98 protein-coding genes, 5 tRNA genes and 2 pseudogenes (2 of these 105 running past the window's edge) are annotated in these 114,354 nt (G+C 71.8%); 31 read left to right on the forward strand and 74 right to left on the reverse strand.

From position 1 onward, the window contains the following. From lepB (ACZ5ID_RS11800) to proS, 9 genes and pseudogenes are all read right to left on the reverse strand, one after another. A pseudogene (gene lepB / locus ACZ5ID_RS11800) lies at positions 1-331 on the reverse strand (signal peptidase I) (its annotated part extends 647 nt beyond the left edge of the window); the annotation flags it as partial. Beyond that, a complete protein-coding gene (gene lepB, locus ACZ5ID_RS11805) occupies positions 324-1,097 on the reverse strand; it encodes a signal peptidase I (protein ID WP_468896316.1) in 774 nt (257 codons plus the stop codon). The pseudogene lepB (ACZ5ID_RS11800) and the gene lepB (ACZ5ID_RS11805), both read right to left, overlap by 8 nt. 78 nt (positions 1,098-1,175) lie before the next feature. Then, positions 1,176-1,526, reverse strand: a complete 351-nt coding sequence (gene rplS / locus ACZ5ID_RS11810) for a 50S ribosomal protein L19 (protein ID WP_358835129.1) — start codon at positions 1,524-1,526, stop codon at positions 1,176-1,178. Positions 1,527-1,690: 164 nt separating this feature from the next. After that, positions 1,691-2,512 (reverse strand): tRNA (guanosine(37)-N1)-methyltransferase TrmD, encoded by an 822-nt coding sequence (trmD, locus tag ACZ5ID_RS11815; RefSeq protein ID WP_468896319.1) that lies wholly within the window; start codon positions 2,510-2,512, stop codon positions 1,691-1,693. Then, positions 2,512-3,129, reverse strand: coding sequence for a ribosome maturation factor RimM (gene rimM, locus ACZ5ID_RS11820; RefSeq protein WP_468896322.1), 618 nt, complete (start codon positions 3,127-3,129; stop codon positions 2,512-2,514). Before rimM ends, trmD begins: the two co-directional genes overlap by 1 nt. 148 nt (positions 3,130-3,277) lie before the next feature. Next, positions 3,278-3,517, reverse strand: coding sequence for an RNA-binding protein (locus ACZ5ID_RS11825; protein WP_358835126.1), 240 nt, complete (start codon positions 3,515-3,517; stop codon positions 3,278-3,280). Between the two features lie 2 nt (positions 3,518-3,519). Then, positions 3,520-3,960: a 30S ribosomal protein S16 gene (gene rpsP, locus ACZ5ID_RS11830; RefSeq protein ID WP_358835125.1), complete on the reverse strand. Its 441-nt coding sequence runs from the start codon at positions 3,958-3,960 to the stop codon at positions 3,520-3,522. A gap of 270 nt (positions 3,961-4,230) precedes the next feature. Beyond that, positions 4,231-4,824 (reverse strand): hypothetical protein, encoded by a 594-nt coding sequence (locus ACZ5ID_RS11835; protein WP_101390352.1) that lies wholly within the window; start codon positions 4,822-4,824, stop codon positions 4,231-4,233. A 260-nt stretch (positions 4,825-5,084) separates the two neighbouring features. Next, entirely contained in the window at positions 5,085-6,497 is a 1,413-nt protein-coding gene (gene proS / locus ACZ5ID_RS11840) for a proline--tRNA ligase (RefSeq protein WP_468896327.1), read from the reverse strand. A gap of 167 nt (positions 6,498-6,664) precedes the next feature. Here proS and ACZ5ID_RS11845 point away from each other — a divergent pair, with 167 nt between their 5' ends. Then, entirely contained in the window at positions 6,665-7,498 is an 834-nt protein-coding gene (locus ACZ5ID_RS11845; RefSeq protein WP_468896330.1) for a methyltransferase domain-containing protein, read from the forward strand. Between the two features lie 76 nt (positions 7,499-7,574). Here the strand turns inward: ACZ5ID_RS11845 and ftsH are convergent, their stop codons facing one another. The 6 genes from ftsH to nsdA all read right to left on the reverse strand — a co-directional run bounded on the left by ftsH (position 7,575) and on the right by nsdA (position 17,813). Then, on the reverse strand, positions 7,575-9,491 hold the full coding sequence (gene ftsH / locus ACZ5ID_RS11850; protein ID WP_468896333.1) for an ATP-dependent zinc metalloprotease FtsH: 1,917 nt from the start codon (positions 9,489-9,491) through the stop codon (positions 7,575-7,577). 211 nt (positions 9,492-9,702) lie between these two features. Beyond that, complete coding sequence (ffh, locus tag ACZ5ID_RS11855; RefSeq protein WP_468896336.1) at positions 9,703-11,244, reverse strand: signal recognition particle protein; 1,542 nt, start codon at positions 11,242-11,244, stop codon at positions 9,703-9,705. A gap of 596 nt (positions 11,245-11,840) precedes the next feature. Then, complete coding sequence (locus ACZ5ID_RS11860) at positions 11,841-14,288, reverse strand: [protein-PII] uridylyltransferase (RefSeq protein ID WP_468896339.1); 2,448 nt, start codon at positions 14,286-14,288, stop codon at positions 11,841-11,843. A gap of 37 nt (positions 14,289-14,325) precedes the next feature. Beyond that, on the reverse strand, positions 14,326-14,664 hold the full coding sequence (locus ACZ5ID_RS11865) for a P-II family nitrogen regulator (protein ID WP_004924863.1): 339 nt from the start codon (positions 14,662-14,664) through the stop codon (positions 14,326-14,328). Then, a complete protein-coding gene (locus ACZ5ID_RS11870; protein ID WP_468896342.1) occupies positions 14,661-16,004 on the reverse strand; it encodes an ammonium transporter in 1,344 nt (447 codons plus the stop codon). The genes ACZ5ID_RS11865 and ACZ5ID_RS11870 overlap by 4 nt, the downstream gene beginning before the upstream one ends. Positions 16,005-16,337: 333 nt before the next feature. Further along, positions 16,338-17,813, reverse strand: coding sequence for a transcriptional repressor NsdA (gene nsdA, locus ACZ5ID_RS11875; RefSeq protein WP_468896345.1), 1,476 nt, complete (start codon positions 17,811-17,813; stop codon positions 16,338-16,340). Positions 17,814-18,285: 472 nt separating this feature from the next. Here nsdA and ACZ5ID_RS11880 point away from each other — a divergent pair, with 472 nt between their 5' ends. After that, positions 18,286-18,933, forward strand: a complete 648-nt coding sequence (locus ACZ5ID_RS11880; protein WP_468896348.1) for a bifunctional DNA primase/polymerase — start codon at positions 18,286-18,288, stop codon at positions 18,931-18,933. A gap of 62 nt (positions 18,934-18,995) precedes the next feature. Here the strand turns inward: ACZ5ID_RS11880 and ftsY are convergent, their stop codons facing one another. After that, positions 18,996-20,225 carry a signal recognition particle-docking protein FtsY gene (gene ftsY / locus ACZ5ID_RS11885; protein ID WP_468896351.1) on the reverse strand — a complete coding sequence of 410 codons (1,230 nt, stop codon included), beginning with the start codon at positions 20,223-20,225 and terminating at the stop codon, positions 18,996-18,998. 188 nt (positions 20,226-20,413) lie between these two features. On the opposite strand from ftsY, the gene ACZ5ID_RS11890 reads away from it, so the two are divergent. Then, complete coding sequence (locus tag ACZ5ID_RS11890; protein ID WP_468896354.1) at positions 20,414-21,862, forward strand: cytosine permease; 1,449 nt, start codon at positions 20,414-20,416, stop codon at positions 21,860-21,862. Positions 21,863-21,961: 99 nt separating this feature from the next. Continuing rightward, positions 21,962-22,933, forward strand: a complete 972-nt coding sequence (locus ACZ5ID_RS11895) for an LLM class flavin-dependent oxidoreductase (protein ID WP_468896357.1) — start codon at positions 21,962-21,964, stop codon at positions 22,931-22,933. A 41-nt stretch (positions 22,934-22,974) separates the two neighbouring features. On the opposite strand, the gene ACZ5ID_RS11900 is transcribed toward ACZ5ID_RS11895, so the two are convergent. The 4 genes from ACZ5ID_RS11900 to ACZ5ID_RS11915 form a co-directional block, all read right to left on the reverse strand. Further along, positions 22,975-24,390 (reverse strand): sugar porter family MFS transporter, encoded by a 1,416-nt coding sequence (locus ACZ5ID_RS11900; protein ID WP_468896360.1) that lies wholly within the window; start codon positions 24,388-24,390, stop codon positions 22,975-22,977. A 207-nt stretch (positions 24,391-24,597) separates the two neighbouring features. Continuing rightward, positions 24,598-28,155, reverse strand: a complete 3,558-nt coding sequence (smc, locus tag ACZ5ID_RS11905; protein ID WP_468896363.1) for a chromosome segregation protein SMC — start codon at positions 28,153-28,155, stop codon at positions 24,598-24,600. A gap of 242 nt (positions 28,156-28,397) precedes the next feature. Beyond that, positions 28,398-28,616, reverse strand: a complete 219-nt coding sequence (locus tag ACZ5ID_RS11910) for a hypothetical protein (RefSeq protein WP_067164723.1) — start codon at positions 28,614-28,616, stop codon at positions 28,398-28,400. A 383-nt stretch (positions 28,617-28,999) separates the two neighbouring features. Continuing rightward, positions 29,000-29,281, reverse strand: coding sequence for an acylphosphatase (locus tag ACZ5ID_RS11915; protein ID WP_468896366.1), 282 nt, complete (start codon positions 29,279-29,281; stop codon positions 29,000-29,002). A gap of 166 nt (positions 29,282-29,447) precedes the next feature. On the opposite strand from ACZ5ID_RS11915, the gene ACZ5ID_RS11920 reads away from it, so the two are divergent. Together ACZ5ID_RS11920 and ACZ5ID_RS11925 are read left to right on the forward strand one after the other, a co-directional pair. Beyond that, positions 29,448-30,287, forward strand: coding sequence for a CAP domain-containing protein (locus ACZ5ID_RS11920; protein ID WP_468896369.1), 840 nt, complete (start codon positions 29,448-29,450; stop codon positions 30,285-30,287). A gap of 88 nt (positions 30,288-30,375) precedes the next feature. Continuing rightward, the gene (locus ACZ5ID_RS11925) at positions 30,376-30,774 is read left to right on the forward strand and encodes a winged helix-turn-helix transcriptional regulator (protein ID WP_468896372.1); all 399 of its coding nucleotides are present in this window, start codon (positions 30,376-30,378) and stop codon (positions 30,772-30,774) included. Here the strand turns inward: ACZ5ID_RS11925 and mutM are convergent. The 9 genes from mutM to ACZ5ID_RS11970 form a co-directional block, all read right to left on the reverse strand. After that, entirely contained in the window at positions 30,747-31,607 is an 861-nt protein-coding gene (gene mutM / locus ACZ5ID_RS11930; RefSeq protein ID WP_406555146.1) for a bifunctional DNA-formamidopyrimidine glycosylase/DNA-(apurinic or apyrimidinic site) lyase, read from the reverse strand. The genes ACZ5ID_RS11925 and mutM overlap by 28 nt on opposite strands. 180 nt (positions 31,608-31,787) lie before the next feature. Next, positions 31,788-32,621: a ribonuclease III gene (rnc, locus tag ACZ5ID_RS11935; RefSeq protein WP_406556574.1), complete on the reverse strand. Its 834-nt coding sequence runs from the start codon at positions 32,619-32,621 to the stop codon at positions 31,788-31,790. A 19-nt stretch (positions 32,622-32,640) separates the two neighbouring features. Beyond that, the gene (rpmF, locus tag ACZ5ID_RS11940; RefSeq protein ID WP_026165248.1) at positions 32,641-32,814 is read right to left on the reverse strand and encodes a 50S ribosomal protein L32; all 174 of its coding nucleotides are present in this window, start codon (positions 32,812-32,814) and stop codon (positions 32,641-32,643) included. Between the two features lie 2 nt (positions 32,815-32,816). Continuing rightward, on the reverse strand, positions 32,817-33,464 hold the full coding sequence (locus tag ACZ5ID_RS11945) for a YceD family protein (RefSeq protein WP_468896929.1): 648 nt from the start codon (positions 33,462-33,464) through the stop codon (positions 32,817-32,819). A 207-nt stretch (positions 33,465-33,671) separates the two neighbouring features. Continuing rightward, positions 33,672-34,799 carry an ATP synthase F0 subunit B gene (locus tag ACZ5ID_RS11950; protein WP_468896377.1) on the reverse strand — a complete coding sequence of 376 codons (1,128 nt, stop codon included), beginning with the start codon at positions 34,797-34,799 and terminating at the stop codon, positions 33,672-33,674. A 96-nt stretch (positions 34,800-34,895) separates the two neighbouring features. After that, complete coding sequence (gene coaD, locus ACZ5ID_RS11955) at positions 34,896-35,378, reverse strand: pantetheine-phosphate adenylyltransferase (RefSeq protein ID WP_358833541.1); 483 nt, start codon at positions 35,376-35,378, stop codon at positions 34,896-34,898. Between the two features lie 20 nt (positions 35,379-35,398). Further along, positions 35,399-35,983: a 16S rRNA (guanine(966)-N(2))-methyltransferase RsmD gene (gene rsmD, locus ACZ5ID_RS11960; protein ID WP_468896380.1), complete on the reverse strand. Its 585-nt coding sequence runs from the start codon at positions 35,981-35,983 to the stop codon at positions 35,399-35,401. Between the two features lie 107 nt (positions 35,984-36,090). Beyond that, positions 36,091-38,319 carry an ATP-dependent DNA helicase RecG gene (gene recG / locus ACZ5ID_RS11965; RefSeq protein ID WP_468896383.1) on the reverse strand — a complete coding sequence of 743 codons (2,229 nt, stop codon included), beginning with the start codon at positions 38,317-38,319 and terminating at the stop codon, positions 36,091-36,093. A 106-nt stretch (positions 38,320-38,425) separates the two neighbouring features. Next, on the reverse strand, positions 38,426-40,039 hold the full coding sequence (locus ACZ5ID_RS11970) for a DAK2 domain-containing protein (protein WP_468896386.1): 1,614 nt from the start codon (positions 40,037-40,039) through the stop codon (positions 38,426-38,428). A 243-nt stretch (positions 40,040-40,282) separates the two neighbouring features. On the opposite strand from ACZ5ID_RS11970, the gene rpmB reads away from it, so the two are divergent. Further along, positions 40,283-40,468, forward strand: coding sequence for a 50S ribosomal protein L28 (gene rpmB / locus ACZ5ID_RS11975; RefSeq protein ID WP_003957616.1), 186 nt, complete (start codon positions 40,283-40,285; stop codon positions 40,466-40,468). Between the two features lie 134 nt (positions 40,469-40,602). Here rpmB and thiD read toward each other — a convergent pair whose 3' ends face one another. Next, complete coding sequence (gene thiD, locus ACZ5ID_RS11980) at positions 40,603-41,433, reverse strand: bifunctional hydroxymethylpyrimidine kinase/phosphomethylpyrimidine kinase (RefSeq protein ID WP_468896389.1); 831 nt, start codon at positions 41,431-41,433, stop codon at positions 40,603-40,605. Continuing rightward, entirely contained in the window at positions 41,430-42,392 is a 963-nt protein-coding gene (locus ACZ5ID_RS11985) for a thiamine-phosphate kinase (protein WP_468896392.1), read from the reverse strand. The genes thiD and ACZ5ID_RS11985 overlap by 4 nt, the downstream gene beginning before the upstream one ends. Positions 42,393-42,640: 248 nt before the next feature. Here ACZ5ID_RS11985 and ACZ5ID_RS11990 point away from each other — a divergent pair, with 248 nt between their 5' ends. Next, positions 42,641-42,874, forward strand: a complete 234-nt coding sequence (locus tag ACZ5ID_RS11990; protein ID WP_064070330.1) for an Lrp/AsnC family transcriptional regulator — start codon at positions 42,641-42,643, stop codon at positions 42,872-42,874. Positions 42,875-42,894: 20 nt separating this feature from the next. Next, positions 42,895-43,377 (forward strand): DUF3515 domain-containing protein, encoded by a 483-nt coding sequence (locus ACZ5ID_RS11995; RefSeq protein WP_406553907.1) that lies wholly within the window; start codon positions 42,895-42,897, stop codon positions 43,375-43,377. Positions 43,378-43,411: 34 nt separating this feature from the next. Here ACZ5ID_RS11995 and ACZ5ID_RS12000 read toward each other — a convergent pair whose 3' ends face one another. From ACZ5ID_RS12000 to ACZ5ID_RS12010, 3 genes are read right to left on the reverse strand one after another with little or no spacing between them, the layout of a single operon-like run. After that, complete coding sequence (locus ACZ5ID_RS12000) at positions 43,412-44,578, reverse strand: D-alanine--D-alanine ligase family protein (RefSeq protein ID WP_468896396.1); 1,167 nt, start codon at positions 44,576-44,578, stop codon at positions 43,412-43,414. A 34-nt stretch (positions 44,579-44,612) separates the two neighbouring features. Then, on the reverse strand, positions 44,613-45,626 hold the full coding sequence (locus tag ACZ5ID_RS12005) for an NAD(P)H-dependent glycerol-3-phosphate dehydrogenase (RefSeq protein ID WP_468896399.1): 1,014 nt from the start codon (positions 45,624-45,626) through the stop codon (positions 44,613-44,615). Next, on the reverse strand, positions 45,623-46,375 hold the full coding sequence (locus tag ACZ5ID_RS12010; protein WP_468896402.1) for a lysophospholipid acyltransferase family protein: 753 nt from the start codon (positions 46,373-46,375) through the stop codon (positions 45,623-45,625). Before ACZ5ID_RS12010 ends, ACZ5ID_RS12005 begins: the two co-directional genes overlap by 4 nt. Before the next feature lie 237 nt (positions 46,376-46,612). Between ACZ5ID_RS12010 and cofC the strand changes: the two are divergent. Next, positions 46,613-47,206: pseudogene (gene cofC / locus ACZ5ID_RS12015) on the forward strand (2-phospho-L-lactate guanylyltransferase); the annotation flags it as partial. Positions 47,207-47,598: 392 nt separating this feature from the next. Here the strand turns inward: cofC and ACZ5ID_RS12020 are convergent. The 4 genes from ACZ5ID_RS12020 to leuC all read right to left on the reverse strand — a co-directional run bounded on the left by ACZ5ID_RS12020 (position 47,599) and on the right by leuC (position 50,931). Next, a complete protein-coding gene (locus ACZ5ID_RS12020; protein ID WP_468896404.1) occupies positions 47,599-48,288 on the reverse strand; it encodes an HU family DNA-binding protein in 690 nt (229 codons plus the stop codon). A 143-nt stretch (positions 48,289-48,431) separates the two neighbouring features. Further along, the gene (locus ACZ5ID_RS12025) at positions 48,432-48,659 is read right to left on the reverse strand and encodes an SCO5555 family protein (protein WP_358837315.1); all 228 of its coding nucleotides are present in this window, start codon (positions 48,657-48,659) and stop codon (positions 48,432-48,434) included. Positions 48,660-48,906: 247 nt separating this feature from the next. Next, on the reverse strand, positions 48,907-49,500 hold the full coding sequence (gene leuD, locus ACZ5ID_RS12030) for a 3-isopropylmalate dehydratase small subunit (protein ID WP_468896408.1): 594 nt from the start codon (positions 49,498-49,500) through the stop codon (positions 48,907-48,909). Between the two features lie 6 nt (positions 49,501-49,506). Next, positions 49,507-50,931, reverse strand: a complete 1,425-nt coding sequence (gene leuC, locus ACZ5ID_RS12035; protein ID WP_468896410.1) for a 3-isopropylmalate dehydratase large subunit — start codon at positions 50,929-50,931, stop codon at positions 49,507-49,509. 171 nt (positions 50,932-51,102) lie between these two features. Here leuC and ndgR point away from each other — a divergent pair, with 171 nt between their 5' ends. Beyond that, a complete protein-coding gene (gene ndgR / locus ACZ5ID_RS12040) occupies positions 51,103-51,819 on the forward strand; it encodes an IclR family transcriptional regulator NdgR (RefSeq protein ID WP_005311436.1) in 717 nt (238 codons plus the stop codon). A gap of 148 nt (positions 51,820-51,967) precedes the next feature. Here ndgR and ACZ5ID_RS12045 read toward each other — a convergent pair whose 3' ends face one another. Continuing rightward, positions 51,968-52,450, reverse strand: coding sequence for a DUF4188 domain-containing protein (locus tag ACZ5ID_RS12045; RefSeq protein WP_468896413.1), 483 nt, complete (start codon positions 52,448-52,450; stop codon positions 51,968-51,970). 101 nt (positions 52,451-52,551) lie between these two features. On the opposite strand from ACZ5ID_RS12045, the gene ACZ5ID_RS12050 reads away from it, so the two are divergent. Then, the gene (locus tag ACZ5ID_RS12050; RefSeq protein WP_468896416.1) at positions 52,552-53,199 is read left to right on the forward strand and encodes a MerR family transcriptional regulator; all 648 of its coding nucleotides are present in this window, start codon (positions 52,552-52,554) and stop codon (positions 53,197-53,199) included. An 80-nt stretch (positions 53,200-53,279) separates the two neighbouring features. On the opposite strand, the gene ACZ5ID_RS12055 is transcribed toward ACZ5ID_RS12050, so the two are convergent. From ACZ5ID_RS12055 to ACZ5ID_RS12095, 9 genes are all read right to left on the reverse strand, one after another. Continuing rightward, a tRNA-Glu gene (locus tag ACZ5ID_RS12055) sits at positions 53,280-53,352 on the reverse strand. Positions 53,353-53,403: 51 nt separating this feature from the next. Continuing rightward, positions 53,404-53,475 (reverse strand) — tRNA-Gln (locus ACZ5ID_RS12060). Between the two features lie 16 nt (positions 53,476-53,491). Next, positions 53,492-53,564 (reverse strand) — tRNA-Glu (locus ACZ5ID_RS12065). Positions 53,565-53,626: 62 nt separating this feature from the next. Continuing rightward, positions 53,627-53,699 (reverse strand) — tRNA-Glu (locus ACZ5ID_RS12070). 41 nt (positions 53,700-53,740) lie between these two features. After that, a tRNA-Gln gene (locus ACZ5ID_RS12075) sits at positions 53,741-53,812 on the reverse strand. Between the two features lie 89 nt (positions 53,813-53,901). Beyond that, positions 53,902-54,621 carry an HAD family hydrolase gene (locus ACZ5ID_RS12080; RefSeq protein ID WP_468896419.1) on the reverse strand — a complete coding sequence of 240 codons (720 nt, stop codon included), beginning with the start codon at positions 54,619-54,621 and terminating at the stop codon, positions 53,902-53,904. Positions 54,622-54,689: 68 nt separating this feature from the next. After that, positions 54,690-56,168, reverse strand: coding sequence for a glutamate--tRNA ligase (gene gltX / locus ACZ5ID_RS12085; RefSeq protein ID WP_468896421.1), 1,479 nt, complete (start codon positions 56,166-56,168; stop codon positions 54,690-54,692). Continuing rightward, entirely contained in the window at positions 56,161-56,952 is a 792-nt protein-coding gene (locus ACZ5ID_RS12090; protein WP_468896423.1) for a fumarylacetoacetate hydrolase family protein, read from the reverse strand. The genes gltX and ACZ5ID_RS12090 overlap by 8 nt, the downstream gene beginning before the upstream one ends. A 146-nt stretch (positions 56,953-57,098) precedes the next feature. Then, positions 57,099-57,284, reverse strand: a complete 186-nt coding sequence (locus tag ACZ5ID_RS12095) for a hypothetical protein (protein WP_468896426.1) — start codon at positions 57,282-57,284, stop codon at positions 57,099-57,101. A 584-nt stretch (positions 57,285-57,868) separates the two neighbouring features. On the opposite strand from ACZ5ID_RS12095, the gene ACZ5ID_RS12100 reads away from it, so the two are divergent. From ACZ5ID_RS12100 to ACZ5ID_RS12135, 8 genes are all read left to right on the forward strand, one after another. Beyond that, entirely contained in the window at positions 57,869-61,543 is a 3,675-nt protein-coding gene (locus tag ACZ5ID_RS12100) for a sensor histidine kinase (RefSeq protein WP_468896429.1), read from the forward strand. Positions 61,544-61,552: 9 nt separating this feature from the next. Further along, the gene (locus ACZ5ID_RS12105) at positions 61,553-61,966 is read left to right on the forward strand and encodes a roadblock/LC7 domain-containing protein (protein WP_067164664.1); all 414 of its coding nucleotides are present in this window, start codon (positions 61,553-61,555) and stop codon (positions 61,964-61,966) included. A gap of 109 nt (positions 61,967-62,075) precedes the next feature. Further along, positions 62,076-62,483 carry a DUF742 domain-containing protein gene (locus ACZ5ID_RS12110; protein ID WP_067164662.1) on the forward strand — a complete coding sequence of 136 codons (408 nt, stop codon included), beginning with the start codon at positions 62,076-62,078 and terminating at the stop codon, positions 62,481-62,483. Further along, on the forward strand, positions 62,464-63,045 hold the full coding sequence (locus ACZ5ID_RS12115; RefSeq protein WP_190091018.1) for a GTP-binding protein: 582 nt from the start codon (positions 62,464-62,466) through the stop codon (positions 63,043-63,045). The genes ACZ5ID_RS12110 and ACZ5ID_RS12115 overlap by 20 nt, the downstream gene beginning before the upstream one ends. 340 nt (positions 63,046-63,385) lie before the next feature. Next, positions 63,386-66,718 carry a sensor histidine kinase gene (locus ACZ5ID_RS12120; protein ID WP_468896433.1) on the forward strand — a complete coding sequence of 1,111 codons (3,333 nt, stop codon included), beginning with the start codon at positions 63,386-63,388 and terminating at the stop codon, positions 66,716-66,718. 10 nt (positions 66,719-66,728) lie between these two features. Continuing rightward, complete coding sequence (locus ACZ5ID_RS12125) at positions 66,729-67,142, forward strand: roadblock/LC7 domain-containing protein (RefSeq protein ID WP_026057603.1); 414 nt, start codon at positions 66,729-66,731, stop codon at positions 67,140-67,142. A 115-nt stretch (positions 67,143-67,257) separates the two neighbouring features. After that, positions 67,258-67,827 carry a DUF742 domain-containing protein gene (locus ACZ5ID_RS12130; protein WP_468896436.1) on the forward strand — a complete coding sequence of 190 codons (570 nt, stop codon included), beginning with the start codon at positions 67,258-67,260 and terminating at the stop codon, positions 67,825-67,827. Further along, entirely contained in the window at positions 67,808-68,389 is a 582-nt protein-coding gene (locus ACZ5ID_RS12135; protein WP_069978110.1) for a GTP-binding protein, read from the forward strand. Before ACZ5ID_RS12130 ends, ACZ5ID_RS12135 begins: the two co-directional genes overlap by 20 nt. Before the next feature lie 160 nt (positions 68,390-68,549). Here ACZ5ID_RS12135 and ACZ5ID_RS12140 read toward each other — a convergent pair whose 3' ends face one another. The 4 genes from ACZ5ID_RS12140 to ACZ5ID_RS12155 form a co-directional block, all read right to left on the reverse strand. Then, the gene (locus tag ACZ5ID_RS12140; RefSeq protein ID WP_468896439.1) at positions 68,550-68,756 is read right to left on the reverse strand and encodes an acyl-CoA carboxylase epsilon subunit; all 207 of its coding nucleotides are present in this window, start codon (positions 68,754-68,756) and stop codon (positions 68,550-68,552) included. 12 nt (positions 68,757-68,768) lie between these two features. Continuing rightward, the gene (locus tag ACZ5ID_RS12145) at positions 68,769-70,352 is read right to left on the reverse strand and encodes an acyl-CoA carboxylase subunit beta (RefSeq protein WP_468896441.1); all 1,584 of its coding nucleotides are present in this window, start codon (positions 70,350-70,352) and stop codon (positions 68,769-68,771) included. 154 nt (positions 70,353-70,506) lie between these two features. Next, positions 70,507-72,840 (reverse strand): polysaccharide lyase 8 family protein, encoded by a 2,334-nt coding sequence (locus ACZ5ID_RS12150; protein WP_468896445.1) that lies wholly within the window; start codon positions 72,838-72,840, stop codon positions 70,507-70,509. Between the two features lie 99 nt (positions 72,841-72,939). After that, positions 72,940-74,283, reverse strand: a complete 1,344-nt coding sequence (locus ACZ5ID_RS12155) for a M64 family metallopeptidase (protein ID WP_468896447.1) — start codon at positions 74,281-74,283, stop codon at positions 72,940-72,942. A gap of 112 nt (positions 74,284-74,395) precedes the next feature. On the opposite strand from ACZ5ID_RS12155, the gene ACZ5ID_RS12160 reads away from it, so the two are divergent. Then, entirely contained in the window at positions 74,396-75,739 is a 1,344-nt protein-coding gene (locus ACZ5ID_RS12160) for a helix-turn-helix domain-containing protein (protein ID WP_468896449.1), read from the forward strand. Positions 75,740-75,888: 149 nt separating this feature from the next. Continuing rightward, positions 75,889-76,497 carry a YceI family protein gene (locus ACZ5ID_RS12165; RefSeq protein WP_468896451.1) on the forward strand — a complete coding sequence of 203 codons (609 nt, stop codon included), beginning with the start codon at positions 75,889-75,891 and terminating at the stop codon, positions 76,495-76,497. An 8-nt stretch (positions 76,498-76,505) separates the two neighbouring features. On the opposite strand, the gene ACZ5ID_RS12170 is transcribed toward ACZ5ID_RS12165, so the two are convergent. From ACZ5ID_RS12170 to ureA, 7 genes are all read right to left on the reverse strand, one after another. Continuing rightward, the gene (locus ACZ5ID_RS12170) at positions 76,506-77,882 is read right to left on the reverse strand and encodes a hypothetical protein (RefSeq protein ID WP_468896453.1); all 1,377 of its coding nucleotides are present in this window, start codon (positions 77,880-77,882) and stop codon (positions 76,506-76,508) included. 86 nt (positions 77,883-77,968) lie between these two features. Next, the gene (cimA, locus tag ACZ5ID_RS12175) at positions 77,969-79,618 is read right to left on the reverse strand and encodes a citramalate synthase (protein WP_468896455.1); all 1,650 of its coding nucleotides are present in this window, start codon (positions 79,616-79,618) and stop codon (positions 77,969-77,971) included. A 283-nt stretch (positions 79,619-79,901) separates the two neighbouring features. Beyond that, the gene (locus tag ACZ5ID_RS12180; protein WP_468896457.1) at positions 79,902-81,227 is read right to left on the reverse strand and encodes an MFS transporter; all 1,326 of its coding nucleotides are present in this window, start codon (positions 81,225-81,227) and stop codon (positions 79,902-79,904) included. A gap of 80 nt (positions 81,228-81,307) precedes the next feature. Beyond that, positions 81,308-81,931: a TetR/AcrR family transcriptional regulator gene (locus ACZ5ID_RS12185; protein ID WP_468896460.1), complete on the reverse strand. Its 624-nt coding sequence runs from the start codon at positions 81,929-81,931 to the stop codon at positions 81,308-81,310. Positions 81,932-81,956: 25 nt separating this feature from the next. Further along, positions 81,957-82,991: an agmatine deiminase family protein gene (locus ACZ5ID_RS12190; protein ID WP_468896462.1), complete on the reverse strand. Its 1,035-nt coding sequence runs from the start codon at positions 82,989-82,991 to the stop codon at positions 81,957-81,959. Positions 82,992-83,001: 10 nt separating this feature from the next. Then, entirely contained in the window at positions 83,002-84,735 is a 1,734-nt protein-coding gene (locus tag ACZ5ID_RS12195) for an urease subunit alpha (protein ID WP_468896464.1), read from the reverse strand. Then, on the reverse strand, positions 84,732-85,433 hold the full coding sequence (ureA, locus tag ACZ5ID_RS12200) for an urease subunit gamma (RefSeq protein ID WP_468896466.1): 702 nt from the start codon (positions 85,431-85,433) through the stop codon (positions 84,732-84,734). The genes ACZ5ID_RS12195 and ureA overlap by 4 nt, the downstream gene beginning before the upstream one ends. Positions 85,434-85,593: 160 nt before the next feature. On the opposite strand from ureA, the gene ACZ5ID_RS12205 reads away from it, so the two are divergent. After that, positions 85,594-87,021 carry a cytosine permease gene (locus ACZ5ID_RS12205; RefSeq protein ID WP_468896468.1) on the forward strand — a complete coding sequence of 476 codons (1,428 nt, stop codon included), beginning with the start codon at positions 85,594-85,596 and terminating at the stop codon, positions 87,019-87,021. Between the two features lie 368 nt (positions 87,022-87,389). Here the strand turns inward: ACZ5ID_RS12205 and ACZ5ID_RS12210 are convergent, their stop codons facing one another. Together ACZ5ID_RS12210 and ACZ5ID_RS12215 are read right to left on the reverse strand one after the other, a co-directional pair. Further along, a complete protein-coding gene (locus tag ACZ5ID_RS12210) occupies positions 87,390-88,475 on the reverse strand; it encodes a branched-chain amino acid aminotransferase (protein ID WP_406552237.1) in 1,086 nt (361 codons plus the stop codon). A gap of 240 nt (positions 88,476-88,715) precedes the next feature. After that, the gene (locus tag ACZ5ID_RS12215; protein WP_468896471.1) at positions 88,716-89,756 is read right to left on the reverse strand and encodes a 3-isopropylmalate dehydrogenase; all 1,041 of its coding nucleotides are present in this window, start codon (positions 89,754-89,756) and stop codon (positions 88,716-88,718) included. Between the two features lie 220 nt (positions 89,757-89,976). Between ACZ5ID_RS12215 and ACZ5ID_RS12220 the strand changes: the two genes are divergently transcribed. Continuing rightward, positions 89,977-91,575 (forward strand): purple acid phosphatase family protein, encoded by a 1,599-nt coding sequence (locus ACZ5ID_RS12220; RefSeq protein ID WP_468896473.1) that lies wholly within the window; start codon positions 89,977-89,979, stop codon positions 91,573-91,575. Between the two features lie 32 nt (positions 91,576-91,607). On the opposite strand, the gene ACZ5ID_RS12225 is transcribed toward ACZ5ID_RS12220, so the two are convergent. Next, positions 91,608-91,739, reverse strand: coding sequence for a hypothetical protein (locus tag ACZ5ID_RS12225; RefSeq protein WP_406552240.1), 132 nt, complete (start codon positions 91,737-91,739; stop codon positions 91,608-91,610). 277 nt (positions 91,740-92,016) lie between these two features. On the opposite strand from ACZ5ID_RS12225, the gene ACZ5ID_RS12230 reads away from it, so the two are divergent. Both ACZ5ID_RS12230 and ACZ5ID_RS12235 read left to right on the forward strand, forming a co-directional pair. Then, positions 92,017-92,367, forward strand: coding sequence for a PadR family transcriptional regulator (locus ACZ5ID_RS12230; protein WP_468896475.1), 351 nt, complete (start codon positions 92,017-92,019; stop codon positions 92,365-92,367). Beyond that, complete coding sequence (locus ACZ5ID_RS12235) at positions 92,364-93,113, forward strand: hypothetical protein (RefSeq protein WP_468896477.1); 750 nt, start codon at positions 92,364-92,366, stop codon at positions 93,111-93,113. The genes ACZ5ID_RS12230 and ACZ5ID_RS12235 overlap by 4 nt, the downstream gene beginning before the upstream one ends. 31 nt (positions 93,114-93,144) lie before the next feature. Here ACZ5ID_RS12235 and ACZ5ID_RS12240 read toward each other — a convergent pair whose 3' ends face one another. Beyond that, entirely contained in the window at positions 93,145-93,978 is an 834-nt protein-coding gene (locus ACZ5ID_RS12240; protein WP_468896480.1) for a helix-turn-helix transcriptional regulator, read from the reverse strand. Positions 93,979-94,103: 125 nt separating this feature from the next. Between ACZ5ID_RS12240 and ACZ5ID_RS12245 the strand changes: the two genes are divergently transcribed. Next, complete coding sequence (locus tag ACZ5ID_RS12245) at positions 94,104-94,952, forward strand: NAD-dependent epimerase/dehydratase family protein (RefSeq protein ID WP_468896483.1); 849 nt, start codon at positions 94,104-94,106, stop codon at positions 94,950-94,952. Between the two features lie 28 nt (positions 94,953-94,980). Here ACZ5ID_RS12245 and ACZ5ID_RS12250 read toward each other — a convergent pair whose 3' ends face one another. After that, a complete protein-coding gene (locus ACZ5ID_RS12250; protein WP_468896486.1) occupies positions 94,981-95,523 on the reverse strand; it encodes a GNAT family N-acetyltransferase in 543 nt (180 codons plus the stop codon). Between the two features lie 66 nt (positions 95,524-95,589). Between ACZ5ID_RS12250 and ACZ5ID_RS12255 the strand changes: the two genes are divergently transcribed. Further along, complete coding sequence (locus ACZ5ID_RS12255; RefSeq protein ID WP_468896489.1) at positions 95,590-96,294, forward strand: nitroreductase family protein; 705 nt, start codon at positions 95,590-95,592, stop codon at positions 96,292-96,294. An 84-nt stretch (positions 96,295-96,378) separates the two neighbouring features. On the opposite strand, the gene pruA is transcribed toward ACZ5ID_RS12255, so the two are convergent. Continuing rightward, positions 96,379-98,010, reverse strand: a complete 1,632-nt coding sequence (gene pruA / locus ACZ5ID_RS12260; protein WP_468896492.1) for an L-glutamate gamma-semialdehyde dehydrogenase — start codon at positions 98,008-98,010, stop codon at positions 96,379-96,381. 34 nt (positions 98,011-98,044) lie between these two features. Further along, positions 98,045-98,971, reverse strand: a complete 927-nt coding sequence (locus ACZ5ID_RS12265; protein WP_468896495.1) for a proline dehydrogenase family protein — start codon at positions 98,969-98,971, stop codon at positions 98,045-98,047. A gap of 184 nt (positions 98,972-99,155) precedes the next feature. On the opposite strand from ACZ5ID_RS12265, the gene ACZ5ID_RS12270 reads away from it, so the two are divergent. After that, a complete protein-coding gene (locus ACZ5ID_RS12270; RefSeq protein ID WP_468896932.1) occupies positions 99,156-100,331 on the forward strand; it encodes a PucR family transcriptional regulator in 1,176 nt (391 codons plus the stop codon). On the opposite strand, the gene ACZ5ID_RS12275 is transcribed toward ACZ5ID_RS12270, so the two are convergent. From ACZ5ID_RS12275 to ACZ5ID_RS12305, 7 genes are all read right to left on the reverse strand, one after another. Beyond that, positions 100,320-100,916, reverse strand: a complete 597-nt coding sequence (locus tag ACZ5ID_RS12275) for a TetR/AcrR family transcriptional regulator (protein WP_468896498.1) — start codon at positions 100,914-100,916, stop codon at positions 100,320-100,322. The two genes, ACZ5ID_RS12270 and ACZ5ID_RS12275, sit on opposite strands and share 12 nt — an antisense overlap. Positions 100,917-101,016: 100 nt before the next feature. Beyond that, positions 101,017-102,606: a phosphoglycerate dehydrogenase gene (serA, locus tag ACZ5ID_RS12280; RefSeq protein ID WP_468896501.1), complete on the reverse strand. Its 1,590-nt coding sequence runs from the start codon at positions 102,604-102,606 to the stop codon at positions 101,017-101,019. A 233-nt stretch (positions 102,607-102,839) separates the two neighbouring features. Beyond that, positions 102,840-103,841, reverse strand: a complete 1,002-nt coding sequence (gene ilvC, locus ACZ5ID_RS12285; protein WP_358836665.1) for a ketol-acid reductoisomerase — start codon at positions 103,839-103,841, stop codon at positions 102,840-102,842. A gap of 100 nt (positions 103,842-103,941) precedes the next feature. Beyond that, positions 103,942-104,469, reverse strand: a complete 528-nt coding sequence (gene ilvN, locus ACZ5ID_RS12290) for an acetolactate synthase small subunit (protein WP_358836664.1) — start codon at positions 104,467-104,469, stop codon at positions 103,942-103,944. 23 nt (positions 104,470-104,492) lie between these two features. Further along, the gene (locus ACZ5ID_RS12295) at positions 104,493-106,352 is read right to left on the reverse strand and encodes an acetolactate synthase large subunit (protein WP_468896506.1); all 1,860 of its coding nucleotides are present in this window, start codon (positions 106,350-106,352) and stop codon (positions 104,493-104,495) included. 228 nt (positions 106,353-106,580) lie between these two features. Then, a complete protein-coding gene (locus ACZ5ID_RS12300) occupies positions 106,581-109,433 on the reverse strand; it encodes a putative bifunctional diguanylate cyclase/phosphodiesterase (protein WP_468896509.1) in 2,853 nt (950 codons plus the stop codon). A 460-nt stretch (positions 109,434-109,893) separates the two neighbouring features. Beyond that, positions 109,894-110,832 (reverse strand): 2-hydroxyacid dehydrogenase, encoded by a 939-nt coding sequence (locus ACZ5ID_RS12305; protein ID WP_468896512.1) that lies wholly within the window; start codon positions 110,830-110,832, stop codon positions 109,894-109,896. Positions 110,833-110,914: 82 nt separating this feature from the next. Between ACZ5ID_RS12305 and ACZ5ID_RS12310 the strand changes: the two genes are divergently transcribed. Both ACZ5ID_RS12310 and ACZ5ID_RS12315 read left to right on the forward strand, forming a co-directional pair. Continuing rightward, a complete protein-coding gene (locus ACZ5ID_RS12310) occupies positions 110,915-111,913 on the forward strand; it encodes an aldo/keto reductase (protein ID WP_468896515.1) in 999 nt (332 codons plus the stop codon). A 103-nt stretch (positions 111,914-112,016) separates the two neighbouring features. Next, on the forward strand, positions 112,017-113,174 hold the full coding sequence (locus tag ACZ5ID_RS12315) for a PQQ-dependent sugar dehydrogenase (protein WP_468896518.1): 1,158 nt from the start codon (positions 112,017-112,019) through the stop codon (positions 113,172-113,174). A gap of 27 nt (positions 113,175-113,201) precedes the next feature. Here ACZ5ID_RS12315 and ACZ5ID_RS12320 read toward each other — a convergent pair whose 3' ends face one another. Beyond that, positions 113,202-114,354, reverse strand: the end of a protein-coding gene (locus ACZ5ID_RS12320; RefSeq protein WP_468896522.1) for a helix-turn-helix transcriptional regulator. 1,955 nt of this gene lie beyond the right edge of the window; the window shows 1,153 of its 3,108 coding nt (coding positions 1,956-3,108); its start codon lies off the right edge, out of view; its stop codon occupies positions 113,202-113,204.

Here is a 114,354-nt window from a genome sequence, read left to right on the forward strand (position 1 = left end):
AAGTCGTGTCTTCACGCCCGCGTTGCGCAGGGCGCGTGGGCGCGGTCTCGGCGGCGGCCGGGGCGGGCTCCATGAGGTCGGCGGGCCCGGAGAGACCCGCGGAGCCCGACGCGTACGCCACCGGCTGCCCCGAGGCGGCGTAGGAGTCGCTGAGCGGGCCGGTCCCGGCCTCGCCGGGCGCCGTCTCGCGGCGGGCCGGGTCCGGCACGTCACCGCGCCCTCTGGTGCCCCTGGCTCCCCGCGCCGCGGCGCGGGAGGTCGGCCGCGTGCCCGTGGGCAGCGGCTCGTCCGCCGGCCGGGGTGCCGAGCGGGGGCGTCCGCGGCTACCCATGGGCGCCGCCCGGTGCGGGCACGCGCGCGAAGGCGCCGGAGCCGTCGACCCCCGACCAGCGGCCGAACGGCCAGCCGATCCAGTCGGCCCGCCCCACCACGTGGTCCACCGGCACCATGCCGCCGCCCGGCGAGCCCAGGTGGTCGCGGGAGTCGCTGGAGCGCGAGCGGTGGTCGCCCAGGACGAAGAGGGTGCCGTCGGGCACGACGATGTCGAACGGCACCTGGGAGGGGGCGTCGCCCGGGTGCACGTACTCCTCGGTCACCGGTGTCCCGTTCACCTGGACCCTCCCGCTCCTGTCACAGCACACGATCCGGTCGCCGCCCACTCCGACGACCCGCTTCACGTACACGTTCCCGGCCGGCTCCCTCAGACCGAGGGCCGCGACAGCTGAACGAAGGGCCCTGCCCACCGGGTTCCCCTCGGGCGGCTCGTCCGTGAAGGAGCCCCGGCCGTCGAAGACGACGACGTCACCGCGGGCCGGACCGCTCCCGAACCGGTACGCCAGCTTGTTGACCATGACCCGGTCGCCGACCTTCAGGGTGGGCTCCATGGAGCCGCTGGGGATGAGGAAGGGCTGCATCACGAAGTGGCTGAGCAGCAGCAGGAAGAGCAGGCATACCGCGGCCAGGGCCGCGCTCTTGCGCCAGGGCCCTTCCAGGTGGCCGGCGAGGGCGGGAAAACGCGCGGAGCGCGACCTCCGCTCCGGCCCCGGCTGAGGGGTGGAGGGGAGGTCGCGCTCCGTGTGCTGTGCTTCGGTGTCCATCGGGGGGTGAGCCTATCCGCCCGTCCTGTGGACCCGTACGCGCGCGTGGTGAGCCGTGGCTCACCGTCGAGCCGGAGCTCAGTTGTCGCGCTTCTCCTTGATCTTCGCGGCCTTGCCGCGGAGCTCGCGCAGGTAGTACAGCTTCGCGCGGCGGACGTCACCGCGGGTGACGAGCTCGATCTTCTCGAAGATCGGGGAGTTCACCGGGAAGGTGCGCTCGACGCCGACGGAGAAGGAGACCTTGCGGACCGTGAAGGTCTCGGAGACGCCGGCGCCCTGACGGCGGATGACAACGCCCTTGAACTGCTGGATACGGGAGCGGTTGCCCTCGATCACGCGGACGTGGACGTTGACGGTGTCACCCGGGCGGAAGGCCGGGACGTCGCTGCGCAGCGTCGCGGCGTTGACGGAGTCGAGCAGGCTGGCCATGTTCTTCTGCTTCCTCGCCGACGCCACAGGTCATCGGCGGAATTCGTGATGGGGTTCGAGGTGCTGTCCGCGGCCGGACCGCCGTGGGGCGACTCCCGCGTGCGCGGGGAACGCTTTGCCCTTCCCCCTGTGGCAGGGGCATGGGCCGGGCGTACAGCAGCGGCTTATTCTTCCACGTCCTGCGGCCTGCGCCAAAATCGGCCGCCGGGCTCGGGTGCCCAGCCGAGGATGGACAGCACCTCGCGGTCCTTCTTGTCGAAGGCGGAGGGGTCGCAGCGCTCGATGAGGTCGGGCCGGTTCTCGGCGGTGCGGCGGAAGGCCTCGTCCCGGCGCCAGCGGGCGATCCTGCCGTGGTGTCCGCTGAGCAGGACGTCGGGGATGCCGCGTCCGCGCCACTGGGGGGGCTTGGTGTACACCGGGCCTTCGAGGAGGTTGGCCATGGCGCCGGGGGCGAAGGAGTCGTCGCGGTGGGACTCGGCGTTGCCGAGGACGCCGGGCAGCAGCCGGGCCACGGCCTCGGTGATCACCAGGACGGCGGCCTCCCCGCCCGCGAGGACGTAGTCGCCGATGGACACCTCGTACACCGGGATGCGGGTGGCGTACTCGTCCATGACGCGGCGGTCGATGCCCTCGTAACGCGCGGGCGTGAAGATCAGCCACGGCTTGTGGGAGAGCTCGACGGCGAGTTCCTGGGTGAAGGGCCGTCCGCTGGGGGTGGGGACGACCATGACGGGGCCGTGCGCCCCCGCCTCGTAGCCGTCGGCCAGGGCGTCGTCGAGGCAGGCGCCCCAGGGCTCGGTCTTCATGACCATGCCGGGGCCGCCGCCGTAGGGGGTGTCGTCGACCGTGTTGTGCCGGTCGTGGGTCCACTCCCGCAGGTCGTGTACGTGGACGTCGAGCTGTCCACGCGCGCGTGCCTTGCCGACGAGGGAGACGTTCAGCGGCTCCAGGTACTCGGGGAAGATCGTGACGACGTCGAGCCGCATCAGCCGCGGGCCCCGTCTGTCTCGTCATCGCCGGTCTCGTCATCGCCGGTCTCGTCGTCCCCGGTCGCGTCGGCCCCGGCCTCGTCGCGGGCGGAGGCGATCTCGGCTCGGTCGTCGATCAGACCGGGCGGCGGGTCGATGACCGCGCGCTGCGCGTCGAGGTCGATCTCGGTGACGATCTCCCCGACGAACGGGATCATGACCTCGGTGCCGTCGGGCCGCTCCACGATGAACAGGTCCTGGGACGGCAGATGCGAGATCTCGGTGATCCGGCCGACCTCGGTGCCGTCGGTGAGGACCACGTCGAGGTCGATGAGCTGGTGGTCGTAGTACTCGTCGTCCTCGTCGGGGCGCTCTTCGGGGTCGACGTCGGCGATGAGCAGCGTGTTGCGCAGGGCCTCGGCGGCGGTCCGGTCGCGTACGCCCTCGAAGCGCAGCAGCAGGCGACCGCTGTGGACGCGGCCGGTCTCGATGGTGAGCGGTCCGGTGGAGGCCGGGTCGGTGGCCAGTACGGCGCCGGGGGCGAGCCGCAGCTCCGGCTCGTCGGTGCGGACCTCGACGGTGACCTCGCCCTTGATGCCGTGGGCGCGGCCGATCCGCGCGACTACCAGCTGCACGTCGTTCAACTTTCCTGTCGGATGCCTACGGTGTTTCGGTGACTTCAGCCCCGGGGGGACTACGGCTGTACAGACGACTGCGGGCCGGGGAGGGCACGGTGGCCCTCCCCGGCCCGAGCCGGCGCATCTGGTAAAACAACCAACTTTGTCAGTGGACCTGGTCCACGTCGACGAGGTCGACGCGGATTCCACGGCCACCGATGGCGCCCACGACGGTACGCAGGGCGCGGGCGGTGCGGCCGTTGCGGCCGATCACCTTGCCGAGGTCGTCGGGGTGGACCCGGACCTCCAGCACGCGCCCCTTGCGCAGGGCGCGCGAGGCGACCTGCACGTCGTCGGGGTTGTCGACGATGCCCTTCACGAGGTGCTCAAGAGCCTCCTCGAGCATGCTCAGGCCTCGGTCGACTCGGCGGCGTCGGCCGGAGCCTCGTCCGCCTTCTTGTCAGCCTTCTTGGCCTTGGGGGTGATGGCCTCACCCTTGGTGTCGTCGCCCTCGAGAGCCTTGGCGAACTCGTCGAAGGAGCGGCGCTTGCTCTCCTTCGTCTCCGGCTGCAGCAGCGGCGCGGGGGCCGGGAGGCCCTTGTGCGCCTGCCAGTCACCGGTGAGCTTCAGGATGGCGAGCACAGCCTCGGTGGGCTGGGCGCCCACGGACAGCCAGTACTGCGCACGCTCGGCGTTGACCTCGATGCGCGACGGGTTGTACGTCGGGTGGTAGATACCGATCTCTTCGATCGCGCGACCGTCACGGCGGGTGCGGGCGTCGGCGACGACGATGCGGTAGTGCGGCTGGCGAATCTTGCCGAGGCGCTTGAGCTTGATCTTGACTGCCACTGGAGTGGTGTCTCCTGGTCTTGACGTGGTTGGGCACAACGGGATGCCACGTGGGGTTGCGGTACTCAAAGTGCCCGATGGACGCGTCAGCCGGAGGCGAGAGGGTTCCTGTGCGGCTGTCGAGTACAGCTGTCCATTGTGCCACACGCCGGCGCCGGGCACGCCGGGGGTCCGTGGGGCACCCCCGGGCGGCACAGCGGCACAGTGGCACACCCGTGTGTGTCCGCGCCCGACGGCCCGCGCCGCCCCCGTCGGGCGGCCGGTCCGGGATCAGCTCGCCGCGGCCACGACCTCGGGGATACGGAAGGGCTTGCCGCAGCCGCCGCAGACGATCGGCGCCTGGGCGAGCACGGAGGGGACGACGCGCACATTGCGACCGCAGTCGCAGACGGCCTTGACGCGGACGCCGCCGCCCGAGGAGCCGTGTCGTGCCGCCGGGCCCCGGAAGGAGCGCTTGGTGTCGGCGGCGGTGGCCACGGTGTGCGCCTTGAGGGCCCGCTGCAGCCGCTCGATGGTCGGCCGGTAGCGGCGCCTCGCCTCGGGGTTCAGCGCGACCAGGGAGAAGCCGCTGCTGGGGTGCGGTTCCTCGGGATGGTCGAGACCGAGCTCCTCGGCGATGGCCAGGAATCTGCGGTTGTGGTACCGCCCGGCCCGGGATGTGTCGCGGACACCCCGGGCGGCGGCAATGCCGTGGACTGCTTCGTGGAGCAGTCGCTCGAAGGAGAGTTCGGCGCCGCAGGCGGACGACGACTCTCCGATCAGGGACTCGGGCGCGGCAAGGTCAGGCAGCTCGGGGTGGTACCGCTGAATGTCGGCCCACGCCTGCGCCAGCTCTGCGGCGAGAACAGGTGGTGTCGTGCTCACGTCGTGACAACGAGCCGGAGTGCCCCGGTGTTCCTATTCCGGGGCATCCCAAATAATTTGCACGTACCCGTCAGTTGCCGTTGATGCGTCCGGACGAGGGCGGGTGCGCTGATCTGCGGAGAAGCCTCACAGCTCGCACCAAGGTAGTACGTAGCGGCGCGTACGCCCCGGCGCGTAGATGATGTCCACGCGCCGGGATTCCAGGATTCGGCCGGTACGCAAGAGGCGTTTTCGGTCGACCGGAACAGGCCGCGGGCCGCTCAGTAGGAGCGGGCGACGATGGCGACGGTACCGGGTGCGTCGTCGGTCTCGGGGACCGACCCGTCCTCGGCGACCAGACACCGTACGGACACGGCCTGCTCGGCGAGCTTGGCCTCGCCCTCGGTGCCGAGCGTGGCCCACGGGATGCGCGCCCAGCCGCCCGCCGTGGCCGCCTCGGCGGCCTCTTCGAGGGTGTCGACATCGCTCGTACGGGACTCGCGGCGCTCGCGGGACTCGCGCAGCAGCTGCGCCTGGTCCTCCTCCAGGACCCTGGGCAGCAGTTCGCCGAGCGCGTCGATGGAGACGGGCTCCTTGCCGCCGGGGATGCGGCGGGCGAGCATCGCGGTGCCGGCCTCCAGGTCGCGGGGGCCGATCTCCACACGTACGGGCACGCCCTTGAGCTCCCAGTCGACCGCGCGGCGGCCGAAGGGGGTGTCCACGCGGTCGTCGACCTGGACGCGGATGCCCAGCGCCTTGAGGCGGGCGCCGACTTCGCGGACCTTGGCGACGGCCTCGTCACCCTTGATCGCCATGACGACGACCTGGACGTGCGCCAGGCGCGGCGGCACCCGCAGGCCGTTGTCGTCGCCGTGGGACATGATCAGACCGCCGACCATGCGGGTGGAGACGCCCCACGAGGTCTGCCAGACCAGCTCCTGCTTGCCTTCCTTGGACAGGTACCGGGTGTTGAAGGCCTTGGCGAAGTTGGTGCCGAGCTCATGGCTGGTGCCCAGCTGGAGGGCCTTGCCGTCGCCCATCATGCCTTCGAGGGTGAGGGTGTTGATGGCGCCGGCGAACCGCTCCTTGGCGGTCTTGCGGCCCAGGACCACGTCGATGCCCAGGACGTTGACCATGAAGTCCGCGTAGACGTCCCTGTGGATGCGCGCCGCGTAGTCGCGGGCGTCCTCGTAGGAGGCGTGCGCGGTGTGGCCCTCCTGCCAGAGGAACTCACTCGTACGGAGGAAGACGCGCGGGCGCATCTCCCAACGGACCACGTTGGCCCACTGGTTGATGAGCAGGGGCAGGTCCCGGTAGCTCTGCACCCACTTGGAGAAGTAGTCGTTGATGATCGTCTCGGAGGTGGGGCGCACCACGACGGGCTCTTCGAGCTCCTTGCCGCCACCGTGCGTGACCACCGCGAGCTCGGGCGCGAAGCCCTCGACGTGCTCAGCCTCGCGAGTCAGGTAAGACTGGGGGATGAACAGCGGGAAGTACGCGTTCTGGGCGCCCGCGTCCTTGATGCGTGCGTCCATCTCCTGCTGCATCCGCTCCCACAGGCCGTAGCCGTACGGTCGGATCACCATGGTGCCGCGCACCGGACCGTTGTCCGCGAGCTCGGCCTTGTTGATCAGATCCTGGTACCAGCGGGGGAAGTCTTCCGCCTGGGGCGTGAGAACGGGTGCCTTTGCCATGGCGCGAATGGTACGGGCCCGGTGGCCCCGAACGTGAATCGCCCTCCCTCTGGACGGGATGGCGGATGCGGAGTTCCCTTTGGCATACGGGGGGAGCGAGACCGCACGGGTACGGGGGCTTTCCATCAGCGCACAGCTGACCTCTTCCGCGGATTGGGGCGCTTTCCATGACACCTACGCTCGTCCGGCACCAGTCCCCCACGGCCTCGGCCTCGCCCGCGCGGGCGTCTGCCCGCGCGCGTGACTGGGCGGAGATCCAGGAGCGGATGCTGGTACCGCTCTACGAGGCGGTGTACGAGCGGCTGGAGGTGGGAGCAGCCACCCGGCTGCTCGGCCTGGGCTGCGGCTCCGGGCTGGCCCTGTTGATGGCGGCCACGCGCGGCGCGCGCGTGACGGGTGTCGACACCCGTCCGGAGCGGCTCGCGCTGGCCCGTGAGCGGCTGCGCCCGGACGGGGTGTGGGGGCCCGGCGGCGCCCGCCTCCTGGCGGGCGGTCCGGAGGCCGCCGCCGATCCGTCCGCGGCCCGCTACGACCTGGTGACGGCGTTCGAGCCGGTGGGCTGTGCGGCGGGCGACGCGGACGGCCTCGGGTCGGCGCTGGAGGCCGCGGTGGGGCTCGCCGAGCGCGGCGGCGCGGTGGTGCTGACGGGCTGGGGTCCGCCGGAGCGGTGTGCGACCTCGGGCGTGCTGCGGGTGGCGGCGCGGCTCACCGACTCCCCGCGCTGGCGGCCGAGCCTGCGCGACGACCTGGAAGATCTGGCCTCGCGGGCCGGTCTGCGGCCCGACGGGTCGGGCCGGGTGGCGTGCCCCTTCGGCTACGCGGACATCGACAGCGCGGTGCGCGGGCTGCTCTCGACGGGCCTGTTCGACGCGGCGGCCAGGGCCACCGACCAGGTCCAGGTGGAGAAGGAGCTGACGGAGGCGCTGCATCCGTATCTGCGGCAGGACGGCACGGTGTGGATGCCGAACGTGTTCCGCTATCTGATCGCCCGGACGCCCTGAGGCGCGCAAGGGTTAACCCCAGGCCCGGAGGGGTTCATCCGAGGCCCGGAGGGGTTCATCCGAGGCCCGGAGGGGTTCAGATGTCGGCCCTGGCCGTGCGCGGGATGCCGGCCGCACGGTAGGCGGCCTCCTCCTCCAGCGTCTCGTTCTTCAGCAGCGCCTCGGCGAGCGCGTCCAGCCGGGGGCGGTGCTCGCGCAGCAGCCGGCACGCCTCGGCGTAGCACTCGTCGACGATGCGGCGCATCTCGGTGGCGATGGCGTCCAGGGTCTCGGGGGCGGCGGCGAGTCCGTACGCCTGCTGGGAGTCGCCGGGCAGCGCGGTGAGGGGGCCGATCTTCTTGCTCATGCCCCACCGGGCGACCATGCCGCGCGCGAGGTTGGTGACCTGTTCGAGGTCGTTCTCGGCGCCGGTGGTGACCACGTCGAAGACGATGTGCTCGGCCGCCATGCCGCCGAGGGCGCCGATGATGCGACCGCGCAGATAGTCCTCGGTGTACGCGTACTTGTCGGCGTCCGGGGTGGACAGCGTCACGCCGAGAGCCCGCCCCCGGGGCACGATGGTGATCTTGCGGACGGGGTCGGCGCCGGGCTGGAGCATGCCGAGCAGGGCGTGGCCGCTCTCGTGGTAGGCGGTGCGGCGGCGCTCCTCCTCGGGCATCACCAGCGGCCGTTCGGCGCCGAGCTGGACCTTCTCCAGGGCGTCGGAGAGGTCCGACTGGGTGACCTCGCTCTGGCGGCGCTTGACGGCGAGCAGGGCCGCCTCGTTGGCGAGGTTGGCGAGTTCGGCGCCGGTCATGCCGGGGGTGGTGCGGGCCAGCTGGGCGAGGTCCACGTCCCGCGCCATCGGGATCTCCCGGGTGTGGATCTTCAGGATGGACTCGCGTCCGCCCCGGTCGGGCGGGCTGACCTGCACGATCCGGTCGAATCTGCCGGGCCGGGTGAGCGCCGGGTCCAGGACGTCGGCCCGGTTGGTGGCGGCGATGACGACGACGCCCTCGGACCCGGAGAAGCCGTCCATCTCGGTGAGGATCTGGTTGAGCGTCTGCTCGCGCTCGTCGTGGCCGCCCATTCCGGCGCCGGCGCCGCGCGCCCGTCCGATGGTGTCGATCTCGTCGATGAAGATGATGGCGGGGGCCACCTTGCGTGCCTCGGCGAACAGTTCGCGTACCCGCGAGGCGCCCACGCCCACGATCATCTCGATGAACTCCGACGCCGAGGCGGAGAAGAACGGCACCCCCGCCTCACCCGCCACGGCCCGCGCGAGCAGGGTCTTGCCGGTGCCGGGCGGGCCCGCGAGCAGGACGCCGCCGGGCATGCGGGCGCCCATCTTGCGGTAGTCGGTGGGGTTCTTGAGGAAATCCACGACGTCGTTGAGCTCGCCCTCGACCTCGTCGATGCCCGCCACGTCCTCGAACGTGGTGCGTTTGTCCTCGGTCAGTTCGACCGGTTTGGGCGGCGCCTTGCGCCCCAGCATCCCGCCGCCCATCCGCGCGCTCATCCGCCGCGCGACGAACAGCCACAGGACGACGAGCAGGAGCATCGGGGCGAGCGAGATGAGCAGGTTGGCCAGGAAGCTGCGGTGCTCGACGACCGGCTGGGCGGTGACCGTGACCTTCTGCTTGGTCAGCTGCGCCCAGAGGTCGTCGTCGGCGAAGGTGGGCCGCTGGGTGGTGAACTTCGTGTACTTGTCACTGCCGCCGGGCACGGTCTGGGAGCTCTTGAGCTGTCCCTGGATGGCGTCGCCCTTGGAGTAGATCTTCTCCACGTTGCCGGCGGCGACCTGCCTGCTGAACTCGGTGTACGACAGCGTCGGCTCGTTCGCCTCGTCGAAGAACGACAGGATCAGATTGGTGATCAGGTAGACGACGAGCGCGGTGAGGATGAGGCTGCCCCAGCCCCCGGGCATCTTGCGCTTCGGCGGGGGCGGCGGGGGCGCGCCCTCGGAGCGCCACGGCTGGTCGGTGCGATCGCGTGGGGGTACGGGACTGGGCACGCTGCTCTCCTCTGGCCGGTACGGCGATTATCGAAGAGCGGGTGGAGCGAGGCATTCCGGGTGGGCCGAAGGGACGGGGAACGCGAGAGGGGCCCGCGGCCGGAACGGCAGCGGGCCCCTCTCTTCCGTACAAGGAGGTACGAGCTTCCGTACCAGGAGGTACGAGAGGACGGGCGGGTCCTCGTACGGGACGTACGTACGTACGGGCCGGTCAGCCCATGAACTTCTTGAAGGCGTCGGGCAGTTCGAAGTCCTGCGGGACCTGGGCGGCGCCGGGCAGCGCCTGGGGGCCCTGCTCGCGGCGGGCGGCGGCGGCCTCTTCCTCGGCCTTGCGCTTCAGCGGGTTGCCGCTCTTGCGCTTGCCCTTGGCCTGCTTCTGCTGCTTCTTCTGCCGGCCGGGACCGCCACCCATGCCCGGCATGCCGGGCATACCGGGCAGGCCACCGCCCTGGGCCATCCGCGACATCATCTTGCGGGCCTCGAAGAACCGCTCGACGAGGTTCTTGACGGCGCTGACCTCGACGCCGGAACCCTTGGCGATACGGGCGCGGCGCGAGCCGTTGAGGATGGTGGGGTCGTGGCGCTCGCCCGGGGTCATCGACTTGATGATCGCGGCGGTGCGGTCCACGTCGCGCTCGTCGATGTTGTTGATCTGGTCCTTGATCTGCCCCATGCCGGGCAGCATGCCGAGCAGCTTGGAGATGGAGCCCATCTTGCGGACCTGCTCCATCTGCGCCAGGAAGTCGTCGAGCGTGAAGTCCTGGCCCTTCTTGGACGCCAGCTTGGAGGCCATCTTCTCGGCCTCTTCTTGGCTGAACGTCTTCTCCGCCTGCTCGATCAGGGTGAGCAGGTCACCCATGTCGAGGATGCGCGACGCCATGCGGTCCGGGTGGAACGCGTCGAAGTCGTCGAGCTTCTCGCCGTTGGAGGCGAACATGATCTGCTTGCCGGTGACGTGCGCGATGGACAGCGCGGCGCCGCCGCGGGCGTCGCCGTCGAGCTTGGAGAGCACCACGCCGTCGAAGCCGACGCCGTCGCGGAAGGCCTCGGCGGTGTTGACCGCGTCCTGGCCGATCATGGCGTCGACGACGAAGAGGATCTCGTCGGGCTTGACGGCGTCGCGGATGTCCGCGGCCTGCCGCATCATCTCCTGGTCGATGCCGAGGCGGCCGGCGGTGTCGACGACGACCACGTCGTACTGCTTCGACCGGGCGTACTCGATGGAGTCCTGGGCGACCTTGACCGGGTCGCCCACGCCGTTGCCGGGCTCGGGCGCGTACACGGCGACGCCGGCGCGCTCGGCCACGACGGAGAGCTGGTTGACGGCGTTCGGCCGCTGGAGGTCACAGGCGACGAGCAGGGGCGCGTGGCCCTGGCCCTTCAGCCAGTGGCCGAGCTTTCCGGCGAGCGTCGTCTTACCGGCGCCCTGGAGGCCGGCGAGCATGATGACCGTCGGGGCGGTCTTGGCGAACCGCAGCCGGCGGGTCTCACCACCGAGGATGGTGATGAGCTCCTCGTTGACGATCTTGACGACCTGCTGGGCGGGGTTGAGCGCCTGGGAGACCTCCGCGCCGGACGCGCGCTCCTTGACCTGCTTGATGAAGGCGCGGACGACGGGCAGGGCGACGTCGGCCTCGAGCAGGGCGATGCGGATCTCGCGTGCCGTGGCGTCGATGTCCGCCTCGGACAGGCGGCCCTTGCCCCGGAGGTTCTTGAATGTCGCGCTGAGGCGGTCGGAGAGGGTGTCGAACACGGTGGTCGCGGATCCTCGGCTCGTAGGGCGGTCGGGTGAACGCCCCCCAGGGTATCCCGGGAGAGGTTTTCCCCACCCCGCCCCGTTGCGTTGTCCCTCCGGGGGATGGGGTGCCTTTTTGTCTGCGGGCGGGGTGGGGGGTGCTCGCGCAGTTCCCCGCGCCCCTTCTGGGCCGGGTGTTCGCCTGCGGACCGGCCTGGGTTGCTCGCGCAGTTCCCCGCGCCCCTTCTGGGCCCGGTCTTTGTCTGCGGGTCCGTCTTGGGCTGGTCGCGCAGTTCCCCGCGCCCCTTGGGGGTTGGGGGTGCTGTATCTGCCGATCCTCGGGCGGGGAGCACATCAGCCCCTCCGGCGTTTGAGGAGCGGGGTCCGGGGCGGAGCCCCGAAGCGGGGACGGGTGCAGCCCCGAAGCGGGGACGGGTGCAGCCCCAGCCGGGGTACAGAGGGCGCAGCCCCGTGGCGGGGGCCGGGGGCGCAGCCCCCTAGCGGGGTGCAGGGGCCGCAGGCCCCGCAGGGGGGGGGGCCGGGGGCGTAGCCCCCGGGACTGGCCTCAGCCCCCGCCCACCCCCGGAGGGTTTGGGGAAGGGGCGGGGTGGGGGCTAACCCCCCGTCGGGGCCAGCGCGCGCTCCACCCCCCGCGCCACCCCCGCCGCCACCTCCACCCCCAGCGGCTCCCCTCCCCCGTCCGTCACATAGAACGCGTCCACCGCGTTCGCCCCCAGCGTCGACACATGCGCGCTCCGCACCCGTACCCCCGCCCGGTCCAGTTCCCGGCCGATCCGGTGCAGCAGGCCCGGCGCGTCCTGGGCGCGGACCTCGATCACCGTGGCCAGGCGGGACGCCGCCGGGGCGACCGTGACGCGCGGCGGAGGGGCGGCCGGGCCCCGGCGGCGGGCCGCCTCGCGTTCGGCGAGGCGGGCGGGAAGGTCCAGGGAGCCGTCCAGCGCGCGGACCAGATCGGCGCGGAGCCGGGCCGCCTGCGGGAGCGAGCCGTACTCCGCCGCCACCCGCCAGTCCAGCAGCAGGATCTCCTCGGCCAGCGGATCCGGTAGCTCGATCGCCCGCAGCTCCGCCGTCCGTACGGTCAGGCGGTGCATCGCCAGCACCCCCGCCACCGCCGGCAGCACCCCGGGCCGGTCCGGGACGGCGATCAGCAGTTCCACGCCGAGCGGCTCGCGGGCCGCCTCGTCGGCCGGCTCCTCCGGGTGGGCGCGCAGCGACAGGACCGGCCCGCGCGTGCGGTGGGCCTCCATCGCGAGGCGTTCCTGCTCGGCCGTGGCGACGGGCGGTACGGGGTCGGCCGGCTCGCCCGCCAGTACCGCCGCCGCCCGCTTCACCAGGTCCGCCACCAGCGAGCCGCGCCAGGAGGACCAGGCCGCGGGGCCCGTGGCGAGGGCGTCCGCCTCGGTGAGGGCGTGCAGGAGTTCCAGCGTGGACGCCGTTCCGACCGCCTCCGCCACCGCCCGTACCGTCGCGGGGTCGTCCAGGTCGCGCCGCGTCGCCGTCTCGACGAGCAGCAGATGGTGGCGTACGAGCGCGGCGATCACGGCCACGTCGTCCTTGTCGAAGCCGATCCTGGCGGCCACGTCGCGCGCGATGACCTCGCCCGCCACGCTGTGGTCGCCGGGCCAGCCCTTGCCGATGTCGTGGAGGAGGGCCGCGACCAGGAGCAGGTCGGGCCGGTGGACGCGGCGGGTGAGCGAGGAGGCCCGTACGGCCGTCTCCACCAGGTGGCGGTCGACGGTCCAGGTGTGCACGGCGTTGCGCTGCGGGCGGCAGCGCACCCGCTCCCAGTCGGGCAGCAGCCGGGTGATCAGGCCCTCGGCCTCCAGCGCCTCCCAGACGGGCACGGTGGACTCCCCCGCGCCCAGCAGTGTCACCAGCTCCTCGCGGGCCTCGGCGGGCCAGGGCACCGGCAGCGGCCGGGCCGCCGCGGCGAGCCGGCGTACCGCGTGCAGTGACAGCGGCAGCCCGGAGCGGGCGGCTGCCGCGGCGGCCCGCAGCGGCAGCACCGGGTCGCGTTCGGGTTTCGCGGCGAGCGCGAGCACCACCTCGCCGTCCTGCTCGACGACGCCCTCGGCGAGCGGGGTCCGCTCGGGGGCGGCCGTGCGTCCGCCGAGCAGGCTCCGCAGCCGGGGCCGCGCCGAGCGGGCCCGCAGGACCCGCCCGACCTCGCGCCAGGTGACGTCACTGGCGTACGAGATGGTCCGCGCGGCCTCGTACACCTGCCGCAGCAGCACGTCCGCGTCCAGCACGCCGAGCGCGTCGGCGACCGCGTCCTGCTCCTGGAGGGCGAGTCGGTCGGTGGCGCGGCCGGTGACCAGGTGCAGCGCGTCGCGGACGTCCAGGAGCCGCCGCCGGGCCTCGTCCAGGCCCTCGCGGGGCGCGTCCGCGAGCCAGGACGCGGCGACCGCGCGCAGGGCGGTGGCGTCCCGCAGCCCGCCGCGCGCCTCCTTGAGGTCGGGTTCGAGCAGGAACTGCAACTCGCCCTGGCGCTCGGCCCGTTCGCGGCAGAGCGCGTCGAGTTCGGGCAGCCGTTTGGGGGCGAGGTTGCGCCAGTCGGCGAGGACGGTGGTGCGCAGGGCGGCGGTCAGGCTCTGCTCACCGGCCAGATGGCGGGCGTCCAGGAGGCCGAGGTGCACCTTGAGGTCGGCGCCCGCGGCTCTGCGCGCCTCGGCGGGGGTGCGCACGGAGTGGTCGAGGGCCAGGCCCAGGTCCCACACCGGGTACCAGAGGCCGTCGGCGAGCGCGGAGACGGCGCTCGCGCTCGCGCCGCCGTCGTGGACGAGCACCAGGTCGAGGTCGCTGCGGGGCGACAGCTCGCCGCGTCCGTAGCCGCCGACCGCCAGCAGGGCGGCGCCGCGCACCCCGGCCGTGCGGGCGGCGGCGGTGAAGAGCCGCTCCAGCCACGCGTCGGTGAGCCGGGCCAGGGCGGCACGGCGCGGCGGCCCGGACCGCGCCTCCTGTTGGAGGAGGCGCAGCCGGGCCGCCGCGTAGCCGCCGGATCCGGAGTCCTCTGTCTCTGTGCTGGCTTCCACACTCGTCACCCGGCAGCTCCTGTCCGTACCCGATCGGGGGGCCAACTCAGAGGGCGTCGGGGCCGCGTTCGCCGGTGCGGACCCTCACCGCCGTCTCGACCGGCACACTCCACACCTTGCCGTCGCCGATCTTCCCGGTCCTGGCGGCCTTGACCACGACGTCGATCAGCTGCTCGGCGTCGTCGTCCTCGACCAGCACCTCGATGCGGATCTTGGGGACGAGGTCGACGGTGTACTCGGCGCCGCGGTAGACCTCGGTGTGGCCGCGCTGGCGTCCGTATCCGCTGGCCTCGGTGACCGTGAGGCCGTGGACCCCGAAGGCCTGGAGGGCTTCCTTGATCTCGTCCAGGCGGTGCGGCTTGACGACCGCGGTGATCAGCTTCATGCGTCCACCTTCTTGTTCTGCGCTGCCTTCTCGCTCGCGGCCGGGGCGTGCGTGCGGACGGCGGTGCCGCCGCCGGCGCCGCTGAAGTCGTACGCCGTCTCGGCGTGCTCGACCTGGTCGATGCCCGAGACCTCGTCGTCCTCGGTGACCCGCATCCCCATCGTCCTGTCGAGCAGGAAGGCCAGGGCCGCGGAGACGACGAGCGAGTAGCCGAGGACCGCGCCGACGCCGATGGCCTGCTTGCCGAGCTGGTCGAGGCCGCCGCCGTAGAAGAGGCCCTTGGCGTCGGACTGTACGCCGCCGGTGGCGAAGAGGCCGACGAGGAGGGAGCCGGCGATGCCGCCGACCATGTGGACGCCGACGACGTCGAGGGAGTCGTCGAACCCGAAGCGGTACTTGAGGCCGACGGCCATGGCGCACAGCACACCCGCGATGGCGCCGACCGCGATCGCGCCCAGCGGGCTGACGCAGCCGCCGGACGGGGTGATGGCGACGAGGCCCGCGACCGCGCCGGAGGCGGCGCCGAGCGTGGTGAAGGAGCCGTGGCGCAGCTTCTCGTAGCCGAGCCAGGCGAGCATGGCGGCGGCGGTGGCGACCTGGGTGTTGACGAACATCACGGCGCCCACGCCGTCGTCGTTGCCGAGCCAGGAGCCGGCGTTGAAGCCGAACCAGCCGAACCACAGCAGGCCCGCTCCGAGCATGACCAGCGGCAGGCTGTGCGGTCGCATCGGGTCCTTCTTGAAGCCGACGCGCTTGCCGATGACGAGGATGACGCCGAGGGCCGCCGCTCCGGCGTTGATGTGGACGGCAGTGCCGCCCGCGAAGTCGATGACGCCCTTCTTGAAGAGCCAGCCGTCGGAGGCCCACACCCAGTGTGCGACCGGGAAGTAGACGACCGTGACCCACAGGGTGATGAACAGCGCCCAGGCGCTGAACTTGACGCGGTCGGCGAGCGCGCCGCTGATCAGCGCCGGGGTGATGACCGCGAACATCAGCTGGAAGACCGCGAAGACGTAGACCGGGACGGTGTAGCCGGGCCAGAGCTGGACGATGCCGATGCCGCTGAGCCCGAAGTAGTCCCTGGACCAGCCGATGAAGCCGTTGGACTCGCCGAAGCTGAGGCTGAAGCCGTACATCACCCACAGGATCGTGACGATCCCGAGGCTGATGAAGCTCATCATGAGCATGTTGAGTGTGCTCTTGACGCGGACCATGCCTCCGTAGAAGAAGGCGAGGCCGGGGGTCATGAGCATCACCAGCGCTGAGCAGATCAGCATGAACCCGGTGTTGGCGCTGGACAGCTGAGGCGTGTCGGCTGCGAGCGTGATGCCTGGGGGCATCGGCGTCTCCTCGTCGTCGGTACGGCGGCCCGTGCGGGGGCGAACGAGTGGCTGCGAAAGGGTGGGCCGTTATGCGCCATGAGGTTGGCGCAGCGCGGTTTCCGTCGATGCCGCTCGATGTTTCGCCGCCGTGACGAAGAGGTCGGGCGTGTTACGTGGACATGAACTGCCGGATCATCGCCCTGGGGGGGTGGTCGCGGTGCCCGTACCCGCTCCGGGGTGACCGGCCGCGACGTCTCCCGGTCGACCTGGCGGGGGGAGCCGAGTCGGAGTGTGCCGGGACGTGCGTCGCGGCCGGCGTTCTGTATGCCGCCGTGGCGGCGCCCGGGGCGGTCAGACGGCCTCGGCCGTCTCGGGCAGCTCCTGGCCGAGGAGCTCGGTGAACTGGATGACCTCGGCCACCTCCCCGAAGTCCCGCACGGCGGTGTCGACGGTCTTGCGCAGCCGGGTGTTGACCCGCTCGGAGCGGACCGTCTTGGCGACCTTCAGCGCCTGCGCGGCCAGCACGGTGGACTGCTCGGGCTCGCGCTTGAGGAGGTGGACGGTGGCCATGCCGATGAGGTTCAGCGCATACGAACGCTGGTGGACGTCGTCCTTGCCGAAGAGCTCGACCGCGCGCTCCATGACGGGTTCGGCGAGGGTGGCGTACGTGGGGCTGCGGCCGGCCACGTAGGCGAGGTCGCGGAAGGAGTGGGCGTTCTCGCCGTTGAGCTCGGCCTCGGAGAAGAACTGGATCCAGTCGGGCTCCGGCTCGCCGTCGAGCCCGGCGTCGCCGAAGGTGTCCTCGGACATCCTGACGGCCCGCTTGCACTTGCTGGGCTGGCCCATGTTCGCGTACGCGCGCGCCTCCATCGCATACAGCATCGCCTGGGTGCGGGGGGTGGCGCAGTCGCGGCTGCCGTACTGGGCGAGGTGGATGAGTTCCAGGGCGTCGTCGGGGCGGCCGAGGTGGATCATCTGGCGGCTCATCGAGGACAGGATGTACGACCCGAGGGGCTTGTCGCCGCACTCCTTGGCGGCGTGCAGGGCGAGCACGAAGTACTTCTGGGCGGTCGGCTGGAGGCCCACGTCGTAGCTCATCCACCCGGCGAGTTCGGCGAGTTCGGCCGCGACCCGGAACAGCCGACGGGCGGTGGCCTCGGGCTGGGGCTCCTGGAGGAGGTCGGTGACCTCGTGGAGCTGGCCGACGACGGCCTTGCGGCGCAGTCCGCCGCCGCACTGGGCGTCCCACTGGCGGAACATCTCCGTGGTGGTCTCCAGCAGGTCGAGCTCGGGCGGGGAGAGCCGGGAGGGGCGCCGGGCGTTGGCGGGGGTCTCGACGTTGATGGACTCGGCGGGCGGCGCGGGCACCAGCCAGCGCTGCATGGGCTCGATGAGGGCGGGGCCGGCCGACAGCATCAGGGAGGTGCCGAGGAAGCCGCGCCGGGCCAGCATCAGGTCGCTGCGCGAGTACTCGCTGAGCAGGGAGACCGTCTGGGGGCCCGCCCAGGGCAGGTCGACGCCGGAGACCGACGGGGACTGGTGGGCGGTGCGCAGCCCGAGGTCCTCCACGGCCACGACGCTGCCGAACCGTTCGGAGAACAGCTCGGAGAGGATGCGCGGGATGGGCTCGCGCGGCATCTCGCCGTCGAGCCAGCGGCGGACCCGGGAGGTGTCCGTGCTGATGTGGTGGGCGCCGAGCTGGCGCGCCCGTCGGTTGACCTGGCGTGCCAGCTCGCCCTTCGACCAGCCGCTCCGTACGAACCACGAACTCAGCTGTTCGTTGGGGCGCTTGCCGGCGCTCGTACCGCTAGCCCCACTGCCGCCCACTGGAACGCCCCCATTCGGCTAAAGCCCCGTGCGTCGTCTTGGTCACGCGAACCCCTGTCGGATCGACGGATCCGTCGGATCCGTCACGCGAACTCCCGCCAGGATGCCGCGAGTTGATGCTTTCCGTCCTCAGGACGCGACCCCCGGGACGGTACAGCTCCTTGCCGTTGGCATACCCGCGAGTGCGCGCGTTCCAGGGTTCGTACACTCAGAGTAATTCTACGATCACCGGTCTGGCGAGGGCGATTCCGTAAACGCCACCATTCGCCACCCCTTCGAATGAACTCCCCCGGCTCCGTGCGCGATTCACTTGACACAGGTCGATCAGGAGTTGGCGGGACGGTGCACGCCGGGGCGCGCGGACCGGTTTCGCACCACCCTCCCCCTTCCGCCGCGCGCCATGGTGTGCGCGGTGCGCGATCAGGGGACTCCGGATCGTAACCACCGTCGCGTCTCACCCGTTGGAGGGGGCATGGGCTTCACGATCGGCGGCGGCCGGGGGATCCGCGAAATCCGGCCCGGTCCGCGGCGCCGCGGGCGCGCGACCGAGGTCACGGCGGTGGCCGAGTACACGGGCCTGTGGGGCTGGGACGTCGCCCCGGGGGCGCGGGCGCTCTCCGGCCAGTGCTCCTGCGGCGATCCGCTCTGCCCTGCGCCGGGTGCGCACCCGCTGGACTTCGTCCCCGAGGTGCCGGCGGGGGCGACGCTGGACGAGGTCGGCAAGGCGTGGGCGGAGTGTCCGGGGGCCTCGGTACTGCTGCCGGTGGGCCGTGCCTTCGACATCCTGGACGTGGCCGCGCCGGCCGGGCGGCGGGCGCTGGTGCGCCTGGAGCGGATGGGGCTGCCGCTGGGCCCGGTCTCGACGACCCCGGCGGGCCGCACGCACTTCTACGTGGCGCCGGGGGCGGCGGCCGAACTGCCGCTCCTGCTCTACCGGATGGGCTGGGACGACGCCGATCTGGACCTGGTCTGCCCGGGTCCGGGGGAGTACGTGCAGGCGCCCCCGTCGGCGGACGTGCACTGGCTGCGCCCCCCGTCCCTGGACACCGCGACCCGCCCCCCGGAGGCCCGTCTGCTGCTGGGCACCCTGGCGTACATCTGCCACCGGGCGCCGTCCTGACGTGACGACGCCCGCCCTCATCCGTTCGGTGAGGACGGGCGTCCGCGCTCCGCGAGGGGTGCTCAGTCCCCGATCAGCGCGTCCACGAACGCGCCGGGCTCGAACGGCGCGAGATCGTCCGCGCCCTCGCCGAGCCCGATGAGCTTGACCGGCACACCCAGTTCGCGCTGGACGGCGATGACGATGCCGCCCTTGGCGGTGCCGTCCAGCTTGGTCAGCACGATGCCGGTGATGTCGACGACCTCGGCGAAGACCCGGGCCTGGACCAGCCCGTTCTGCCCGGTCGTCGCGTCGAGGACGAGCAGGACCTCGTCGAGTGGCCCGTGCTTCTCGACGACCCGCTTGACCTTGCCGAGCTCGTCCATGAGCCCGGTCTTGGTGTGCAGCCGTCCGGCCGTGTCGATGAGGACGACGTCCGCGCCCTCCGCGATGCCCTCCTTGACCGCGTCGAAGGCGATCGACGCCGGGTCGCCGCCCTCGGGGCCGCGCACGGTACGGGCGCCCACGCGCTCGCCCCAGGTCTGGAGCTGGTCGGCGGCGGCGGCGCGGAAGGTGTCCGCCGCGCCCAGGACGACCGACTTGCCGTCGGCGACCAGCACGCGCGCGAGCTTGCCGGTGGTGGTGGTCTTGCCGGTGCCGTTGACGCCGACGACCATCACGACGCCGGGGACCTCGGCGCCGCCCTCGGCGGTGTTGCCCTCGGTGTTCACCGTGCGGTCGAAGTCCGGGCGGAGGATCGCGACGAGCTCCTCGCGCAGCAGCGCGCGCAGCTCGGCGGGGGTGCGGGTGCCGAGCACCCGGACGCGCTCGCGCAGCCGCTCGACGAGCTCCTGGGTCGGGGCGACGCCCACGTCCGCGGTGAGCAGGGTGTCCTCGATCTCCTCCCAGGTGTCCTCGTCGAGGTTGTCCCGGGACAGGAGCGTGAGGAGCCCCTTGCCCAGCGAGTTCTGCGAGCGGGCGAGCCGGGCGCGCAGCCGTACGAGACGGCCGGCCGTCGGCTCGGGCACCTCGATCGCGGGCGCGGCGGGCGCCTCGACGGGCGCCTCCTCGACCACGACGGGGCTCGCCGGGGCCTCGGGGAGGGCGACCTCCTCGATGGCGCGGCGTTGCTCCTCGGCGCTCTCCGCGGCGTCGTCGCCGACGTGCGGCTCGGCGGGCGGGGCAGTGATGGTCGGCGTGGACGGCGGTGCCGTGGGCGGCAGCTGCTTCTTCTTGCGGCTGCTGACCACGAGCCCGCTGATCGCGCCGACCGCGACCAGGGCGATGACTACGGCAAGGATGACGAATTCCATAACGTCCCCAGTATCAGTCATGGGCCACCGAGGGGGCCCGCTCGTGTCTTCCCATGAAGATCAAAGGGAATTATGGGGCAATCGTCGTATTAAGTTACGATGGAAGAGGAGGCATCAACGCGCGTAGAGTCCCCCGAGATGACCCCCACCGGCTCCTTCCGAGCCGAGCGAGAGGCAACCGCACCCCCATGAGCACCACCTCCCAGTCCGAAGGCGCACTGGAAACCCGTGGCCTTGAGCCCGTCCCCGACAGTGAGCGCACCGCCAGAACCCGCGAGCTCTTCCCGACCTGGGTCGCCGCCAACATCAGCGTGCTGCTGCTCACGATGGGCGCCAGCCTCGTCGTGACGTACCAGCTGAACTTCTGGCAGGCGATCGTCGTCGCGGTCGCCGCGCCGGTCGTCAGCTACGGCCTGGTGGGGCTCATCTCCATCGCGGGCAAGCGCGGCGGCGCGCCCGGCATGGCGCTCTCGCGCGCGGTGTTCGGCCAGCGCGGCAACCTGCTGCCCGGCTCGCTGATCTGGGTCGCCCGCTGGGGCTGGGAGACGATCAACGCGGTCACCGGCGCCTACGCGATGCTCACGGTCCTGGACATCGTGTTCGGCATCCGGAGCAACACCTTCCTGATCATCGTGACGCTGCTGCTCTTCGTGGTGACGACCTTCGCGATCTCGGGCCTCGGCATCAACGTCGTACAGAAGTGCAACAAGTACGCGACCTACCTCTTCGGCGCGTTCTCCGTGCTCGTGCTGGTCTATCTGGCGCTGAACACCGACTGGAGCGCGGTCTTCGACCGTCCGGCCGGGAAGATGTCGCTGATGGTGGCGGGCACCGGTCTGATCGCCGCCGGCGGTGTCAGCTGGATCCCGTCCGCCCCGGACTTCACCCGCTATCTGCCGCGCACCGCCTCGTCCCGGGCGATGGTGGCGAGCTCCGTCGGCGGCGCCGGGATCGTGGTGCTGCCGATGGTCCTGATGGGCGCGGTCATGGCGGTCTCCACCCCCGACCTCGCCTCGGCCGCGGACCCGGTCTCCTTCCTCGGCGAGATCCTGCCGCTGTGGATCGCGGTGCCGTACCTGCTGATCGCGCTGGTCGGCATGGTGCTGATCAACTCGATGTCGATGTACTCGGCCGGCTTCACCGCGCAGACCCTCGGCTTCAAGATCCCGCGCCACTGGGCGGTCTCGGTCAACGCCGTGATCTCGCTGGCCTTCGGCGGTGTGCTGATGCTGGTCGCCAAGAGCTTCATGGGCTCCTTCATCGCCTTCCTCTCGCTGCTCGCCGTCGCCTTCTCGGCCTGGGTCGGCGTCTTCGGCGCGGACATGCTGCGGCGCACCGAGTACGACGCGAAGGCGCTCCTCGACACCACTCCCACCAGCGCCTACTGGTACACCGGCGGCTTCTCCCCCGCCGCCGTCGCCGCCTGGGCGGTGGGCCTGGTCTCGGGCCTGCTCTTCACCACCTCGGACTGGTTCACCGGCCCGCTCGCCGCGAACAACCCGGTCGGCGAGTACGGCCTGGGCTGGGTGGCCACCATCGTGGTCTCCGGACTGCTGTACGTGGTGCTGCCCAAGCCCGCCGTCCCGGCACCGGCCGAGGACGAGACGGCCGAGGAGCCCGCACCCCTGGCCGTCTGACGCCTCGTCAGCTACCGTCCCCCTCCATCGGGTCCCATCGGGTTCCATCGGATCCCACCGGTTCCGGCCGGACCCGGCCCGGCGGAGGGGGACTTTGCCATGCCGTTCACCGTCGTACGTATGAACCTGGTGGCCCCGCACGAGCCGCCCGAGCCCTTGTCGGCCCGCTATCGCGCCGCGGTGGAGATGGCCGCGTACGCCGACACGCACGGCGTCGACACCGTGCAGACCGAGGAGCACCACGGCACCGGCAACGGCTGGCTGCCCTCGCCCTTCGCCTTCGCCGGCGCGGTCTTCGGGGCCACCAGCCGGATCGCGGTCACCGTCTCCGCGATCATCGGCCCGCTCTACGACCCGCTGCGGCTCGCCGAGGACATCGCCGTGCTCGACCTGCTCAGCGGCGGACGCCTGGTGACGGTGGCGGGGATCGGCTACCGGCCCGAGGAGTACGAGCAGGCGGGCGTCGAGTGGGGCCGGCGCGGCAAGCTCCAGGACCTGCTGCTGGAGACGCTGCTGAAGGCGTGGACGGGCGAGCCGTTCACCTACGGGGGACGTACCGTGCGGGTCACCCCGCGCCCCTTCACCCAACCGCACCCGATGCTGCTGGTGGGCGGCTCGTCGAAGGCGGCGGCCCGGCGGGCGGCCCGGCTGGGGCTGCCGTTCTTCCCCAGCGCGCACCTGCCGGAGCTGGAGGCGTACTACCGCGAGCAACTGGCGGCGCACGGCACCGAGGGCTGGACGATGATGCCCGCCGCGAGCACGCCGCTGCTCCATCTGAGCGAGGACCCGGACCGGGCCTGGGCGCTGTACGGGGAGCACTTCCTGCACGAGGCGCGGATGTACGCGTCCTGGCAGTCCAAGGACATCCGCTCGGCGGTCCGCTCGACGGCCGCCACGGTCGGGGAGCTGCGCGCCGAGGGCGTCTACCGGATCGTGACGCCCGAGGAGTGCGCGGCGCTGGGCGCCGAGAGCCTGGTGCTGCACCCGCTGTGCGGCGGGATGCCGCTGGAGGAGGGGTGGCGCAGTCTGCGCCTGTTCACGGACGACGTACTGCCCCGGCTCCATGGGTGAGCCGGGGCAGTACGTGTGTCGAGGAGAGAGGGCAGCGGGGTTTAGCCCATCTCCTCCAACGCCTTGCCCTTGGTCTCCTTGACGTACTTCAGTACGAAGGGGATCGAGAGGGCGGCGAAGACCGTGTAGATCACGTAGGTCGCGGAGAGGTTCCAGTCGGCCAGCGAGGGGAAGCTCGCGGTGATGGCCCAGTTGGCGATCCACTGCGCGGCGGCGGCGACACCGAGGGCGGCGGCGCGGATCCGGTTCGGGAACATCTCGCCGAGGAAGACCCAGACCACCACGCCCCAGGACAGGGCGAAGAAGAGCACGAAGACATGGGCGGCGACCAGGGCGATCCAGCCCTGGGTGGCGGGCAGCTTGCCGTCCACGAGGTCGTAGCTGAAGGCCCAGGCCTCCAGGGCGAGGCCGATGGCCATACCGACCGAGCCGATGAGCGCCAGCGGACGGCGGCCGATCCGGTCGACGAAGATCATCGCGATCACGGTGCCGATGATGTTGATGATCGACGTGGTGAAGGAGTAGAAGAACGAGTCCGTCGGGTCGACGCCGACCGACTGCCACAGCGTCGAGGAGTAGTAGAACGCGACGTTGATGCCGACGAACTGCTGGAAGACCGACAGCCCGATGCCGACCCAGACGATCGGCTTGAAGAAGAAGGAGCCGCCGAGCAGGTCCTTGAAGCTCGACTTCTCCTCGCTCTTCATGGCGTGCTCGATCTCGGCGACGCGGGCGTCAAGATCGATGTCGCCCTCGACCTCCTTGAGCACCTCACGGGCGCGCGCGTCGCGGCCGGCCGAGATGAGGAAGCGCGGCGACTCGGGGATGGCGAAGGAGAGCAGGCCGTACAGGACGGCGGGGATGACCATCACGCCGAGCATGACCTGCCAGGCCTCCAGGCCCATCAGCTTTCCGCGCTGGTCGCCGCCCGCGGCGTTGAGGATGCCCCAGTTGACCAGCTGCGAGATGGCGATGCCGATGACGATGGCGGCCTGCTGGAAGGAGCCGAGCCGGCCGCGGTAGGCGGCGGGGGCGACCTCGGCGATGTAGGCGGGGCCGATGACCGAGGCCATGCCGATGGCGAAGCCGCCGATGATGCGCCAGAAGGCCAGGTCCCACAGGGCGAAGGGGAGCGCGGAGCCGACGGCGCTGATGGTGAAGAGCACGGAGGCGATCTGCATGCAGCGGATGCGGCCGATGCGGTCCGCGATCCGGCCCGCGGTGGCGGCACCGATCGCGCAGCCGATCAGAGCGATCGCGATGACCTGGGCGAGCGCCGCGGAACCGATGTCGTAGCGGCCCCTGATGGCTTCGACGGCACCGTTGATGACGGCGCTGTCATAGCCGAAGAGGAAACCGCCCATCGCTGCCGCCGCCGCGATGAAGACGACGTGGGCGAGGTGCTCGGGATGCGCCGTGCGGGCTCCCGAGGCCGGTGGCTGCGTAGTGCTGGTCACGTGAACTCCTGGGGCCGCCCGGCAGCGTCGCCGGGCGTTGGGGGCACTTCAAGTGGCGCACAACTTCGGGTCACCCACCACTTGAAGGAAAAAGCAACGTTGCAGAGACTATGCCTTCAAGTTCCGAAGTCAATAGGGCGAGAGGTGTGAATTGAGCGACCCTGGCGTGTCGTGCTTGTTCAAGACTTGAAGATGGGTTAGGGGGACCTAGCGGAGGCGCTGGCTGATGACCTTGGATACGCCGTCACCCTGCATGGACACGCCGTACAGCGCGTCCGCGACCTCCATCGTGCGCTTCTGGTGCGTGATCACGATCAGCTGCGAGGACTCCTGGAGCTCCTCCATGATCCGGATGAGCCGCTGGAGGTTGGTGTCGTCGAGCGCCGCCTCCACCTCGTCCATCACATAGAACGGGCTCGGCCGCGCCTTGAAGATCGACACGAGCAGTGCCACGGCCGTCAGCGACCGCTCACCGCCCGAGAGCAGCGAGAGCCGCTTGACCTTCTTGCCCGGCGGGCGCGCCTCCACGTCCACCCCGGTGGCGAGCATGTCGGTGGGGTCGGTCAGGATCAGCCGCCCCTCGCCGCCCGGGAAGAGCCGCGAGAAGACGCCTTCGAACTCCCTGGCCGTGTCCCGGTACGCCTCCGTGAACACCTGCTCGACCCGCTCGTCCACCTCCTTCACCACCTGAAGAAGGTCGGCCCGCGTCTTCTTCAGGTCCTCCAGTTGCTCGGAGAGGAACTGGTGCCGTTCCTCCAGAGCCGCGAACTCCTCCAGCGCGAGCGGGTTGACCTTTCCCAGCTGCTGGTACGCCCGTTCGGCTGACCTCAACCGTTTTTCCTGATCCGCGCGGTCGAAACTCCGGGGCCGGTTGCGCGGGTGGTCCGGGTCCTCGGGAAGCTCCTCCCCCTCGGCGGCGGGGGACGGCGGCACCGGCTGGTCGGGCCCGTACTCCGCGATCAGCCCGGCTGGCTCGACCCCCAGCTCCTCCAGCGCCTTCGTCTCCAGCTGCTCGATCCGCAGCCGCTTCTCGGCACCGAGTACCTCGCCGCGGTGCACCGAATCCGTCAACTTGTCGAGCTCGCCCTTGAGGTCGCGGCCGGTGGCCCGGGCGCCCGCCAGCTCCTGTTCGCGCGCGGCCTTCGCGGCCTCGGCGGCCGTCCGCTCCCGTTCGGCCCGCGCCACCGAGACCTCGACATGGGCGAGCAGGGTCCGCGCGCCCGCCGCCACGGCCGCGGCCACCCTGGCCTCGTGGCGCAGCCGGGCGCGGCGCTCCTCGGCCCGGGCGCGGGCCTCGCGCTCGGCGCGGGCGCCCCGGTCGAGCGCGTCGGCCCGCCCGGCCAGGCCCTTGACCCGCTCCTCGTGCGTACGCAGCTGGAGGCGGGCCTCCATCTCGGTCTGGCGGGCGTTGGCCCCGTCGGCGGCGAGCCGGTCCCGTACGGAGGTGTCGGGCTCCTCCTGCACCGGCATCTCCTCGGCCACCAGGAGCCGCTCGGTCAGCTCCTCCGCCTCCTCCAGCGCCTTCTCCAGGGCCTCCTGGGCGCGGGCGGCAGCCGCCGCCGTGCGCTCGGCCTCGCCCGCGGCGCCGCGGGCCTGCCCGGCGAGGCGTCCGAGCCGCTGGGCGACGGACGACTTCTCCCGGTCGGCGGCCCGGCGCCGCTCCCCCAGCTCCTCGACCCGCTCGGCGCACCGGGCCCGCCGCTCCCCGGCCGCCCGCTGGGCCCCGGCGAGCTCCTCGCACCGCACCGCCAGCTCCGCCAGCTCGGCGGCGGCCTCGTCGACGGACGCCTGCACCTCCAGCAGGCTGGGCGCCCCGGCGGACCCGCCGTGCGCGAAGTGCGCCCCGAGCAGATCGCCCTCGGCGGTGACGGCGGTCAGCTCCGGCCGGGCGTGGACCAGGTCCTCGGCGTCCTCCAGGGTGTCCACGACGACGATCCCGCGCAGCAGCCTGCCCACGGCGGGCAGCAGTTCCGCCGGGCCGCGCACCAGGTCCGCCGCGCGCGGAGGCCCGCCCGGCCGTACGGGATCGGGCTCCTGGGGTCCCGGCAGTCCGCCCACCAGCAGCGCGGCCCGCCCCGCGTCCTGCTTGCGCAGCAGCCGGATCGCCTCGGCGGCGGTGGCGGGGCCCGACACCGCGAGCGCGTCGGCGGCGGCGCCCAGGGCCGCGGCCACCGGGACCTCGTAGCCGGGCTCGACGGTGAGCAGGGCGGCGGCGGGGCCGAGCAGGCCCCGCAGTGAGTCCTGGGCGGCGAGCAGGGCGCCCGTGCCGTCCTTGCGGCGCAGGCCCAGGGCGAGCGCGTCGTGGCGGGCGGCCACGGCTGCGCGTCTGCGCTCGGCGGCCGTGGCCGCCTCGCGGGCGGCTCCGAGGGCCGCCTCGGCCTCGTCCAGTTCGCGCCTGGCGCGGTCGTGGGCCTCGCCGAGCTCGTGGTCGTCCGCGTCCAGGCCGTCGACCTCGGCCTTCAGCGCCTCGTACTCCTCCTGGGCCAGCGCCGCCCGCTCGCCCGCCTCGTCCCGCGCCGCCGCGAGCCGGTCGATCTCCGCCTGCGCCGAACCCGCCCTGCTCCGCGCCGCGTTGACCTGGCCGTGCAGCCGCGCCAGGCCTTCGCGCCGGTCCGCGATGGCCCGGGCCACGTCCTTCAGACGCCGCTCCTCCAGCGCGAGTTCCCGCTCCAGCTCGGCGCGGTGGGAGGCGGTGTCCTCCAGGGCGCGTTCGGCCGCCTCGCGGGCCGCCTCCAGCTCCGCCTCCTGCTCCCGGATCCGGGCCGCCTCGCGCTCCATCTCCTCCGGGTCGCGGCCCCGGCGCTCCTCCGGCGGCTGGGCGGTGGCACTCTTCACGCGCGCGTCCGCGAGCGAGACCGTGCCCCGCACCCGCTCGGCCAGCCGCGACAGCTCGTACCAGGTCTGCTGGGCACCGGTCAGCCGGGGCGCGAGCGCGCGGACCTCCTCCTCCAGCTCCGCCTCGCGCGCGAGGGCGGCCTTCAGCTCGGCCTCGGCGCTGTCCTTGCGCTGCTTGAGCGCCACCTCGTCCTCGATCTCGGCCCGCAGCGCCTCACGCAGCCGCACCAGGTCGTCGGCGAGCAGCCGCAGCCGGGCGTCGCGCAGATCGGCCTGGATGACGGCGGCCCGGCGCGCGACGGCGGCCTGCCGGCCCAGCGGCTTGAGCTGGCGCCGCAGCTCGTCGGTGAGGTCCTGCACGCGCGCGAGGTTGGCCCGCATCGCGTCCAGCTTGCGCAGCGCCTTCTCCTTGCGCTTGCGGTGCTTCAGGACGCCGGCCGCCTCCTCGATGAAGGCGCGGCGGCCCATCGGGTCGGCGTGGAGTACGGAGTCGAGCTGGCCCTGCCCGACGATCACGTGCATCTCGCGGCCGATACCGGAGTCGGAGAGCAGTTCCTGGATGTCGAGGAGCCGGCAGGTCTCCCCGTTGATCTGGTACTCGCTGCTGCCGCCCCGGAACATGATCCGGGTGATGGTGACCTCGGCGTACTCGATCGGCAGGGCGCCGTCGGAGTTGTCGATGGTGAGGGAGACCTCGGCACGGCCCAGCGGCGGGCGGCCGGTCGTCCCGGCGAAGATGACGTCCTCCATCTTGCCGCCGCGCAGCGACTTGGCGCCCTGCTCGCCCATGACCCAGGACAGCGCGTCCACGACGTTGGACTTGCCGGAGCCGTTGGGGCCCACCACACAGGTGATGCCGGGCTCGAACTTCAGAGTCGTCGCAGAAGCGAAGGATTTGAACCCGCGCAGGGTCAGGGCCTTGAGGTGCACGCCGTCGGACTCTACTCTGCGCCCCCGTCCGCGCCCCGGGAAGGCACAGCCCCGGCGGTTTCACCTCTGATCACGCAGGGCACACCGATGAGAAGGACGCGGGGGCGGAGACGAGCGGAGACGAGGAGTGGCGGCGGCCGGGTGAGGGCCGGGAAAGAAAGAAGGGACGCCTGAGGCGTCCCTTGCATATCTATCTCGGGAGAGTGGACTCTCACCTACGGGCCTCGGGGCGCGGCCCGGGGTCAGGTGAGCGCAGGCTCCGCCTGGGGTACGTCGATGTCGATGCCTTCGAGCAGCGAGTCTCCGCGGTGCGAAGCGACGGCAGCGGACAGCGCGTCCTTCTCGGACTGGATCCGTACAAGCTCGGACTCAAGGTCCTGGACACGCTGCTGGAGCCGTCGCATCTCGGCGAGGAGTCGCGGGTCGGAACCGCCGACGTAACCGAGAAGCGCCTTTGCCATGATGGATGGTCCTCCACAATGAGTGACCGACCGAAGCGGTGTGGGTCGTGAGGGAATCGCACCCGCGATGTTTGGACTTCGACTGCGGTTCTTCATGCCAAACAGCTAAGGTGCGCGGGGCTTTCAGCGTCTCACCAAAAAGTTTGACGGTCAACACGATCACGCCCCGCATCGGCGGGCAATCCGGGGGCCGTCGAGCCGGAAAGCGTCCGGCGAGGCCTCTCCTCGGAGCCCTGGGGGCGTGGAGATCATCCTTCTAGCGGCAGCCTTGCACGCCCGGCCCGGATTGGCAACAACGAAGTCGTACGAGGTCAGGGGCCCCGGACCGGTACCGGCCGACCGATGGGCGCTCCCCGGGCCGCCCGGCCCGCGCCCCGGGGGCCCTAGCGGATGGCGAAGCCGTCGTAGCCGCCACGCGGTGTGGCCCAGATCTCGGTGACGCCGTCGACCCTGCCGGGTGTGTCGGCGCCCCTGAGCCACTCCAGCAGACGGTGGCAATTATCACGTGGCCCCTCGGCCACGACCTGCACCCTGCCGTCGTCGAGGTTGAGGGCGAACCCGACGAGGTTGCCGATCTCCAAAGCGTTTGCCCTGGTGAACCAGCGGAAGCCCACTCCCTGTACTCGGCCGCGTACCCAGGCGGTGAGCCGTGCATCTTCGTTCATGGGTGCACGCTAACCGGCCAATAGCTCACGGAGCACTTCGCCCTCTTGCGTCATGGCGTACAGTCCCGACGCAATGAGCCTCACCCGTTCGGACCAGTGCCCGTCACCCCTGACGGGGGCCGGGGCTCAGGAACCACAAGCACTGAAGCAATAAGGGAGGCCCGCAGTGGGACGCCATCGTCGCTCCGCCGAGCCCGCCAAGAAGCGGCCCGTCGTGCCCGTGCGCACCGGTCTGCTCGGCGCGTCCGCCGCCGTGGCGGTGGGCGCCGTGGCCATAGCCTCCGGTCTGCTGCCGGGCGGCTCCTCCTTCGAGCTCAACGGCGGGTCCACGGGCGAGCACGTCCAGGCCGGCGGCGCCGGCTCCGACCTGCGCCAGCAGGGCGGCCAGTCCGCGCAGCCCACCAGCGCGGCCCCCTCGGCGCCGATCACCTCGCCGAGCAGCCACGCCCCCCTCACCTCCCCGTCCGCCACGCCCTCCCAGAAGCCGTCCTCGGCCGCGCCCGCCCCGGCCCGGACGCGGGAGAAGTCCTCGGCCCCGGCGGCGCCCCGGACGGCCACGCCGTCCGCGTCCCCGTCCCGGGCGCGGGCCGTCGTGCCCGAGCAGCCGCAGATCAAGGCGCCCACCGCCGAACAGGCGGCAGCGGCGACCGTCGTGTCGCTGGTCAACCAGCAGCGCGCCCAGGCGGGCTGCAGCCCCCTGAAGGCCTCCGCCTCGCTCGCGGCGCTGGCCACCGCGTTCAGCGACGACATGGCGGCGCGCGGCTTCTTCGACCACACCGACCCGGACGGCAAGAGCCCCTGGGACCGGGCCGCCAAGGCGGGCATCGGCAACCTGGGCGGCGAGAACATCGCCCGCGGCCAGGCGGACGCCAAGGCCGTCATGGAGGCCTGGATGAACAGCCCCGGCCACCGGGCGAACATCCTGAACTGCGACTACAAGACCCTCGGTGTCGGGGTGCACCTCGGCGAGGGCGGCCCGTGGTGGACGCAGGACTTCGGCTTCTGACAGCCGGGCCTCCCGACAACCGACCTGCGGCTCACACACGGACAGCGCTAACTTCTGGTTAGCGCTGTCTCGTCGTATGGTGAACGGTATGGAAGAGACCGCCACCGCCGACCCCGCGGACCTGCCGTTCGACGTCTTCTCCAAGGCGTGCCCCTCGCGCGGCACCCTGGAGCACGTCACCGGCCGCTGGGGCAGCCTCACCCTGGGCGCGCTCCACGAGGGCGGCTTCCGCTTCAACGAGCTGCGGCGCAGGGTCGACGGGGTGAGCGAGAAGATGCTCTCCCAGACACTCCAGGCGCTGGAGCGCGACGGGCTCGTCCACCGCGAGGCCCAGCCGACCAACCCGCCGCGCGTCGACTACACCCTCACCCCGCTGGGCACCGAGGTCGCCGAACGCCTGCTGGGCCTCATCCACCTCATGGAGGACCGGATGCCGTCGGTCCTCCAGGCGCGCGAGCGCTACGACGCGACGCGCGGCGGGCGCTGACAGCGCGGGCAGAAGTAACTGGACCGGTTCATCCAGGGGCGCCGGCGCATCGGAGTGCCGCACCGGCGGCAGGGCTCGCCCTCGCGCCCGTACGCGTCGAGCGAGCGGTCGAAGTACCCCGACTCCCCGTTCACGTTCACATACAGGCTGTCGAAGCTGGTGCCGCCGACGGCGAGGGCCGCGGTCATCACCTCCCTTACGTGACCGAGGAGTTCGGCGGACTTGGGGCGCGTGAGCGTCGAAGTGGGGCGCTCGTAGTGCAACTTGGCGCGCCACAGCGCCTCGTCGGCGTAGATGTTGCCGACCCCGCTGATGAGTGACTGGTCGAGCAGCGCGCGCTTGACGGTGGTGCGGCGCAGTCGCAGCGCGGTGAAGAAGGCGGCGTCGTCGAAGAGTTCGTCGAGCGGGTCGCGCGCGATGTGCGCGATGACGTCGGGCAGTCCGTCGGGCGTGTTGTCGTGGAGCGAGAGTCCGCCGAAGGTCCGCTGGTCGACGAAGCGCAGTTCGGTGCCGGCCGCGTCCTGGAAGCGCAGCCGGATCCGCAGGTGCTTCTCGTCGGGCGCGCTCTCGGGCTGGACGAGCAGCTGCCCGCTCATCCCGAGGTGCCCGAGCACGGACTGCCCGGTGTCGGCCAGCGGCAGCCAGAGGTACTTTCCGCGCCGCTGCGCGACCCCGATCCGGTGGCCCTTGAGGCGGGCCGCGAAGTCGGCCGCGCCGGCCGGATGGCGGCGTACGGCGCGCGGGTGCAGCACCTCGACGTCGTCCACGGTCCGTCCGGCCACCCAGCGCTCAAGTCCACGGCGGACCACTTCCACCTCGGGGAGTTCTGGCACGGGCTCCTCCACGGGGGCGCGGGACGACGGGATGCCTGGAGGGTATCCCGCCCCTCCCCCTCGCTGATGCCCCGGGGCCGCACGTCGGTCCGGGGGCCCGGGGGGCGGCGGCGATTGCGCGCGGGCGCGAAAAACCCCTGCCCGCACGGAAATCCGTGCGGGCAGGGGTTCAGGAAACGGTCAGGCTGCCGGGTCGGCGGCGGGGGTCGGCGTCCCGCCGGTCGGCTCGGTCGCGGGGGCCTCGGCCTCCGCCTTCGCCCGTGCGATCCGCTCGTCCGCCGCCGCGCGGATCGCGCGCCATGCGGACTCTGCGGCCTGCTGCTCCGCTTCCTTCTTGCTGCGGCCGGTGCCGGTGCCGTACGAGACACCACCGACGCGGGCGGCAGCAGTGAAGGTCTTCTCGTGGTCGGGACCCGTCTCGGAGACCAGGTACTCCGGAACGCCGAGGCCTTCGGCCGCGGTGAGCTCCTGGAGGCTGGTCTTCCAGTCCAGGCCGGCCCCGAGGTTCGAGGACTTCTCGATCAGGGGGTCGAAGAGCCGGTGGACGAGCTCGGAAGCCGCCCCGAGACCCTGGTCCAGATAGACCGCGCCGATCACCGCTTCAAGGGTGTCGGCGAGGATGGAAGCCTTGTCCCGGCCGCCCGTGCCCTCTTCGCCCCGGCCGAGCCGGATGAAGGAGCCGAGGTCGAGCCCACGGCCCACCTGCGCCAGCGCACGAGAGTTGACCACCGCGGCCCGGAGCTTGGCCAACTGGCCTTCCGGGAGATCGGGGTGGGTCCGGTACAGCGTGTCGGTGACGACGAGACCGAGCACCGAGTCCCCGAGGAACTCGAGCCGTTCGTTGGTCGGCAGACCGCCGTTCTCGTATGCGTAGGAACGATGGGTCAGCGCACGCACCAGAAGGGCGGACTCAAGGTGATACCCGAGCCGCCCTTCCAGAAGCGTGTGGGACGAGGCCGAGTTGTTGTCGCTACTGCCCGCCTTCTTGGCGCCGGCATTCGACAGATCAGACATCGGGCCTCTCACCAGCCGCTCAGACCTCGAGGACCTGGCGCTTGTTGTAGGTGCCGCAGCTCGGGCACGCGATGTGCTGCTGCTTCGGCTCCTGGCAACGCTCACACGAAACCAGGGTGGGGACCGCAGCCTTCCACTGCGACCGGCGGTGGCGCGTGTTGCTGCGCGACATCTTCCGCTTCGGAACAGCCACGGCTACTTCTCCTGCTTCTCGGCGGCGCGCTGCACGTCAGAGGCAGTGCCGCTCATGTTGTCCTTCTCGCCGTCCTGGATGGTCCCGGCGAGTCCTTGCAGTGCCGCCCAACGGATGTCGACGGCGTCGTGGTGGTGGTCGGGGTCGTCCTCAAGCCTGAATCCACAGGTGGAACACAGGCCGAGGCAGGTCTCCCGGCACACCGGCTGCATCGGCAGTGCGAGCACCACCGCGTCACGCAGCACCGGTTCGAGGTCGAACATTCCGTCCTCGAGCGGCATGACGTCCTCGTCCTCGGCGTCGTCGACCGGCTCCGCCTGCTTGCTGCGGCCCCGGTCGTCGGCGTCAGGGTACGAGAACAACTCCTGGAAGTCCGCATCGAGCGCGAGCTCCAGCGGCTCCAGACACCTTACGCACTCCCCCTCGGCCGATGCACGGGCGGTGCCTGTGACAAGCACCCCTTCCATGACCGACTCCAGGCGGAGCTGGATCTCCACGGGCGCGCCCTGGGGCACACCGATGACGCCGTCGATCCCGAGATCGGCGGGCGCCTCGACCGTGCGGGAGATCCGCTGGAGGGCACCGGGACGCCGGCCCAGCTCGCGTGTGTCGAACACGAGAGGGTTGCGGTGGTCGAGGTGCGTACTCAGGGTTCTTCCCGCTTTCGGATCGTGGAGGGTTGGCCGCCAGGCGTCGCCGTGGGTGCGGCGATGCGCGGGCAGCGTTGATCGCGGACGTACGCGCGACCGAAGAGCCAGTTTACTTGACGCGCCGCGTTTGACCCAATCCGGTCCCACGGCCCCGCCCCGGAGGGGGCGCGGAGCCGTGCGGCCCCGGGCTCCCCTCGCGCGCGGCGCTCAGCGGCCCTGCTCGTACTGCCGCAGCTGTTCGAGGTCGATCATGCTCGTGTCGAAGAGGCTGGTCTCGTCGAGCGCGGGCTGTTGCGGGTGCGCGGTCTGCCGGCCGTAGTCCTGGCCGTGCCCGCCCTGCTGGTCGTGGTGGGCCTGGCCCTGGTCGTGCGCCTGGCCCTGCCCCTGTTCCCGGCCGTACGCCTGGGGGTCGTAGGCGTACGGGTCCTGCTGCTGCGGGTCGTAGCCGTACTGGGCGTACTGCTGCTGGGGCTGCTGGTAGGCGTACGGGTCCTGCTGGGCCTGCGGCTGGGCCTGGGCCTGTCCGTAGCCGTACGGGTCGTAGACCTGGGCGGGGACCCCGGCCTGCTGGGGCTGCTGGACCTGTGCGGTCTGCGGCTGCGGGTCGGCCAGCTCGGCCAGGCCCGCCAGGTAGTCCGCGTCGCTGGTGTGGCCGCCGAGGGCGCCCGCGGCGTCCTGGGCGGCCATGTGGGCACCCAGCTCGTCCGAGGCGATCCGTCCGTGCAGCTTCTCGCGGCCCCGGCCCACGGCCTCCAGTGTCTTGGCGAGGACGGCCTCGAAGGCGCCGAGCTTGGCGTCGACGTACTCGTCGGCGCGCTGGATGAGCGTCTGGGGGTCCGCGCTGTACTCGGGCGCGTCCGCGTCCGCCTGCCCCTGCTCGTCGAGGCCCGGGCCCCGGCCGAGGAGCTTCTCCCGGCCCCGGTCGACCGAGCCGATGGTCTTGGTGAGGACGACCTCGAAGTTGGCCAGCTTGGAGTCGACGTAGTCGTCGGCCTCGGCGCGGATCTCCTCGGCCTCGCGCTTGGCGTCGGCGAGGATGCGGTCGGCCTCGTCCTGGGACTGGCGGGCGACGGCCGTGTCGGAGATCAGCGTGCCGCGCTGGGCGTGTGCGGACTCGATGATCCGCTCGGCCTCCTGGCGGGCCTGCTCGACCAGCTGCTCACGGCCGCCGATCAGCTCCTGGGCCTGGGCTAGGGAGCCGGGCAGGGCCTGGCGCACCTCCTCCAGGAGCGCGAGCAGCTCGGCGCGGTTGACCACGCACGAGGCCGACATGGGCATGGAGCGGGCACCGGCGACGACGTCGACGATCTCGTCCAGCTTCTTCTGCACGTCCACCGTGGGCTCGCCACTCTCTACGACTGGTTGGGAGACGGACGGGACGACTGTAAGGCCAGTCGGGGCCCGCCCGACACCAGCTGACGGTTAGTCAGCTCAGCGCTGTTCGGCGATCCGCGCCACGAGGGCGTCGTGGACGGTCGCGGGCAGCAGGTGGGAGACGTCCCCGCCCCAGGCCGCGACCTCCTTGACCAGCGACGACGACAGGAAACTGTAGGTCGGGTTGGTGGGCACGAAGAGGGTCTCGACGCCCGAGAGGCCGTTGTTCATCTGGGCCATCTGCAGCTCGTAGTCGAAGTCGCTGACCGCGCGCAGGCCCTTCACGATGGCTGGGATGTCGCGCTGCTTGCAGAAGTCGACCAGCAGGCCGTGGAAGGACTCGACCTCCACGTTGCCGAAGTCGGCGGTCACCTCGCGGATCAGGTCGATCCGCTCGTCGATGGTGAACAGGCCCTTCTTCGACTGGTTGATCATCACCGCGACGTGCACGACGTCGTACAGCTTCGAGGCCCGGGCGATGATGTCGAGGTGTCCATTGGTGATGGGGTCGAACGATCCCGGACAGACGGCACGGCGCAACTGAAGTCCCTCGCTCCCGGTCATGGTGCGTCTTCGCACGTAGAGGCGGCGCGACCGTACCAAAGCGTGCCCTCGCCGTAACGGCGGGCCCGCAGCGGCTCGAACCCCTGGGGCCAGCCGAATTCCCCGCCTCTGGTGCTGCGCTCCACGGTGACCAGGCACGCGTCGGCGAGCCACCCCTGAGTGCGGAGTGTGAGGAGGATCTCGCGAAGATCGTCATCGGTGACCGCGTACGGCGGGTCGAGGAACACCACGTCGAAGGGGGTTTCGGGGGCGGGGCCCGCAATGATCTGTTCCGCTTTTCCGTTACGTACCTCCGCGCCCGGAAGGCCCAGTACGCGCACGTTGTCGCGGACGGTCTTCACGGCCCGCGCGTCGGCCTCGACCAGCAGCGCGTGCGAGGCGCCCCGGGAGAGCGCCTCCAGGCCGACGGCGCCCGACCCGGCGTACAGATCGGCGACCCGGATGCCCTCCAGTGTGCCGAGCAGGGCCTCCCAGGTGGAGAAGAGCCCCTCGCGCGCGCGGTCGGAGGTGGGGCGGGTGCCGTTGCCCGGCGGAACGGCCAGGCGGCGTCCGCCGGCCCGGCCGGCGATCACGCGGGTCATCTGAGTCCTTGTCGGTGTACGGGTGTCACTGGTGTCCCCCAGTTTCTCAGAACCCGGCGCGGACGCGGCCCGCGCGCCCCACCGGTCAGTCCTCGTCGCGGTGCGGCTCAGCCCTTGTCGAGGTACTGCTCCCGGTCCTTGTCCAGCAGCGCGTCCAGGGCCGTCCGCAGCGCGGGCAGCCCCTCCAGGTCCGGGTCCCGGCTCACCACCGCCACCGCCTCCTCGCGGGCCGCCGCGATCACCTCCTCGTCCTCGATGACCGCGAGCATCCGCAGCGAGGAGCGCACCCCGGACTGGGCCTGGCCCAGCACATCGCCCTCGCGCCGCTGCTCCAGGTCGATCCTGGAGAGCTCGAAGCCGTCCAGGGTCGCCGCCACCGCGTTCAGCCGGGCCCTGGCCGCGCTCGCCTCCGGCATCTCGGTGACCAGCAGGCACAGACCCGGGGCGGAGCCGCGCCCGACACGGCCGCGCAGCTGGTGCAGCTGCGAGACGCCGAACCGGTCCGCATCCATGATCACCATCGCGGTGGCGTTGGGCACGTTCACCCCGACCTCGATGACCGTCGTCGCGACCAGCACGTCCACCTCGCCGGCCGCGAACCGGCGCATCACGCCGTCCTTGTCGTCGGGCTGCATCCGGCCGTGCAGGACCTCCACGCGCAGCCCCTGGAGCGGGCCCGCGCGGAGCTGTTCCGCCATGTCGAGCACGGCGAGCGGCGGGCGCTTCTCCGCCTCGTCCTCGGCCGCCTTCTTCTTCGCGGCCTTCTTCTCGTCCTCGTCGGCCGGGTCGCCGATGCGCGGACACACCACGTACCCCTGGTGGCCCTTGGCGACCTCCTCGCGGACCCGCTCCCAGGCGCGGGCCAGGAAGTGCGGCTTGTCCTGGGCGGGGACGACATGGCTGGCGATGGGCGAGCGCCCGGCCGGGAGCTGGTCGAGGACGGAGGTCTCCAGGTCGCCGAAGACGGTCATCGCCACCGTGCGCGGAATGGGGGTGGCGGTCATCACCAGGAGGTGCGGGGTCCGCCGCTCCCCCCGGGTGTGCCCCTTGCCGCGCAGGGCGTCGCGCTGCTCGACGCCGAAGCGGTGCTGCTCGTCCACCACGACCAGGCCCAGATCGTGGAACTGCACCTTGTCCTCGATCAGCGCGTGCGTGCCGATCACGATCCCGGCCTCGCCGGTGACGAGGTCGAGCAGGGCCTGCCGGCGGGCGGGGACGCCCATGGAGCCGGTGAGCAGCACGACCTTCGTACCGAGGTCGGAGCCGCCCAGCATGCCGCCCTCGGCGAGCTCGCCCATCATCTCGGTGATGGAGCGGTGGTGCTGCTGGGCGAGGACCTCGGTGGGGGCGAGCATCGCGGCCTGGCCGCCGGAGTCGACCACGGCGAGCATCGCGCGCAGGGCGACCATCGTCTTTCCCGAACCGACCTCGCCCTGGAGCAGGCGGTGCATCGGGTGTTCGGTCGCCAGGTCGCCGAAGATCTCCGCGGACACGTTCCGCTGGCCGTCGGTGAGGGTGAAGGGCAGCTTGGCGTCGAAGGCGTCGAGCAGGCCGCCGGGGACGGGGCGGCGGGCCACGGCGGGCAGTTGCGCGTCCGCGTACCGCCGCCGGGCCAGGGCGACCTGGAGGACGAACGCCTCGTCCCACTTCAGCCGCTGGCGCGCCTGCTCCACGTCGTCCTTGGTGTGCGGCCGGTGGACCTTGAGCAGCGCCTCGGGCAGCGGCACGAATCCCCGGCCCTCGCGCAGGGACGCGGGCAGCGGGTCGACGGCCTCCCGGGCGCTGGGCAGCACCGCGTCGACCGCCTTGGCGATCTTCCAGGACTCCAGGCCCTTGCAGGCGGGGTAGATCGGGATGAGCGCGCCCGCCCAGGAGTCGACCACCTCGGCGGAGTCGCCGTCCTCGTCGCCGTCGGCGGCCAGCTTCGCGTACGTGGGGTGGGCGAGCTGGAGGCGGCGGTTGAACATCGACACCTTGCCCGCGAACATCGCGCGGCTGCCGGGCAGCAGTTCCTTGTGCGGCTTGTGGATGCCCCGGCCGAAGAAGACCAGCTGGAGGCGGCCACTGCCGTCGGTGATCGTGATCTCCAGGCGCTGGCCGCGGCCTCCGTTGAAGGTGTGCACGCGCGCGTCGGCCACCTGCGCCACCACCGTGACGTCCTCGTCGAGGGGCAGCTCGGCCAGTCTGGTGAGCTGGCCGCGCTCCTCGTACCGCCGCGGGTAGTGGTGCAGGAGGTCGCCGACCGTGTGCAGGTCGAGCTGCTCGGCCAGCACCTTCGCGGTGGGTCCGCCGAGCAGCTTCTTCAGTGGTTCTTCGAGCGCGGGCACGCGGTCCATTGCACACCACGCCACTGACATCCCGCAGGAGGCCCCGGCCCCTGTGGACAACTCGGGGGACGACTCGGTGGACGACTCGGCGCGGTGCGACCGCTCGCCCGGCCGGTCACTCCACGCCGATGAGCAGCGGGGAGCTCTGGTTGCCGCCCTCGTAGACGACCGTGTCGACCGCGAGATGGGCCTCGCGCACATGGGCCTCGATGCCCGGGGCCAGCTCCGCCGGGGTGTCGGCGGCCCGTACCAGGGTGACCAGCTCGCCGCCCGCGGCCAGCATCCGGTCGAGGACGGCGACGGCGGTACGGCCCAGGTCCTGGCCGATCACGGCGACATCGCCGTCGATGAGGCCCAGCACGTCGCCGGCCTGGCAGATGCCCGCCGTGGTCCACGACTGCCGCTCGGCGACGGCCAGTTCCGCGTACCGGGTCGCGCCGGCCGCCGCGGTCATCGCCACCACGTCCTCGTCGAAGCGGCGGTCGGGGGCGTGCACCGCGAGCGCGGCGAGGCCCTGGACGGCGGACCGGGTGGGGATGAGCGCGACCCGTACGCCCTCGGCGCGGGCCTGCTCCACGGCGACGGCGGCGGTGTGGCGCAGCTCGGCGTCGTTGGGCAGCAGGACCACCTCGCGCGCGTGGGCGCGGCGGATCGCGTCGACGAGCTCTCCGCTGGCCGGGGGCTCACCGGGCCGGGCCAGGACGGCGGTCGCCCCGGCCTCGGCGCACAGCCCCGCCAGGCCCTCGCCGGGCACCACCGCGACGACGGCCCGCTGGACCTGTTCGCGCGGCTCGGGGTGCGCGCCGAAGTGGGTGATGCGGATCCGGTACGGGCGGCCCGCCTCCACGCCCGCCTCGACGGCCGCGCCCGCGTCGTCCACATGGACGTGGACGTTCCACAGGCCGTCGCCGCCGACGACCACCAGGGAGTCCCCCAGCGCGTCCAGCCGGCCCCGCAGCCGTGCCACCGCCTCGTCGTCCGCCTCCAGGAGGTAGATCACCTCGAAGGCGGGTCCGGCGGTCTCCGCGCCCTGGGCGTCCTCGGCGGGGCAGCCGGGCCCGTCGAGCGGCGCGCGCGTCTCGTGCCGTACGGCCGGAACCTCACCGGAGAGCGCCTGCGCCAGCGCCCCCAGGACCGTCACCAGACCCCAGCCGCCCGCGTCCACGACCCCGGCGCGGCCCAGCACCGCGAGCTGGCCGGGTGTCCTCTCCAGGGCCCGCCGGGCGCCCGCGTAGGCCGCGCTCGCGACGGCCGCCGCGTCTCCGTCCGCCGCGCCGTCGGCGTCCCCAGCGGCCCGGGCCGCCTCGGCCGCGGCCGTCGCCACCGTCAGGACCGTGCCCTCCACGGGGTGCGCGACCGCCTCGTACGCCGACTCGGCCGCCCTGCGCAGGGCCCCGGGGAGGTCCGTGCCGCGTTCGGTGAGGACCTCGGCCATACCGCGCAGCAGCTGGGAGAGGATCGTGCCGGAGTTGCCGCGGGCGCCCAGAAGGGCGCCGTGGGCCATGGCCCGTATGACGTCGGCCGTCTCGGGCACCTCGGTGTACGCGGCGAAGACCGCCTCGACCGCCTGGTGGGCGGACTCGACGGTCAGATAGAGATTGGTGCCGGTGTCCCCGTCCGCGACGGGGTAGACGTTGACCGCGTCGATCTCCTCGCGGTCCCGCCCGAGCCCGTCCAGAGCCAGCGAGCACCAGGTGCGTACCGCGACGGCGTCGAGAGTCTGCGGCACCTGGTGTCCTCCTAGAGCGGCCGGTGAGCTGCGGGCCAGCAGCAGGGTAGACCCGGGGAGGGGCTCGGACCCGGGGAGGGGGGAGGCCCCGGTCATGGTAGTTTCGTATCTCGGGAGCAGCCGTTGTATGCTGCTTCGGTTGCCCGGCGAGAGTCGGGCCATTCCCCCGGCAAGCCACCTCAGATCTCTGATCCGGTGCGCCGGATTTCACTGTAAGTGCATCTGAAGTCTTTGGAGTGACCCGTGGCTGCCAACTGCGACGTCTGCGGCAAGGGGCCGGGCTTCGGCAACAACATTTCGCACTCGCACCGCCGTACGTCTCGTCGCTGGAACCCGAACATCCAGCGTGTGCGTGCCGTGGTCGGTCGGACGCCGAAGCGGCTCAACGTCTGCACCTCGTGCATCAAGGCCGGCAAGGTCTCGCGCTAACGCCGACGTTTCGTCGTAGCGCAGCCTTTCCGGTTGCCCAGAATGCCGGTCCACCCTCGGGTGGGCCGGCTTTCTGTCGTTCTCGGGCGGCTGCGGTCCGCTTCGGGGGGCTGCCGCGCGATTTCCCGTGCCCTTCAGGCGGGCTCCCGCGCCTCTCGCCCGGTGCGCAGCCGCCAGCCGTGGTCGACCGGGCCGATCCCCGCCCCCAGGGCGAAGCCCGACGCGATCGCCGCCGTCACGTACTCCTTCGCCGCCCGCGCCGCCTCCGGGACCGGCGCCCCCTTGGCCAGGGACGACGCCAGCGCCGAGGCCAGGGTGCAGCCCGTGCCGTGGGTGTGGCGGTTGTCCCGGCGAGGGGCCCGGAGCCAGTGCTCCTCGGCGCCGTCCGTGAGCAGGTCCACCGCCTGCGGTGACGCCGAGCCCGCCAGGTGGCCGCCCTTGATCAGGGCCCAGCGCGGGCCGAGGGCGAGGATCGCCTCCGCCGCCCGCCGCATCCCGTCCTCGTCCTCCACCCGTACGCCCGTGAGCTGCGCCACTTCGTCCAGGTTCGGCGTGGCCACCGTCGCCGCCGGCAGCAGCCGCCGGCGTACCGACTCCAGCGCCTCGGCGGCCAGCAGCGCGTCGCCGTGCTTGGAGACGCCCACGGGGTCCACGACCACCGGCGCGTCCGTGTCCGCGAGGAGCTCCGCCACGGTCTCCACCAGGACTGCCGAGGAGAGCATCCCCGTCTTCACGGCCTGGACGCCGATGTCGTCGACGACCGAGCGGTACTGCGCCCGGACCGCCTCGGCGGGCAGCTCCCAGGCACCCTGGACGCCGAGCGAGTTCTGCGCGGTCACCGCGGTGATCACACTCATCCCGTGGACGCCCAGGGCCAGCATCGTCTTGAGGTCGGCCTGGACGCCGGCGCCGCCGCCGGAGTCGGAGCCGGCGACGGTCAGCACCCGGGGCGGCGCGGTGTTCACTCCGCGTCCCCGAAGTGGTCCCAGCCGCCCTTGGCGGTCCAGGGGGCCCCGTCGACCGTCACCTGGGGCAGCGCGGAGGGGTTGAGGACCTCCCCGATGACCCTCCAGCGGGCGGGGAGCTTCACGTCCGGCGGGAAGGTCGCGACGATCGCGTGGTCCTCTCCCCCGGTCAGCACCCACTGGAGCGGGTCGACGCCGACCGCCTGGCCGATGTCGCTCATCTGCGTCGGGATGTCGATCAGGCCCGAGCGCAGGTCGATACGGACCTTGCTCGCCTCCGCGATGTGCCCGAGGTCCGCCACCAGGCCGTCGCTGACGTCCGTCATGGCGGTGGCGCCGAGACCGGCGGCGGCCGGCCCCGCGTGGTACGGCGGCTCCGGGCGGCGGTGGGCCTCCACGAAGGCGCGCGGCGAGCGGAAGCCGCGCGAGAGGATCGCGTAGCCCGCCGCCGACCAGCCCAGCCAGCCGGTGACCGCGACCACGTCGCCGGGCTGCGCGCCGCCGCGGGTCACCGGCTCGTGGTTGCGCAGGTCGCCGAGGGCGGTGATGGCGACGGTGATGGTGTCGCCGCGCACCACGTCGCCGCCGACCACGGCCGCCCCCGCGACCTGGCACTCGTCGCGGATGCCGTCCATCAGCTCGACCGGCCAGGTGGCCGGGAGCTCGGCCGGGACGACGAGCCCGAGCAGCAGCGCGGTGGGGACCGCGCCCATGGCGGCGATATCGGCCAGATTCTGCGCGGCGGCCTTGCGGCCCACGTCGTACGCGGTCGACCAGTCGCGCCGGAAGTGGCGGCCCTCCAGAAGGATGTCCGTGCTCGCCACCACCCTGCGGTCGGGTGCGGTCACGACCGCGGCGTCGTCGCCGGGGCCGATCCGTACCGCGGGGGTCGAGGTGAGCCGGGAGGTCAGCTCCCTGATGAGCCCGAACTCCCCCAACTCGCCCACAGTGCCTCTCACCGTGCCACCTCTCATCCTCGTACCCCTTGGGACCCGGCGCGCTCGCGGTCGCGAGCCGTCACCTCGGTGGGTACCGTCAACTCATACGTCAACTTCTGCCGCGCGCACGCGGATGTGCGAGCGCCCGCGCCTGCGCGGTACTCCCGCGGGCGCACGGCGACGCGATACCGTGGCGTCTCTTTCCTCCCCCCTTGGGCCTCCCCGCCGTAGGGAGGGGACATGATCCTCGTGGCCGCCCTGGAGGTTCCGTGGTACAGGCGTACATCCTCATCCAGACCGAGGTGGGCAAGGCGTCGACCGTCGCCGAGACCATCGCAAAGATTCCGGGGGTGATCCAGGCCGAGGACGTCACCGGGCCGTACGACGTGATCGTGCGCGCCCAGGCCGACACGGTCGACGAGCTGGGCCGCATGGTGGTCGCCAAGGTCCAGCAGGTGGACGGGATCACCCGCACCCTGACCTGCCCGGTGGTTCATCTGTAGCCCCCGCTTACCCTTGGCCGGTGACTTCCTCTCGCCGCCGGTCCCTCCTCCTGCCCGCAGCCGCACTCGCCCTGCTGGCCGCCGCGGGCTGCTCCTCCACGGACGCGAAGGCGACGATCACGGTTCCCAGCCCGCCGAAGGAGACCGCCGCGCTCTGCGGCGCGCTGCACAAGGCGCTGCCCCAGAGGCTCGACGGGCTCGGGCGGAACGATCCCAGCCCGGCGTCGGAGCTGACCGCCGGGTGGGGCGATGACGGGATCGTACTGCGCTGCGGGATCGACCGGCCGGAGAAGATGAACGATCCCGAGGCGGACGGGGTGACCGTGGACGGCGTCAACTGGCTCCTGGAGCAGTCGAAGGGCGGCTTCCGCTTCACCACGACCTATCGCAAGGCGTATGTGGAGGTCACCCTGCGGACGGCGGCCGGGAAGCCCGCCGGAGACATCGGGTGGCTCACCCAGCTCGCCGGACCGGTCAAGAAGACGGTTCCGGCGAGCCTGTAGCGCCCCGCGCCGGGCGCGGACGCGCGGCCGGCGGCTAGCGCAGGCCCGTCGAGCGCCGCAGCGCCGCCTCGATCAGGCGGTCCACCAGCTCCGCGTAGTCCACGCCCGTCGCCTCCCACATCCGCGGGTACATGGAGATCGGCGTGAACCCCGGCATCGTGTTGATCTCGTTGATCACGAACTCGCCGTTCTCCTGAAGGAAGAAGTCCGCGCGGACCAGGCCCTCGCAGGACGCGGCCTCGAAGGCCTCCACGGCGAGCCGGCGGACCTCGGCGGTCGCCTCGGCGCCGATCGGCGCGGGCACGATGCCGTCGGCCGAGTCGATGTACTTCGCCTCGAAGTCGTAGAAGGCGTGGTCGCTCACCGGCGGGATCTCGGCCGGCACGCTCGCGCGCGGCCCGTCCTCGAACTCCAGGACGCCGCACTCGATCTCCCGGCCCCGCAGCAGCGACTCCACCAGGAACTTGGGGTCGTGGCGCCGCGCCTCCTCGATGGCCTCGTCCAGACCGTCGAAGGAGTCGACCTTGGTGATGCCGAAGGAGGAGCCCGCCCGGGCCGGCTTGATGAACAGCGGCCAGCCGTGCTCGCCCGCGAACGCGGCGATCCGCTTGCGGGCGCCCTGCTCGTCCTGCTCCCACTCGCGCGGGCGGATCACCAGGTAGGGGCCGACGGCCAGCCCGAAGGAGGTGAACACCCGCTTCATGTAGTCCTTGTCCTGGCCGACCGCCGAGGCGAGGACGCCCGAGCCGACGTAGGGGACGCCGGAGAGTTCGAGCAGGCCCTGAAGGGTGCCGTCCTCGCCGTACGGGCCGTGCAGCACCGGGAAGACGACGTCGACCTCGCCGAGCGCCTTGGGGACCGCGCCGGGCTCGCTGAACACCACCTCGCGGTTGTTCGGGTCCACCGGGAGCACCACGGCGCCCTCGGCGGACTCGGCGAGCTCGGCGACGCTGGGCACCTTGCGGTCGGAGATGGCCATCCGCTCGGGCTCGTCGGCGGTGAGCGCCCAGCGGCCGTCCGTCGTGATGCCGATGGGCAGCACGTCGTACTTCGTACGGTCGATGGCGCGCAGCACGGCACCGGCGGTGACGACCGAGATGCCGTGCTCGGAGCTGCGGCCACCGAACACGACGGCCACCCGCGGCTTGCGCGGCTGCTGGGTGCTCGATTCAGGGCTCTGGGGGAGGTTCTCGCTGCTCATATCGCGATGAGCGTACCCGTTCGACCCGTGTGGTTCAGCGCCGCTCGGGCTTGGCGCTGCGCGACATCAGCTCCTTGAGCGCGACGACCGGCGGCTTGCCCTCGTGGACGATCCCGACGACGGTCTCGGTGATGGGCATGTCGACGCCGTGGCGGCGGGCCAGATCGAGCACGGACTCGCAGGACTTGACGCCCTCGGCGGTCTGCCGGGTGACCGCGATGGTCTCCTGGAGCGTCATGCCCCGGCCCAGGTTGGTGCCGAAGGTGTGGTTGCGCGAGAGCGGCGAGGAGCAGGTGGCGACGAGGTCGCCCAGGCCCGCGAGGCCGGAGAAGGTGAGCGGTTCGGCGCCCATGGCGAGGCCGAGCCGGGTGGTCTCGGCCAGGCCCCGGGTGATGAGCGAGCCCTTGGCGTTGTCGCCCAGGCCCATGCCGTCCGCGATGCCGACGGCGAGCCCGATGACGTTCTTCACCGCGCCGCCGAGCTCGCAGCCGACGACGTCGGTGTTGGTGTACGGGCGGAAGTACGGGGTGTGGCAGGCGGCCTGGAGGCGCTGGGCCACGGCCTCGTCGCGGCAGGCCACCACGGCGGCGGCGGGCCGGCGCTGGGCGATCTCCTTGGCGAGGTTGGGGCCGGTGATCACGGCGACGCGGTCGGCGGGGACCTTGGCGACCTCCTCGATCACCTCGCTCATCCGCTTGGCGGTGCCGAGTTCGACGCCCTTCATCAGCGAGACGAGGACGGTCCCGGGCGCGAGCAGCGGCGTCCAGGCGGCGAGGTTGCCGCGCAGGGTCTGCGAGGGCACGGCGAGGACCGTGAAGTCGGCGTCGGCGGCGGCCTCGGCGGGATCGCTGGTGGCCCGTACCGCGGCGGGCAGTTCGATGCCCGGCAGGTAGTCGGGGTTGGTGCGGGTGGTGTTGATGGCCTCGGCGAGTTCGGGGCGGCGGCCCCAGAGGGTCACCTCGCAGCCCGCGTCGGCGAGGACCATGGCGAACGCCGTACCCCAGGAGCCGTTGCCGAATACTGCTGCCTTGGTGGCGGCGTGCGTCACTTGGTGCCCTCCCCGGCGGCCTTGCGGCGCAGCTGTGCGCGGACTTCGCGCGGATCGTACGGCTTGGCCGGGGCGCTCTCGCCCCGGATCTCCTCCAGCTGGCGGGTGACCGCGGCCATGATGGCCTCGGTCGCCTCGCGCAGCACCTCGGGGGTGGGCTCCTTGTCGTAGAAGCGCGCGAGGTCGACCGGCGGACCGGCCTTCACCTGGAGGGTCTTGCGGGGGAAGAAGCGGACCTTCTTCTCCTTGGCGTAGGGCGGCATCGCCAGGTTGGCGCCCCACTGGGCGACCGGGATGACCGGCGCCTTCGTCTGCATGGCGGCGCGCGCCACCCCGGTCTTGGCGGTCATCGGCCACATGTCGGGGTCGCGGGTGAGGGTGCCCTCGGGATAGAAGACGACGCATTCGCCCCGCTCGATCGCCTCGACGGCGGCCCGGAAGGCGCCGAAGGCGTTGGAGGACTCGCGATAGACCGGAATCTGGCCGGTGCCGCGCAGCAGGGGTCCCACCACCGGCACCTTGAAGAGCGCGGCCTTGGCGAGAAAGCGGGGCACCCGTCCGGTGTTGTACTGGAAGTGCCCGTAGGAGAACATGTCGAGATAGGAGTTGTGATTGACGGCGGTGATAAAGCCACCGTCCTCCGGGATGTTCTCCATTCCGTGCCAGTCCCGCTTGAAAAGCACCACCAGTGGAGGTTTGGCGATGACCGCTGCCAGGCGGTACCAGAAGCCGATTCTGCGGCGGGACACTCGGAGCACCTTCCTCTAGGACAGACCACTGTCGGCCACCACGCGACTTGCGCAGGGAGCAAGTGTCGCCCCGGCCCTCCGGTCTGTCGAGAACACCGTACGCCCCGACCGTGCGGGGGCCGCTCCTGGCCGGGTGACAATGGGCACCGTGCTGTCCAGCGGCTGTCCGTTCGACCGGCGGGGAGCGACGAGAGCGAGGGGGACGTCACGAACACCGCATCAACGGGCCGCTGGTCGCTGGTCGTGCCGCTGAAGCCGTTGACGCTGGCGAAGAGCAGGCTCACGGCCGCCGTCGGCGCGGCGCTGCGGCCCCGGCTCGCTCTGGCGTTCGCCCTGGACACCGTGGGAGCGGCCCTCACCTGCCCGGCGGTACGGGATGTGGCGGTCGTCACGGATGATCCGCTGGCGGGCGCGGAGCTGGCCGCGCTGGGCGCCCGCGTCGTCGCCGACCGCCCGCGCGCGGGCCTCAACGCCGCCCTCGCGCACGGGGTGTACACGGTGCGGCGGGCGCGCCCGGGGGCGGCGGTCGCGGCCCTCAACGCGGATCTGCCCGCGTTGCGGCCGGCGGAATTGGCGCGGGTACTGGATGCCGCCTCCGTATTTCCGCGCGCATTTCTGGCCGATGCGGCAGGAATCGGGACGACATTTCTTTCGGCCGCCCCCGGAGTGGATTTGGCCCCCGCATTCGGCGGCCCCTCCCGGGCCGCGCATTCGGCGTCGGGTGCGGCGGAAATCGTGCTGGCCGGCGTGGACTCGGTGCGCCGGGACGTGGACACCGGAGCGGACCTGCGGATCGCGCTGGCGCTGGGCGCGGGGCCCGCGACCGGGGCGCTGCGGGACGCGGTGGAGGCCGTCCCCGGGTACCGGCGCCGGGGCGGGAGCGCCGCCCGCCGGGGCACTAGGCTGCCAGCCATGCAGGCGACCGCGTACACATACGACTTCGAGACCCGCAGCGGCAGTGTGCTGCTCGACGACGGCACCCCGGTGGACTTCGGGGCCGAGGCCTTCGACGCGGGTGGCCTGCGGCTGCTGCGGGTGGGCCAGCGGGTCCGTATCGAGACGGAGGGCGAGGGCGCGTCCCTGCGGATCACCCTGGTGACGCTGCAGACCTTCTGAGCCCGGGCCCCGCGGGCCGGGGCATGGGGCGTGAGGCGTGGCCGACACGCCGCGGGCCGGGCTCCCCGAGGGGAGCCCGGCCCGGCGCGTGAGCCGTCCGGCGGTGCCTACTTCTTGCGGGCGGTCGTCTTCTTGGCGGTGGTGGTCTTGCGCGCGGTGACCTTCTTGGCGGGCGCCTTCTTCGCGACGGTCTTCTTCGCGGGCGCGGTCTTCTTGGCCGTGGCCTTCTTGGCGGTGGTGGCCTTCTTGGCCGGGGTCGCCTTCTTCGCCGTCGCCGTGGTCTTCTTGGCGGCGCCGGCGGTGGTGGTCTTCTTGGCCGCCGTGGTCTTCTTCACGGCCGGGGTGGCCTTCTTGGCGGTGGTCTTCTTGGCCGCCGTGGTCTTCTTCGCGGCGGTCGTCTTCTTGGCGGCGGTGGCCTTCTTGGCCGCGGCCTTCTTCACCGTGCTGCGGGTGGAGGTGCCACCCGAGAGGCTGCCCTTGGGCGCCTTCTTCACGGCGACCTCGTCGCCCTTGGGGAGCTTCTTCGAGCCGCTGACCAGGTCCTTGAAGCCCTGACCCGCACGGAAGCGCGGAACCGAGGTCTTCTTGACCCGCACGCGCTCACCCGTCTGCGGGTTGCGGGCGTACCGGGCCGGACGGTCCACCTTCTCGAACGAACCGAAACCGGTGACCGAGACCCGGTCGCCCGCGACGACGGCCCGGACGACCGCGTCCAGAACCGCGTCCACGGCGTCCGCGGCCTGCTGACGGCCGCCGAGCTTGTCGGCAATCGCTTCTACGAGCTGCGCCTTGTTCACGTCTTCCCCTTCGGAGACATTGCCGGAACGAATCTGTTCTGGCTTTTTCGCACGTTAGGCAGATATATACCGCAAATCAAACACGAAACGGGCTAATCACCCTAGTGCCGCAACGAAGTCGGCTTCACCGAACTCCTTGTGACTCAGTCGCCTTCGGGGAATCGGCCCTCTTCGAGGTCCTTCATCAACCGCTCCAGACGCCTTGCCGCATCGGCGAGATCGTGTTTGGCAGCCGCTGTGATGACCAGCAGCTTCCGGGACAGCGCCATCCGTACGCCCTCCGGGACTTGCAGTTCGCGCACGACTGTGTGCGCTTCTTTCAGCCGGTCCGCGACGAGCCGGTAGAGCTCGAGTTGGCTGTCGCGTTCCATGCGCCGATTGTGCCATCTGGGGCGAGTTGTCGCCTCCGGCGGGGGCAACTGAGGGATTCCGGGCGGCTTCCGGCAACCCAACGACCCCCGATCGCGCAAGACTCAATCCGGCCATCTGCTGTGCAGCCTAGGCTAGTTGACGCCACCCTGACACCCCGCAACGCAACACGCCCCCTGTCCCGAAAGACAGAGGGCGTGTTGGGCCGAAAGACTGCCCGGGGTCCGCCCAAGAGGCGGCCCCGGCCGGTCAGACGAGCGAGGTGCTGGGCTTGTGGGAGGGCCGCTTCGCCTCGTACGCGGCGATGTCGGGCTCGTTCTGGAGCGTGATGCTGATGTCGTCCAGGCCGTTCAGCAGCCGCCAGCGGGCGTTCTCGTCGAGCTCGAAGGCGGCCGTGACACCCTCCGCGCGGACCTGGCGGTCCTGGAGGTCCACCGTGATCTCGGCGTTCGGGTCGCGCTCCGTCAGCTCCCAGAGCGCGTCCACGACTTTCTGGTCGAGGACCACGGTGAGCAGGCCGTTCTTCAGCGAGTTGCCCCGGAAGATATCGGCGAACCGGGACGAGATCACGGTTTTGAAGCCGTAGTTCTGCAGCGCCCACACGGCGTGCTCGCGCGACGATCCGGTACCGAAGTCGGGGCCCGCGACCAGCACCGACGCCCCCTCGCGCTCGGGCTTGTTCAGCACGAACTCCGGGTCCTTGCGCCAGGCCTCGAACAGTCCGTCCTCGAAGCCGTCCCGGGTGACCTTCTTCAGCCAGTGGGCCGGGATGATCTGGTCGGTGTCGACATTGGAGCGGCGCAGCGGGACGGCCCGGCCGGTGTGCGTGGTGAAAGCTTCCATGGCTGATCAGACTCCAGCGGGCGTACGGGCGTCGGACAGGTCGGCGGGGGACGCCAGGTGGCCGAGAACCGCCGTTGCGGCGGCGACCTGCGGCGACACCAGATGGGTGCGACCGCCCTTGCCCTGCCTGCCCTCGAAGTTGCGGTTGGAGGTGGAGGCGGAGCGCTCGCCCGGGGCCAGCTGGTCGGGGTTCATGCCCAGGCACATCGAGCAGCCCGCGTGCCGCCATTCGGCGCCGGCGGCGGTGAAGACCTTGTCCAGGCCCTCCTCGACGGCCTGCAGGGAGACCCGCACCGAGCCCGGCACGACCAGCATCCGTACGCCGTCGGCGACTTTGCGGCCCTGGAGGATCGAGGCCGCCGCGCGCAGGTCCTCGATGCGGCCGTTGGTGCACGAACCTACGAAGACGGTGTCGACGTCGATGGCGCGCAGCGGCTGCCCTGCCGTCAACCCCATGTACTCCAGCGCCTTTTCGGCGGCCAGGCGCTCCGAAGCGTCTTCGTACGAAGCCAGGTCGGGGACGTTCGCCGAAAGCGGGGCGCCCTGGCCCGGGTTGGTGCCCCAGGTGACGAACGGCGAGAGCTCGGTGGCGTCGATGACGACCTCGGCGTCGAAGACCGCGTCCTCGTCCGTCTTCAGCGTCTGCCAGTACGCGACGGCCTCGTCCCAGTCGGCGCCCTCGGGGGCGTGCGCACGGCCCTGGAGGTAGTCGAAGGTGGTGCGGTCGGGGGCGATCATGCCCGCCCGGGCGCCGGCCTCGATCGACATGTTGCAGATGGTCATCCGGGCCTCCATCGAGAGCTTCTCGATGGCGGAGCCGCGGTATTCCAGGACGTAGCCCTGGCCGCCGCCGGTGCCGATCCTGGCGATGATGGCCAGGATCAGGTCCTTGGCGGTGACGCCGTCGGGCAGCTCGCCCTCGACGGTGATGGCCATGGTCTTGAACGGGGCCAGTGGCAGGGTCTGGGTGGCGAGCACATGCTCTACCTGTGAGGTGCCGATCCCGAACGCCAGGGCCCCGAAGGCGCCGTGCGTGGAGGTGTGCGAGTCGCCGCAGACCACGGTGGTGCCGGGCTGGGTCAGACCCAGCTGCGGTCCCACCACGTGGACGACGCCCTGCTCGACGTCGCCGAGCGGGTGCAGCCGCACGCCGAACTCGGCGCAGTTCTTGCGCAGTGTCTCCAGCTGCGCCCGGGAGACCGGGTCGGCGATGGGCTTGTCGATGTCGAGGGTCGGGGTGTTGTGGTCCTCGGTGGCGATGGTGAGGTCGAGGCGCCGCACCGGACGGCCGCTCTTGCGCAGCCCGTCGAAGGCCTGCGGGCTGGTCACCTCGTGCAGCAGGTGCAGATCGATGAAGAGGAGGTCGGGCTCGCCCTCGGCGCGCCTGACGACATGGTCGTCCCAGACCTTCTCCGCGAGTGTCCTACCCATCGCTTTCCCTCCGGCCGGCGTCGTCGCCGGCCCAACTAGAGACCGGGTGTACCGCCGGGCCCCCGGGACCGGACGGTGGCTGCGGCCGTTGTGCGGACCGCCAGTACAGGTTCGCAAGTTCCGGAGAAAATTGAACTTGCGTTTCACAGAGTGAGACGCGAGTATCGTTTCATGGACAACTCTAGCGGCGTCGGCGTTCTCGACAAGGCGGCTCTCGTCCTGAGCGCCCTGGAGTCCGGTCCGGCCACCCTCGCGGGGTTGGTCGCGGCCACCGGACTCGCACGACCCACGGCACACCGCCTTGCCGTGGCACTGGAACACCACCGGATGGTGGCGCGGGACATGCAGGGCCGGTTCATCCTCGGCCCGCGGCTCGCGGAGCTCGCGGCGGCGGCCGGCGAGGACCGTCTGCTGGCCACGGCCGGCCCGGTGCTCACGCATCTGCGCGACGTCACCGGCGAGAGCGCGCAGCTCTACCGCCGGCAGGGCGACATGCGGATCTGCGTGGCGGCGGCCGAGCGGCTGTCCGGACTGCGGGACACCGTGCCGGTCGGCTCGACCCTGACGATGAAGGCGGGCTCCTCCGCCCAGATCCTGATGGCCTGGGAGGAGCCGGAGCGCCTGCACCGGGGGCTCCAGGGCGCCCGCTTCACGGCGACGGCCCTGTCGGGCGTACGGCGCCGGGGCTGGGCCCAGTCGATCGGCGAGCGCGAGCCGGGCGTGGCCTCGGTCTCGGCGCCGGTGCGCGGTCCGTCCAACCGCGTGGTGGCGGCCGTCTCGGTCTCCGGGCCGATCGAGCGCCTGACCCGTCACCCGGGCCGGATGCACGCGCAGGCGGTCATCGACGCCGCCGCGCGCCTGTCCGAGGCCCTGCGCCGCAACGGCTAGCCCGCCCTCCGTCCGTCTCCGGCCCACCGCTCCAGCGCCGCAGCGGTGGGCCGGAGGCGCGTCCGGGCCCCTTCAGCGGCTCTCCGCGCCCCCGGAAGACCCGGAGGCCCCGCATGCCCCGGACGCCCGGACGCCCCGGCGGAGCCGCCTACGCCTCGACCGGGTCCCCCGCCCGGTCCCCCCGGCGTCCCGCCGGCACCACGCCCGTAGCCCTGCCGAGACCGAACTCCGGCATGCCGTTGTAGACCGTCTCGTACGAGCCCGCCGGGACGAGGTACATCTCGTGCCAGATCCCCACGGCGCCCTTCGCCCCGCGCGCGCGGCGGTTGAAGGCGGCCCAGGCCGGGCGGTGCTCCTTGCCCTGCGCGTAGGCGTAGGCCATGAGCTTCTCCTTGGACTCCCAGTACTGCACGACCGCCAGGGTGCGCGGTCCGGCCAGGACGGACTGGTGGCCGAGCAGTCCGCTGCCCTCGTCCCCGGCGAGCTCCTGCAGCATCCGGGGCATCGCGGACATCACCGGCAGCCAACTGCGCAGGGCACGGAAGCGGTTGACACGCATCCCGATGAGGAAGACCACCACGTCCCCCTCGGCCGCGGCGGCCATACGTCCTTCGATCGGCTTCGCGCTCATGACAGTCCCCCATGACGTGACGGTTGCTCGGGCCGTGCAGTGGATAGCGTCACTATCCAATGGTTGGATAGTGGCACTCCCCAAGGAAAGGCGCAAGGGATATGAGGCTGGCCGAGCTGAGCGAGCGGAGCGGGGTCCCCGCGGCGACGATCAAGTACTACCTGCGCGAGGGCCTGCTCCCGCCGGGCGAGCGGGTCACCGCCACCCAGGCCGACTACGACGCCTCCCACCTCCAGCGGCTCAAGCTGGTGCGGGCACTGATCCAGGTGGGGCGGGTGCCGGTGGCCGTCGCCAAGGACGTCCTCGCGGCCCTGGAGGACGACACCCTGGACCACCACTCCCGGCTCGGCGTCGCCGTGGAGGCCCTGCCGCACGCCCCGGAGCCCGGCCCCGCCGACCCGTACGCGCGGGCGGCGCGCGCGTCGGTGGACGCGCTGATCGAGGATCTCGGCTGGCAGTACGGCGGCTCGGACCCGCACGGCCGCTCGGGCGCGTATCTGACGCTGCTCACCGCGGTGACCGCGCTCGCCCGCCTCGGATACCCCTGCGGGACCGAGGAGTTGGCGTCGTACGCGGCGGCGGCGACGCAACTGGCGGTCACCGACCTGGACTTGGTGGAGCGCTGGGACACCCCCGCCGAACAGGTCGAGGCGGCCGTGGCGTTGACCGTGCTGTACGAGCCGGTACTGCTGAGTCTGCGGCGCCTGGCCCAGGCGCAGGAGTCGGCGCGGCGCTTCGTCCGGCCATGACGCGCACCCCCGGGGGCTGCCCGCCCCCGGGAACGCGGAAGGGGCCCGGCACACATGGTGTGCCGGGCCCCTTCCTCACGTACCCCCGACCGGATTCGAACCGGCGCTACCGCCTTGAGAGGGCGGCGTGCTAGGCCGCTACACAACGGGGGCGTGTTGATCCCTGAGGATCGGCGACCGCATGTCTTTCGATCATGCGATCTGCTGGGCTACCAGGACTCGAACCTAGAATGACGGTACCAGAAACCGTAGTGTTGCCAATTACACCATAGCCCATGGTGGTTTAGACCAGTACCCCCGACCGGATTCGAACCGGCGCTACCGCCTTGAGAGGGCGGCGTGCTAGGCCGCTACACAACGGGGGCCCTAGCGATCCTGCATGAGAGTCAGCGGGTGCGACCCGGACTGTCCCCCTGGGAAGGATCTGTACCCCCGACCGGATTCGAACCGGCGCTACTGCCTTGAGAGGGCAGCGTGCTAGGCCGCTACACAACGGGGGCTTTGCGGATCTGGAATCCGCGGTGCAGATAAGCTCTGCGAGCTGGCCTACCAGGACTCGAACCTAGACTAACGGAACCAGAAACCGTCGTGCTGCCAATTACACCATAGGCCACCGGAACACCATCCCCACCGGGGATCCTGCTCGGCTTGCGCTGTCGGTCCCGGGCTTTTCTTCCCGCTCCCCTCGGCGCAGGAAGAACATTACCCGAAGGTGTCCGGCGCTCCAAAACGGGTATCCCGGCGCAGCAGGCCGGGGAGCTCCTCCAGGCCCGTGATCCGCACCAGTTCGGGCCTGCCCCCCAGCCCGTTGCGGTCCAGCCAGATCCCCAGGAGCCCGGCCTCCACCGCGCCGCGCGCGTCGATGTCCGGCTGGTCGCCCACGTACGCGACCTCCTCGGGGGCCAGCGCCAGGGCCTCGCAGGCCGCGTGGAAGGCCCCCGCGTCGGGCTTGGAGATCCCCAGCTCGGCCGCGCACACCACCGCCTCGAAGCGGTCGCGTACGCCCAGGACCTGGAGCTTGCGCTCCTGGTGGCGGAGGGAGGAGTTGGACAGGACCGCGTGCCGGTAGCCGCCGGCCAGCAGGTCAAGGGCGGGCACGGTGTCCGGGAAGAGCGACCAGGCGGCCTCGTAGTGGGCCATATGGCGCTCGAACCAGGTTTCGGCGTCGGGGTCGCTCAGCTCGGCGCCGAGGAAGGCGCGCACCCGGTCGCGTCGCTGGCCCTCCCAGTCGGTCTCCCCCGCGGCGAACCGCGCCCAGTGGTACGCGGTGAGCTCGTCCCAGGCCGCGAGCGCCTGCTCCATCGAGGCGTACGCGACGGGCAGCCCCTCGGTCTCCAGATGGGCGTTCATGCCGCTGCGGGCGGCCGAGGCGTAGTCGAAGATCGTGTCGTCGATGTCCCAGAGGACGGCGCGGACGGTCATGCCACGACGGTACGCCGAAGGGGCGTCGGCCGACCGGCCCACGCCCCTTCGGGACATACGTCAAGCGACTATGCCGCCAGCTTCGCCAGCGCCGCGTCGATGCGGGCCAGCGTCTTCTCCTTGCCCAGGATCTCCAGGGACTCGAAGAGCGGCAGACCGACCGTACGGCCGGTGACGGCGACACGGACCGGGGCCTGCGCCTTGCCGAGCTTGAGCCCGTGCGCCTCGCCGGCGGCCAGGACGGCCTCCTTGAGGGACTCCGGGGAGGACCAGTCGGCCGACGCCAGCTTCTCGCGGGCCGTGCGCAGCAGCGCGTCCGAGCCCTCCTTCATCGCCTTGGTCCAGGACGCCTCGTCCTGGACCGGCTCCTTCAGGAAGAGGAAGTCGACGTTGGCCGTGATGTCCGACAGGACGGTCACCCGGGTCTGGGCGTGCGGCGCGATGGCCTCCCAGGCGGCGCGGTCGAAGTCCTCGGGCGCCCAGTTGGCGTGCGGGGCGGTCAGCCACGGCTCGCAGGCGGCCGTGAACGCCTTCACGTCCAGCATGCGGATGTGGTCGGCGTTGATCGACTCGGCCTTCTTGAGGTCGAAGCGCGCCGGGTTGGCGTTGACGTCCGCGACGTCGAACCTCGCGACCATGTCGGAGAGCGAGAAGACGTCCTGGTCGGCCGAGAAGGACCAGCCGAGGAGGGAGAGGTAGTTGAGCAGGCCCTCCGGGAGGAAGCCGCGCTCGCGGTAGACGTTCAGGGACGCCTGCGGGTCGCGCTTGGAGAGCTTCTTGTTGCCCTCGCCCATCACGTACGGCAGATGGCCGAAGACCGGGGTCTCCTTGGCCACGCCCAGCTCGATGAGCGCCTTGTAGAGCGCGATCTGCCGCGGGGTGGAGGAGAGCAGGTCCTCGCCGCGCAGGACGTGGGTGATCTCCATCAGGGCGTCGTCGACCGGGTTGACCAGCGTGTAGAGCGGGGCGCCGTTGGCGCGGACGATGCCGTAGTCCGGCACGTTGTCCGGGGTGAAGGTCAGCTCGCCGCGGACCAGGTCCGTGAAGGTGATCGGCTCGTCGGGCATCCGGAAGCGGACGATGGCCGTGCGGCCCTCCGCCTCGTACGCCGCCTTCTGCCCGTCGCTCAGCTCGCGGCAGTGGCCGTCGTAGCCCGACGGCCTCCCCGCGGCGCGGGCCGCCTCGCGGCGCTGGTCGAGCTCCTCGGTGGTGCAGTAGCAGTGGTACGCGTAGCCGCCCGCGAGCAGCTTCCCGGCCACGTCCTGGTAGATGTCCATCCGCTGGGACTGGCGGTACGGGGCGTGCGGGCCGCCCAGCTCCGGGCTCTCGTCCCAGTCCAGGCCGAGCCAGCGGAAGGAGTCCAGGAGCTGCTCGTACGACTCCTCGGAGTCGCGCGCAGCGTCGGTGTCCTCGATGCGGAAGACGATGGTGCCGCCCACGTGCCGGGCGTACGCCCAGTTGAACAGGGCGGTCCGGACCAGGCCCACGTGCGGGTTGCCGGTCGGGGAGGGACAGAAACGTACGCGGACGTTCGTCGCGTTAGCCACGCTTGATCACCTTGTTGGTGAGAGTGCCGATGCCTTCGATGGTGACGGCGACCTCGTCGCCGGGGTTGAGGGGGCCGACCCCGGCGGGGGTGCCGGTGAGGATGACGTCGCCGGGGAGCAGCGTCATGGCCTCGGTGATGTGGACGACCAGGTCCTCGATGGAGCGGATCATGTCGCTCGTGCGGCCCAGCTGGCGCTGTTCTCCGTTGACCGTCGCCTGGATCGTGAGATCGGTGGGGTCGAGGTCGGTCTCCACCCAGGGGCCGAGCGGACAGGAGGTGTCGAAGCCCTTGGCGCGGGCCCACTGCTTCTCGCGCTGCTGCACATCGCGCGCGGTGACGTCGTTGGCGCAGGTGTAGCCGAAGATGACGTCCTTGACGCGCTCGCGCGGGACCTCGCGGCACATGCGGCCGATCACCACGGCCAGCTCGGCCTCGTGGTGCAGCTCCTCGGAGAAGGAGGGGTACTCGATCGCGTCGCCGGAGCCGATCACCGAGGTGGTGGGCTTGAAGAAGGCGACGGGCGCCTCGGGGCGCCCCTGGTCGTCGACGATGGCGTTGCCGAGCTCCTTGGCGTGCTCCGCGTAGTTGCGGCCGATGGCCACGACCTTGTTCGGCAGCACCGGCGGCAGCAGCCGGACCTTGCTCAGCGGGACCTTGGTCCCGGAGAGCTCGAAGTCGGCGTACGGAATGCCCTTGATGATGTCGAGCACGGGCCCCTGCGGGGTGTCCTCGACCGCGCCGAAGGCGACATTGCCGTCGATGGAGAATCTGGCGATGCGCACGGGATGCTGTCGCCCCTCACTTGGTCGCTGGCTGGAGACTGACGCTCCAGGCTAACGCGGGTGAGGGGGCGACCCGCGCTTCGAGGACGCCGTCCGGGCCGGTGGGAGCGCCCGGTGACGTACGGGCCGGGGGCGCGCCCCCCTCTTTACTGGGCGGCGGCCACGACCGGGGCGTCCATGAGGGTGGTGCGGCGCGGGTTGGCCGTCTGGGCCGGCAGGTCGACCGGGTGCTCGGGCAGGAGCTCCGTCTGCATCTCCTCGGCGTCCGCGAGGTGCGCGAGGGTGGTGCGGCGGGGGTTGGCTATGGTGCGGATCATCATCGTCGTCTTCATCTGCCGTTCGGACCCTGTCGGTTGCGGGGCGCGCGGCGGCGCCGGTTGTCGGATTGCCCATCCCTGTAAAGCGTCAGGCTAAACATTCGAATTCCCGGCAAAGGGCTGTAGAGCCGACGATCATCGTGTGAGTTTGCTCACGAGTTGGTAACCATTCCGGACATTACGACCCGTCAACCGTGGCCGACTAACCGGACATTGCACCACTGAACCCTCCATTCCGCTCTTGATCATGGCGACTGGGTAGCTCCTCCCACGTAAGCGACTCGTAGGCAAAAGTCCGATTCATCCGTGCCCAGTTTCTACGGCTCGTGACCCGTTCATCACAATGTGTCACTCAGGTCACAGCCCGGTACACGGGCCTTGTTGGAGATCCGGCACTGTGCTGGAATTCCACGCACCGCCGCGGGTCACTGACCGGCGCGCAGGGGCGCAACGCAGCGCCGAGTGGCGGCGGGGAGGGGGAGACCAACAAGCGCCGGTCACTCACGACCAACACATGGGGCGCACACTTGCCCCACGACGCCGACACCGTCCCTTCCGTTCAGAGCGGGGGGACGCCTGGTCCAGAGGTTGCGACGCTAGTGCAGGGACGTTTCAAGAGGGATGGCAGCGCTGCGGCGGAGCAGGAGCCGCACGGCGGGACTGGCCCCACATCAGTCAGTTCCTCGCCCCAGCACGCCCAGAACCCCCGGGCCACCCAGAATCCGTCGGCTCCTTCGCCGGGTGGCGACGACAAGGCCGGCCCCTCCGGCCCCACGGGCCGCTCCGCCGCGGGCGGTGAGAAGCCCTCGGCCGCGCCCAAGCCGAAGCCGGCGGTGGACACCGGGTCGCGAATAGCCCTGCGCAACTGGCGCATCTCCACCCGACTGGTCGCGCTGCTGACCCTGCCCGTGGTCGCCGCGACCACCCTCGGCGGGCTCCGCATCAACGAGTCGATGAACGACATGAAGCAGCTGGACCACATGCAGCTGCTCACCGACATGACCAAGCAGGCCACCGAGCTGGCAGCCGCGCTCCAGGAGGAGCGCGACAAGTCGGCGGGCCCGCTGGCCACCGGCACCGGCGCGGACATGGTCCAGACGGCCAAGTCCACCACCGACCGGGTCAAGCAGTCGTTCATGACGGCCACCCAGGACGTCGACAACCCGGACAACGACGACGCCCTGGAGTCGATCCGCCGTAACGTCACGGCCATCGCGATCCAGCTCCAGGACCTCGACAACATCCGGAAGAGCGCCTACCACGGCGATGTCTCGGACTCCCAGACCGTCGAGGGCTACAGCCGCCTCATCCGCGGTCTGCTCAGCCTCTCCCAGGACATGGCGCAGGCCACCTCCAACCCGGAGATGATCAAGCGCACCCGTGCGCTGGCCGCGTTCTCCTCCGCCAAGGAGTACGCCTCCATCCAGCGCGCGATCATCGCCGCCGCGCTCCCCGCGACCAAGGACAAGACCGGCACCCTCGCCGAGTCCGACCGCCTCTACGCCAAGTCCGCGGCGGACGGCGAGCGCCAGGAGCTGTCGTCGTTCTCGATCGTCTACGAGAGCAACCACGGCAACCCCGAAGAGCTGATGGCCCCGCTCGACAAGGGCAACTCGGAGATCACCGCGGCCAACGCGTACTCCCAGCGCGTCCTCAAGGGCGGCCTCGCCACGGAGACCAGGCGCTCGTACCTCGACTGGTACGACCAGGACTCCAACAAGATCAACCAGATGAAGACGATCGAGCAGACCCTGCTCGGCGAGATGGAGCAGAAGGCCCGCGAGCTGCGCGACCAGTCGCAGCGGGACGCGATCCTCAACGGTGCCCTGATCCTCATCGTCCTCGGCGTCTCGCTGGTCGGCGCGTTCGTCGTCGCCCGGTCCATGATCCGTTCGCTGCGGCGTCTCCAGGACACCGCGACCCGGGTCGCCCAGGACCGGCTGCCCGAGCTCGTCAAGCAGCTCTCCGAGTCCGACCCGCAGGACGTCGACACGTCCGTGGAGTCGGTCGGCGTGCACTCCCGGGACGAGATCGGCCAGGTGGCCGCGGCCTTCGACGACGTGCACCGCGAGGCGGTCCGCCTCGCCGCCGAGCAGGCCCTGCTGCGAGGCAACGTCAACGCGATGTTCACCAACCTCTCGCGCCGCTCGCAGGGCCTCATCCAGCGTCAGCTGTCGCTCATCTCCGAACTGGAGTCCCGCGAGGCCGACCCGGACCAGCTCTCCTCGCTCTTCAAGCTCGACCACCTCGCGACCCGTATGCGCCGGAACGGCGAGAACCTCCTCGTCCTCGCCGGTGAGGAGCCCGGCCGCCGCTGGACCCGCCCGGTCCCGCTGGTCGACGTGCTGCGCGCCGCCGCCTCCGAGGTGGAGCAGTACGAGCGCATCGAACTGGCCGCCGTGCCCGCGACCGATGTCGCCGGCCGCGTGGTCAACGACCTCGTGCACCTCCTCGCCGAGCTGCTGGAGAACGCCACCTCGTTCTCCTCGCCGCAGACCAAGGTCCGGGTCACCGGCCACGCGCTGCCCGACGGCCGCGTCCTGGTCGAGATCCACGACACCGGCATCGGCCTCTCCCCCGAGGACCTCGCCGCGATCAACGAGCGGCTCGCCTCGCCGCCCACCGTGGACGTCTCGGTCTCGCGCCGCATGGGTCTGTTCGTGGTCGGCCGCCTCTCGCTGCGTCACGGCATCCGCATCCAGCTGCGCCCCTCCGACTCCGGCGGTACGACGGCCCTCGTCATGCTGCCCGTCGATGTCGCCCAGGGCGGCAAGAAGGCTCCCGGCAAGCCCGGCGGCCCCCAGGGGCAGGCCCCCTCGGGTCCCGGTGCCGGCCGTCCCGGCGTGACCCCGGGCCCCGGTGCCCGCGCGGGTCTCGCCGGTGCGCTCGGCAGCGGCCCGGCGGGCGGCCCCGGTGGCGGCGGACGGCTCGGCACGGGCGCCCCGCGCGGCGCGGTGGCCGGCGGTGCGGGTCCCCGTGCCGCGCTGCCCCCGCGCGACGGCACCGCCCAGCCGCCCCGCCAGGGCCAGAACCAGGGCGGCTTCGGCCAGGTCGGCGCCTTCGGCACCGGTATCCCGGCCCAGCAGCAGCCCCCGGCCCCGCGCCGCGGTGACCGCCCGCAGACCCCGCAGTCCGGCGCCCCGCGCGCCGAGCTGCCCGGCGGCGGCGCCCCGCAGCGCCCGCAGGCCACGAGCTGGGGCAACGAGCAGGCGGCCCAGGACGGTCCGCGCGGTCACGAGGAGAGCGAGCAGCACACCGGCCAGTACCCCCGGCCGCAGCTCGACGACCGCCAGGGCCCCGGCTCCACGGCCGAGTTCGCCCGCCCCGACTTCGACGGGCCGCCGCCCGGCCGCCCGGACGCGCCCCAGTCGCCGCAGTCCACCGGCCAGTTCATGCGCCCGGACGTCTTCGGCGCGCCGCAGGGTTCCCAGGACCCCGCGTCCCTGCCGCCGCAGGCGACCGGCCAGTTCGAGCGCCCCGGCGCGTACGGCCAGAACCCGGGCCAGGGTCAGGGCGCCGGTCCCGGCAACGGCCGGCACACCGGCCAGTACGCCCGTCCGCCGATGGACGACCGCCAGGGACCCGGAGCCACCTCCGAGTTCGCCCGGCCGGACTTCGACGCGCCCCGTCCCCAGCAGTCGCAGCCCCAGCAGTACCAGGCGCCGCAGCAGCCCCAGGGCACGCGACCGGGCGCCGGGACCCCGCCGCAGCAGTCGCAGCCGGAGGCCCTGCCGCCGGCTCCGAACGCCGGTGACGGCCGTACGCCGTTGTATGACACCCTGGAGACCAACTGGTTCCACGGCCAGGGCGGTCAGAACGGCGAGCAGCCGGGTCAGCCCGCTCCCCAGCAGGGCCAGGCCGGTCAGGGCGGACCCCAGGGTCCGCGCCCGGGCCAGCCCCCGGCCGCGGCCCCGCAGAGCCCCGAGCGCCGTCCGGCGCCCGTGCAGCGCGATGCGGGCGGTGCGGCCGGCAACGGCTCCTGGCGGCCCTCGCCCAACGACGAACTCGTCCGCCAGGCCGAGCGGGCCCGCAAGCCCGCCGCCGGCGGAGTCACCACTTCCGGTCTGCCCAAGCGGGTCCCGCGTGCCAACCTGGTCGCGGGTACCGCACAACAGCAGCAGAACCAGGCAGGCCCCCAGGTCTCGCGTGCGCCCGACGATGTGCGCGGTCGCCTGACCAATCTCCGCCGGGGTATCCAGCAGGGGCGACAGGCCGGCAACGGCCCGTCGACCGGCAGTTTCTCGATGGACCCCACTCACCAGCAGGAGCGATAGTTGAGTCAGATGAGCCAGGCGGCGCAGAATCTGAACTGGTTGATCACCAACTTCGTGGACAACACCCCCGGGGTGTCCCACACGGTGGTGGTCTCCGCCGACGGCCTGCTGCTTGCCATGTCCGAAGGATTTCCGCGGGACCGGGCCGACCAGCTCGCGGCCGTGGCGTCCGGTCTCACCTCGCTGACCGCGGGTGCGTCCCGGATCTTCGAGGGCGGCACCGTCGCCCAGACCGTGGTGGAGATGGAGCGCGGCTTCCTCTTCCTCATGTCCGTCTCCGACGGCTCCTCGCTGGCCGTGCTCGCCCACCCCGAGTGCGACATCGGCCTGGTCGGTTACGAGATGGCCCTCCTGGTCGACCGCGCCGGCTCCGTCCTCACCCCGGACCTGCGTGCGGAGCTCCAGGGGAGCCTGCTCCACTGAGGCCCCCCACTCAGTCAGAACCCACCGTCCGGCCGCGCACCGCCCCCCACCGGCCACATCAGACGGCTCGAAGACACTCGCTGTCCCTGCTGTCCCGCCCGGAGGATCAATGACCCCGCCACCCGCCTCACACGATTCGTACGGCGCTCTGCACGACGCGCACTACGACAGTGAAGGCGACCAGCCGCTGGTCCGCCCGTACGCCATGACGGGCGGCCGGACCCGGCCGCGCTACCAGCTGGCCATCGAGGCGCTGGTCAGCACGACCGCGGACCCGGCGCACCTGGCCACGCTCCTCCCGGAGCACCAGCGGATCTGCCACCTGTGCCGTGAGGTCAAGTCGGTGGCGGAGGTCTCGGCGCTGCTGCAGATGCCGCTCGGTGTGGCCCGGATTCTTGTCGCCGACCTGGCGGAGGCCGGCATGGTGGCCATCCACCAGCCGGGCAATGGAGAGGCCGGCGGCACGCCGGATGTGACGCTGCTCGAAAGGGTGCTCAGTGGACTTCGCAAGCTCTAGCGGCGGAGCGGGACGGTCTACCACCTCCGCGAAGATCGTGGTGGCGGGTGGCTTCGGCGTGGGCAAGACCACGTTCGTGGGCGCCGTCTCGGAGATCAACCCGCTGCGCACCGAGGCCGTCATGACGTCCGCTTCCGCGGGCATCGACGACCTCACCCACACCGGGGACAAGACCACCACCACGGTGGCCATGGACTTCGGCCGCATCACCCTGGACCAGGACCTGATCCTGTACCTCTTCGGTACGCCGGGCCAGGACCGCTTCTGGTTCATGTGGGACGACCTGGTCCGCGGCGCGATCGGCGCCGTCGTCCTCGTCGACACCCGCCGCCTCGCCGACTGCTTCCCGGCGGTGGACTACTTCGAGAACAGCGGCCTGCCGTTCGTCATCGCCCTCAACGGCTTCGACGGCCACCAGCCGTACACGCCCGACGAGGTCCGCGAGGCACTCCAGATCGGCCCCGACACCCCGATCATCACCACCGACGCCCGCCACCGCGGCGACGCGAAGAGCGCGCTGATCACACTGGTCGAGCACGCGCTGATGGCACGACTCAAGTAGGAAGTCGTATACGGCAGTTGTCGTAGACGAACGGGGGCGGACTGTGTCCTTTGACACGATCCGCCCCTGTGTTCATAACATTTCGACAGAGAATTCGCCCGTGGCGGCCACCCGCCGCGTTCGCACGGTGTCACTGCGCTCACATCGGCCCCGCCTTTTGGCGGGGCTCGCTCTTTATGCCCGTTTTATCTGAGGCGTGGGCCACTCGGAACCCCGGATTCCAGCTGTTTGGAACGGACCCCCCTGGCGTGCTGGAATTCGACGAACTCCCGAGTAGTACGGCTCAGAACATTTAAAGGCACACCGCGAGAGGTGCCGGCGCCGAGAGGTTGTTGGTCGAGTGAGGCGAAGCACGACGAGCTCCGCGACGCAGCAGGCGCGGGGCAACTTCACCCCGCCGCAGCGCAGTGCGGCGACGCCGGACGAGCTGCCGAAACCATCCGGGGGCAAGGGCGCGGGTCCGCTCGCCGGCCCCGACACCGGTAGCCAGAGCAAGTTCTCGCCGCGCAACTGGCGGGTGGCCACCCGTCTGAACGCCATCCTCCTCATCCCCGTACTCGTCGGCCTCATCATGGGCGGCTTCGAGGTGAAGGGGTCCATATCCACCTGGCGCGACGCGCGTGACGCCGAGAAGACGGCGCAGATCGTGCGCGCCGCCTCGGAGTACGGCCAGGCGCTGCTCAACGAGCGTGACCTCACCGCCCAGCCGCTGCTGCAGAACAAGCGCGACAGCGAGGTCATCGCCAAGGCCATCGCGACCTCGGACGCGGCCCGCGCCAAGTTCGACCAGGAAGTGCAGGGCATGCCGGACACGGCGAGCCTCAAGCGCCGCCTGGCCAAGGTCCGCGACGCCGAGAAGAACCTCGACGCGCTGCGCAAGACCGCCTACGCCAAGGGCGTCGAGGCGAAGAACCCGGTGCTGACCGAAGAGGGCTACACCCAGATCCCCCACTACCTGAGCACGTTCTCCAACGAGCTCGGTCTGGGCACCGGCAACATCACCAGCTACGGCCGCATGGTCTACGCGGTCGACCTCGCCAAGGCCGCGGAGTCGCTCCAGCGGTCCATCGGTCTGCACCTCATCATCCGGCCGAGCGAGGACCCCAAGACCTTCCAGCTGCAGGTCAAGGCGTTCAACTCGTACAACTACCTGGAGTTCATCGCCCTCGGCGAGTTCGACGCCGGTGGTACGGACGCGGACAGCCTCCATCTGAAGCAGGTCATGGACGCCAAGGCCGCCCAGGCCGCCAAGGACGTCCCGGCGGTGCGCCAGCAGGCCGACGACGGCCCGCGCATCGGCGCGGCCCCGGCCCGCGACGGCTCGGTCTTCAACAGCATGGCCGCCGCGATCGGTGAGGGGCAGAGCGCCAAGCAGCTCAAGGCCCAGGGCATCACCCCCGACGCCTGGATGGCCGCCTCCACCGCCAAGTTCGACGGTTACACCGAGGTCGAGCAGGACCTGGTCACCAAGGCGGTGGACGAGGCCGGCCAGATCGCCGACGACGCCAAGACCTCCGCGTACATCAACGGCGCCGTCGTCGTGGTCTCGCTGCTCGCCGCCTTCATCCTGGCCGGCATGGTGGCCCGCCAGATGAGCCGCTCGATGCGCCGGCTGCGCTCCGCCGCCTTCGAGGTGGCCGAAACCCGACTGCCGATGCTCGTCGACCAGCTCTCGCGGACCGAGCCCGGCCGGGTCGACACCCGGGTCGAGCCCATCCCGATCACCTCCACGGACGAGATCGGCGAGGTCGCCCGCGCCTTCGACCAGGTCCACCGCGAGGCGGTCCGGCTCGCCGCCGAGCAGGCCCTCCTGCGGGGCAACGTCAACGCGATCTTCACCAACCTGTCGCGCCGCAACCAGTCCCTGATCGAGGGTCAGCTGACCCTCATCACGGACCTGGAGAACAACGAGGCCGACCCGGACCAGCTGGAGAGCCTCTTCAAGCTGGACCACCTCGCGACCCGTATGCGCCGCAACGGCGAGAACCTCCTCGTCCTCGCCGGCGAGGAGCCGGGCCGCCGCTGGAACCAGCCGGTCCCGCTGGTCGACGTGCTGCGCGCCGCCTCCTCCGAGGTGGAGTCGTACGAGCGCATCGAGCTGTCCGGTGTGCCGGAGAGCGAGATCCACGGCCAGGCCGTGACCGACCTCGTGCACCTGCTCGCCGAGCTCCTGGAGAACGCCACCACCTTCTCCTCGCCGCAGACCAAGGTCCGTGTCACCGCGACCCGTCTCCCCGACGGCCGCGTCATGATCGAGATCCACGACAAGGGCATCGGCCTCACCGCCGAGGACTTCGCGGACATCAACCACAAGCTGGCCAACCCGCCGACCGTGGACGCCGCCGTCTCCCAGCGCATGGGCCTGTTCGTGGTCGGCCGGCTCGCCGACCGCCACGGCATCCGGGTCCAGCTGCGCCCCTCCGGCGAGCAGGCGGGCACCACCTCGCTGGTCATGCTCCCGGACGCGATCACCCACGGTGGCGGTGGCGAGCCGGTGCCCGGCGACGACTTCACGGTCTCGCAGATCATCCCGGAGCAGCAGGAGTTCCAGGCTCCGGTCCAGGCCCCGGCCATGCGGACCGCCGCCGAGCTCGGGTTCGACGACTCGCGCTACGAGACGGACGAGCAGGGCGAGGACCTCCAGCTCGACCCGGTCAACCGCTCGCTGATGCGCGAGGAGCGCCGCGCGGCCCTGGAGGCGCAGGCGCAGGGCGGCGACCGTCCGCTCTACCGCGACGAGGTCGACGGTGTGCCGCAGGGCGCCGCGTACGACGAGTCCTACGGCGCCCAGCAGTCCTACGAGGGCCGGTACGACGAGGCCTACAACGGACAGCAGACCGCGTACGACAACCAGTTCGACGGACAGCAGCAGTACCCGCAGGACTACTCCGGCGCGTACCCGCAGGAGTCCTACGGACAGCAGAACGGTTACCCGGACCAGGGCTATGCGGAAGCCGCCTACCAGGCGCCCGCGGCCGATGGCCCGCAGTACGACGGTGGTTACGGTGACACCCCCCACCAGGGCGAGTGGCAGCGGAACGACGCGTACCAGGATTCCTACACGTCCGACTACCAGCAGGCGAACGAGGAAGCGGAATCCGCTCCGGACGTTCCCGGCGGCGGTCGCGAGAGCGTAGGCTTCGACCGGCCGGGCCCCACCCCGGCCTCCGCCCACGAGCTGACCGGCGCCGGTCTGCCGAGGCGCGGCAGCGGCCAGCAGAACTGGCAGCCCGCCGCCCAGGAGCCGCAGCAGAAGTCCGAACCGCAGCGGCCCGAGCAGCAGCGGCACCCCGTCGAAGGCACCGGCCCCGCGCCCGTGAACGGATCCGCGAACGCGGCCGTGAACGGCAGCGGTTCCGGAGCCCCGGACGGCGCCGCGGCCACCACCGACCAGCCCACCGGCGACTGGCGTTCGACCAACGACGAGCGCTGGACGCGGGCCGAGAAGCTGCGTGAGCCGAAGGCCGGCGGGGTCACCCCCTCCGGGCTTCCCCGGCGGGTGCCCAAGGCCAATCTGGTCGAGGGCGCGGCGGAGCAGACCCCGCAGGGCGGCCCCCAGGTCTCCCGCGCTCCGGAGGACGTCCGCGGCAGGTTGAGCAACCTGCGCCGCGGTGTCCAGCAGGGCCGCAGCGCGGGGTCGGACACCAGTAACACCTACAACCAGGAGCGTTAGTGTGAGCCCGATGAGCCAGGCGGCGCAGAATCTGAACTGGTTGATCACCAACTTCGTGGACAACACCCCCGGGGTGTCCCACACGGTGGTGGTCTCCGCCGACGGACTCCTGCTGGCGATGTCCGAAGGCTTCCCCCGGGACCGGGCCGATCAGCTGGCGGCCGTCGCCTCCGGGCTGACGTCCCTGACCGCGGGAGCCTCCCGGATCTTCGAGGGCGGTGCCGTCAACCAGACGGTCGTGGAGATGGAGCGCGGCTTCCTCTTCATCATGTCCATCTCGGACGGTTCCTCGCTGGCCGTACTCGCCCACCCCGAGGCCGACATCGGTCTCGTGGGCTATGAGATGGCTCTCCTTGTCGACCGCGCGGGCACCGTCCTCACCCCGGACCTGCGCGCGGAACTCCAGGGCAGTCTCCTTAATTAGTTGTGAACTTCCCGTTCTCAACTACCAGTCAGGCAGTGCGTTTCTCGCCACCGCGCCATAAGGTGCGGTGGCGCGGTCCCACAGGAACGGGCGACCGGCAGTCGGAGGAGGAAACGTGACAACACCCCCAGGCGGACACCCATACAGCGGTGGACAGCAGTCTCCGGGTGAGCACGGGCAGAACCGGTTCAACTTTCCCTCCGCCCCCAGCAGAAGCGGCCAGGGCCAGCACTCGTACCAGCAGCCCCACCGCCGGCCGGGTCCTTACGACCAGCCGCCGCAGCCCCGCATCGAGCCGGTGCAGCCGCGCCAGACCCCCCAGCCTTCCCCGGCGGGCGGCACGCACAATCCCCTTGTGCGTCCGTACGCCATGACCGGCGGCCGGACCCGGCCGCGCTACCAGCTCGCCATCGAGGCGCTGGTGCACACCACGGCGGAGCCCGCCCGGCTGCAAGGGCAGTTGCCCGAGCACCAGCGGATCTGCCAACTGTGCCGTGAGATCAAGTCGGTCGCCGAGATCTCCGCACTCCTCTCCATCCCCCTCGGCGTTGCCCGAATCCTCGTCGCCGACCTGGCGGAGGCCGGACTTGTCGCCATCCACCAGCCCGGCGGCGACGAGTCCGCCGGCGGCCAGCCAGATGTGACACTGCTCGAAAGGGTGCTCAGTGGACTTCGCAAGCTCTAGCGGCGGTGCTGCCCGCTCCACTACTTCCGCGAAGATCGTGGTGGCGGGCGGCTTCGGCGTGGGCAAGACCACGTTCGTCGGCGCGGTCTCGGAGATCAACCCGCTGCGTACCGAGGCCGTCATGACGTCCGCTTCCGCGGGCATCGACGACCTCACGCACACGGGCGACAAGACGACCACCACGGTCGCGATGGACTTCGGCCGCATCACCCTGGACCAGGACCTGATCCTGTACCTCTTCGGCACCCCGGGCCAGGACCGCTTCTGGTTCATGTGGGACGACCTGGTCCGCGGCGCGATCGGCGCCGTCGTCCTGGTGGACACCCGCCGCCTCGCCGACTGCTTCCCCGCGGTCGACTACTTCGAGAACAGCGGCCTGCCGTTCGTCATCGCCCTCAACGGCTTTGACGGCCACCAGCCGTACACGCCCGACGAGGTCCGCGAGGCCCTCCAGATCGGCCCCGACACCCCGATCATCACCACCGACGCCCGCCACCGCGCGGACGCGAAGAGCGCGCTGATCACACTGGTCGAGCACGCGCTGATGGCACGGCTGCGGTAGCCGCCGGCGCCCGTACGAGGCGAAAGGCCCCGCCGCTCCTTGTGGAGCGGCGGGGCCTTCTCGCTGGAGGCGCTGTCGTTCGGGGCCCCTGAAGCGAAAGGGCCCCGGCCGCTCCTCACGGAGCGGCCGGGGCCTTCGCACATGGGCGTGCGGTACGGGGCTAGCCCTGCCAGGAGTGCGCGGTCCGGAAGCCCGGGGTGCGCTCCAGACGGCGCCAGCCGGCCGTGTCGCGGCCCCGGGAGGGGGCCGGGGCGGGCCGGGCGGCGGCGCGGGCGAGCAGGACGGCCGTGATGGCAGCCAGCTCCTCCGGCGCGGCCTCGCCCTTCTCCACACGGAGGACGGAAGGGGAAGAAGTCGGGGTGTTCACTCGGGCTCCTCGTTACTGAGGCGGGTTGCCGTGCTTGCGGGACGGCAGGTCGGCGTGCTTGGTGCGCAGCATCGCGAGGGAGGCGATCAGCACCTCGCGGGTCTCGGCGGGGTCGATGACGTCGTCGACCAGGCCCCGCTCGGCCGCGTAGTACGGGTGCATCAGCTCGGCCTTGTACTCCTTGACCATGCGCACGCGCATCGCCTCGGGGTCCTCGGCCTCCGCGATCTGCTTGCGGAAGATGACGTTGGCGGCGCCTTCGGCGCCCATCACCGCGATCTCGTTGGTGGGCCAGGCGTAGGTGAGGTCGGCACCGATGGACTGGGAGTCCATCACGATGTACGCCCCTCCGTACGCCTTGCGCAGGATCAGGGAGATCCGGGGCACGGTGGCGTTGCAGTACGCGTAGAGCAGCTTGGCACCGTGGCGGATGATTCCACCGTGCTCCTGGTCGACGCCGGGCAGGAAGCCGGGCACGTCCAGAAGGGTGACGATCGGGATATTGAAAGCATCGCACATCTGAACGAAACGGGCGGCCTTCTCCGAGGCCTCGATGTCCAGGACGCCCGCGAGCGTCTGCGGCTGGTTGGCCACGATGCCGACGACCTGGCCGTCGAGCCGGGCGAGGGCGCAGATGATGTTGCGCGCCCAGCGCTCGTGGATCTCCAGGTAGTCGCCGTCGTCGACGAGCTCCTCGATCACCTTGTGCATGTCGTACGGACGGTTGCCGTCGGCGGGCACCAGGTCGAGCAGCACGTCGCCGCGCCGGTCGGCGGGGTCCTCGCTGGGGTGCGACGGCGGGTTCTCCCGGTTGTTGGACGGGAGCATCGACAGCAGGTAGCGCACCTCGGCGAGGCAGGTCTCCTCGTCGTCGTACGCGAAGTGGGCCACGCCCGAGGTCTCGGCGTGCACGTCGGCGCCGCCGAGCCCGTTCTGCGTGATCTCCTCGCCGGTCACCGCGCGGACCACGTCCGGGCCGGTGATGAACATCTGCGAGGTCTCACGGACCATGAAGACGAAGTCGGTCAGGGCCGGGCTGTAGGCCGCGCCGCCGGCGCACGGGCCGAGCATCACGGAGATCTGCGGGATGACACCCGAGGCCCGCGTGTTGCGCTGGAAGATGCCGCCGTACCCGGCGAGGGCGCTGACGCCCTCCTGGATACGGGCGCCGGCGCCGTCGTTCAGGGAGACCAGCGGCGCCCCGGCCGCGATGGCCATGTCCATGATCTTGTGGATCTTGGTGGCGTGGGCCTCGCCCAGCGCGCCGCCGAAGATACGGAAGTCATGGGCGTAGACGAAGACCGTGCGGCCCTCGACGGTGCCCCAGCCGGTGATGACACCGTCCGTGTACGGCTTCTTGGCCTCCAGGCCGAAGCCGGTGGCCCGGTGCCGCCGCAGCTGCTCGACCTCCTTGAACGAACCCGGGTCGAGCAGCAGGTCGATCCGCTCGCGCGCGGTCAGCTTGCCCTTGGCGTGCTGCGCCTCGGTCGCGCGCTCGCTCGGCCCGCGCCGGGCCTGCTCGCGCAGGGCCAGCAGCTCGGCCACACGTCCACGCGCGTCACTGGGCTCGCCCGGGGTTACGTCCACAACGGTCATGCATCGACCCTACGAACCCGACCAAGAATTTCCCGCCGTCGACTCTGTACAGTCTCCGGACCGTTTTCCTGGTAGCCCTGAACAGAACTATCGCGCGATGCAGGCGAAGTGCCAGCTCAGACCGGTGCGGCGTTGTAGGGGTCCAACAACATGATCAGATGAGAGTCACATCACAGCGATGGCAGGCGCCCGCCGTGCCCGGGGTGATCCGCAGCCGCAGCTCCTTCCCGGCGGCGAGGACCTCGACGGACGGATCGGCGCCGGTCACCCCCCGGACGGCCCGTCTCCAGACGACCTCGAAGGGCTGTCCGGTGCGCGGCGGCTCACCGGCCCGGAGCGTGGCCGTCGCCCCCTTGCTCCGTACGAGCACGCTCGCGGGGGCGGAGACCGACAGCGGGCCCGCGCTCCCAGCCTGCCAGAAGTTGGCGCACACGAGATCGAGCGCGGGCACCGACACGGCCTGGCAGGCGGCGGTGTTGGCCAGCACGGTGAGCCAGCCGGTGTCGGCGGCGCGGGCGGCCACGGTCCGCCGGGAGGCGCCCGGCAACAGCTGGTAGCTGTAGGAGGCGTCCACCGGATCGACCCCGTGGTCCAGCCACAGCGTCTGATAGGTCCGGGTGCGCCGTTCGGTGGAGCTGGTGGTGTTGATGTCGCTCCACGCCCCGGTCCTGGCCTCGCGCAGGGTGCGCAGGACGGTGGTGCCGCCGGGGAAGACCCAGCCGCCGTGCCCCTCCAGATGCGCCCAGCGGGTCCGGGCGGCGCCGTCCCGCGAGAAGACGGCGTCGCCGCCCTCCCCCAGATTCCGGTTGTCGACCACCGTCTCCACCCGCACCCCGTCGGCGGCGGTGATCCCGGCGCCGAGGCAGATGACCGTCCCGGCCGTGCAGAACCAGGACTTGCGTGCCTGGAGCGTCGAGCCGAGCCCCTTCAGATGCTGCCCGACGGCCCCGGACTCCCCGTCGTTCGCCCCGCCCACCCAGCGCGCGACGGGCCGGGCCGCGCCCCACTCGCCGCCCGCCCGGTCCGCGAGCCGCCGGGTGGAGACGGTGGTCCCCGGCAGCCGGTAGGGGTCGACGGTCGGCCAGAACCAGTCCGTGTACTGGTCGTTGCCCTGCTCACCGGGCCACCAGTAGAGCATTCCGGCACCGGTGTGCCAGCCGCGCGGGTTCTCGCCGTTGCCGCACTCGTAGTACGAGATCCGGTCCGAGGCCATGGCGATGTTCGCGGTCCACGCGGGGCGCCGGTGGACGGCGCGGTCCATGGCGGCGAAGAGGGTGTGCCCGACCGGTTCGGGCGCGGCGGGCACCGGCCCGTCGACCACCGCCTGGAGCCGGGCGAGGTCGGCCACCCCGAACTGCCGGGCGGCGAGCAGCGGATGGGTGGGGTCCCGCCGCGCCCACCCCTTGATGAGCCCGTGCCACCGGTCCCGTTCCGCCGGCGAGGCGCCCTGGGCGAGCACGGCGACGGCGGCCATGAGCCCCTCCCCGTGGAAGTGGTCGCTCCGCATCACCCGCGCGTCGTCCGCGAGCAGATACCCCCGGCTCACGGCCCGCCCGTTGACGCTGTCCATGACCAGCCCGTTGTGGATGAGCGGCGCGTAGGCGTGCTCCACGCTGTCCAGGATGGTCTGCCGGTGGGGGTCGGTGACCTCCCAGCTCGTCCCGGCGAGCAGCGTGAACAGGCGCCCGAGTCCGTCGAGCATCACCTGTCCGTACGTACCCGAGTAGGCGATCGAGGTGTGCTGGACGAACGATCCGTCGGCGTAGAGGCCGTCGCCCTCGGTGACGTACGGGAAGACCGGCGAGAGGGCGTCGCGGGCCAGCGCGAGTTTGGCGGGGGCGCGGCCGATCGCCCCGCGCACGGCGACCGAGCGGCAGAGGTCGACGCGGTTGGCGCCGGTGGAGGTGCCCGAGTAGTCGGCGAGGACGGAGTCGGGCACGAAGTGGTCGACGGCCGCGCAGGCGGCCTGGACCCGCGCCTCGCCCACGTACGCGTAGAGCGCGTTGACGAGGTCGGTGAGCAGCCGGGGACTGCCGATCTGCCACTCCCACCAGTTGCCGTACCGCGTGGTGGACGGGTTGTAGACCTTCGCCCCCACATGGTCGAGACCGGCGAGGAGGTCGGCGAGCAGGGCGGTGTCGCCGGTGAGGCCGGTGGCGGGCTGGAGGAAGGCCTCGGCCATGGTCCACAGCCTGCTGTAGCCGCGGGTGATCCCGGCGGGCGGGTCGAAGGGGCTGTCCGGCCAGAGCCAGTGGTCGCCCGGGGCCATCGAGGCCCGGAAGGTCCGGGCGCGGTCGCCGGTCTCCTTGAGCCGGGAGGCGTACGGCTCAGCGCCCGGGTCGAAGCCGGTGCCGAGCGAGAGGTCGCGCCAGCGCCCGCGCAGCACGGCGAACTCGTCGGCGGCGGACGCCTCGGGGGCGGTTGCCAGGGTGAGAGCGCTCGCCCCCACCACGGTCAGGAAGGTGCGTCGGGACGGCAGCAAGGACACAGGGGACTCCCGGAGGGGAAGTGGTGCAGACCGCTGCCGTTGGTGTAGCACGGCGCGCCCGGGGCCCTCAATGCCCCGGACACACCGATCGGAAAGCGCTTACCGCCGTACGTTCCACACGACGGAGTCGCTCAGCCCGGCACGCACCTGGGGATCGCGCACCGACGCGGTCCCGTCGGTGACGGTCACCTTCAGCTGGTGGGTGCGCCGGTCCCACGGGGAGAGGACGGCCTGCGCGACCCCGATCCAGGTGCGCCCCTCGAACCGGGTGAGCTCCCGCCCGTCCAGGTACCAGCGGATCCTCGGCTGCGCGGCGCCCACCAGCCGGGGCACGGTCACCCGCGCCTTGTCGTGGACCCGCAGGGTCCGCGTGGTCGGCACGGCGGCCGTGGCGATCGAGGCGTGCCGGTAGAACCCGGCGATCATCGCCTCGCGGCCGGGCAGGCTGAAGGGCTTGCCGAGGATGCGCATGATCGAGTTGTCGGTGGGCCGGGAGAGGCCCGTGACGTAGTAGCCGCCGCCCTCGTAGGCGCCCACGGTCCCGCCGTCCGGCGAGGTCTCGCCCAGCCACCGGTACCACTTGGTCCGCTGCGCGGCCATCTGCTCGGCGCTCAGCACGGAGATGTTGGACTCGGCGACCTCGGGCCCCACGTAGTGCTCGTAGCCGGGGGTGCCGGGGTAGAAGTACTCGTCGGCGAGCTTGCCGAGCGAGTGCCCGGTCTCGTGGATGGCGACCTGCCCGGACTTGGCGTTGCCGGCCGACGCGGTGGAGATCCCCTCGTAACCGAGCTTCTGGCTGGGCTCGTTGTACCCGGCGCCGCCGTACTTCGTACTGTTGGCGAGCACGATCACCAGGTCGGCCTGGGGGGCCTTGGCGACGTAGCCGTCCACCTTGTCCTGGTCGACGCAGAGCAGCCGCTCGATGCCGTCGCACCAGAAGTACGAGCCCAGCGCCGTGTTCTTCACATCGCCCCGGGCCGGGTCGCCGGAGACACCGGACTGCGCGGAGACGGCGTCCACGGTCCACACGTTGAAGAGGTTCTGGTACGTGGTGTACGGCTCGACACCGGTCACCTCGCCCCACTTCTCCTTGGCGTCGGCGTGGAACTTCGCCAACTCGTCGACGGTGTAGCCGTCGCCCACGATGACGACGTCGAGGCGGTCGGCGCTGGACCCGTTGTTCACCATCTCGCCGACATCGCCGTCGGCGTCGGCGGCCCGCGCGGAGAGCCGTCCGCCCGCACGCACGGCACCGGACGCCGGAACGCGCACATGCCCGGAACCGGCGACCGCGCCTCCCTCCGGACCGGGTATCTCGACCTGTACGCGCGGCCGGGGCGCGGGGGCGTCGGCGGCCTCGGCGGGCACGGAAAGAAGCGCGGCGACGACGGATCCGGTGAGCCCGGTCGCGGCTATGGTTCTGCGCAGAATGGCAGGGCGCATGAAATCCTCCCCCAGTGACGGAAGTTAAGCGTTCGGATAAATCTGTTGAACGGCTCGCTTAAGTTAGGGGGCGCACGGGGCATGCGCAATGCCCTGGGACGAGGGAGACGCGATGGACGAACCTGCCGTGATCGGCCGCCGGGTGCAGCGGCTGCGCGCCGAACGGGGACTCACGCAGCGGCAGTTGGCCGAGCCCGCCTACACCCCGGCCTATGTGTCGACCCTGGAATCGGGCAGGGTCAGACCGTCCGAGGCGGCGCTGCGCCACCTCGCCGAGCGCCTGGGCACCACCTACGAGGAACTCGCCACCGGCCGCCCCGCGCACCTCGCCACCGAGCTGCGCCTGGGCCTCACCGACGCCCAGCAACTCCTGGCGACCGGCGACGCGGACGAGGCGGCGGTGCGCTACCGCCGGCTGCTGACCGAGGCCGAACTGCACGACCTGCTCCCCGAACAGGCCGAGGCGCTGCTGGGCCTGGGCGAGTGCGCCCTGGAGAGCGGCGAGCTGCCCGACGCGATACGCCACTTCGAGGCGGCCGAGCGCCATCAGGCGGACGAGCCGCTGCCGCGCCGGGCACGCGCGATCCGGGGCCGGGCCATCGCGCACGTCCTGGCCGGCGAGCTGCGCTACGCCTGCTACCTGCTGGAGTCCACCATCGAGGAGCTGGGCACCTCGGGCCTCAACGACCCGGAGTCCCTGGTCCTCCTCTACTCGGCGATCATCGGCCCCTATCTGGACATGGGCGCCCAGGCCCGGGCCGCGCACGCCGCCGAGCTGGCCCTCGCCCTCGCCCCGCAGGTCTCCGACCCGGCCCTGGTGGCGGGCATGCACCGCCAGGTCGCCCGCACCTTCCTGGCCGAGGGGCGCACCGCCGACGCCGACGCCTCCCTCGCCAAGGCCCAGTCGGTCTACCGCCAGCTGCGGCTGCGCACCGATCTGGCGCACTGCCACTGGATGCGGGGGTACGTCCACGCCCAGGGCGGGGAGCTGGACGCGGCCGAGCGGGAGCTGCGTACGGCCCGCGACATGCTGGCCGCCAAGCGGGCCGCGCTCTTCACCTGCCAGGTCGAGGTCGAACTCGCCGACGTACTGCGCCGCCTGGGCCGCCACGAGGAGGCGGCTTCGCTGCTCACCCCGCTCGTGGACCCCGCGCCGGAGCTGGGCGACCGGCACGGCGCGGTCCACGCGGGCGGTGCGCACCGCCTCCTCGGGCTGATCCACGAGGAGCGCGGCGACCTCGACGTGGCCGAGGAGCACTACGTCACCGCCCTCGGCCTGCTGGAGCGCAGCGGCGCCTCGGGCGACCTGGCGGATCTGTGCCGCCTCCTGGGTGATCTGCTGCGGCGTACGGGCCGGACGGAGGCGGCGCTCGACGCCTACCGGACGGGGCTGGGACACCGGGCGGCGCCGGGGACGACGACGCTGGGGCCGGCGCCTGCGCCGCCGCGGTACTAGGGCCGCGCGGGAGGGGCTCCCCGCCCCCTCCCGCCCCTCCCTGCCCGCTTCCCCCGGACATCCCCGGCAAGTTGTTGAAACTTTAACGGAATGGGTCTACAGTCAATCTCGTTGAACCTTCAACCAACCGCCGAAGGAGCACGAGCATCATGGGAATCTTCGCCCGCAAGAACACCGGCACCACCACCCTCACCGCCCCCGCCCCCGTCGACCCCGCACTCGCCGCCCTCACCGGCACCTACACCATCGACCCGGCCCACAGCAGCATCGGATTCACCGTCCGCCACGCCATGGTGACCAACGTCCGCGGCTCGTTCGCCGAGCACGAGGGCACCCTCACCCTCGACGGCACCGACCCCGCGTCCTCCGACGCCGTCATCGAGGTGAAGATCGCGTCCGTGGACACCGGCATCGCCGACCGCGACGCCCATCTGCGCAGCGCCGACTTCTTCGACGCCGAGCGGTTCCCCCTGATGACCTTCCGCTCGACCGAGGCCCAGCAGCTCGGCGGCGACAAGTACCGCATCGTCGGCGACCTCACCATCAAGGACGTCACCCGGCCGCTCGCCATCGACCTGGAGTTCAACGGCTCGGCCACCGACCCCTACGGCAACCAGCGCGTCGGCTTCGAGGGCAGCGCCGACATCCTGCGCTCCGACTGGGGCCTGACCTGGAACGCCGCGCTCGAAACCGGCGGCGTCGTGGTCAGCGACAAGGTCAAGCTGACCTTCGACATCTCGGCGATCAAGTCCGTCTGAGGCCGGCCCTACCAGCCACCGCCGCCGTCGAAGCCGCCGCCGCCCCCGTCTCCGCCACCTCCGCCGCCCCAGCCGCCGCCGAAGTCGGACGCGTCGAAGTCCGCCCCGGAAACGTCACCCCCGTCGAAGCCCTGGCCGGGCTGCGCGAAGTCCGCGCCGCCGTAGTCCACGGCGTACGCCGGGGTGGCCAGCATGGAGCCGAGCATCGTGCCCATCAGCAGTCCGGGCAGCATGCCCCCGCCGAAGTACCCGCCCGCCCAGGGCCCGTACGCCGGACCCGCGTCGTAGTACGGACGGCGGCCCCCGTCCGTGTCGACCTGCCGTACCAGCGGGTCCTGCCCGTCCCGCAGGCGCGTCGCGTCCGCGAGACAGACCGGGACCTCGCGCGGGGCGCCGCCCGCCGGGGACCAGGTGGCGTCCTCGACCGAGGGGCCGTGGCGCGGGTCGAAGAAGCAGGGGGCGCGGCGCTCGGGCAGCGGCCGGTGCTCGCGGCGGGCGGCCAGGGTGGCGAGCGAGAAGCGCCCGTCCTCCAGGGCCTGGGTGACCCCGCGCACGTCGGAGGGGTGCCGGGCCGCCGCCATCAGGGTCTTCGAGGTCTCGTACGAGTCGAGCGCGCGCTCGTAGTCGGCGCGCATGGCGTCGTCGGCGCCCGCCTCCGCCGGGTGGAAGTCGAGCCGGTCCAGCTCCTCGCCGAACGCGGTGATGTCCTCGTCCACGACCACCTGGAGCCGCCGCAGCGCGGCCCGCTCCTCCTCGGCCTTCTTCCTGCGGCTGCGCCGCACCAGGGCGTACGCGCCGGCGCCGCCCGCCACGACGACCGCGCCCAGGGCGATCAGTCCGGTCGCCGAGCCACCGCCGTCGTCATGGGATCCCGCGCCGCCGCCCCAGGAGGCGGGGGCGTGGCCGCGCAGCGTGGGCAGCGCCTGGTCCACGAACGCGTTCAGCTGGGTGGAGGCGTCCGCGGCGGTGCCCGGGGCCCGTACCGCGGTCTTCAGGTTCTCCACGGCCTGCGGTGACATGACCTTCCGGTCGGCGCCCGCGTTGAAGGCGTCGCCCAGCCGGACCGCGTACAGGCCGGTGACGCCGGTGTCCGTACGGAGGTTCCGCAGGAGGGTGTCCCTGGGGAACGCGGAGGTCGCGGGCAGCACGGCCACGAAGAGCGGCTTGTCGGCGTCCTTGATCTTCTTGGCCAGGGCGTCGGCCTGGGCGGCCGGGAGCTGGGCGGCGGCGCCCGGGTCGACGTACACCGGTGCCTTCCTCAGCGCGGCGGCGACCTCGCCGACTCCGGACGCGGCGGGCGCGGCGGTGGCGGTGGCCGTGGCCAGGGGGGCCAGCGCGAGGAGTGCGGCGGCGGCGGCGGACGCGAGCGGAACGCGGAACCTCATGTTCCCGACGCTACCGGAGTCACTCGCGAAACGGACAAACCTTCGGGGGCGAGAACGGCCTCCGGCCCCCGCCGGCCCGTGGCCTGCTACTCCGGCGGCTCCACCCCGGCCCGGAGCAGCCCGTAGGTGTACGCGTCCTCCAGCGCCCCCCAGGACGCCCCGATGATGTTCGTCGCCACTCCCACCGTCGCCCACTCCCCCGCCCCGTCCGTCGTCGTGATCAGGACCCGGGTCGTGGAGTCCGTGCCGTGGCGGCCCTCCAGGATGCGGACCTTGTAGTCGACCAGTTCCAGCTTGGCCAGCTGGGGGTAGATGCGCTCAAGGCCGACCCGCAGGGCGCGGTCGAGCGCGTTGACGGGGCCGTTGCCCTCCGCCGTCGCCACGATCCGCTCGCCCTTGGCCCACAGCTTCACCGTCGCCTCGTTGGCGTGGGTGCCGTCGGGGCGGTCCTCGACGATGGCGCGCCAGGACTCGACGCGGAAGTACTTGCGGGCCCTGCCCTCCGCCTCGGCGCGCAGCAGGAGTTCGAAGGAGGCGTCGGCGGCCTCGTAGGTGTAGCCCTGGAGCTCGCGCTCCTTCACCCGCGCGACGACCCGGCCGACCAGCTCCCGGTCGTCGCCGAGCTCGACGCCCAGCTCCTTGCCCTTGAGCTCGATGGAGGCGCGGCCGGCCATGTCGGAGACCAGCATCCGGATGCGGTTGCCGACCAGGCCCGGGTCGATGTGCTGGTAGAGGTCGGGGTCGACCTTGATCGCCGAGGCGTGCAGGCCCGCCTTGTGGGCGAAGGCGGAGACGCCCACGTACGGCTGGTGCGTCGAGGGCGTCAGATTGACCACCTCGGCGATCGCGTGCGAGATGCGCGTCATCTCGGGCAGCGCGCCCTCGGGCAGCACCTTCATGCCGTACTTCAGCTCCAGCGCGGCCACCACCGGGAAGAGGTTGGCGTTGCCGACCCGCTCGCCGTAGCCGTTCGCCGTGCACTGCACATGCGTCGCGCCCGCGTCGACCGCGGCGAGCGTGTTGGCGACGGCGCAGCCGGTGTCGTCCTGGGCGTGGATGCCGAGCCGGGCACCGGTGTCGGCGAGGACGGTGGCGACCACGGCCTGGATCTGGGCGGGCAGCATGCCGCCGTTGGTGTCGCAGAGGATGACGACGTCCGCGCCGGAGTCGCTCGCGGCCCGCACGACCGCCTTGGCGTACTCGGGGTTGGCCCGGTAGCCGTCGAAGAAGTGCTCGCAGTCGACGAAGACGCGCCGGCCCTGTTCGCGCAGATAGGAGACCGTGTCCCGGACCATCTCCAGGTTCTCGTCCAGCGTGGTGCGCAGGGCGAGCTCGACATGGCGGTCGTGGGACTTGGCGACCAGCGTGATCACCGGCGCTCCGGACGCCAGCAGCGCCTTGACCTGCGGGTCCGTCGCCGCGCTGCCGCCGGGCCGGCGGGTGGCCCCGAACGCCACCAGCTGGGCGTTCCTGAAGGTGATCTCCTGTCGGGCGCGGGCGAAGAACTCCGTGTCGCGGGGGTTGGCGCCGGGCCAGCCGCCCTCGATGAAGCCCACCCCGAAGTCGTCCAGGTGCCGGGCGATCGTCAGCTTGTCCGCGACGGTGAGGTTGATGCCCTCGCGCTGGGCGCCGTCGCGCAGCGTGGTGTCGAAGACATGGAATCCATCCTCGACGCGGTCGGCGCGGCCGATGCGGTCGACGCGATGGCTGTCTTCTGGTGCCTCGTTGGCCGTCATGCTGGGGTGACTCCTGTCGGGTGAGTGGCTCCGGACTGGCTGGCTCCACTGCCCCCATCATCGCGTGCGGTCCGCCTCCGGCCGTGGTGGGGCCGGGAAACGAAAAGACCCCTCGCGGGTGCGAAGGGTCTGCGCGCGGGTCTGGGGCACGATGTCCGCTGCCGCGGGGGTTGTGCCGCGGGTTCAGCGGTCACTGCGGACCGGCGCGCTGCTGTCCATAATCATCGGGAAAGCGAGCACGGTCGCAGTCTGCCACAGAGCCGCCACGCCGCGGACCGGGATCTCAGGATGCGGGCACCCCGTCCGTTCCCGCGGGAACGGGGGCGGTCGCGGTGGCGGACGCGACCCGGTTCAGGTCGATGTCCCGCGTCTCCCGCATCGTCAGGTACACCACCAGGCTCACTCCGGCGCACCCCGCCACGTACCAGTAGAAGCCGGACTCGATGCCGCCCCGCTTGAACCACAGCGCCACGTACTCCGCCGTACCGCCGAACAGGGCGTTGGCGATGGCGTACGGCAGGGCCACGCCCAGGGCGCGGATGCCGGTCGGGAACAGCTCCGCCTTCACGCAGGCGTTGATCGACGTGTAGCCCGTCACCACCACCAGGGCGAGCAGGGCCAGGCCGAAGGCCGGCCAGAACGTGCCCGCGTGCTTGAGCATCGTCATGACCGGCACGGTCAGGAACGTGGAGCCGACCGCGAAGGTGATCAGCAGCGGACGGCGGCCGATCCGGTCCGAGAGCATGCCCGCCAGCGGCTGGAGGCACATGAAGACGAACAGCGCGCAGAACGACACCAGCGACGCCGTGGGTTTGGGCATGCCCGCGCTCTTGGAGAGGAACTTCGTGAGATACGTGGTGTACGTGTAGTACGCGACCGTGCCGCCCATCGTCAGCGCCATGACGAGGAACGCCTCCCTGCGGTGGCGCCACAGCGCCTTCAGGGTGCCCCGCTCCTCGTCCCGTGCCGCGCCGGACTCCTCGTAGACCTCGGTCTCCAGCATGTTGCGCCGCAGATAGAAGACGACGGCCGCGCCCAGCGCGCCCACGATGAAGGGGACGCGCCAGCCCCAGCTGTGCAGCGCGTCCTCGGAGAGGGTGCGCTGCATGACGATCTGGAGGCCGAGGCCGACGAGCTGGCCCGCGGTCATCGACACGTACTGGAAGCTGGAGGCGAAGCCCCGGCGTCGGGGGTCGGACGCCTCGGTGAGGTAGGTCGCGCTCGCCGCGTACTCGCCGCCGACCGAGAGGCCCTGCAACAGCCTCGCGACCAGCAGGACCGCCACTCCCCCGTAGCCGGCCACCCCGTACGTCGGCGCCACCGCGATCAGGACCGCGGAGGCGGACATCAGGGTGACGGTCAGGGTCAGGGCCGCCTTGCGCCCGCGCCGGTCGCCGATGCGGCCGAGCAGCCAGCCGCCCACCGGGCGCATGAAGAAGCCGACGGCGAAGATCCCCATGGTGTTCATGAGGTTGGCGGTCTCGTTCCCCTTGGGGAAGAACGCGTCCGCGAAGTACACCGCGAAGGTGGCGTACACGAACCAGTCGAACCACTCGACCATGTTGCCGGCCGAACCGACCCAGATCTTCTTCCACTGCTCTCGTCCCATGGAAGATCACGGTGGCCCAGGCCGATGCGGCCGACAAGGGTGACGCACGCAACGATAGGGCGTACTTGCGTACGTTGTGTTCAGCCGCCGGTCAGGGGTCGCACGAGCGACTCGTCCACGAACTCCCGTACGTGCTCCAGGACTTGGGGCCGTCCGGTGCCCGGTATGCCGACCGCCACATGGACGCTGAAGCCGTCGAGCAGCGCCCGCAGCCGGGCCGCGCAGCGGTCGGCGTCGACCGGGCGGAACTCACCGCGCGAGACGCCCTCCGCGATGATCGCGACCAGGTCGCGGTGCCAGGCGCCCTCGATGGCGGCCTGGCGGGCGCGGGCGACAGCGTCGGTGGCGGCGTTCTGCGAGCGGTTCCAGACCTCCAGCCACAGGATCCAGTGCGGGTCGCGGACGCCGTCCGGCACATACAGGTCGACATAGCCGTCGAGGCGTTCGCGGACCGGGCCCGGCCGGGAGAGCAGGGCGCTGCGCTCGGCGCCGAGCCGGCCCTCGCTCCACTCCAGGGTCTGGAGCAGCAGTTCGTCCTTGCTGTGGAAGTAGTACAGCAGGTGCCCGCTGGACATGCCGACCTCGCGGCCGAGACCGGCCATGGTCAGGCCGTCGAGACCGCGCTCGGCGATCGTGGCCATGGCGGCGGCCAGCACCTCGTCGCGCGGCGGCGCGTTCTTCCGCGCGCGGGCCGGACCGGCCATGCCCCGCCTCCTGGTTTCTTCCGGATCACACCCTGGGCTGCTGCTGGGTGACGCAGTGGATGCCACCACCCCCAGCGAAGATCGTACGTGCGTCGACGAGGGTCACGGTCCGTTCGGGGAAGAGCCGGCGGAAGACGCCCGCCGCGTGCTCGTCCCTGGGGTCGTCGAAGCCGCACAGGACGACGCCGCCGTTGCAGAGGTAGTGGTTGATGTACGAGTAGTCGACCCAGCCGTGGTCGTCGGTGAGCACGGTCGGGGCGGGGACCTCCACGACCTCGATGCTCCGGCCGCGCGCGTCGGTCTGGCTCCGCAGCAGCGCCACGTTCTCCCTGCACACCTCGTGGTCGGGGTGGGCCGGGTCGGGCTGGGTGTGCGCGACGACCACTCCGGGGCGGGCGAACGCGGCGACGATGTCGACGTGGCCCAGCGTGCCGTAGCCGTGCGGCGGATAGTCGGCGGTCAGACCGCGCGGCAGCCAGATCGCCTTGCGGGTGCCGAGCATCGCGTGGATCTCCGCCTCGACCTGCTCGCGCGTCCAGCCGGGGTTGCGCTCGGGGCCGAGCTGCACGGACTCGGTGAGCAGGACCGTGCCCTCGCCGTCGACGTGGATCGCGCCGCCCTCGTTGACCAGGCGCGAGGTGTACGTACGCGCCCCGGCGAGGTCCGAGACGTATGCGCCGATCTTGGCGTCGTGCTCCCAGCGGGCCCAGTCCTGGGCACCCCAGCCGTTGAACGTCCAGTCCACGGCGGCGAGTTCGGAGCCGTTGGTCAGGAAGGTCGGGCCGATGTCGCGCATCCAGGCGTCGTCGAGCTCACGCTCCACGAGATCGATCCCGGGGCCGAGCAGGGCCGCGGCCTCCGCGCTCCGACCGGGGCCGCAGACGACGGTGACCGGCTCGAAGCGGCGCACGGCCCGGGCGACGGCCGCCCAGGCCGCGCGGGCTTCGGCGAGCTCGTCCTGGTTCGCGAAGGTCACGTTGGGGCCGGGCCACGCCATCCAGGTGCGCTCGTGCGGGGCCCACTCGGCGGGCATGCGGAAGCCGTCGGCGGCAGCGGTCATCGTCGGGTCCTTAGAGGAAGTAGAGGCGGTTGAGGGAGACGGAGTCGGCGGGCTCGGAGCGCAGCGGGTCGCCGTCGAGGGTGACCAGTCCGGTGCGGCCGTCCACGTCCACCGCTCCGGTACGGGAGTTGAGGACGAGGTCGGCGGGGCCGATGCCCCGGGTGCCGCGCACGGCGACCCGGCGCCGGCGCGTCGGCATCAGATCGCCTCCCTGGTCGAGGGCGGCACGGGCCACGAAGGCGACGGAGAGCTCGGCGGGGGTGGCGCCGTGGGCGCCGAAGAGGGGGCCGAGGACCAGGGGCTCGCAGGTCTCGGTGGCCGCGTTGGGATCACCGGTGACGCCCCAGGCCGGGAAGCCGGACTTGAGGACCATCTGCGGCTTGGCGCCGAAGTAGGCGGGCCGCCACAGCACGATGTCGGCCAGCTTGCCGACCTCGATGGAGCCGATCTCGTGCGCGAGGCCGTGGGCGAGCGCCGGGTTGATGGTGAGCTTGGCGATGTAGCGCAGTACGCGCGCGTTGTCGTCGCCCTCGCCGTCGCCCTCCAGGGGGCCGAACTCGGCCTTCATCTTCGCGGCCATGGCGAAGGTGCGGCGTACGGTCTCGCCCGCGCGGCCCATGCCCTGGGCGTCGGAGGAGGTGATGCCGATCGCGCCCAGGTCGTGCAGCACGTCCTCGGCGCCCATCGTCCCGGCCCGGATGCGGTCGCGCGCCATGGCGGCGTCGCCGGGCAGGTCCGGCTTGAGGCCGTGGACGGAGACGATCATCCCGTAGTGCTCGGCGACCGCGTCCCGGCCGAACGGCAGGGTCGGGTTGGTGGACGAGCCGATGACGTTGGGCACGCCCGCCATCTTCAGCACGTTGGGGACGTGGCCGCCGCCGCAGCCCTCGATGTGGAAGGCGTGGATGGTCCGCCCCTCCAGGACGCTGAGGGTGTCCTCCACCGAGAGGCACTCGTTCAGGCCGTCGCTGTGCAGGGCGACCTGTACGTCGTGCTCCTCGGCCACGCGCAGCGCCGTGTCCAGGGCGCGGGTGTGCGCGCCCATGTCCTCGTGGACCTTGAAGCCGCAGGCGCCGCCCTCGGCGAGCGCCTCCACCAGCGGGGCGCCGTCGGAGGACGAACCCCGGCCCAGGAAGCCGATGTTGACGGGCCAGGCGTCGAAGGCGGCGAAGGCGTTCCGCAGCGCCCAGGGCGAGTTGACGCCCACGCCCCACACCGGGCCGAACTCCTGGCCGATGAGCGTGGTGACACCGGAGGAGAGGGAGGCCTCCATGATGCGCGGCGAGAGCAGATGGACATGGGTGTCCACCGCGCCGGCGGTGGCGATCAGCCCCTCGCCGGAGACGATGCTGGTCCCGGTGCCGACGACGACGTCCACCCCGTCGAGCGTGTCGGGGTTCCCGGCGCGCCCGACGGCGTGGATACGGCCCTCGCGGATGCCGATGGACACCTTGCGGATGCCCAGCACCGCGTCGATGACGACGACGTTGCTGATCACGACGTCGCAGGTGTCGCGGACGGCGGCGGCCTTCAGGTGCAGTCCGTCGCGGGCGGTCTTGCCGAACCCGGCGAGGAACTCGTCGCCGGGCCGCTGGGAGTCCGACTCCACCCGGACGGTGAGCCCGCTGTCCCCGAGCCGGACCCGGTCCCCGGCCCGGGGTCCGAAGACGGCCGCGTACTCGTCGGGGTCGATATGGCGGCTGCCGGGCGCGCAGTGGTCGCTGTGGCGGCTGGGCCTGCTCATGAGACCGCTCCTTCCGGGTGCGCGCCCAGGTAGCCGCAGGCGGCGGCCCGGCGCAGGGCCTCCTCGCGGGCGCCGGGCGCGTCCAGCGGCCCGTCGACCAGTCCGGCGAATCCGATGGCGACCCGGGCGCCGCCGATCGGGACGAGCCCGACCTCGGCCTCGCCGCCCGGGTCGAACCGGACCGAGGACCCGGCCGGTACGGACAGCCGCATTCCGTATGCGGCGGCCCGGTCGAAGTCGAGGCGCGGGTTGGCCTCGAAGAAGTGGAAGTGCGAGGTGACGCTGACGGGGACGGGCGCGGTGTTGCGCACGGCGACCCGGAGGGCGGGCTCGGGGTCCGGGCCCTGCGGGCCGGGCAGCACGGCGCCGGGGGCCTCCGCGCCGAGTCCGCCGGCGCCACCTATGGGCGCCGGGACGACAGCGAGCCGCGAGCCGTCGTCGAAGACGGCCTCGACGTGCACCTCGGTGACCACGTCCGCGACCCCCGGCAGGACGTCCTCGGGGCCGAGGACGCTCCGGGCCGCCGCGATGGCGTCGGCGAGCCGGCGCCCGTCGCGGGCCGCCTCGCAGACGGTGTCCGCGATGAGCGCGGTGGCCTCGGGGACGTTCAGCCGCAGTCCGCGCGCCCGGCGGGCCCGGGCGAGCTCGGCGGCGCCGAAGAGCAGCAGCCGGTCACGTTCTGTAGGGGTAAGTCGCACGCACCACACCTCCGTTTAGAACACCACTCTAACGTCTCACTCGATGCAATCAAGGGGTTGACGGCGATGCCTGCCCGGCCTCACATTGAACGCCACTCAAACAACCGGAACGTCGACATCAGGCCAGTACGTCAAGGCCATCGAGCGTCAGGGGCAGCCCATGCGGATCGAACAGCGCGGAGTCGACACGATCCCGGAGGAGGAACGCACCAGCGGCCCACGCGACCTGGTGTCGATCCTGCTCGGCTCCAACCTCTGCCTGGGCGTGATCGTCTTCGGCTGGCTCCCGGTCTCCTTCGGCCTCGGCTGGTGGGCGTCGGTGAGCGCGGTGGTCGCGGGCACGCTGGTGGGCACGGTGCTGACGGCGCCGCTGGCGCTGGTGTCCCTGCGTACGGCGACCAACCTGTCGACGTCGTCGGGCGCGCAGTTCGGGGTGCGGGGCAGGCTGGTGGGCTCCGTGGTGGGTCTGCTGCTGTCCCTCGGCTACACGGCGCTCACGGTCTGGATCGGCGGCGACGCGATGGCGGGTGTCCTGCACCGGCTCTTCGGCCTGCCCACCGGCGGCGCCTCGTACGGGATCGTGTACGCGGTGCTCGCCGCGGCGACGGTGATCGGCGCGGTGTACGGGTACCGGGTGCTGCTGCGCCTGTCCCGGGTCCTGGCGGTCGGCATGACGGCACTGCTGGTCCTGGGGGTCGCGGCCTACGCCCCGCACTTCACGACGGCCGCGCTGCCCGGCGCGGGCGGCTATCTGCTCGGCACGTTCTGGCCGACCTGGCTGCTGGCGCTGGTGGCGGCGGGGCTGAGCGGCCCGATCGCGTTCATCACCCTGCTCGGCGACTACACGCGCTACATCTCCCCGCGCCGCCACACCCCGCGCGGGGTGCTGCACGCGACATGGCTGGGCCTGATCGCCGGGCTGCTGGTGCCGCAGCTGTTCGGCACGTTCACGGCGTACGCCGCGCGGGCGGCGGCGGACTACGCGGGCCCGCTGGTGGCGGCGGCGCCGGGCTGGTACCTGGTCCCGCTCCTCCTCGCGGCGTCGGCGGGGTCGGTGGGCAACGCGGGTCTGATGCTGTACTCGATGGGCCTCGACCTCGACGCGATCCTGCCCCGCGCGTCGCGTACACAGGCGACGTTCGCGGTGGCCGGGGTGGCGACGGTGTGCGTCTTCGCGGGCCACTACGCGTGGGACGCGCAGGCGGCGATGACGTCGTTCGTCCTGCTGCTGACGGCGATCGGCACGCCGTGGGCGGTCATCACCCTGATCGGCTTCGTCCGCTGCCGGGGCGTGTACGACGCGGACGCCCTCCAGGTCTTCAACCGGCGGTCACGGGGCGGGGCGTACTGGTACCGGGGCGGCTGGAACTGGCGGCCCGTGGCGGCGTGGGGGCTGGGGGCGGGGACGGGGCTGCTGGCGGTGTCGCTGCCGGGGTACGCGGGGCCGCTGCTGGGGTTGACGGGTGGGGTGGACTGCAGCTTTGTGTTGTCGGGGGTGGTGGGGGGTGCGGTGTACGGGGCGCTGACCCGGGGGGTTCTCCCCCACCCCGCCCCTTCCCTGAACCCTCCGGGGGTGGAGACGGGTTGAGTGACCCGACCGACCCGCAGGGGCTGGGCCCCGGACCCCGTGTTCGGCCCTGACTTCGTCTACCGCCCGGTGGATGGTTGGTCGCGCAGTTCCCCGCGCCCCTGCTGGGCCCCGAGTTCGTCTGCCCGCCGGTGGAGGGTTGCCCGCGCAGTTCCCCGCCGGCGCGCACGCTGACGCGCAGCGGGGTGCGGGGCCGCAGGCCCCGTTTCTTCAGGGGCGCGGGGAACTGCGCGAACAGCCCCCACCGGGCGGCAGGTTGACGCGCAGTGGAGGCGAGGGGGGCGCCGGGGGCGTAGCCCCCGGGAAAGCCCCGCCCCCTCCCGCCCCCGGAGGGTTTGGGGAAGGGGCGGGGTGGGGGCAGAAACCGCTCAGCCCAGACGGTGCATCCAGCCGTGCGTATCCGGCCTCGCCCCCGTCTGGAGGTCGAGGAGGGCCTTCCGCAGCCTCATCGTGACCTCCCCCGGCTCACCGTCCCCCTGCGTCCAGTTCGCCCGAGCCGACTTCACCGACCCCACCGGCGTGATCACCGCCGCCGTCCCGCACGCGAAGACCTCCGTCAGCGTCCCCGCCTCCGTGTCCCGCTTCCAGTCCTCCGTGGAGATCCGGCCCTCCTCGGCCGTGTACCCCAGGTCCCGCGCGATCTTCAGCAGCGAGTCCCGTGTGATGCCCGGCAGGAGCGAGCCGGTCAGAGACGGGGTGACGATGCGGTCGCCGTAGACGAAGTACAGGTTCATCCCCCCCATCTCCTCGATCCACCGGTGCTCCACCGCGTCCAGCCAGACCACCTGGTCGCACCCGTGCCCCGCCGCCTCGGCCTGGGCGACCAGGGACGCGGCGTAGTTGCCGCCGGTCTTGGCCGCGCCCGTGCCCCCCTTGACCGCGCGCACGTACTCCTCCGAGAGCCAGACCGACACCGGCTTCACGCCACCGGGGAAGTACGCCCCGGCCGGCGACGCGATCACGATGAACAGGTACTCGTTCGCCGGCCGCACACCCAGCCCGACCTCGCTCGCGATCATGAACGGACGGAGGTAGAGCGAGGCCTCGCCGGAGGACGGGACCCACGCCCGGTCCTGCTGGATCAGCGCGTCGCAGGCGGCGATGAACAGCTCGTCCGGCAGCTCGGGCATCGCCATCCGGCGGGCCGAGGCACGGAAGCGCTCGGCGTTGGCCTCGGGGCGGAAGGTCGCCACCGTGCCGTCGGGCTGACGGTAGGCCTTGAGACCCTCGAAGATCGTCTGCGCGTAGTGCAGCGTCATGTTGGCGGGGTCCATCGACAGCGGCGCGTACGGGGTGAGCTCCGCGTCGTGCCAGCCGCGGCCCTCGGTCCACTTGACCGTCACCATGTGATCGGTGAAGTGGCGGCCGAATCCGGGGCTTGCCAGGATCGCGTCACGCTCCGCGTCCGACAGCGGGTTCGCGGAGGGCTTGAGCTCGATCGTGGGCGTCGTCATGGTTGCGTGTCCTTCACCGGTTGTGTGGGTCGGACCGCGCTCACGCCGCCTTCGCTGCTGCTAGGACGTCCGAGCTTTTCCGCATGCCGCGGTCCCACGTTCGATTATCGCTCGTGCGGGACCATGACTGAAACGGTGTGATTGCGGCCCAGGGACTGATGGTGGCACCCCGGGGCCGTACAGGAAAAGCCGCCGGGTGCTGGTGCGACCCGGCGGCTTGTCTGGGAGAGAGCGCTCGGGTCAGCCCGATACTCGTACGGCGAGCGCGTCGCCGATCTCGTCGGTGGTACGGGCGGAGCCGTCCCGGGCGGCCAGATCGGCCTGGACGGCGTCCTCGATCCTGGCCGCCTCGGACTCGTGACCGAGGTGGCGCAGGAGCAGGGCGACGGAGAGGACCGTGGCCGTGGGGTCGGCCTTGCCCTGGCCCGCGATGTCGGGCGCGGAACCGTGGACCGGCTCGAACATCGAGGGGAACGCGCCGGTCGGATTGATGTTGCCGGACGCGGCCAGGCCGATGCCGCCGGTCACGGCCGCGGCGAGGTCGGTGAGGATGTCACCGAAGAGGTTGTCGGTGACGATCACGTCGAACCGCTCGGGCTGGGTGACGAAGAAGATCGTCGCGGCGTCGACGTGCAGATAGTCGGTGGTGACGTCCGGGTACTCCTTCGCCACCGTGTCGAAGATGTTCTTCCACAGGTGCCCGGCGAAGACCAGGACGTTGTTCTTGTGAACCAGCGTCAGCTTCTTGCGCGGGCGGGCCTGGGCGCGGGCGAACGCGTCGCGCACCACGCGCTCCACGCCGTACGCCGTGTTCACACTGACCTCGGTGGCGACCTCGGCCGGGGTGCCGGTGCGCAGCGAGCCGCCGTTGCCCGTGTAGGGGCCCTCGGTGCCCTCGCGGACCACCACGAAGTCGATCTCGGGACGGCCCGCCAGCGGGGTCGCCGTGTTCGGGAACAGCTTCGACGGGCGCAGGTTGATGAAGTGGTCGAAGGCGAAGCGGAGCTTCAGCAGCAGACCGCGCTCCAGGACGCCGGACGGTACGCCCGGGTCGCCGATGGCGCCGAGCAGGATCGCATCGTGGGTCGCGAGCGCCTCCAGCTCCGCGTCCGGCAGGGTCTCGCCGGTGCGGTGCCAGCGCCGGGCGCCGAGGTCGTACTCCTTGGTCTCCAGCTTCACATCCGCTGGAAGGACGGCGTTGAGGACCTTCAGGCCCTGGGCCACCACTTCCCGGCCGATGCCGTCACCGGGGATCACTGCGAGATCGATGCTGCGAGACATGCATGCACCGTACTCCGCGTCCCATGCGTTGACATGTGGAGTCCACGATACGGACAGAGGCCGACCGGGCGGACCCTCGCGCCGGCCCCTCCGGGAGGCCGCCGAATGGCTGGTAGGGGTGATGTGCGCAGCCGATCCGGGGAGTTGCATGGGGAGCTGTACGCGTCCCGTTCACCCCCCGGTGAGATGCGCGTCGTCTGAGGAGAGGACGTTTCCGGCCATGGACATCCCTCGTTTCGGCATCCCTGAGAAGCTCGCCGGCCGTATGAACATGGCCGAGCAGCACGAGTACCTGCGTACGCGACTGACCCGGCGCGGGGTGCTGCGCACCTCCGTGGCGACCGCCGCGGTCGCCGGCGTCGGGGTGGGCACCCCGGCCGCCGCCTCGCCCGCCCGCACCGCGCCGACGGCACTCACCTCCTGGGGCGCGGCCACCGAGGTGGACGGCTCGCTGGTGGCGCCGTTCGGCCGGCATCTGGCCTACGGCGCCGACCCGAAGACGCAGATGGCGGTCGGCTGGCAGGTGCCGTTCGCGGTGCGGCGGCCGTACATCCGGATCGGTCTCAAGCCCTGGGCGCTCAGCCACCGCATCGACGCCGAGGTGCGCCACCTCAGCACGCCGGTGCTCAACGGGGGCAGGATCGCGGCGGCCGAGCAGTACTACGTGCACGCGGGCCTGGAGCGGCTGCGGCCGGGCACCACGTACTACTACGGCGTCGGCCACGACGGTTTCGACCCGGCCGACCCGCGCAACCTCGGCACCCTGGGCACCTTCACCACCGCGCCCGAGCGCGCCGGGGCGTTCACCTTCACGGCCTTCGGCGACCAGGGCGTCAGCTACCACGCGCTCGGCAATGACCAGCTGATCCTCGGTCAGAACCCGGCCTTCCATCTGCACGCGGGCGACATCTGCTACGCCGACCCCTCCGGCTCGGGCACCACGGGCGACACCTACGACGCGCGCACCTGGGACCAGTTCCTCGCCCAGACCGAGTCGGTCGCCAAGACCGTGCCGTGGATGGTGACCACCGGCAACCACGACATGGAGGCCTGGTACTCGCCGGACGGCTACGGCGGCCAGAACGCCCGCTGGTCGCTGCCGGGCAACGGCCCGGACCCGGTCAGACTGCCCGGGGTGTACTCGTTCGTGCACGGCAACGTGGGCGTGGTCGCGCTGGACGCCAACGACGTCTCGTACGAGATCCCCGCCAACTTCGGGATCAGCGGCGGCGGGCAGACCCGGTGGCTCGACCGGCGGCTGGGCGAACTGCGCGCCGACCGCCGGATCGACTTCGTGGTGGTCTTCTTCCACCACTGCGCCTTCTCGACCACCAACGCCCACGCCTCGGACGGCGGGGTGCGCGACGCCTGGGTGCCGCTGTTCGAGAAGCACCAGGTGGACCTGGTCATCAACGGCCACAACCATGTGTACGAGCGCACCGACGCGATCCTGCGGGGCGCCGTGGGACGCAAGGTGCCGATCGGTGAACGCACCGACCCGACGCGGGACGGCATCGTGTACGTCACGGCCGGCGGCGGGGGCCGGGCGCTCTACGACTTCCCGGCGCCCGACAGCTACGAGGGCCACGTCAAGGACCAGGAGAGCGTGGCCAGCTACCACTGGCTCAAGGGCCGCGCGAAGTCGGCCGAGACCGTGGAGTGGTCGCGGGTGCGCTTCACGGGCTACTCGTTCCTGGCGGTGCAGGTGGAGGCGGGCCTCCGCCCGTCGATGACGGTCTCGGCCCTCGCCGAGTCCGGCGCGCGGATCGACCACTTCGAGATCCGCCGGGGCGCGGCCCGGCGCCCGGGAGCGGCCTAGGGCGCGTGCCGGCCCAGGGCGCGTCGTTCACCCTAGTGCCCGGTGGCGCCCCCGTTGTCCCGGCGGTCCAGCGCGCGCTGGAGCGCGGCGGCGGCGTTCTTGCGGTCGGTGTCGCTCGTACGGGCGGTGTGGCGGACACGGCGGACGGTCGTCGTCTCGGACATGAGGATCGACTCCTTGAGATCACGGGGATATCGAGGCGCCGGAAGGGGCGGGGAGCGCTGCCGCAGGGGTTGCCTGCCAAGGGGCACCGCGCTCGCGACCGCCATTCGCTGGATCTAGCGAGACGTTCGGCTCCTACAAAGCTAAGGGAGGACTCCGCTTCTGTCTCCACGATTACTCGGACTTCCTACTATCTGAGACGGCCGCCCCGGCGGCACGGATGGTTCAGGCGGTGCCACCTAGTTTGCATTCCTACCTAGGTGGTGCTGGAATACACGCATGGCCGCAGACCGCAGATCCAGTTGGCTCAAGGGCGTCCTCGACCTCCTCGTCCTCGCCTGCCTCACCGGGGGCGAGAGCTACGGGTACGAGATCTCCAAGACCCTGGCGGCGGCCGGGCTCGGGGAGATCAAGGGCGGGACGCTCTACCCCGTCCTGAACCGGCTCGAAGAGGCCGGGCTCGCCGTCGGGGAGTTCCGCGCCGCCGAGCGCGGACCGGGCCGCCGGTACTACCGGCTGACCGAGGAGGGCCGGCGGGCGCTCGCCGAGCAGGGCGCCTCCTGGCTGGAGTTCCACACCGCCGTGAAGACCATGCTGACCAGCGCGACACCAGGGGGACGTGCCACATGAGCGAAGAGAGCGACTACTTCGGGACGCTCGCCGGAAAGCTCCGGGCCGCGGGGATGCCGCGGAGCGAGGTGACGGCGACCGTCGCGGAGCTCACCGGCTATCTGGCCGAATCCGGCTCCACCGACCCGTACGAGGAGTTCGGCGCGCCGGAGGACTTCGCGGCCCGGCTCACCGGCGGCCGGGCCGCCGAGGAACCGGACGCGCGGGCGGAGACCTGGAAGTGGGCCACCGACATCTACACCGACCGCAAGCACCTCAACCACTACGGCGACCAGGGCTGGGAGGTCGAGGGCCTGGACCGGCTCGGCCGGTTCGTGTGCCGGCGCGACCCGGCGGCGGCGATGCGGTGGGAGTACCGCCGGGAGAACGCCGACAGCGCCGCCGAGCGTGCGACGGTCACGGCCCGGCTCGCCCCGGACGGCTGGGAGCCGTGCGGGCACTGGTTGCTGTACATGTACTTCAAGCGCCCGAAGGCGGCCAGCGCCGGGCCCGCGGCCGGGCTCGACGAGCTGGTGGCGCCGCCCGACAGGCGGCTCCTGCTGAGCGCCACCTACCGGGGCAAGCTCAAGCAGATGCTGGCCGCCGCGGTCGTCTCGGGCTCGGTGACCGGCGTCGCGGTGCACTACGGGGGCGAGCTGGTGATGTACCCGGCGCTGATCGGCGCGGCCGTCGCCACCCCGCTGGCCTTCGCCTTCGGCTGGCAGCGCGTCAAGCGCGAGATCGCGCGCGGCGTCGAGGACGCGTAGCGCCGCCCGGCCGGGCGCCGGCGGCCCGCCCTCAGCCGCCGACCCGCAGGTCCTGGAGGCCCACCACCCTCAGCAGCTCCAGCCGCTGGTGGGCGTCGGTGCCCGGGCGGGCCGAGTGCACCACCAGGAACTGGCCCTCGCCGGAGCTGAGCAGGATTTCGCAGTCCAGCTCCAGGAGGCCCACCACGGGGTGGAGGAACCGCTTCGCCCTGGCGTGCCGGGTCTCCACCTCGTGCTCGTCCCACAGCGCGGCGAACTCCTCGCTGCACCCCCGCAGTTCGGCCACCAGCGCGGCCGGCTCCGGGTCGTCGGGGCGGGCCGCGAGCACCGCCCGCAGCTGGGCCACATGGCTGCGGGCGTGGCCGGGCTGGTCCTCGGGCGGGAAGAGAGAGCGCAGCGAGGGCTCGGTGAAGTAGCGATGGATGATGTTCCGGCCCGGCGCGGCCTCGCCGACCAGGGCCGCCGCCATCGCGTTCTGGGCGAGCACCTCACCCCAGTCGCTCATCACCTGGGCGGGCGCGTCGTGCAGCCGGTCCAGGATCAGCATCAGACCCGGGCGCACATGGACCGAGCCGTGCCGCTCGCGCGGCGGCTCCTCGCCCGCGAGGTGGAAGAGGTGATCGCGCCCGTCCCGGCTGAGCCGCAGCGCCCGCGCCAGCGCGGTCAGCATCTGCCGGGACGGGCGCGAGCCGCGGGCCTGCTCCAGCCGGGTGTAGTAGTCCGCCGACATCCCGGTGAGCTGGGCGACCTCTTCCCTGCGCAGCCCGGCCGTCCGCCGCCGGGGACCGGCCGCGAGGCCCACGTCCGACGGTTCGAGACGGGCCCGGCAGTGCCGCAGGAAGTCCGCGAGTTCTTCTCTGTCCACCCCCTCAGCATGACGGTCGGTGCGGTTCCGTATCCAGGGAGTGCCGCTCCCTGGATGGGGACGTCCCTCCCGCCGCCGGCCACCTCGCGCCACGCTGGGGGCCAGGCGATCGAGAGGAGCGGAAGATGCGGATCCTGGTGACGGGGGCGACGGGCGAGGTCGGCCGCAGGTTCGTGCCGAGGCTGGTCCAGCGGGCCGACGTGGTGCGGGTCCTGGTGCGCGACGAGGCCCGCGGCGCGGCGCTGGGCGCCCATGAGGTCGCGGTCGGCGACGTGCGCGAGGAGGAGACGGTGCGCAAGGCGCTGGCGGGGGTGGACGCGGTGGTGAACCTGGCGGTGTCCTACCGGAACGTGCCGGACGAGGAGAACCGCGCGGTCAACCGCGACGCGGCACTCGCGCTGGGCCGGCTGTCGCTGGAGGCCGGGGTGGGCCGGCTCGTCCAGGTGTCGTCGAACCTGGCGTACGGCCTGGGGCGCGGGCGTCCGCTGACCGAGGACGACGCGCCGGTGCCGGGCGGGCCGCTGTGGGGGACGTACGCGGAGTCCAAGGCCGCCGCCGAGGAGGGCCTGTTCGCCCTCCACCGGGAGCACGGCCTCGACGTGCGGGTGGGAGCGCTCGCCTTCGTCTACGGAGAGGGCGACCCGCACCTGACGCAGTCGGTGTACTGGGCGGGCCAGTGGGCGGCGCACCAGCGGCTGCCGATGGTGCACCACGCGGACGTGGCCCAGGGGCTGATGCGGCTGCTGTACGCGCCGGGGGTGGCGGGCCGCAAGTACAACATCGCGGACGACTGCCCGGTGACGGCGGTCGAGCTGCACCAGCTCAACGGGGTGGAGGTGCCGCCGGAGCTGGCGCAGCGCACCGACCCGGACCCGTTCTACACGATCGTCTCGACGCTGCGGATCCGGGACGAGCTGGGCTTCCGGCCGCTGTACCCGTCGGTGTGGACGGCGCGGGACGCGGGCGTGCTCTGAGCGCCTGTCCTTCCCCCCGGCCCGCGCCTCACAACACGTCGCCGTCGCGCCAGTCGAAGATCAGCGGCTGGGCGGGGTCGGGCAGCGGGCGGCCCGCGGCCGGGCGCAGGAAGGTGGTGCCCTCCTCCTCGGCGAGGCGCACCACCCCGTCCGGGCTCAGCGCCTCGATCCGTCCCGGCCAGACCTGCCAGCCGCGGGAGCGGTAGAGCGCGGCGCCCTCGTCGGAGGCGGAGAGCGCGCCGAACGCGTACGCCTCGTCGATCACATGCTCCAGGGCGGCCATGACCCGCCCGCCGAGCCCCTGGCGGCGCCGGTCCGCGCGCACGGCGACGGCCTCGACGTAGCCGACGCGGTAGGACCGGCCGCCGTGCAGCACCCGGCGCATGATCACGCTGCCGTGCGCGGCCATGCCCCGCTCGTCGTCGAGGAAGGAGTGGACGCCGCCGAGGCCGTGGTCCCAGTCCTCGTCGCTGAAGTCCCCGTCGAAGGCGGCGTCGAGCAGTTCACGGATTCTCGGCAGGCCGTCCGGGCCGAGCTGCGAGGTGTGCGCGGTGTGCTGGGACTCAGTCATACGACCACTGTGGCAGGCCGCTTCGCGCCCTTACGCGCCGGGCGCGGCTGCACCAGACTCCCTTTCATGTCACCCTCCCCACAGCAGCGGTGGACGCCCACGCACGGCGAGCCCTACCGCCCGGTCCCCTACCGCCCCGCCCGGATGCCGGCCGCCGAGTCGCTGGCGCGCGCGGCGGCCCTGCGCGCCACGATGGACGGCCGCCGGACCGTACGGCACTTCTCCTGCGACCCGGTCCCCGAGCAGGTGGTCCGGGACGCCGTCGCGTGCGCCGCGACCGCCCCCTCGGGCGCGCACCAGCAGCCCTGGACCTTCGTCCTCGTCCGCGATCCGGAGGTACGGCGCCGGATACGGGAGGCGGCCGAGCACGAGGAGCGGGTCTCCTACGACGGCCGGCTGGGCGAGGAGTGGCTGGCGGCGCTGCGCCCGCTGGGCACGGACGCCGTCAAGAGCCACCTCACCGACGCCCCGGCACTGATCGTGGTCTTCCAGCAGCGGTACTGGCTGGCCGAGGACGGCACCCGGCACAAGCACTACTACGTGGACGAGTCGGTGGGGATCGCGGTCGGGCTGCTGCTGAGCGCCCTGCACCAGAGCGGTCTGGCCGCGCTCGTCCACACCCCGAGCCCGATGCGGTTCCTGCGGGAGGTGCTGGGCCGCCCGGTGAACGAGAAGGCGTTCGCGGTGGTCCCGGTCGGCTATCCGGCCGAGGGCTGCGAGGTCCCCGACCTTGTGCGCAAGTCCCTGGACCAGGTGCTGGTGGAGGTCTGACCGCGCGCCCGGCCCGGAACGCGAACCGCCCCCGTCCTCGGTTGGGGGACCAAGGACGGGGGCGGGGTTCGGAGGTGACCGGCGTCAGCCCATGTGGGGGTACGTGTAGTCGGTCGGCGGGACCAGCGTCTCCTTGATGGCGCGGGTCAGCGTCCAGCGCATCAGGTTCTGCGGGGCGCCCGCCTTGTCGTTGGTGCCCGAGGCACGGCCGCCGCCGAAGGGCTGCTGGCCGACGACGGCGCCGGTCGACTTGTCGTTGATGTAGAAGTTGCCCGCGGCGTAGCGGAGCTTGTCCATCGTGTACGCCGCCGCCGCGCGGTCGCCCGCGATGACCGAGCCGGTGAGGGCGTAGTCCGAGACCGACTCCATCTGGGCCAGCATCTCGTCGTACTTCTCGTCCTCGTAGACGTGGACCGCGAGGATCGGGCCGAAGAACTCGGTCGTGAAGACCTCGTTCTCGGGGTCGGTGCACTCGATGACGGTCGGGCGGACGAAGTAGCCGACCGAGTCGTCGTAGCTGCCGCCCGCGACGATCGTGCAGGAGGCGTCGGCCTTCGCGCGGTCGATCGCGGCCTTGTTCTTGGCGAACGAGCGCTCGTCGATGACGGCGCCGATGAAGTTCGACAGATCGGTGACGTCACCCATGGTGATGCCGTCGACCTCGGCCGCGAACTCCTCCTTGAAGCCGTCGTTCCAGATCGACGCGGGGATGTACGCGCGCGAGGACGCCGAGCACTTCTGGCCCTGGAACTCGAAGGAGCCGCGGGTCAGCGCGGTCTTCAGCACCGCGCGGTCGGCGCTGGGGTGCGCGACGACGAAGTCCTTGCCGCCGGTCTCGCCGACGAGGCGCGGGTAGGTGCGGTACTTCTCGATGTTGGCGCCGACCGTCTTCCACAGGTGCTGGAAGGTCTTGGTGGAACCGGTGAAGTGGATGCCCGCCAGGTCGCGGTGGTTCAGGGCGACCTCGGAGACGGCCAGACCGTCACCGGTGACGAGGTTGATGACGCCCTTGGGCAGACCGGCCTCCTCCAGGAGCCGCATCAGCAGCACGGCGGCGTGGGTCTGGGTCGGGGACGGCTTCCACACGACCACGTTGCCCATCAGGGCCGGGGCGGTCGGCAGGTTGCCCGCGATGGCCGTGAAGTTGAACGGCGTGATCGCGTAGACGAAGCCCTCCAGCGGGCGGTGGTCCATACGGTTCCACACGCCCGGGGAGTTCGCCGGGGGCTGCTCGGCGAGGAGCTGGCGCGCGTAGTGGACGTTGAAGCGCCAGAAGTCGACGAGCTCGCAGGGGGTGTCGATCTCGGCCTGCTGGGCGGTCTTGGACTGGCCGAGCATGGTCGAGGCGGCCAGCGTCTCGCGCCAGGGGCCGGCCAGCAGCTCGGCGGCGCGCAGGATGATCGCGGCGCGGTCGTCGAAGGACATCGCGCGCCACGCCGGGGCGGCGGCGAGCGCGGCGTCGATCGCGTCCTGGGCGTCCTGGGTGGTGGCGTTGGCGAAGGTGCCGAGGACGGCCTTGTGGTTGTGCGGCTGCACGACGTCGAAGCGCTCACCGCCGCCCATCCGCTTCTCGCCGCCGATGGTCATCGGCAGCTCGATCGGGTTCTCGGCCAGCTCCTTGAGCTTGGCCTCCAGGCGCGCGCGCTCGGGCGAACCCGGGGCGTAGCCGTGCACCGGCTCGTTGACGGGAGCGGGGACCTGGGTTACAGCGTCCATGAGTCTCTGAACTCCTTGATGAGGGGTGGTGGGCTCAGCCCTTGGTGAGGATGGAGCGGGCGAAGAAGAGCAGGTTGGCGGGCTTCTCCGCGAGGCGGCGCATGAAATAGCCGTACCAGTCGGTGCCGTACGCCGTGTAGACCCGCATCCGGTGGCCCTCGGCCGCGAGCCGCACGTGCTCGTCGCTGCGGATGCCGTACAGCATCTGGAACTCGTACTCGTCCAGTTTGCGCCCGGCGCGCCGCGCGAGCTCCTGGGTGATGGCGATCAGCCGCGGGTCGTGCGATCCGATCATCGGGTACGCCTCGCCGTCCATGAGGATCCTCAGGACGCGGACGTACGCCTTGTCGATCTCGGCCTTGTCCTGGAAGGCGACGGAGGCGGGCTCCTTGTAGGCGCCCTTCACGATGCGCACGCGGCTGCCGGCGGCTGCCAGCCGGCGGGCGTCCTCCTCGGTACGGAAGAGGTAGGCCTGGATGACGCAGCCGGTCTGCGGGAAGTCCTTCCGCAGCTCCTCGTGGATGGCGAACATCGAGTCGAGGGTGGTGTGGTCCTCGGCGTCCAGGGTGACCGTGGTGCCGATGGCGGCGGCGGCCTCGACGACCGGGCGGACGTTGGCGAGGGCGAGCTCGTGGCCGCCCTCCAGCGCTTGGCCGAACATCGACAGCTTCACGGACATCTCGGCGCGGGTGCCCAGGTCGAGGCCCTTGAGGCGCTCGATCAGCTGGAGGTAGGCGTCGCGCGCGGCGTACGACTGCTCCACGGTGGTGATGTCCTCGCCCACCACGTCCAGGGTGACCTCCAGGCCCCGGGCGGTGGCGTCCTCGACGATCGGCACGACCTGGTCGACCGTCTCACCGGCGATGAACCGGTCGACGACCTGCTTGGTGCCGGGCGCGGCCGAGACGAAGCGGCGCATCTTGTCGCTGCGCGACGCGGCGAGGATCACGGGACCCAGCACGGGGTACCTCCACGGAAAGAAGTAGCAGGAGGCCGGCACCCGACGATCGGGGAACGGCACGGAGAACCACCGTGAAACCTAGATATCCGTCCGATCCTCTGCCATCGACACCTGTCACGCATCCGTGCCCCGCATCTCAGACAGATGTCTGAAGGCGCGGCCGGAGTGCGCGAGAATGGCTGCTGTGAAGGGCGACTACCAGGACCTGGTCGATGAGATCTCGGCGCTGCTCGGCGCCCCCGCGACCCTGGAGGACCGGGACTTCGGGCTGATCGCCTTCGGCGCGCACGACTCCGAGGACGACTCGGCCATGGACCCGGTGCGCACCCGCTCGATCCTGACCCGCCGCTCCACCCCCGCGGTCCGCGCCTGGTTCGAGGGGTTCGGCATCACCCGGGCGACCGGCCCGGTCCGTATCCCGGCCGCCCCCGAGGCGGGCGTCTTCCGCGACCGGATCTGTCTGCCGGTGCGCCACCGGGGCGTGGCGCTCGGTTACGTATGGCTGCTGGACGCCGACCCCGGCCCGGCCGACGACCGGCTGGCCGCGGCGATGGAGGTGGCCTCCCGGATCGGCGGGCTGCTCGCCGACGAGACGCGGGCGGGCACCGATCTGTCCCGTGAGTTCCGGGCGGCCCTGACCGCGGGCCCGGGCTGGCAGCGCGACATGGCGACGACGGCCCTGCGCGCGGCGCTCGGACCGGACGCGGACGGCCTGCACACGGTGGTCTGCGTCAGCCCCTGGCCCCGGGAGACGCCCTCGGCGCGGACCGTGCCGGGGACGGCCGCGGTGTGCGCGGTGCCGTGGGGGGCGCACGGCGAGGAGGGCGCGGAGGAGAGCGCGGGGGCCGCGCCCGGCCGACTGCTCGGGGCGCTGGTGCGGCTGCGCTCGGCCGACGCGCTCACGCCCGCGCTGACCGCCGCCGAACGGCTGCGCGCCACGGCGGGTCCGGGCGCCGCGGCCGGGATCGCACCGGCCCGCCGGGGCCTGGGCGAGCTGGCCGCCTCCTGGCACGAGGCGACCTCGGCGGCCCGGGCCGCGCTCGCCGAACCGGGGCTCGGCCCGGTCGCCCAGTGGGCGGGCATCGGCCCGTACCGGCTGCTGACCGCGCTCCCCGGCACCGCCCGGCCCGACCCGGCGGTCGCCTCCCTGCTCACCCCGGCCCACACCGAACTGGCCCGCACCGCCGAGGTGTTCCTCGACCACGCGGGCCAGGCGGGCCGTACGGCGGCGGCGCTCGGCATCCACCGCCAGACCCTCTACTACCGGCTCTCCCGGGTCGAGCAGCTCACCGGGCTCGACCTCGACGACGGCGAGGACCGGCTGCTGCTGCACATGGCCCTGAAGGCGTCACGCCTGTGAGGGCTTGTGGGCGTCCAGGGCGCGGACGAGCCGCCGCAGGCCCTCGGTCAGTTCGGCGCCGCTCGCCGCCGTCCCCGGGTCGAAGGTCCACTGGGCGATGAGCCCCATCATCAGCGTCATGTAGAGCTTGCCGAGCGTGTCCACGTCCTCGTCGCCGACCTCGGCCTCCTCGCCCCCCATGAACATGGGGATGATGCCGCGCGCACCCTCGCGCTGGGCCTGCGCCAGGTGGTCGCGCACCCCCGGCAGCTGGTCGCCCATGACGATGATCTCCATGCTGAGGTGCCACATCGAGCCGGGCTGCTCCATGGTGGAGATGATGTTCGACCACACCTCCTGGAAGCGCTCCAGCGAGCCGGGCTCGGTGGCCGGGCCCTGCTCGGGCGCGTCGAAGGCGACCGAGACCCCTTCGACCAGGGCGATGTACGCCTGCGCGAGCAGCGCGTCCTTGGAGCCGTAGTGGTAGCCGATGGACGCGAGGTTCGTCCCCGACTCCTTCACGATGTCCCGCGCGGTCGTCCGCGCGAAGCCCTTCTCCAGCAGGCAGCGCTTGGCGCCTTCGAGCAGATCCTCACGGTGTCCCATGCGGGGAGCCTACCGTGTTTTATACGTACGTGTAATACGCCCGTATGGGGAGGTGGGCACAGCCCGCGCCCCCGAGGACCGGGGGCGCGGGCGAGCCGTCTCAGACCAGGTTGACCGAGCGGGCCGAGGCCGCGCCGATGGTCTCCGCCAGCTCGTTCAGGACCGGCTGCGGGACGCTGTCGTCCACGGTGAGGACCGCGAGGGCCTCGCCGCCCTCCTCCGCGCGGGCGACCTGCATGCCCGCGATGTTCAGACCCGCCTCGCCCAGGATGCGGCCGACGGTGCCGACGACGCCCGGACGGTCGTCGTAGCGCAGCACCACCATGTGGTCCGCGAGCGCGAGGTCGACGTCGAACTCACCGATCGCCACGATCTTCTGGAGGTGCTTGGGGCCCGCCAGCGTGCCGGAGACCGCGACCTCCTCGCCGCCGGAGAGCGTGCCGCGCACGGTCACCACGTTGCGGTGGTCGGGGGACTCCGAGCTCGTGGTCAGCCGCACCTCGACGCCGCGCTCCTGCGCGAACAGCGGCGCGTTGACGTAGCTGACGGTCTCGTCCACCACGTCCTCGAACACGCCCTTGAGCGCGCTGAGTTCGAGCACCTTCACATCGTGCTGGGTGATCTCGCCGTACACCTCGACGTCGAGGCGGACCGCCACCTCGCCCGCGAGCGCGGTGAAGATCCGGCCCAGGCGCTCCGCGAGCGGCAGCCCCGGCTTCACGTCCTCGGCGATGACGCCGCCCTGGACGTTGACCGCGTCCGGCACCAGCTCGCCGGCGAGCGCCAGGCGCACCGAGCGGGCGACCGCGATGCCCGCCTTCTCCTGGGCCTCGTCGGTGGAGGCGCCCAGGTGCGGGGTGCAGACGACCTGGTCGAGCTCGAAGAGGGGGGAGTCCGTGCAGGGCTCCTTCGCGTACACGTCGAGGCCCGCGCCCGCGACGCGGCCCTCCTTGAGCGCCGAGTACAGCGCGGCCTCGTCGACGATGCCGCCGCGCGCCGCGTTCACGATCCGGACGTGCGGCTGGACCTTGTGGAGCGCCTCGTCGCCGATGAGACCGAGGGTCTCGGGGGTCTTGGGCAGGTGCACGGTGATGAAGTCCGCGACCTGGAGCAGCTCGTCGAGGGTGAGGAGCTTGACGCCCATCTGCGCGGCCCGCGCGGGCTGCACATAGGGGTCGTACGCGACGATCTTCATACCGAACGCGGACATGCGCTGGGCGACCAGCACGCCGATGCGGCCGAGGCCGACGACGCCGAGGGTCTTCTCGCTCAGCTCGACGCCGGTGTACTTGTTCCGCTTCCACTCGCCGTTCTTCAGCGCGGTGTTGGCCTGCGGGATGTTGCGCGCGGTGGCGACCAGCAGACCGCAGGCGAGCTCGGCGGCGGTGACGATGTTGGAGGTCGGGGCGTTGACCACCATCACGCCGGCCTTGGTGGCGGCGGAGACGTCCACGTTGTCCAGGCCCACGCCCGCGCGGGCGACGACCCTCAGCTTCTTCGCGGCGGCGACGGCCTCGGCGTCGACCTTGGTCGCGGAGCGGATCAGGATCGCGTCCACGTCGGCGATGGCGGGCAGCAGTTCGGCGCGGTCGGCTCCGTTGCAGTGCCGGATCTCGAAGTCCGGACCGAGGGCGTCGACGGTGGCGGGCGACAGCTCTTCAGCGATGAGTACGACGGGTTTCGAGCTCACGTGAGTCCTCACAGTTCCAGTGCTGCGGACTGCCGTCCCGACGGCCGCAGGCGGTGGAGGTTTGCTAGCCGCGTAGAAGACGCACGACGCTGTGGGCCTGACGCGTAGGTGTTTGAGCAGCAGTGTAGTGGTGCTCGAGGCGGCGGATTCCGCCGTGGGGGAAAACCACCCGTCCGGGTGGGGACGGGATGGACAAGGGGCCGCGGCGCACCGCCGCGGCCCCTCCCGAAGGCTTACGCCTCCTCGTCGTTCACCCAGCTCATGAGCTTGCGCAGCTCCTTGCCGGTGGTCTCCAGGAGGTGGTTCTCGTCCTGGGTCTTGTACTCGTTGTACTTCTTCAGACCGCCGTGGTACTCGTCCATCCAGTTCTTGGCGAAGGTGCCGTCCTGGATCTCGGTGAGGACCTTCTTCATCTCGGCCTTGGTGTCGGCGGTGATGATGCGGGGGCCGGTGACGTAGTCGCCCCACTCGGCGGTCTCGGAGACCGACCAGCGCATCTTCTCCAGGCCGCCCTCGTACATCAGGTCGACGATGAGCTTCAGCTCGTGGAGGCACTCGAAGTAGGCGATCTCCGGCTGGTAGCCCGCCTCGACGAGGGTCTCGAAGCCCGCCTTGACCAGCGCGGAGGTGCCGCCGCAGAGCACGGCCTGCTCACCGAACAGGTCGGTCTCGGTCTCCTCGGTGAAGGTCGTCTTGATGACGCCGGCCCGGGTGCCGCCGATGCCCTTGGCGTACGAGAGCGCGAGTGCGAAGCCGTTGCCGGTCGCGTCCTGCTCGACGGCCGCGATGCACGGGACGCCGCGGCCCTCCTCGTACTGGCGGCGGACCAGGTGGCCCGGGCCCTTCGGGGCGACCATGCAGACGTCGACGCCCTCGGGGGCCTTGATGAAGCCGAAGCGGACGTTGAGGCCGTGGCCGAAGAACAGCGCGTCGCCGTCCTTCAGGTTGTCCTTGATGGACTCCTCGTAGACCTGGGCCTGGATCGGGTCCGGGACGAGGATCATGATGACGTCGGCCTCGGCGGCGGCCTCGGCGGGCGTGACCACGCGCAGGCCCTGCTCCTCGGCCTTGGCCTTGGACTTGGAGCCCTCGTGCAGACCGACGCGGACGTCGACACCCGAGTCGCGGAGCGACAGCGCGTGGGCGTGGCCCTGGCTGCCGTAACCGATCACAGCGACCTTGCGGCCCTGGATGATGGACAGGTCGGCGTCGGCGTCGTAGAACAGCTCGGCCACTGGGATATCTCCTTGGTGTGCTGGTGTTGCGTCCCACCGTACGGCGGGGATGCCAGGGTCAGTTTTGAGTCTCGCGATATGAACACCGCGAGGGGCGGGTTCAGGCCGAGCGGTCCAGGGCCCGCAGACTGCGGTCGGTGATGGACCGCGAGCCGCGCCCTATGGCGATCGTCCCGGACTGGACGAGCTCCTTGATACCGAACTGCTCCAGCATCTTGAGCATCGCCTCCAGCTTGTCGGCGCCGCCGGTGGCCTCGATGGTCACCGCCTCGGGCGAGACGTCGACGGTCTTGGCGCGGAACAGCTGGACGATCTCGACGATCTGGGAGCGCGTTTCGTTGTCGGCCCGCACCTTCACCAGAACGAGTTCGCGCTGGATCGCAGCGCTGGGCTCGAGTTCGACGATCTTCAGGACGTTGACCAGCTTGTTGAGCTGTTTCGTCACCTGCTCCAGCGGCAGGTCCTCGACATTGACCACGATGGTGATGCGGGAGATGTCGGGGTGTTCGGTGACACCGACGGCGAGTGAGTCGATGTTGAAACCGCGGCGGGAGAACAGCGCGGCGATCCGGGCGAGGATGCCGGGGGTGTTCTCGACCAGGACGGAGAGCGTGTGCTTGGTGGACATGGTGGCGGTCTCTCTCTGCTCTCTCAGTCGTCTTCGTTGTCGCCGAAGTCGGGACGGACGCCCCGGGCGGCCATGACCTCGTCGTTGGAGGTGCCGGCGGCGACCATCGGCCACACCTGGGCGTCCTCGTGGACGATGAAGTCGACGACGACCGGGCGGTCGTTGATCGAGTTGGCCTCCTCGATCGCCTTGTCCAGGTCCTCCGGGCGCTCGCAGCGGATCGCGTAGCAGCCCATCGCCTCCGACAGCTTGACGAAGTCCGGGACGCGGGTGCCGGCGCTCGGCTCCTTGCCGGTGGCCCCGGGGCCGCTGTGCAGCACGGTGTTGGAGTAACGCTGGTTGTAGAAGAGGGTCTGCCACTGGCGGACCATCCCGAGGGCGCCGTTGTTGATGATGGCGACCTTGATCGGGATGTTGTTGAGCGCACACGTGGTGAGCTCCTGATTGGTCATCTGGAAGCAGCCGTCGCCGTCGATCGCCCAGACCGGGCGGTCCGGCATACCGGCCTTGGCGCCCATGGCCGCCGGGACCGCGTACCCCATCGTTCCGGCGCCGCCGGAGTTCAGCCAGGTGGCGGGGCGCTCGTAGTTGATGAAGTGGGCGGCCCACATCTGGTGCTGGCCGACGCCCGCCGCGAAGATGGTGTCGGCGGGGGCGAGTTCACCGATGCGCTGGATGACCTGCTGCGGCGAGAGGCTGCCGTCGTCCGGCTGGTCGTAGCCGAGCGGATAGGTCTCGCGCCACCGGTTCAGGTCGTTCCACCAGGCGGTGTAGTCGCCCGTGTGGCCCTCGGTGTGCTCGGCCTGGACCGCCTGGACCAGATCGGCGATGACCTCGCGGGCGTCGCCCACGATCGGCACGTCGACCTCGCGGTTCTTGCCGATCTCGGCCGGGTCGATGTCCGCGTGGATGATCTTCGCGTACGGGGCGAAGCTGTCCAGCTTGCCGGTGACCCGGTCGTCGAAGCGGGTGCCGAGCGCGATCAGCAGGTCGGACTTCTGGAGCGCGGTGACGGCGGTGACCGCGCCGTGCATACCGGGCATCCCCACGTGCAGCGGGTGGCTGTCGGGGAAGGCGCCGAGCGCCATCAGGGTGGTGGTGACGGGCGCCCCGGTCAGCTCCGCGAGGACCTTCAGCTCGGCGGTGGCGCCGGCCTTCAGGACGCCGCCGCCGACGTACAGCACCGGGCGCTTCGCCTGGACGATCAGCTTGGCGGCCTCGCGGATCTGCTTGGCGTGCGGCTTGGTCACCGGGCGGTAGCCCGGCAGGTCCATGTGCGGCGGCCAGGAGAAGGTGGTGCGGGCCTGGAGGGCGTCCTTGGCGATGTCGACCAGGACCGGGCCCGGGCGGCCGGTGGAGGCGATGTGGAAGGCCTCGGCGATGGTGCGCGGGATGTCCTCGGCCTTGGTGACCAGGAAGTTGTGCTTGGTGATCGGCATGGTGATGCCGACGATGTCCGCCTCCTGGAAGGCGTCGGTGCCGATCGCCTTGGAGGAGACCTGGCCCGTGATCGCGACCAGCGGGACGGAGTCCATGTGGGCGTCGGCGATCGGCGTGACCAGGTTGGTGGCACCGGGGCCGGAGGTCGCCATGCAGACGCCGACCTTGCCGGTGGCCTGCGCGTAGCCGGTGGCGGCGTGGCCGGCGCCCTGCTCGTGGCGGACCAGGACGTGACGGACCCGGGTGGAGTCCATCATCGGGTCGTACGCCGGGAGGATGGCGCCGCCCGGAATGCCGAAGACGGTCTCGGCCCCGACTTCCTCAAGAGAGCGGATGAGGGACTGCGCGCCCGTGACGTGCTCGACGGGTGCGGAGTGGTGTCCGCCGTTACGGGCCCGCGGCTGCGGATGGTGGGCCCCGGTGGCCTGCTCGGTCATCGGCATTCTCTTCTCGAAGCTGAGGGTTTATGCGGGGGTTTGGTCGAGATCGCTGTCGTGCTTCAGGGGTGCCAGTGCAACAAAAAACCCCTCGTGCCGTGAGGCAAGCGAGGGGAGCGCGTCGGGAGTGGTCCACTGGGCCCGCGTGGGGGCCCGGCTTCAGCCGACGCGCTGTCCAAGTACGAGAATTCGGGTGCGCATGGCAATGACCCTCCCCCCGGCGCCCCGGACGTGTCAAGTGGGTGGGACGGGTGTCTCACTATTTGAGTGATTGACCCGCACGGAGGGCAGCTTCCGGCCGCTGAGCACGGGCAGTACGGCGGCCCCGCCGGGCACCGGGAACGTGCCCCGCACCAGGGCCCGGCGCAGCCGGTACTCGTCCAGCGGCCCGGAGAAGGCCATGCCCTGTCCGTGTGTGCATCCCATCGCCCGCAGCGCCATCACCTGCTCCGGTACGTCCACACCGTCGGCCACGGACTGCATCCCCAGGTCGCAGGCGATCCGCAGCAGCCCGCTGGTGATCTTGTGCAGCCGGGCGGACTCGACCACGCCCTCGACCAGTCCCCTGTCCAGTTTCAGTACGTCGATGGGGAGCCGGCGCAGGGCGTTGATCGCCGCGTAGCCGCTGCCGAAGCCGTCCAGGGCGATCCGTACGCCGAGCCGGCGCAGGCTCACCAGGCGGCGCTCCAGCTCGTCGAAGGAGATCCTGGGGTCGCTGTCGGACAGCTCGATCACCAGGGCGCCCGAGGGCAGTCCGTACCTGGTCAGCAGGGCTTCCACCGAGCCGAGCGGCATGGACTTGTCCAGCAGGCGGCGGGCCGGCAGGCGCACCGCGACCGGGGCGTGGTGCCCGGCCGCGCGGCGCTCGGCGGCCTGCGCGACGGCCTCTTCCAGGAGCCAGCGGCCGAGCTCCGTGGTGCGCTCGCTGTCCTCGGCGACCCGCAGGAATTCGGCCGGGGTGAAGAGGATCCCCTGCGCGGATCTCCAGCGCGGCTGCGCGGCCACGGCGGCCACCCGCCCGGTGGTGAGGTCGACCACCGGCTGGTGCAGCAGTGCGAACTCGCCCTCGTGCAGCGCGGTGCGCAGCCGGGCGGCGATCTCGGTCTTGCGGACCACCTCGGCCTGCATCTGCGGCACGTACATCTCGACGCGGTTCTTGCCGCCGGACTTGGCGCGGTACATCGCGAGGTCGGCGTTGCGCATCAGCTCGCGGGCGCCGACGTCGCGCTCGGCGAAGGCGACCCCGATGGAGGCCGCGACCCGGACCTCGTTGCCGTCGATCTGGTACGGCTGCGAGAGCGTCAGACGCAGCCGGTCGGCGATCTCGTACACCTGGCGCTGGCGGGCCGCCCGGTCCCGGCCGCCGTCGCCGAGGATCAGCGCGGCGAACTCGTCGCCGCCGAGGCGGGCGGCGGTGTCGCCGGCCCGGACCGAGTCCTGGAGGCGGCGGGCCGCCTGGATCAGCAGTTCGTCACCGGCCTGGTGGCCGATGGTGTCGTTGACCTGCTTGAAGCCGTCGAGGTCGATGAAGAGCACCGCGGTGCCGGGGTCGGAGGCGCGCCGGCCGCTCAGGGCCTGGCGCACCCGCTCGGTGAACAGGGCTCTGTTGGGCAGGTCGGTGAGCGGGTCGTGCTCGGCGTTGTGCTGCAACTGGGCCTGAAGACGCACCCGTTCGGTGACGTCCCGGCTGTTGAGGATGAGGCCGCCCTGGTGGCGGTTGATGGTCGACTCCACGTTCAGCCACTCGCCGGTGCCCGACTTGAAGCGGCACTCGATCCGGGTGGTCGGCTCCTCCAGCGGGGGCGCGGCCAGAAAGCGCCGCACCTCGTGCACGACCCGGCCCAGGTCCTCGGGGTGGATGAGGGAGGCCAGCTCGGAGCCGACGAGGTCCTCCGCGTCCCGTCCGTAGACGCCCGCGGCGGCGGGGCTCACATAGCGCAGTATCCCGGTGGGCGCGGCGATCATGATGACATCGCTGGAGCCCTGCACCAGGGAGCGGAAGTGGTTCTCCTTCTGGGCCAGTTCATGGGTCAGGGCGATGTTGTCCACCAGCATGATCGCCTGGCGCACCACGAGCGCCAGCACCACCGTGCACCCGGTGAAGACGACCACACGGTCCACCCGGCGGCCCTCGATCACGTTGTAGAGGATGCCCAGCGTGCACACCGCGGCGGCGAGGTACGGCGTGAGCGCGCCCAGGGAGCCGGCGATGGGCCGGGTCGCCGGGGGCGCGCCGGGTCGCCGGGGCGGGGGCGGCGGTGCGGACGGCCGGGCGGCGGTGCACCTGCGGGCCACCCACGGCGCGTAGGCGAGCAGCAGCGAGGCGGCGAACCAGCCGGCGTCCAGGAGCTGGCCGGAGCGGTAGTGATCATGCAGCAGCGGTGAGGTGTACAGGGCGTCGCACAGCACGGTCAGGGCGAGCGCGGCGATGGCCGTGTTGATCGCCGACCGGTTGGCGGAGGAGCGCCGGAAGTGCAGCGCGAGCACCATGCTCACCAGCACGATGTCGAGCAGCGGATAGGCGAGGGCCAGCGCGGCCCTCGCGACGCTCTCGCCCTGGAAGTGCGCGGTGTGCGCGAGGGCCAGGCTCCACGAGAGGGTCAGCAGCGAGCCGCCGATCAGCCAGGAGTCCAGCACCAGGCAGACCCAGCCGGCCCGGGTGACCGGGCGCTTGGCCAGCACCAGGAGACCGATGATCGCGGGCGGCGCGAAGAGCAGGAAGAACAGGTCGGCCAGGGAGGGCGACGGGACCGGGTGCTCCAGCACCACCTGGTACCACCCCCAGACTCCGTTGCCGCTCGCCGCCATGGCGGAGGAGAACGAGAACAGCAGCCACGCGGGCCGAAAGCGGCTCTCCCCCTCCTCGGCGCCTCCGCGCGCGTAGAGGAAGCAGGAGACCGAGGCCGCCGTCGCCGCGGCGCTCAGCCCGAAGTCCCCCATCACATCGGCGACTTCCGAGGATCCCCAGCCGAGCGCCGCCCCCGTGGCGTACCCCGCGCAGATCACCGCGAGGACGAGCTGGGAGACCAGGCCCGTGCCGCCGTCGGGCAGCGGCCGGTTCGGCAGCACCGCCCCCGGGGCGTTCACCGGGCCCCTCCGGACCGGGACACGGTACGGATACGGGGCGCGGGGCGGCTCGCCCGGCCGGGCGGGTGGGCCCGTGCGGCCGGGCCGGGGGCCGCGGAAGGCGGACGGGCCGCCTGCGCCGGCGGCCGGGGCCGGGCCGGCACCCGGGTGCGGGCCCGGCCCCGGACCCTGGGCCGGGTGCGGGCCCCCAGAAGTCCCGCTCGTGTGCCTCGGGGTAGCCGTCGACGGCTCCGTCGCGTCGGATCGCTGGTCCATTGGCCGTGCATCGCCCGTCGCCCCCCTCGCTGTGACTTTCGCTCCCCCGCGCTCGGACACGCGGCGCAGCCCCCGGTCGGGACGATACACCAGTCTCGTCACTCAGGGACATAGTTCCTCTACGCTCCGTGACGGCGAAGGCAGTTGAGGATACGGATCGCACGCGTACCACTGCGCAGAGTTGCCAATCGAAGGCGGGGCGGCCCTACGCGATCGTCATGACCACGTTGTCGAGCGGCTGCCCGGCCGCGTACCGGGTCAGCTGACGGGCCAGCAACGCCTTCGCGCGCGGCAGGAACGCCGATGTCGAGCCCCCGACATGGGGAGTGATGAGAACGTTCGGCGCGTGCCACAGCGGGTGTCCGGCGGGCAGCGGCTCCGGATCGGTGACGTCGAGGGCGGCGCGGACCCGTCCGCTCTTCAGCTCCGCGAGGAGCGCCTCGGTGTCCACGACCGGACCCCGGGCGACATTCACCAGCAGGGCGCCGTCCTTCATGCGGCCCAGGAAGTCTGCGTCCGCCAGGTGCTTCGTCTGCTCGGTGAGGGGTGTGGAGAGGACCACCACGTCGGCTTCCGGGAGGAGCGCGGACAGTTCGGTGAGGGGATGCACTGGGCCGCGCGCAGTCGTGCGCCGGGAGCGCGCCACGCGCGCCACCCGGGCGCACTCAAAGGGCGCGAGCCGGTCCTCGATGGCCGCGCCGATCGATCCGTACCCCACGATCAGCACCGACTTGTCGGCCAGCGCGGGGTAGAACCCGGACCTCCACTCCTCCTTCTCCTGACCCGCCACGAACGACGGGATGCCGCGCAGCGACGCCAGGATCAGGGCGAGGGTGAGCTCGGCGGTGGACGCCTCGTGCACACCGCGCGCGTTGCAGATCCGCACGCCCGGCGCCAGCGAGCCGAGACCCGGCTGTACGTGGTCGATGCCGGCCGACAGCGTCTGGACCACGCGGACGCCGCTCATCGCGGCGAGCGGCCGGACGGCGATGTCCGCGCCCTTCATGTACGGGACCACGTAGAAGGCGCAGTCGGCGGGGTCGGCGGGGAAGTCCGCGCCGCCGTCCCACAGGCGGTAGGAGAGGCCGTCGGGGAGGCCCGGGATCTCATCGGCGGGGAGGGGGAGCCACACGTCTGCAGTCATGCCCGGAGGCTATGTCAGGACCGGCCGGGGCCAGAGGTTAGTTTGGGGGCCACACCCAGGGCGGTCGGAGGGGTACGGGGAGTTGGAGCGCAGGACTATCGGTGCGTCGGCCCTGGAGGTGGGCGCGATCGGCCTCGGCTGTATGCCGATGAGCTGGGCGTACACCGCGTCGCAGCGGCGTGGGGAGCGCTCGCTGCGCGCTGTGCACGCGGCCCTCGACGCCGGGTCCTCGCTGCTGGACACGGCGGACATGTACGGGCCGTTCACCAATGAGCTGCTGGTGGGCCGGGCGCTGAAGGAGCGCCGGGGCGAGGCGTTCCTCGCCACCAAGTGCGGGCTGCTGGTGGGCGGTGACGCGCATGTGGTGGCCAACGGGCGGCCCGGCTATGTGAAGCGGGCCTGCGACGCCTCGCTGCGGCGCCTCCAGACGGATGTGATCGACCTCTACCAGCTGCACCGGGCCGACCCCGAGGTGCCGGTCGAGGAGACCTGGGGCGCGATGGCGGAGCTGGTGACGGCGGGCAAGGTGCGGGCGCTCGGAGTGTGCGCGACGGGGGCGCCGGTGTCGCGGAGGGCGGGTCCTCCGCACGAGGTGACGATACGTCAACTGGAGCGGGTGCAGCAGGTCTTCCCCGTCAGCGCCGTCCAGGCCGAGCTGTCGGTGTGGGCGCGCGGGGCGCTGGACACGCTGCTGCCGTGGTGCGCCGCGCGGGGCGTGGGCTTCCTGGCCGCGATGCCGCTCGGCAGCGGCTTCCTCTCCGGCACGCTCACCCCGGGCCAGGGGTTCGAGCCCGACGACGTCCGGGCCCGCCACCCCCGTTTCACCGCCGAGATGATGGCGGCCAACCAGCCCGTGGTGGCGGGGCTGCGCCGGGTCGCCGCCCGCCACGGGGAGGGCGTGACCCCGGCGCAGGTCGCGCTGGCCTGGCTGCTGGGGCGGGGTCCGCACGTCATCCCGGTACCGGGCACCAAGTGCGAGGAGTGGGCGCGGGAGAACGCCGCGGCGGCGGGGCTGGTGCTGACGGCCCGGGACGAGGCGGAGATCGAACGGCTGCCCGAGGCTCGGGGGTCCTGGGACTGAGGGTGGTCCCGGGAACCGGGGGCCGGAGAGGTGCGCGGGAGCCCGGCCGGGCCGGGCGGTGTCAGTACGGTAGGGACCGCAGCCGCTCGAAAGGAAGCGAACCGTGCAACGTCCCCCTGTGACGGCCCTGTTGGCCGCTGCCGTGCTGGTGCTCGCGGCCGGGTGCTCGTCCGGGACCGCGCCGCGGCCCGACGGCGGCGTCCACTCGTCGCCCGCCCCGGCATCCCCCAGGCCCTCCCCCTCGGCGTCCGGCGCCGCCCTCCCGCCCGCGAAGGGCTCGGTGAAGGTCGTGCGAACCGTGGCCCGGGACCTGAAGTCGCCCTGGGGTGTGGCCCCGCTGCCCGACGGGGGCCTGCTGGTCGCCTCGCGCGACGCCGGCACGGTCAGCCGGGTCGACGCTGCGGGCGGGCAGACCCTGGTCGGCACGGTCCCGGGCGTCCAGCCCGGCGGCGAGGGCGGGCTGCTCGGCCTCGCCCTCTCCCCCGCGTTCGCCTCGGACCACCAGGTGTACGCGTACTTCACCACCGCGTCCGACAACCGCGTCGCCCGCATGATCTACGACGAGAAGCGCCCGCCGGGCGACCAGCTGGGCGCGCCCGACACCATCCTGCGGGGCATCCCCAAGGGCACCATCCACAACGGCGGCCGGATCGCCTTCGGGCCGGACAAGATGCTGTACGTGGGCACCGGCGAGACCGGCGACCGGGGCCTGGCCCAGGACAAGAAGTCGCTGGGCGGCAAGATCCTGCGGATGACGCCGGACGGGCAGCCGGTGCACGGCAACCCCGAGGCCGACTCGGTGGTGTACTCGTACGGCCACCGCAATGTGCAGGGTCTCGCCTGGGACGCCGCCGGGCGGCTGTGGGCCTCGGAGTTCGGCCAGGACACCTGGGACGAGCTCAATCTCATCGGGCCGGGCGAGAACGACGGCTGGCCGCTGGTCGAGGGCAGGGGGAACAGGCCGGGGTTCGTGGACCCGGTGGAGCAGTGGCGGACCGCGGACGCCTCACCGAGCGGGGTGGCGTACGCGGCGGGGAGCATCTGGGTGGCGTCCCTGCGCGGTGAGCGGCTGTGGCGCGTCCCGCTGGACGGCACCAAGCCGCTGGCGCCGCCCCAGGCGTTCCTGACGTCCACGTACGGCCGGCTGCGCACGGTGGTGGCCACGGGGCCGCACACCCTGCTCCTGGTGACCAGCCGGACGGACGGCCGGGGCACCCCCAAGCCGGGCGACGACAGGATCCTGGAGCTGGAGGTCACGTGACGCGGCCGTGGCGTGACGCGGCCGGGTTCAGGCCGCGCTCCGGGTGAAGAGGTTGAGCCGGTGCGCCAGCGCCGCGGCCTCGCCCCGGCCCGAGACGCCGAGCTTGGCCAGGATGTTGGAGACGTGCACGCTGGCCGTCTTCGGGGAGATGTACAGCTCCTCGGCGATCTGGCGGTTGCTGTGCCCCGCGGCGACCAGGCGCAGGACGTCCTGCTCCCGGCTGGTCAGACCGAGGGCCCCGGCCGGGTCGTCGGCCTCGTCCGGGACGGCCGGCTCCTGCGGACCGGTGAACGGCAGCCGGGCCCGGCGGGCCAGCAGCTCCAGCTCCTCCGCCAGCGGCCGGGCCCCCAGCCGTACGGCGGCGGAGTGCGACTGCCGCAGCAGGGTGGCGACGGTGTCGCGCCGGTTGCCCTCGGCGAGGAGCGCGGCGGCCCAGCGGTGGCAGACCAGGGCGAGGTCGTACGGGCGCTCCAGCGGCTGGAGGGCCGCGGCGGCGGCCTCCCAGCGGGCCGCGTCGTCCCGGCCCTCGGCGCGGGCCAGGTCCGCCTCGACGCGCAGGGCGTGCGCCTTGGCCAGCGGGCTCGGCGTCGGCATCGTCCGGGCCGCCGAGCGGATCAGGGCCAGTGCCTCGGCCCGGCCGTCCCCGGCGGCGGGCAGCCCGCGCAGATCGGCCTCCACGGCGGTGGCGGTGATCAGCAGCGGCCAGCCGTAGCGCTGGGTGCCGGGCGGGAAGCCGGCCTCCACGGCGCGGGCGAGCCCGGCGCGCGCCTCGGCGAACTGGCCCTGCCCGGCCGCGACGGCCAGCTCGATCTGGGCCACCGGCAGCGCGTTCTGGGGGATGGTGTCACGGACGCCGAAGTAGCCGACGGCCTCGGCGAGGCGGGCTGCGGCGAGGTCCAGATCGCCCCGGGCGACGGCCAGTTGGGACAGGCGCAGCGCGGCCGAGCCCCGGGGCTTGCCGCTCACACCGGAGCGCCGGACCCACTCGGCCCGCTCGGCGGCCTCGTCCCAGCGGCCGAGACCGAGCAGGGCCTCGGCCTCGTTGGCCGCGGCCCAGCACTCGCTGTCGAGCAGGCCGTACTTGCGCGCGGCCCGCACGCCCTGGGCCGCGGTCCGGGCGGACTCCTCGGAGCGGCCGACCGATTCGAGGCTGGAGGAGAGGTTCACATGGCCGCGGCAC

This window comes from Streptomyces sp. NPDC031670 (genome assembly GCF_055580545.1).

Excerpts from the sequence above, each read along its gene's own strand:
- ACZ5ID_RS12190 (WP_468896462.1), bottom strand. The coding sequence starts at position 82,991 with ATGACCGCTGCCGCCGACGGCTTCCGCATGCCCGCCGAGTGGGCCCCG.
- pruA (WP_468896492.1), bottom strand. The coding sequence starts at position 98,010 with ATGGACGCTGTAACCCAGGTCCCCGCTCCCGTCAACGAGCCGGTGCAC.
- rsmD (WP_468896380.1), bottom strand. The coding sequence starts at position 35,983 with ATGACCCGCGTGATCGCCGGCCGGGCCGGCGGACGCCGCCTGGCCGTT.
- ACZ5ID_RS12080 (WP_468896419.1), bottom strand. The coding sequence starts at position 54,621 with ATGACCGTCCGCGCCGTCCTCTGGGACATCGACGACACGATCTTCGAC.
- ACZ5ID_RS12145 (WP_468896441.1), bottom strand. The coding sequence starts at position 70,352 with ATGACCGTTGTGGACGTAACCCCGGGCGAGCCCAGTGACGCGCGTGGA.
- ACZ5ID_RS12165 (WP_468896451.1), top strand. The coding sequence starts at position 75,889 with ATGGGAATCTTCGCCCGCAAGAACACCGGCACCACCACCCTCACCGCC.
- ACZ5ID_RS12025 (WP_358837315.1), bottom strand. The coding sequence starts at position 48,659 with ATGGAACGCGACAGCCAACTCGAGCTCTACCGGCTCGTCGCGGACCGG.
- ACZ5ID_RS12225 (WP_406552240.1), bottom strand. The coding sequence starts at position 91,739 with ATGTCCGAGACGACGACCGTCCGCCGTGTCCGCCACACCGCCCGTACG.
- ACZ5ID_RS12210 (WP_406552237.1), bottom strand. The coding sequence starts at position 88,475 with ATGACGACGCCCACGATCGAGCTCAAGCCCTCCGCGAACCCGCTGTCG.
- ACZ5ID_RS12195 (WP_468896464.1), bottom strand. The coding sequence starts at position 84,735 with ATGAGCAGGCCCAGCCGCCACAGCGACCACTGCGCGCCCGGCAGCCGC.
- ACZ5ID_RS12295 (WP_468896506.1), bottom strand. The coding sequence starts at position 106,352 with ATGCCGATGACCGAGCAGGCCACCGGGGCCCACCATCCGCAGCCGCGG.
- ACZ5ID_RS12095 (WP_468896426.1), bottom strand. The coding sequence starts at position 57,284 with ATGAAGACGACGATGATGATCCGCACCATAGCCAACCCCCGCCGCACC.
- ACZ5ID_RS12305 (WP_468896512.1), bottom strand. The coding sequence starts at position 110,832 with ATGACTGCAGACGTGTGGCTCCCCCTCCCCGCCGATGAGATCCCGGGC.
- ACZ5ID_RS12155 (WP_468896447.1), bottom strand. The coding sequence starts at position 74,283 with ATGCGCCCTGCCATTCTGCGCAGAACCATAGCCGCGACCGGGCTCACC.
- ACZ5ID_RS11925 (WP_468896372.1), top strand. The coding sequence starts at position 30,376 with ATGGAAGAGACCGCCACCGCCGACCCCGCGGACCTGCCGTTCGACGTC.
- ACZ5ID_RS12215 (WP_468896471.1), bottom strand. The coding sequence starts at position 89,756 with ATGTCTCGCAGCATCGATCTCGCAGTGATCCCCGGTGACGGCATCGGC.
- ACZ5ID_RS11890 (WP_468896354.1), top strand. The coding sequence starts at position 20,414 with ATGAGCACCACCTCCCAGTCCGAAGGCGCACTGGAAACCCGTGGCCTT.
- cimA (WP_468896455.1), bottom strand. The coding sequence starts at position 79,618 with ATGACGGCCAACGAGGCACCAGAAGACAGCCATCGCGTCGACCGCATC.
- ACZ5ID_RS11910 (WP_067164723.1), bottom strand. The coding sequence starts at position 28,616 with ATGGCAAAGGCGCTTCTCGGTTACGTCGGCGGTTCCGACCCGCGACTC.
- ACZ5ID_RS12105 (WP_067164664.1), top strand. The coding sequence starts at position 61,553 with ATGAGCCAGGCGGCGCAGAATCTGAACTGGTTGATCACCAACTTCGTG.
- ACZ5ID_RS11915 (WP_468896366.1), bottom strand. The coding sequence starts at position 29,281 with ATGAACGAAGATGCACGGCTCACCGCCTGGGTACGCGGCCGAGTACAG.
- ACZ5ID_RS12170 (WP_468896453.1), bottom strand. The coding sequence starts at position 77,882 with ATGAGGTTCCGCGTTCCGCTCGCGTCCGCCGCCGCCGCCGCACTCCTC.
- ACZ5ID_RS12205 (WP_468896468.1), top strand. The coding sequence starts at position 85,594 with ATGCGGATCGAACAGCGCGGAGTCGACACGATCCCGGAGGAGGAACGC.
- rnc (WP_406556574.1), bottom strand. The coding sequence starts at position 32,621 with ATGTCTGATCTGTCGAATGCCGGCGCCAAGAAGGCGGGCAGTAGCGAC.
- ACZ5ID_RS12250 (WP_468896486.1), bottom strand. The coding sequence starts at position 95,523 with ATGACTGAGTCCCAGCACACCGCGCACACCTCGCAGCTCGGCCCGGAC.
- ACZ5ID_RS12185 (WP_468896460.1), bottom strand. The coding sequence starts at position 81,931 with ATGGCCGGTCCGGCCCGCGCGCGGAAGAACGCGCCGCCGCGCGACGAG.
- ilvN (WP_358836664.1), bottom strand. The coding sequence starts at position 104,469 with ATGTCCACCAAGCACACGCTCTCCGTCCTGGTCGAGAACACCCCCGGC.
- proS (WP_468896327.1), bottom strand. The coding sequence starts at position 6,497 with ATGGCAAAGGCACCCGTTCTCACGCCCCAGGCGGAAGACTTCCCCCGC.
- ftsY (WP_468896351.1), bottom strand. The coding sequence starts at position 20,225 with ATGGAATTCGTCATCCTTGCCGTAGTCATCGCCCTGGTCGCGGTCGGC.
- ACZ5ID_RS12220 (WP_468896473.1), top strand. The coding sequence starts at position 89,977 with ATGGACATCCCTCGTTTCGGCATCCCTGAGAAGCTCGCCGGCCGTATG.
- ACZ5ID_RS11870 (WP_468896342.1), bottom strand. The coding sequence starts at position 16,004 with ATGCCCCCAGGCATCACGCTCGCAGCCGACACGCCTCAGCTGTCCAGC.
- ndgR (WP_005311436.1), top strand. The coding sequence starts at position 51,103 with ATGGACAACTCTAGCGGCGTCGGCGTTCTCGACAAGGCGGCTCTCGTC.
- ACZ5ID_RS11880 (WP_468896348.1), top strand. The coding sequence starts at position 18,286 with ATGGGCTTCACGATCGGCGGCGGCCGGGGGATCCGCGAAATCCGGCCC.
- leuD (WP_468896408.1), bottom strand. The coding sequence starts at position 49,500 with ATGGAAGCTTTCACCACGCACACCGGCCGGGCCGTCCCGCTGCGCCGC.
- ACZ5ID_RS12000 (WP_468896396.1), bottom strand. The coding sequence starts at position 44,578 with ATGAGCAGCGAGAACCTCCCCCAGAGCCCTGAATCGAGCACCCAGCAG.
- ACZ5ID_RS12160 (WP_468896449.1), top strand. The coding sequence starts at position 74,396 with ATGGACGAACCTGCCGTGATCGGCCGCCGGGTGCAGCGGCTGCGCGCC.
- ACZ5ID_RS11845 (WP_468896330.1), top strand. The coding sequence starts at position 6,665 with ATGACACCTACGCTCGTCCGGCACCAGTCCCCCACGGCCTCGGCCTCG.
- lepB (WP_468896316.1), bottom strand. The coding sequence starts at position 1,097 with ATGGACACCGAAGCACAGCACACGGAGCGCGACCTCCCCTCCACCCCT.
- ACZ5ID_RS12235 (WP_468896477.1), top strand. The coding sequence starts at position 92,364 with ATGAGCGAAGAGAGCGACTACTTCGGGACGCTCGCCGGAAAGCTCCGG.
- ACZ5ID_RS12255 (WP_468896489.1), top strand. The coding sequence starts at position 95,590 with ATGTCACCCTCCCCACAGCAGCGGTGGACGCCCACGCACGGCGAGCCC.
- ACZ5ID_RS12125 (WP_026057603.1), top strand. The coding sequence starts at position 66,729 with ATGAGCCAGGCGGCGCAGAATCTGAACTGGTTGATCACCAACTTCGTG.
- ACZ5ID_RS11825 (WP_358835126.1), bottom strand. The coding sequence starts at position 3,517 with ATGCTCGAGGAGGCTCTTGAGCACCTCGTGAAGGGCATCGTCGACAAC.
- trmD (WP_468896319.1), bottom strand. The coding sequence starts at position 2,512 with ATGCGGCTCGACGTCGTCACGATCTTCCCCGAGTACCTGGAGCCGCTG.
- ACZ5ID_RS12230 (WP_468896475.1), top strand. The coding sequence starts at position 92,017 with ATGGCCGCAGACCGCAGATCCAGTTGGCTCAAGGGCGTCCTCGACCTC.
- ACZ5ID_RS12180 (WP_468896457.1), bottom strand. The coding sequence starts at position 81,227 with ATGGGACGAGAGCAGTGGAAGAAGATCTGGGTCGGTTCGGCCGGCAAC.
- ACZ5ID_RS12045 (WP_468896413.1), bottom strand. The coding sequence starts at position 52,450 with ATGAGCGCGAAGCCGATCGAAGGACGTATGGCCGCCGCGGCCGAGGGG.
- ACZ5ID_RS12245 (WP_468896483.1), top strand. The coding sequence starts at position 94,104 with ATGCGGATCCTGGTGACGGGGGCGACGGGCGAGGTCGGCCGCAGGTTC.
- rplS (WP_358835129.1), bottom strand. The coding sequence starts at position 1,526 with ATGGCCAGCCTGCTCGACTCCGTCAACGCCGCGACGCTGCGCAGCGAC.
- ACZ5ID_RS12050 (WP_468896416.1), top strand. The coding sequence starts at position 52,552 with ATGAGGCTGGCCGAGCTGAGCGAGCGGAGCGGGGTCCCCGCGGCGACG.
- recG (WP_468896383.1), bottom strand. The coding sequence starts at position 38,319 with ATGGACCGCGTGCCCGCGCTCGAAGAACCACTGAAGAAGCTGCTCGGC.
- ACZ5ID_RS11895 (WP_468896357.1), top strand. The coding sequence starts at position 21,962 with ATGCCGTTCACCGTCGTACGTATGAACCTGGTGGCCCCGCACGAGCCG.
- ACZ5ID_RS12110 (WP_067164662.1), top strand. The coding sequence starts at position 62,076 with ATGACCCCGCCACCCGCCTCACACGATTCGTACGGCGCTCTGCACGAC.
- leuC (WP_468896410.1), bottom strand. The coding sequence starts at position 50,931 with ATGGGTAGGACACTCGCGGAGAAGGTCTGGGACGACCATGTCGTCAGG.
- ACZ5ID_RS11865 (WP_004924863.1), bottom strand. The coding sequence starts at position 14,664 with ATGAAGCTGATCACCGCGGTCGTCAAGCCGCACCGCCTGGACGAGATC.
- ACZ5ID_RS12275 (WP_468896498.1), bottom strand. The coding sequence starts at position 100,916 with ATGGGACACCGTGAGGATCTGCTCGAAGGCGCCAAGCGCTGCCTGCTG.